General features: G+C 67.2%; 98 protein-coding genes, 1 tRNA gene and 1 pseudogene (1 of these 100 cut by a window edge). 50 read left to right on the top strand and 50 right to left on the bottom strand.

Annotated elements, in window-relative coordinates; genetic code table 11:
- Window positions 1–400: the 5' portion of a MerC domain-containing protein gene (locus AC5JLE_RS00500; RefSeq protein ID WP_496064909.1), read on the bottom strand. Its footprint begins 14 nt before the window's first position; the window shows 400 of its 414 coding nt (coding positions 1–400); its start codon is at window positions 398–400; its stop codon lies beyond the left edge, outside the window.
- Window positions 401–536: 136 nt separating this feature from the next.
- Here AC5JLE_RS00500 and AC5JLE_RS00495 point away from each other — a divergent pair, with 136 nt between their 5' ends.
- The 4 genes from AC5JLE_RS00495 (at window position 537) to AC5JLE_RS00480 (ending at window position 6,349) form a co-directional block, all read left to right on the top strand.
- On the top strand, window positions 537–2,747 hold the full coding sequence (locus AC5JLE_RS00495) for a TonB-dependent receptor (RefSeq protein WP_496064908.1): 2,211 nt from the start codon (window positions 537–539) through the stop codon (window positions 2,745–2,747).
- A 199-nt stretch (window positions 2,748–2,946) separates the two neighbouring features.
- Window positions 2,947–3,513: a TetR/AcrR family transcriptional regulator gene (locus AC5JLE_RS00490; protein ID WP_014646454.1), complete on the top strand. Its 567-nt coding sequence runs from the start codon at window positions 2,947–2,949 to the stop codon at window positions 3,511–3,513.
- On the top strand, window positions 3,513–5,186 hold the full coding sequence (locus AC5JLE_RS00485) for an MFS transporter (RefSeq protein ID WP_032956775.1): 1,674 nt from the start codon (window positions 3,513–3,515) through the stop codon (window positions 5,184–5,186). Before AC5JLE_RS00490 ends, AC5JLE_RS00485 begins: the two co-directional genes overlap by 1 nt.
- Window positions 5,187–5,194: 8 nt before the next feature.
- Window positions 5,195–6,349, top strand: a complete 1,155-nt coding sequence (locus tag AC5JLE_RS00480; protein WP_049420618.1) for an HlyD family secretion protein — start codon at window positions 5,195–5,197, stop codon at window positions 6,347–6,349.
- 111 nt (window positions 6,350–6,460) lie between these two features.
- Here the strand turns inward: AC5JLE_RS00480 and AC5JLE_RS00475 are convergent, their stop codons facing one another.
- The 7 genes from AC5JLE_RS00475 to creB form a co-directional block, all read right to left on the bottom strand.
- A complete protein-coding gene (locus AC5JLE_RS00475) occupies window positions 6,461–6,952 on the bottom strand; it encodes a Fur family transcriptional regulator (RefSeq protein ID WP_004150412.1) in 492 nt (163 codons plus the stop codon).
- Window positions 6,953–6,986: 34 nt separating this feature from the next.
- Window positions 6,987–8,390 (bottom strand): glutamate--tRNA ligase, encoded by a 1,404-nt coding sequence (gltX, locus tag AC5JLE_RS00470; RefSeq protein ID WP_496064907.1) that lies wholly within the window; start codon window positions 8,388–8,390, stop codon window positions 6,987–6,989.
- A 154-nt stretch (window positions 8,391–8,544) separates the two neighbouring features.
- Complete coding sequence (locus tag AC5JLE_RS00465; protein ID WP_262093255.1) at window positions 8,545–10,137, bottom strand: M20/M25/M40 family metallo-hydrolase; 1,593 nt, start codon at window positions 10,135–10,137, stop codon at window positions 8,545–8,547.
- A 154-nt stretch (window positions 10,138–10,291) separates the two neighbouring features.
- A complete protein-coding gene (locus tag AC5JLE_RS00460; protein ID WP_046429648.1) occupies window positions 10,292–10,702 on the bottom strand; it encodes a hypothetical protein in 411 nt (136 codons plus the stop codon).
- Window positions 10,703–10,712: 10 nt separating this feature from the next.
- Window positions 10,713–12,032, bottom strand: coding sequence for a cell envelope integrity protein CreD (gene creD / locus AC5JLE_RS00455; RefSeq protein WP_032961974.1), 1,320 nt, complete (start codon window positions 12,030–12,032; stop codon window positions 10,713–10,715).
- An 81-nt stretch (window positions 12,033–12,113) separates the two neighbouring features.
- Window positions 12,114–13,574 carry a two-component system sensor histidine kinase CreC gene (gene creC, locus AC5JLE_RS00450; RefSeq protein WP_046429643.1) on the bottom strand — a complete coding sequence of 487 codons (1,461 nt, stop codon included), beginning with the start codon at window positions 13,572–13,574 and terminating at the stop codon, window positions 12,114–12,116.
- A gap of 3 nt (window positions 13,575–13,577) precedes the next feature.
- Window positions 13,578–14,303: a two-component system response regulator CreB gene (gene creB, locus AC5JLE_RS00445; protein WP_080354574.1), complete on the bottom strand. Its 726-nt coding sequence runs from the start codon at window positions 14,301–14,303 to the stop codon at window positions 13,578–13,580.
- 35 nt (window positions 14,304–14,338) lie between these two features.
- Between creB and AC5JLE_RS00440 the strand changes: the two genes are divergently transcribed.
- The 4 genes from AC5JLE_RS00440 (at window position 14,339) to AC5JLE_RS00425 (ending at window position 20,114) form a co-directional block, all read left to right on the top strand.
- Window positions 14,339–15,196 carry a 23S rRNA (adenine(2030)-N(6))-methyltransferase RlmJ gene (locus tag AC5JLE_RS00440; RefSeq protein ID WP_014646445.1) on the top strand — a complete coding sequence of 286 codons (858 nt, stop codon included), beginning with the start codon at window positions 14,339–14,341 and terminating at the stop codon, window positions 15,194–15,196.
- Window positions 15,197–15,291: 95 nt separating this feature from the next.
- Window positions 15,292–15,837 carry a GNAT family N-acetyltransferase gene (locus AC5JLE_RS00435; RefSeq protein ID WP_014646444.1) on the top strand — a complete coding sequence of 182 codons (546 nt, stop codon included), beginning with the start codon at window positions 15,292–15,294 and terminating at the stop codon, window positions 15,835–15,837.
- A gap of 149 nt (window positions 15,838–15,986) precedes the next feature.
- Window positions 15,987–19,451, top strand: coding sequence for a transcription-repair coupling factor (mfd, locus tag AC5JLE_RS00430; protein WP_100449660.1), 3,465 nt, complete (start codon window positions 15,987–15,989; stop codon window positions 19,449–19,451).
- A gap of 45 nt (window positions 19,452–19,496) precedes the next feature.
- Window positions 19,497–20,114 carry an HD-GYP domain-containing protein gene (locus AC5JLE_RS00425; RefSeq protein ID WP_053494648.1) on the top strand — a complete coding sequence of 206 codons (618 nt, stop codon included), beginning with the start codon at window positions 19,497–19,499 and terminating at the stop codon, window positions 20,112–20,114.
- Between the two features lie 199 nt (window positions 20,115–20,313).
- On the opposite strand, the gene AC5JLE_RS00420 is transcribed toward AC5JLE_RS00425, so the two are convergent.
- Window positions 20,314–22,407, bottom strand: a complete 2,094-nt coding sequence (locus tag AC5JLE_RS00420) for a M13 family metallopeptidase (protein WP_496064906.1) — start codon at window positions 22,405–22,407, stop codon at window positions 20,314–20,316.
- Between the two features lie 136 nt (window positions 22,408–22,543).
- Here AC5JLE_RS00420 and AC5JLE_RS00415 point away from each other — a divergent pair, with 136 nt between their 5' ends.
- The gene (locus AC5JLE_RS00415) at window positions 22,544–23,005 is read left to right on the top strand and encodes a hypothetical protein (protein WP_229767348.1); all 462 of its coding nucleotides are present in this window, start codon (window positions 22,544–22,546) and stop codon (window positions 23,003–23,005) included.
- Between the two features lie 110 nt (window positions 23,006–23,115).
- Here AC5JLE_RS00415 and gpmA read toward each other — a convergent pair whose 3' ends face one another.
- Window positions 23,116–23,865, bottom strand: a complete 750-nt coding sequence (gene gpmA / locus AC5JLE_RS00410; RefSeq protein WP_014036448.1) for a 2,3-diphosphoglycerate-dependent phosphoglycerate mutase — start codon at window positions 23,863–23,865, stop codon at window positions 23,116–23,118.
- A gap of 93 nt (window positions 23,866–23,958) precedes the next feature.
- Here gpmA and nfi point away from each other — a divergent pair, with 93 nt between their 5' ends.
- Window positions 23,959–24,633 (top strand): deoxyribonuclease V, encoded by a 675-nt coding sequence (gene nfi, locus AC5JLE_RS00405; RefSeq protein WP_014646440.1) that lies wholly within the window; start codon window positions 23,959–23,961, stop codon window positions 24,631–24,633.
- 38 nt (window positions 24,634–24,671) lie between these two features.
- On the opposite strand, the gene AC5JLE_RS00400 is transcribed toward nfi, so the two are convergent.
- Window positions 24,672–25,652 carry a cation diffusion facilitator family transporter gene (locus tag AC5JLE_RS00400; protein WP_100449655.1) on the bottom strand — a complete coding sequence of 327 codons (981 nt, stop codon included), beginning with the start codon at window positions 25,650–25,652 and terminating at the stop codon, window positions 24,672–24,674.
- A 180-nt stretch (window positions 25,653–25,832) separates the two neighbouring features.
- Window positions 25,833–28,082, bottom strand: a complete 2,250-nt coding sequence (locus tag AC5JLE_RS00395) for a TonB-dependent siderophore receptor (protein WP_496064905.1) — start codon at window positions 28,080–28,082, stop codon at window positions 25,833–25,835.
- Between the two features lie 286 nt (window positions 28,083–28,368).
- Here AC5JLE_RS00395 and AC5JLE_RS00390 point away from each other — a divergent pair, with 286 nt between their 5' ends.
- Window positions 28,369–29,784: a GGDEF domain-containing protein gene (locus AC5JLE_RS00390; RefSeq protein ID WP_032958025.1), complete on the top strand. Its 1,416-nt coding sequence runs from the start codon at window positions 28,369–28,371 to the stop codon at window positions 29,782–29,784.
- 95 nt (window positions 29,785–29,879) lie between these two features.
- On the opposite strand, the gene AC5JLE_RS00385 is transcribed toward AC5JLE_RS00390, so the two are convergent.
- Window positions 29,880–31,082, bottom strand: coding sequence for an MFS transporter (locus tag AC5JLE_RS00385; RefSeq protein ID WP_496064904.1), 1,203 nt, complete (start codon window positions 31,080–31,082; stop codon window positions 29,880–29,882).
- 89 nt (window positions 31,083–31,171) lie between these two features.
- Here AC5JLE_RS00385 and AC5JLE_RS00380 point away from each other — a divergent pair, with 89 nt between their 5' ends.
- The 15 genes from AC5JLE_RS00380 to map all read left to right on the top strand — a co-directional run bounded on the left by AC5JLE_RS00380 (window position 31,172) and on the right by map (window position 43,807).
- Window positions 31,172–31,621 (top strand): winged helix-turn-helix transcriptional regulator, encoded by a 450-nt coding sequence (locus AC5JLE_RS00380; RefSeq protein WP_014646435.1) that lies wholly within the window; start codon window positions 31,172–31,174, stop codon window positions 31,619–31,621.
- A gap of 73 nt (window positions 31,622–31,694) precedes the next feature.
- Window positions 31,695–32,822, top strand: a complete 1,128-nt coding sequence (locus tag AC5JLE_RS00375; RefSeq protein WP_164109820.1) for a metallophosphoesterase — start codon at window positions 31,695–31,697, stop codon at window positions 32,820–32,822.
- Between the two features lie 133 nt (window positions 32,823–32,955).
- On the top strand, window positions 32,956–33,639 hold the full coding sequence (locus tag AC5JLE_RS00370; RefSeq protein ID WP_014646433.1) for a response regulator: 684 nt from the start codon (window positions 32,956–32,958) through the stop codon (window positions 33,637–33,639).
- A complete protein-coding gene (locus tag AC5JLE_RS00365; RefSeq protein ID WP_049419408.1) occupies window positions 33,636–35,015 on the top strand; it encodes a sensor histidine kinase in 1,380 nt (459 codons plus the stop codon). Before AC5JLE_RS00370 ends, AC5JLE_RS00365 begins: the two co-directional genes overlap by 4 nt.
- Before the next feature lie 80 nt (window positions 35,016–35,095).
- Entirely contained in the window at window positions 35,096–35,932 is an 837-nt protein-coding gene (locus tag AC5JLE_RS00360) for an alpha/beta hydrolase (RefSeq protein ID WP_032958029.1), read from the top strand.
- A 1-nt stretch (window position 35,933) separates the two neighbouring features.
- Window positions 35,934–36,293, top strand: a complete 360-nt coding sequence (locus AC5JLE_RS00355) for an EamA family transporter (protein WP_478440198.1) — start codon at window positions 35,934–35,936, stop codon at window positions 36,291–36,293.
- Complete coding sequence (locus AC5JLE_RS00350) at window positions 36,290–36,688, top strand: DMT family transporter (protein ID WP_032958031.1); 399 nt, start codon at window positions 36,290–36,292, stop codon at window positions 36,686–36,688. Before AC5JLE_RS00355 ends, AC5JLE_RS00350 begins: the two co-directional genes overlap by 4 nt.
- 10 nt (window positions 36,689–36,698) lie before the next feature.
- A complete protein-coding gene (locus AC5JLE_RS00345; RefSeq protein ID WP_014646428.1) occupies window positions 36,699–37,907 on the top strand; it encodes a DegT/DnrJ/EryC1/StrS family aminotransferase in 1,209 nt (402 codons plus the stop codon).
- Window positions 37,908–38,075: 168 nt separating this feature from the next.
- Window positions 38,076–38,792 (top strand): MtnX-like HAD-IB family phosphatase, encoded by a 717-nt coding sequence (locus tag AC5JLE_RS00340; protein ID WP_049441501.1) that lies wholly within the window; start codon window positions 38,076–38,078, stop codon window positions 38,790–38,792.
- Between the two features lie 63 nt (window positions 38,793–38,855).
- A complete protein-coding gene (locus tag AC5JLE_RS00335; RefSeq protein WP_014646426.1) occupies window positions 38,856–40,256 on the top strand; it encodes an aspartate aminotransferase family protein in 1,401 nt (466 codons plus the stop codon).
- Window positions 40,257–40,284: 28 nt separating this feature from the next.
- Window positions 40,285–41,349: a GNAT family N-acetyltransferase gene (locus AC5JLE_RS00330; RefSeq protein ID WP_164109825.1), complete on the top strand. Its 1,065-nt coding sequence runs from the start codon at window positions 40,285–40,287 to the stop codon at window positions 41,347–41,349.
- Window positions 41,350–41,352: 3 nt separating this feature from the next.
- Window positions 41,353–42,237 (top strand): arginase family protein, encoded by an 885-nt coding sequence (locus AC5JLE_RS00325; protein ID WP_164109827.1) that lies wholly within the window; start codon window positions 41,353–41,355, stop codon window positions 42,235–42,237.
- Between the two features lie 139 nt (window positions 42,238–42,376).
- Window positions 42,377–42,736: a bleomycin resistance protein gene (locus AC5JLE_RS00320; protein WP_014646423.1), complete on the top strand. Its 360-nt coding sequence runs from the start codon at window positions 42,377–42,379 to the stop codon at window positions 42,734–42,736.
- Window positions 42,737–42,804: 68 nt separating this feature from the next.
- Window positions 42,805–43,017, top strand: coding sequence for a ParD-like family protein (locus AC5JLE_RS00315; protein WP_014646422.1), 213 nt, complete (start codon window positions 42,805–42,807; stop codon window positions 43,015–43,017).
- A 7-nt stretch (window positions 43,018–43,024) separates the two neighbouring features.
- The gene (map, locus tag AC5JLE_RS00310; protein WP_014646421.1) at window positions 43,025–43,807 is read left to right on the top strand and encodes a type I methionyl aminopeptidase; all 783 of its coding nucleotides are present in this window, start codon (window positions 43,025–43,027) and stop codon (window positions 43,805–43,807) included.
- Here the strand turns inward: map and AC5JLE_RS00305 are convergent.
- Entirely contained in the window at window positions 43,804–44,418 is a 615-nt protein-coding gene (locus tag AC5JLE_RS00305) for a LysE/ArgO family amino acid transporter (RefSeq protein WP_014646420.1), read from the bottom strand. The genes map and AC5JLE_RS00305 overlap by 4 nt on opposite strands.
- A 106-nt stretch (window positions 44,419–44,524) precedes the next feature.
- Here AC5JLE_RS00305 and AC5JLE_RS00300 point away from each other — a divergent pair, with 106 nt between their 5' ends.
- The 5 genes from AC5JLE_RS00300 (at window position 44,525) to AC5JLE_RS00280 (ending at window position 50,199) form a co-directional block, all read left to right on the top strand.
- The gene (locus AC5JLE_RS00300) at window positions 44,525–45,418 is read left to right on the top strand and encodes a LysR family transcriptional regulator ArgP (RefSeq protein WP_496064903.1); all 894 of its coding nucleotides are present in this window, start codon (window positions 44,525–44,527) and stop codon (window positions 45,416–45,418) included.
- A 78-nt stretch (window positions 45,419–45,496) separates the two neighbouring features.
- A complete protein-coding gene (locus AC5JLE_RS00295) occupies window positions 45,497–46,897 on the top strand; it encodes a TolC family protein (RefSeq protein WP_496064902.1) in 1,401 nt (466 codons plus the stop codon).
- Window positions 46,890–47,903, top strand: a complete 1,014-nt coding sequence (locus AC5JLE_RS00290; RefSeq protein WP_197557389.1) for an efflux RND transporter periplasmic adaptor subunit — start codon at window positions 46,890–46,892, stop codon at window positions 47,901–47,903. Before AC5JLE_RS00295 ends, AC5JLE_RS00290 begins: the two co-directional genes overlap by 8 nt.
- Complete coding sequence (locus AC5JLE_RS00285) at window positions 47,888–49,075, top strand: ABC transporter permease (RefSeq protein WP_496064901.1); 1,188 nt, start codon at window positions 47,888–47,890, stop codon at window positions 49,073–49,075. The genes AC5JLE_RS00290 and AC5JLE_RS00285 overlap by 16 nt, the downstream gene beginning before the upstream one ends.
- Window positions 49,072–50,199: an ABC transporter permease gene (locus AC5JLE_RS00280; protein ID WP_014646415.1), complete on the top strand. Its 1,128-nt coding sequence runs from the start codon at window positions 49,072–49,074 to the stop codon at window positions 50,197–50,199. Before AC5JLE_RS00285 ends, AC5JLE_RS00280 begins: the two co-directional genes overlap by 4 nt.
- 129 nt (window positions 50,200–50,328) lie before the next feature.
- Here AC5JLE_RS00280 and AC5JLE_RS00275 read toward each other — a convergent pair whose 3' ends face one another.
- Window positions 50,329–50,697 (bottom strand): glycine zipper 2TM domain-containing protein, encoded by a 369-nt coding sequence (locus tag AC5JLE_RS00275; protein WP_014646414.1) that lies wholly within the window; start codon window positions 50,695–50,697, stop codon window positions 50,329–50,331.
- Between the two features lie 166 nt (window positions 50,698–50,863).
- Complete coding sequence (locus tag AC5JLE_RS00270; protein WP_088475564.1) at window positions 50,864–53,086, bottom strand: methyl-accepting chemotaxis protein; 2,223 nt, start codon at window positions 53,084–53,086, stop codon at window positions 50,864–50,866.
- 1,169 nt (window positions 53,087–54,255) lie between these two features.
- On the opposite strand from AC5JLE_RS00270, the gene AC5JLE_RS00265 reads away from it, so the two are divergent.
- The 4 genes from AC5JLE_RS00265 to AC5JLE_RS00250 all read left to right on the top strand — a co-directional run bounded on the left by AC5JLE_RS00265 (window position 54,256) and on the right by AC5JLE_RS00250 (window position 59,919).
- Window positions 54,256–54,648 (top strand): barstar family protein, encoded by a 393-nt coding sequence (locus tag AC5JLE_RS00265; protein ID WP_100449645.1) that lies wholly within the window; start codon window positions 54,256–54,258, stop codon window positions 54,646–54,648.
- Between the two features lie 135 nt (window positions 54,649–54,783).
- The gene (gene mutS / locus AC5JLE_RS00260; protein WP_111144173.1) at window positions 54,784–57,375 is read left to right on the top strand and encodes a DNA mismatch repair protein MutS; all 2,592 of its coding nucleotides are present in this window, start codon (window positions 54,784–54,786) and stop codon (window positions 57,373–57,375) included.
- A gap of 189 nt (window positions 57,376–57,564) precedes the next feature.
- Window positions 57,565–59,208 carry a catalase gene (locus tag AC5JLE_RS00255; RefSeq protein ID WP_049441489.1) on the top strand — a complete coding sequence of 548 codons (1,644 nt, stop codon included), beginning with the start codon at window positions 57,565–57,567 and terminating at the stop codon, window positions 59,206–59,208.
- Between the two features lie 108 nt (window positions 59,209–59,316).
- Window positions 59,317–59,919: a DUF937 domain-containing protein gene (locus AC5JLE_RS00250; RefSeq protein WP_014646409.1), complete on the top strand. Its 603-nt coding sequence runs from the start codon at window positions 59,317–59,319 to the stop codon at window positions 59,917–59,919.
- A 38-nt stretch (window positions 59,920–59,957) separates the two neighbouring features.
- On the opposite strand, the gene AC5JLE_RS00245 is transcribed toward AC5JLE_RS00250, so the two are convergent.
- Complete coding sequence (locus AC5JLE_RS00245) at window positions 59,958–60,365, bottom strand: RNA-binding S4 domain-containing protein (RefSeq protein WP_014646408.1); 408 nt, start codon at window positions 60,363–60,365, stop codon at window positions 59,958–59,960.
- A gap of 9 nt (window positions 60,366–60,374) precedes the next feature.
- Entirely contained in the window at window positions 60,375–60,614 is a 240-nt protein-coding gene (locus AC5JLE_RS00240) for a hypothetical protein (protein WP_014646407.1), read from the bottom strand.
- 62 nt (window positions 60,615–60,676) lie between these two features.
- On the opposite strand from AC5JLE_RS00240, the gene AC5JLE_RS00235 reads away from it, so the two are divergent.
- Entirely contained in the window at window positions 60,677–62,137 is a 1,461-nt protein-coding gene (locus AC5JLE_RS00235; protein ID WP_100449631.1) for an MATE family efflux transporter, read from the top strand.
- A 117-nt stretch (window positions 62,138–62,254) separates the two neighbouring features.
- Here AC5JLE_RS00235 and AC5JLE_RS00230 read toward each other — a convergent pair whose 3' ends face one another.
- From AC5JLE_RS00230 to ffh, 10 genes are all read right to left on the bottom strand, one after another.
- Window positions 62,255–62,662: a DUF1801 domain-containing protein gene (locus tag AC5JLE_RS00230; RefSeq protein ID WP_481479133.1), complete on the bottom strand. Its 408-nt coding sequence runs from the start codon at window positions 62,660–62,662 to the stop codon at window positions 62,255–62,257.
- A 38-nt stretch (window positions 62,663–62,700) separates the two neighbouring features.
- On the bottom strand, window positions 62,701–63,135 hold the full coding sequence (locus AC5JLE_RS00225; RefSeq protein ID WP_032956352.1) for a DUF1801 domain-containing protein: 435 nt from the start codon (window positions 63,133–63,135) through the stop codon (window positions 62,701–62,703).
- 79 nt (window positions 63,136–63,214) lie between these two features.
- The gene (locus tag AC5JLE_RS00220; protein WP_496064900.1) at window positions 63,215–63,607 is read right to left on the bottom strand and encodes a DUF6404 family protein; all 393 of its coding nucleotides are present in this window, start codon (window positions 63,605–63,607) and stop codon (window positions 63,215–63,217) included.
- A gap of 82 nt (window positions 63,608–63,689) precedes the next feature.
- Entirely contained in the window at window positions 63,690–64,091 is a 402-nt protein-coding gene (gene rplS / locus AC5JLE_RS00215; protein WP_005415736.1) for a 50S ribosomal protein L19, read from the bottom strand.
- 154 nt (window positions 64,092–64,245) lie between these two features.
- Entirely contained in the window at window positions 64,246–65,004 is a 759-nt protein-coding gene (trmD, locus tag AC5JLE_RS00210) for a tRNA (guanosine(37)-N1)-methyltransferase TrmD (protein ID WP_046429552.1), read from the bottom strand.
- An 8-nt stretch (window positions 65,005–65,012) separates the two neighbouring features.
- Complete coding sequence (gene rimM, locus AC5JLE_RS00205) at window positions 65,013–65,525, bottom strand: ribosome maturation factor RimM (RefSeq protein ID WP_010483256.1); 513 nt, start codon at window positions 65,523–65,525, stop codon at window positions 65,013–65,015.
- Window positions 65,526–65,569: 44 nt separating this feature from the next.
- Window positions 65,570–65,830 carry a 30S ribosomal protein S16 gene (gene rpsP, locus AC5JLE_RS00200; protein WP_005415733.1) on the bottom strand — a complete coding sequence of 87 codons (261 nt, stop codon included), beginning with the start codon at window positions 65,828–65,830 and terminating at the stop codon, window positions 65,570–65,572.
- Between the two features lie 98 nt (window positions 65,831–65,928).
- On the bottom strand, window positions 65,929–66,741 hold the full coding sequence (locus AC5JLE_RS00195) for an aminotransferase class IV family protein (RefSeq protein ID WP_496064899.1): 813 nt from the start codon (window positions 66,739–66,741) through the stop codon (window positions 65,929–65,931).
- Window positions 66,738–67,814 (bottom strand): NAD(P)H-dependent flavin oxidoreductase, encoded by a 1,077-nt coding sequence (locus AC5JLE_RS00190; RefSeq protein ID WP_241884137.1) that lies wholly within the window; start codon window positions 67,812–67,814, stop codon window positions 66,738–66,740. Before AC5JLE_RS00190 ends, AC5JLE_RS00195 begins: the two co-directional genes overlap by 4 nt.
- A 148-nt stretch (window positions 67,815–67,962) precedes the next feature.
- Window positions 67,963–69,339: a signal recognition particle protein gene (gene ffh / locus AC5JLE_RS00185; protein WP_014036403.1), complete on the bottom strand. Its 1,377-nt coding sequence runs from the start codon at window positions 69,337–69,339 to the stop codon at window positions 67,963–67,965.
- A 122-nt stretch (window positions 69,340–69,461) separates the two neighbouring features.
- Between ffh and AC5JLE_RS00180 the strand changes: the two genes are divergently transcribed.
- A complete protein-coding gene (locus AC5JLE_RS00180; RefSeq protein ID WP_014646399.1) occupies window positions 69,462–70,256 on the top strand; it encodes a cytochrome C assembly family protein in 795 nt (264 codons plus the stop codon).
- A gap of 100 nt (window positions 70,257–70,356) precedes the next feature.
- Here the strand turns inward: AC5JLE_RS00180 and AC5JLE_RS00175 are convergent, their stop codons facing one another.
- The 4 genes from AC5JLE_RS00175 to radA form a co-directional block, all read right to left on the bottom strand.
- Complete coding sequence (locus AC5JLE_RS00175) at window positions 70,357–70,821, bottom strand: hypothetical protein (protein WP_496064898.1); 465 nt, start codon at window positions 70,819–70,821, stop codon at window positions 70,357–70,359.
- A gap of 92 nt (window positions 70,822–70,913) precedes the next feature.
- On the bottom strand, window positions 70,914–73,220 hold the full coding sequence (locus AC5JLE_RS00170) for a tetratricopeptide repeat protein (protein WP_496064897.1): 2,307 nt from the start codon (window positions 73,218–73,220) through the stop codon (window positions 70,914–70,916).
- Between the two features lie 48 nt (window positions 73,221–73,268).
- On the bottom strand, window positions 73,269–75,128 hold the full coding sequence (locus tag AC5JLE_RS00165; protein WP_049441477.1) for an ATP-binding protein: 1,860 nt from the start codon (window positions 75,126–75,128) through the stop codon (window positions 73,269–73,271).
- 133 nt (window positions 75,129–75,261) lie between these two features.
- The gene (gene radA, locus AC5JLE_RS00160) at window positions 75,262–76,638 is read right to left on the bottom strand and encodes a DNA repair protein RadA (protein ID WP_014646395.1); all 1,377 of its coding nucleotides are present in this window, start codon (window positions 76,636–76,638) and stop codon (window positions 75,262–75,264) included.
- Between the two features lie 149 nt (window positions 76,639–76,787).
- Here radA and AC5JLE_RS00155 point away from each other — a divergent pair, with 149 nt between their 5' ends.
- Entirely contained in the window at window positions 76,788–78,845 is a 2,058-nt protein-coding gene (locus AC5JLE_RS00155) for a putative bifunctional diguanylate cyclase/phosphodiesterase (RefSeq protein WP_049404407.1), read from the top strand.
- A 221-nt stretch (window positions 78,846–79,066) separates the two neighbouring features.
- On the opposite strand, the gene cyoD is transcribed toward AC5JLE_RS00155, so the two are convergent.
- From cyoD to cyoA, 4 genes are read right to left on the bottom strand one after another with little or no spacing between them, the layout of a single operon-like run.
- Window positions 79,067–79,408: a cytochrome o ubiquinol oxidase subunit IV gene (gene cyoD, locus AC5JLE_RS00150; RefSeq protein ID WP_005415725.1), complete on the bottom strand. Its 342-nt coding sequence runs from the start codon at window positions 79,406–79,408 to the stop codon at window positions 79,067–79,069.
- On the bottom strand, window positions 79,408–80,046 hold the full coding sequence (cyoC, locus tag AC5JLE_RS00145; protein ID WP_014646393.1) for a cytochrome o ubiquinol oxidase subunit III: 639 nt from the start codon (window positions 80,044–80,046) through the stop codon (window positions 79,408–79,410). Before cyoC ends, cyoD begins: the two co-directional genes overlap by 1 nt.
- A complete protein-coding gene (gene cyoB, locus AC5JLE_RS00140; protein ID WP_032956371.1) occupies window positions 80,043–82,040 on the bottom strand; it encodes a cytochrome o ubiquinol oxidase subunit I in 1,998 nt (665 codons plus the stop codon). Before cyoB ends, cyoC begins: the two co-directional genes overlap by 4 nt.
- 2 nt (window positions 82,041–82,042) lie before the next feature.
- Window positions 82,043–83,083: a ubiquinol oxidase subunit II gene (gene cyoA / locus AC5JLE_RS00135; protein ID WP_014646391.1), complete on the bottom strand. Its 1,041-nt coding sequence runs from the start codon at window positions 83,081–83,083 to the stop codon at window positions 82,043–82,045.
- Between the two features lie 355 nt (window positions 83,084–83,438).
- Here cyoA and AC5JLE_RS00130 point away from each other — a divergent pair, with 355 nt between their 5' ends.
- A complete protein-coding gene (locus AC5JLE_RS00130; RefSeq protein WP_032956373.1) occupies window positions 83,439–84,074 on the top strand; it encodes a GyrI-like domain-containing protein in 636 nt (211 codons plus the stop codon).
- 13 nt (window positions 84,075–84,087) lie between these two features.
- Window positions 84,088–84,423, top strand: a complete 336-nt coding sequence (locus AC5JLE_RS00125; RefSeq protein WP_164165408.1) for a hypothetical protein — start codon at window positions 84,088–84,090, stop codon at window positions 84,421–84,423.
- A 117-nt stretch (window positions 84,424–84,540) separates the two neighbouring features.
- Here the strand turns inward: AC5JLE_RS00125 and AC5JLE_RS00120 are convergent, their stop codons facing one another.
- The 4 genes from AC5JLE_RS00120 to AC5JLE_RS00105 form a co-directional block, all read right to left on the bottom strand.
- Window positions 84,541–84,975 carry a hypothetical protein gene (locus tag AC5JLE_RS00120; protein WP_496064896.1) on the bottom strand — a complete coding sequence of 145 codons (435 nt, stop codon included), beginning with the start codon at window positions 84,973–84,975 and terminating at the stop codon, window positions 84,541–84,543.
- Window positions 84,976–85,163: 188 nt separating this feature from the next.
- Window positions 85,164–85,239: transfer RNA gene (locus AC5JLE_RS00115), tRNA-Thr, on the bottom strand.
- 50 nt (window positions 85,240–85,289) lie between these two features.
- Window positions 85,290–86,294 (bottom strand): 2-hydroxyacid dehydrogenase, encoded by a 1,005-nt coding sequence (locus tag AC5JLE_RS00110; protein ID WP_496064895.1) that lies wholly within the window; start codon window positions 86,292–86,294, stop codon window positions 85,290–85,292.
- A 97-nt stretch (window positions 86,295–86,391) separates the two neighbouring features.
- Window positions 86,392–89,265, bottom strand: a complete 2,874-nt coding sequence (locus tag AC5JLE_RS00105) for an autotransporter domain-containing protein (protein WP_496064894.1) — start codon at window positions 89,263–89,265, stop codon at window positions 86,392–86,394.
- Between the two features lie 232 nt (window positions 89,266–89,497).
- Here AC5JLE_RS00105 and AC5JLE_RS00100 point away from each other — a divergent pair, with 232 nt between their 5' ends.
- Genes AC5JLE_RS00100 through AC5JLE_RS00080 form a run of 5 tightly spaced genes read left to right on the top strand, consistent with a single transcriptional unit; the run spans window position 89,498 to window position 95,512 of the window.
- Window positions 89,498–90,031, top strand: a complete 534-nt coding sequence (locus AC5JLE_RS00100; RefSeq protein WP_075076110.1) for an RNA polymerase sigma factor — start codon at window positions 89,498–89,500, stop codon at window positions 90,029–90,031.
- Window positions 90,028–90,996 carry a FecR family protein gene (locus tag AC5JLE_RS00095; RefSeq protein ID WP_032956381.1) on the top strand — a complete coding sequence of 323 codons (969 nt, stop codon included), beginning with the start codon at window positions 90,028–90,030 and terminating at the stop codon, window positions 90,994–90,996. Before AC5JLE_RS00100 ends, AC5JLE_RS00095 begins: the two co-directional genes overlap by 4 nt.
- Window positions 90,997–91,010: 14 nt before the next feature.
- Window positions 91,011–93,806 (top strand): TonB-dependent receptor domain-containing protein, encoded by a 2,796-nt coding sequence (locus AC5JLE_RS00090; protein WP_197561605.1) that lies wholly within the window; start codon window positions 91,011–91,013, stop codon window positions 93,804–93,806.
- Window positions 93,807–93,851: 45 nt separating this feature from the next.
- Window positions 93,852–94,808, top strand: a complete 957-nt coding sequence (locus AC5JLE_RS00085) for a hypothetical protein (protein WP_046429530.1) — start codon at window positions 93,852–93,854, stop codon at window positions 94,806–94,808.
- Complete coding sequence (locus AC5JLE_RS00080; RefSeq protein ID WP_049441217.1) at window positions 94,805–95,512, top strand: hypothetical protein; 708 nt, start codon at window positions 94,805–94,807, stop codon at window positions 95,510–95,512. Before AC5JLE_RS00085 ends, AC5JLE_RS00080 begins: the two co-directional genes overlap by 4 nt.
- Before the next feature lie 59 nt (window positions 95,513–95,571).
- On the opposite strand, the gene AC5JLE_RS00075 is transcribed toward AC5JLE_RS00080, so the two are convergent.
- The 7 genes from AC5JLE_RS00075 to murJ all read right to left on the bottom strand — a co-directional run bounded on the left by AC5JLE_RS00075 (window position 95,572) and on the right by murJ (window position 105,297).
- Window positions 95,572–96,261 carry a lysoplasmalogenase gene (locus AC5JLE_RS00075; RefSeq protein ID WP_241884129.1) on the bottom strand — a complete coding sequence of 230 codons (690 nt, stop codon included), beginning with the start codon at window positions 96,259–96,261 and terminating at the stop codon, window positions 95,572–95,574.
- Entirely contained in the window at window positions 96,258–98,141 is a 1,884-nt protein-coding gene (locus tag AC5JLE_RS00070; RefSeq protein ID WP_496064893.1) for a M61 family metallopeptidase, read from the bottom strand. The genes AC5JLE_RS00075 and AC5JLE_RS00070 overlap by 4 nt, the downstream gene beginning before the upstream one ends.
- A 198-nt stretch (window positions 98,142–98,339) precedes the next feature.
- Window positions 98,340–99,290: a 4-hydroxy-3-methylbut-2-enyl diphosphate reductase gene (ispH, locus tag AC5JLE_RS00065; protein ID WP_005408565.1), complete on the bottom strand. Its 951-nt coding sequence runs from the start codon at window positions 99,288–99,290 to the stop codon at window positions 98,340–98,342.
- 27 nt (window positions 99,291–99,317) lie between these two features.
- On the bottom strand, window positions 99,318–99,842 hold the full coding sequence (gene lspA / locus AC5JLE_RS00060; RefSeq protein WP_014646377.1) for a signal peptidase II: 525 nt from the start codon (window positions 99,840–99,842) through the stop codon (window positions 99,318–99,320).
- A complete protein-coding gene (gene ileS, locus AC5JLE_RS00055; protein WP_197562088.1) occupies window positions 99,842–102,673 on the bottom strand; it encodes an isoleucine--tRNA ligase in 2,832 nt (943 codons plus the stop codon). Before ileS ends, lspA begins: the two co-directional genes overlap by 1 nt.
- Window positions 102,670–103,617 (bottom strand): bifunctional riboflavin kinase/FAD synthetase, encoded by a 948-nt coding sequence (locus AC5JLE_RS00050; protein WP_262216618.1) that lies wholly within the window; start codon window positions 103,615–103,617, stop codon window positions 102,670–102,672. The genes ileS and AC5JLE_RS00050 overlap by 4 nt, the downstream gene beginning before the upstream one ends.
- Window positions 103,618–103,692: 75 nt before the next feature.
- Complete coding sequence (gene murJ / locus AC5JLE_RS00045) at window positions 103,693–105,297, bottom strand: murein biosynthesis integral membrane protein MurJ (RefSeq protein WP_126412567.1); 1,605 nt, start codon at window positions 105,295–105,297, stop codon at window positions 103,693–103,695.
- Window positions 105,298–105,414: 117 nt separating this feature from the next.
- On the opposite strand from murJ, the gene rpsT reads away from it, so the two are divergent.
- Window positions 105,415–105,684, top strand: a complete 270-nt coding sequence (gene rpsT, locus AC5JLE_RS00040; protein ID WP_005408560.1) for a 30S ribosomal protein S20 — start codon at window positions 105,415–105,417, stop codon at window positions 105,682–105,684.
- 221 nt (window positions 105,685–105,905) lie between these two features.
- Here the strand turns inward: rpsT and cgtA are convergent, their stop codons facing one another.
- The 3 genes from cgtA to rplU all read right to left on the bottom strand — a co-directional run bounded on the left by cgtA (window position 105,906) and on the right by rplU (window position 107,742).
- The gene (cgtA, locus tag AC5JLE_RS00035; RefSeq protein ID WP_014646373.1) at window positions 105,906–106,958 is read right to left on the bottom strand and encodes an Obg family GTPase CgtA; all 1,053 of its coding nucleotides are present in this window, start codon (window positions 106,956–106,958) and stop codon (window positions 105,906–105,908) included.
- 193 nt (window positions 106,959–107,151) lie between these two features.
- A complete protein-coding gene (gene rpmA, locus AC5JLE_RS00030; protein ID WP_005408558.1) occupies window positions 107,152–107,415 on the bottom strand; it encodes a 50S ribosomal protein L27 in 264 nt (87 codons plus the stop codon).
- A gap of 18 nt (window positions 107,416–107,433) precedes the next feature.
- A complete protein-coding gene (rplU, locus tag AC5JLE_RS00025; protein ID WP_005408557.1) occupies window positions 107,434–107,742 on the bottom strand; it encodes a 50S ribosomal protein L21 in 309 nt (102 codons plus the stop codon).
- Between the two features lie 317 nt (window positions 107,743–108,059).
- Here rplU and uvrA point away from each other — a divergent pair, with 317 nt between their 5' ends.
- From uvrA to AC5JLE_RS00005, 4 genes and pseudogenes are all read left to right on the top strand, one after another.
- Complete coding sequence (uvrA, locus tag AC5JLE_RS00020) at window positions 108,060–111,053, top strand: excinuclease ABC subunit UvrA (RefSeq protein WP_197562174.1); 2,994 nt, start codon at window positions 108,060–108,062, stop codon at window positions 111,051–111,053.
- Entirely contained in the window at window positions 111,053–111,460 is a 408-nt protein-coding gene (locus AC5JLE_RS00015; RefSeq protein WP_032956469.1) for an acyl-CoA thioesterase, read from the top strand. The genes uvrA and AC5JLE_RS00015 overlap by 1 nt, the downstream gene beginning before the upstream one ends.
- A 97-nt stretch (window positions 111,461–111,557) precedes the next feature.
- On the top strand, window positions 111,558–112,283 hold the full coding sequence (locus AC5JLE_RS00010) for an enolase (RefSeq protein WP_496064892.1): 726 nt from the start codon (window positions 111,558–111,560) through the stop codon (window positions 112,281–112,283).
- Window positions 112,284–112,328: 45 nt separating this feature from the next.
- A pseudogene (locus AC5JLE_RS00005) lies at window positions 112,329–112,409 on the top strand (enolase); the annotation flags it as partial.
- Window positions 112,410–112,411 lie beyond the last annotated feature (2 nt).

Here is a 112,411-nt window from a genome sequence, read left to right as displayed (position 1 = left end):
TTGCGTCGTGCACGTGGCCGTGGTTGAGGCGCAGGTTGACCAGGTGGGCAACGCCCACCAGCAGGCCGCCGATGGTCATCACCACCGCATGCGGCACCGCATTGTGGTGCAGCGGGTCGTACAGCACGCCGGCCCACAGCGCGACCAGGCCGGGGATCAGGAAGCCGAGCGCACGCAGCGCACCGTGGCGGCGATAGCCCCAGACCAGGCTGAACAGCCCGAGCAGGGTCACGAACACCACCAGCGCCTGTTCCACGCCATCGCTCAGCCAGAACGACAGGCCCAGCGACGGCGGCGCCGCCAGCAGCACGGGGATCACCGCGCAATGCACTGCGCACAGCATCGAACCAGTGGCACCGAAACGGTCGAGCAGGTGGCGCAGGCGTGAGGACAGGGACATGACTTCCAGCAGGGTCGGCGAATCGTTATGGAATAATATAACATCCCTCTCCGAACCGCACGGTTTCCCCTCCCCCTGTCCCCTCGACGGGATTCGTGCGCCCTGCGATTGATACATTGTAACAAAGGACCTGCCCATGCCCGCCCACACCCCTCGGCTCAAGCCGCATTCCCTGCCCCTGGCCCTCGCCGCCCTGTTGCCGTCCGTCGCCTTTGCAGCCGGCCAGGACACCTCCCACCGTGACCGCCACCTGACCGAACTCTCCTCGGTACAGGTCACCGCGTCGCCGCTGCAGGGCGATGCCGAATCCCTGGCGCGCCCGGTGGACGTGCTGGCCGGTGAGCGCCTGGACGAGCAGAAGGCCGGCACCCTGGGCGATACCGTGGCCAAGCTGCCCGGCGTACAGAGCACCTTCTTCGGCCCCGGCGTCGGCCGCCCGATCATCCGCGGCCAGGAAGGCCCGCGCGTTGCCGTGCTGTCCAATGGCATGGGCAACATGGACGCCTCCACGGTCAGCGCCGACCATGCCACCAGCATCGAGCCGTTCCTGGCCGACCAGATCGAAGTGCTGAAGGGTCCGGCCACGCTGCTGTTCGGCAGCGGCGCCATCGGTGGTGCGGTCAATGTGGTGGATGGCCGCATCGCGCGCGAGCTGCCGGAGCGTCCGCTCAGCGGCCGCGCCGAGCTGCGCGGCAACTCGGTGAACAATGAGCGCAGCGGCATGTTCCGCCTCGATGGTGTCAGCGGCAACGTCGTGCTGCACGTGGATGGCCTGGTGCGCAATGGCGACGACTACCGCATTCCCGGCTACGCGGTGATCGACAGCCTTGAAGACCACCATGACCACGATCACGACCATGATCACGACGCAGCCGAGGGCGAAGAACCGCGCCGCGGCCGCCTGGACAACAGTTCGATCCGCACCCGCGCCGGCGGCGTCGGCGCAACGTGGCTGGGCGACGGTGGTTACTTCGGTGTGTCGGCCAGCACCTATCGCACCAACTACGGCATTCCCAACGGCGCGCACGTGCATGCCGATGGTGATGACCATGGCCATGACCACGGTCACGACCACGGCGATGAAGAGGAAGGCGGCGACGAGCATGACGTGCGCATCGACATGGTGCAGAACCGCTTCGAGACCAAGGCCGGCATCTACAACCCGGTCTCGTTCCTGAAGAACATCAACGCACGCGTGGCTTACACCGACTACGAGCACGTGGAGCTGGAGGCCGGCACGCCGTCGACGCGCTTCACCAACCGTGGTATCGAAGCGCGCCTGGAAGCCGTGCAGCAGCAGATCGGCGGCTGGGACGGCGCGTTCGGCCTGCAGTTCGGCAACAGCGATTTCGGAGCCAAGGGCGAAGAGGCGTTCGTACCGGATACCGGCACCAGGAACATCGGCCTGTTCGTGCTGCAGGAAAAGCAGTTCGGCCCGTTCAAGCTGGAACTGGGTGGCCGCCACGACCAGGTCAAGCTGGACCCGACCGGTGACTACCGTCGCCGCACGTTCGGTGCCACCAACCTGTCTGCCGCCGGTATCTGGAAGCTCAACGATGCCGTTGACCTGCGCATCGGCGTGGACAGCTCAGAGCGTGCACCCACCAACGAAGAGCTGTACGCCGCCGGCGCGCACATCGCCACCCGCTCGCTGGAGATCGGCGACGCCAACCTGAAAACCGAGCGCGGCCAGCGCGTCGAACTGGGCATCCATACCCACAGCGATCGCCTGGACTTCTCCGCGTCGGTCTACCAGACCAAGTTCAAGGACTTCATCTACCTCGCCGACACCGGTGTTACCGAAGGCCTGCCGGTCCGCGCCTGGACCCAGCAGGACGCGGTGTTCCGCGGCGCCGAGGCCGAAGCGCTGGTGCACCTGTTCGAGGGTGGCGCCGGTGACTGGGATCTGCGCCTGTTCGGTGACTATGTGAAGGCCAAGCTGGATGGCAGCGGCAGCCGCAACCTCGACATCGCCGTGCCGCATGGCGACCACAACCACAACTACAGCGTGGAGCTGGCCAATACCGGCTACCTGCCGCGCATCGCCCCGGCCCGCGTCGGCGCCGACCTGCGCTGGTCGAAGGACGGCTGGCGCGCCGCGGTCGGTGCAGTGCGTTACAGCCGCCAGAAGGACGTCGCCCAGAACGAAGCACCAAGCGACGGCTACACGCTGGTCGACGCGCACCTGGCCTACCGCTGGGATCGCAACGCGGGCAACAGCTACGAGGTGTTCCTGGATGGCAGCAACCTGACCAACCGCGAAGTGCGCCCGCATACCTCGCTGCTGCGCGACTACTCGCCGCTGCCAGGCCGTGGAGTCGCATTCGGGATCCGCGCGTTCTTCTGATCGCGCACGGCGGGGTCGGATCCCTTTCCGAAGGAAAGGGCTCTGGCACCACCGCATTGAACGGGGGCCTTCGGGCCCCCGTTTTCATTCCGTCCCACGCCATCACGCATCCGTCACAAAGGTGTGCGTACGACAACAACCGGACAATCCCGTCACTCAAAGTCTCGCCAATCGGACACTTTTGTCCGAAAATAATTCCATGACCGCTCAACGTGCCGATGCAGCTGCCCGCCGTGCCCTCATCCTCGACGCCGCCGATCATGTCTTCGGCCAACATGGCGTCACCGCCCCGCTGGATCTGGTGGTCGAACGCGCCCAGGTGGGCCGCGCCACCCTGTACCGCAACTTCCCCGACCGCACCGCGCTGATCCAGGCGCTGCTGCAGCGCACGGTCGACCGCATCCGGCGCCAGGTCGAACAGCTCGGTGACCGCGATGACGCCCTGTTCGAGGTGTTCGAGGGCATGGCCCAGCGCATCATCGATTCGCCGGCACTGGCCGATTACTGGCGTGCGGTTGATTCGGACGTGCCGTCCATGCGCGCCGCGCGCGAGACCGTGCGCGACCTGCTGGAGGAACCGATCGCGCGCGCCAAGGCCGCCGGGCTGTGCCGTGACGACCTGGAAAAGACGGATATTTCACTGATCTCGGGCATGCTGGGTGCGGCCCTGCGCGGCAAGACCCGCGACGAGCGCGCCCAGTTGGCCGGGCGTGCCCTGCAGCTGCTGCGTGGGGGTCTCCAGGGAGCTGCCAGCGAGGCCCGTTGATGGTCCAGCCGTATCTGAAGCCGGTTCCGGATTGGGAGGAGCATGAGAAGCCGACCATGCCCGGCTCGGCGTCGATGCCCTGGCACCCGCCGTACCGGCGCGCGGCCTATGCGCTGGTATCGTTGCTGGTGGCGATCACCGGCGGCCTCGGCAATGCGCTGGTCACCGCCAACCTGCCGTTCCTGCAGGGCCAGCTGGCGCTCACTCCGACCCAGGGCAGCTGGCTGGTGGCCGCGTATGCGATGGTGAATGTCACCGCCAACCTGCTGGCCTTCAAGTTCCGCCAGCAGTACGGCATCCGCCTGTTCGCCGAGATCGGCCTGGGCCTGTATGCGGCGCTGGCGGTGCTGCACCTGTTCGTCGGCAGCTTCGAGACCACGATGCTGACCCGAGCCGCCAGCGGCTTCGCGGGTGCGGCCTGTTCCACACTGGGCACGCTGTACATGCTGCAGGCGCTGCCGCGGCGATTCACCGGCAACCTGCTGGTGGTCGGTGTCGGCCTGTCGCAGCTGGCGGTGCCGATCGCCTGGATCGTTTCACCAGGCCTGGTCGATACCGGCCAATGGCACCAGCTGTACTCCTTCGAAGCCGGCCTGGCGCTGTGCGCGTTCGCGGCAGTGGTGGTGCTGAAGCTGCCGCCGGGCATCCAGGTAAAGGCGTTCGAGCCATTGGACTTCCTCACTTTCGCCCTGCTCGCGCCGGCGGTCGCGCTGCTGGTGATCGTACTGGCGCAGGGCTACACGCGCTGGTGGCTCAACACCCCATGGCTGGGCTGGGCGCTGGTCGCCTCGATCGTGCTGTCCACCACCGCCTTCATCATCGAACACTACCGGCGCAATCCGCTGCTGCAGATCCGCTGGCTGTCGAAGCTGCCGGTGCTGCACTTCATCGTCGGCGCGTTCCTGATCCGCTTCCTGACCACCGAGCAGTCCTACGGCGTGGTCAACCTGATGCGCACGCTGGGCATGGGGCCTGACCAGATGCGGCCGTTGTTCGTAGTGATCCTGGCCGGGGTGATCGTCGGCATCGCCGGCGCCTCGCTCACCTTCGGACCGAAGCGGCTGATCGCGCAGCTGCTGATGGCGATCCTGCTGCTGGGCGCCGCCGCGTTCTTCGACCAGCACCGCACCAGCCTGGACCGGCCGCACGACTTCTACGCCAGCCAGTTCCTGGCCTCGGTCGGTGCCGGCATGTTCATGGGCCCGCTGATCATGCTCGGCATCTCCGCCGCGTTGAAACAGGGCGTCGACCACATGATCACCTTCCTGGTGACGCTGTCGATCACGCAGACCCTGGGTGGCCTGGCAGGTTCGGCGGTGCTGGGGACCTTCCAGCTGCATCGCGAGCAGCTGTATTCCAGCGCGCTGACCAGCCAGCTCGATCCGGCCGATCCGGTGGTCGCGCAACGGCTGCGCATCCAGCAGCAGCTGTACGCTGCGCAGATCACCGACCCGGTGCTGCGCAGTGCGCAGGGCAGCGCGCAGCTGGCGCAGACCACGCGCCGCGAAGCCAACGTGCGTGGCTTCAATGACGTGTTCACGCTGAGCGGCTGGCTGGCGATCGGCTTCCTGTGCTGGTTGCTGCTGCTGTCGCTGCGCACCGCCGTGCTCAAGCAATGGCGCAAGCGCCACCCCGCCCTTTCCACCGCGTCCACGCCGGCCGCGTCCCGTTGAGTCCTCCCATGCCTCCCGTCCCGCCCCGCCCCGACGACACCGACAACGTCACCCCACCGCCGCCGACCGACGCGGCGCCCGCGGCCACGCCGGTAGAACCTGCGGTCGCGCCGAAGTACCTCAAGCCCAGCGCCCGCAGCGTGGTGGTGATGGTGGTAGTGGCCTTGCTGGGCATTGCGCTGATCCTGCGCGCCTGGCACCTGTGGCCGTTCACCAGCAGCGTGATGGTGACCGACAACGCCTATGTACGCGGCCAGATCACGGTGATGGCGCCGCAGGTGAACGGCTATGTGACCGAAGTGCTGGTGAAGGATTTCCAGCATGTGAAGCAGGGCGAGCCGCTGCTTCGCATCGATGACCGCATCTATGCGCAGCGCGTGGCCCAGGCGCAGGCGACGCTGGACAGCGCGCGCGCGGCGCTGGCCAACTCGGACCAGTCACAGGCGCAGAACCGCGCACAGATTGCCTCCGCCCGCGCCACGCTGTCGGCCGGCCAGGCCGAACTGCAGCGTTCGCGCAATGAATTGAAACGCTACGAGGAACTGGCGGCGCAGCAGCTGGTGTCCATCAACGACCGCGACAAGTTCCGCACCACCCAGGCGTCGGCACAGGCCAGCGTGCAACAGTCGCAGGCGCAGATCCGCATCGCCGAGGAAACGCTGGTGTCGACCCAGGTCGCGCGCAAGAGCCTGGAAGCGCAGGTGGAAAGCGCGCAGGCGCAGCTGGAACTGGCCCGCATCGACCTGGCCAACACGGTGATCCACGCACCACGCGACGGCCAGATCAGCGAAGCCAGCGTACGCGTGGGCCAGTACGTCGCTGCCGGTTCGCAGCTGCTGTTCCTGGTACCTGACACGCTGTGGGTGGTGGCCAACTACAAGGAAGGCCAGACCTGGGGCATGGCGATCGGCCAACCGGCGACGTTCTCGGTGGACGCGTTCCAGGGCCAGGTGCTGCGGGGCCGCGTGCAGGAGATCGCCCCAGCCACCGGGTCGGAATTCAGCGTGCTGCGCCCGGACAATGCCAGCGGCAACTTCACCAAGGTGGTGCAGCGGCTGCCGGTGCGGATATCGATCAACAGGGATCAGAAGCTGGCAAAGCAGCTGCGGCCCGGCATGTCGGTGATCGTGCGGGTGGATACCCGGTCCAAGCCGATGGACTAGGACGCAGGCCCTGCCGCACCGGTATGAAACGGGGTCAGATCCCTTTGCCAGTGGCAAAGGGATCTGACCCCGTTTCCAAAATGCCGGCCAGCGGCCGGCCCTACCGTTGCGTTAGCCGGCGCAGCGCGCGCAGAGGCCATGCACTTCCAGCGTCTGTGCCTGCGGCTGGAAGCCCAGCTCCTTGGCGCGCTTCTCCAGCTGGGTGACGATCTCGCGGTCTTCCAGTTCCACCGCGCTGTGGCAGCTGTTGCAGATCAGGAACGGCACCGAATGCGCGGCACTGCTGGGATGGTGGCAGGCCACGAAGGCATTCACCGATTCCAGCTTGTGCACGAAGCCATTGGCCATCAGGAAGTCCAGCGCGCGGTACACGGTGGGCGGGGCATCGGCGCCCACGCCCTTGCCGTTGCGCACCCATTCCAGCAGCTCGTAGGCCTTGACCGGCTTGCCGGCCTCGGCGATCAGCTTCAGCACGTTGGCGCGGATCGGGGTCAGGCGCAGCCCGCGTTCGCGCGAGACACGCTCGACCACCGCCACGAAATCCGATGCGTCGTGGACGTGGTGGTGCGGGGCGGTACAGGCAGTGGCGGTCTTGGCGGGCATGCGTGTTCTCCGGTTCGGGCCTGGCAAGGATGCCTCAGGCCGTTGCTACCTTGGTGATGGCCACATCAATGCGTTTCAAGGCCTGCTCGCGGCCGGCCAGGTACACGGTATGGGAGATGTCAGGACTGACCTGGGTGCCGGTGATCGCCACGCGCAGCGGCTGGGCGACCTTGCCCATGCCGATTCCCAGCGCTGCGGCCGTGTCGTGCAGGGCGACGCCCACCGACTCGGCGGTCCACTCCGGCAACGCTGCCAGCAGCTCGCGGGCCTTGCCCAGCGCCACCTCGGCACCGGCCTTGAGGTGCTTGGCCACCGCCGCTTCGTCGTACCCGGTCAGCGGCTGGTACCAGACCACGGCCTTCTCGGCCATTTCCTTCAGGGTCTGCACGCGTTCACGCAGGGCGATCACCACATCCTCCGGGGCCGGGCCGGCGGCCACGTCCAGGCCCAGCTTCTGCAGCTGGTAGGCCAGGTGCGGCACGATGGCGGCCACGTCCTCGGTCTTCAGGAAGTGCTGGTTGACCCAACCCAGCTTGGCCATGTCCAGACGCGAGGCCTTGGAATTGCAGTCCTTCACGTCGAACAGGTCGATCAGCTCCTGGCGGCTGAACAGCTCCTGGTCACCGTGGGACCAGCCCAGGCGGGCCAGGTAGCTCAGCAGCGCATCGGGCAGGTAGCCGGCGTCCTTGTACTGCATCACGTCGGCCGCACCGGTGCGCTTGGACAGCTTGGCGCCCTGCTCGTCCAGGATCATCGGCATGTGGCCGAACTTCGGCACCGGCGCACCAATGCCCTCGTACAGGTTGATCTGGCGCGGGGTATTGTTGATGTGGTCGTCGCCGCGGATGACCTCGGTGATGCCCATGTCCCAGTCGTCCACCACCACCGCGAAGTTGTAGGTGGGGTAGCCGTCCGGGCGGAAGATGACCATGTCATCCAGCTCGCTGTTGGCGATCTCGATGCGGCCCTTGATCAGGTCGTCGAACACCACCGTACCTTCCAGCGGGTTCTTGAAGCGGATGACGCGGTTCGGGTCGTCCTTGTACGGCAGGCCCAGTTCGCGTGCAGCGCCGTTGTAACGCGGCTTTTCCTGCCTGGCCATGGCGGCCTCGCGCATCGCGTCCAGCTCTTCGCGGGTTTCGTAGGCGTAGTAGGCCTTGCCGTCGGCGATCAGCTGCTCTGCCACTTCCCGGTAGCGGGCGACGCGGTCGGTCTGATAGATCGGGCCTTCGTCGTAGTCCAGGCCCAGCCACTCCATCGCCTCCAGGATGGCGTCGATCGCGCCCTGGGTGCTGCGTTCACGGTCGGTGTCCTCGATGCGCAGCACGAACTCGCCGCCACGGTGGCGGGCCTCCAGCCAGCAGTACAGCGCGGTGCGGGCACCACCGATGTGCAGGTAGCCGGTGGGACTGGGGGCGAAGCGGGTGCGGCAGGTCATGGACGGCTCGAGGAACGGGAATCCCCCGATTTTACCAGCCCGCCGCCCCCGACGGAAAAAGGGGACGGAGGGGATTAAGTCGCGATTGCCCAGCCCGTGGGTACTGCAACCGGGAAACGGAGGGGAGATGCGACTTAATCCCCTCCGTCCCCTTTTACGGTTCCACCTTGCGCGGGAACGGCTGCTCGCGCATCGCGGCGTTGTAGGCGAACGAGGCGACGATGGCTGCGGCCTGCTTCAGGTCTTCCGGTTCGGCGTGGTCCCAGGTGTCCAGGTGGCTGTGGTGGACATTGGTGAAGTAGTCCAGCCGGTCCTGGATGAACTGGAAGCCCGGCAGGCCGATGCGGTCGAAGCTGATGTGGTCGGTGCTGCCGGTGTTGCGGGTCGCCACGGTGGTGGCGCCGACGTCATGGAACGGCGCCAGCCAGGCTTCGAAGATCGGCATCGCCGCCAGGTTTTCCTGGGCGTAGATGCCCCGGAAGCGGCCGGAGCCGTTGTCCATGTTGAAGTAGACTTGGAACTTGCTGTAATCGCGGGTCTTCTGCAGTGCACCGGTCGGCTCGCGCAGCGACGCCGGCAGCGCCTTCTGCGCCGGGTCGGTGGGCTCCGGGAACCGGCCGAAATGCTTGGCCACATAGGCCTGCGAGCCGATCAGGCCCTGCTCCTCGCCGCTCCACAGCGCCACGCGGATGGTGCGCTTGGGCCTGGCGCCGGTGGCTTTGAGGATGCGCATGGCCTCCATCATCACCGCCACGCCTGCGGCGTTGTCGGCCGCGCCGGTGCCGCTGTGCCAGGAATCCAGGTGCGCGCCGATCATCACCACTTCATCAGGCCTGCTGCTGCCGCGGATCTCGGCCAGCGTGTTGTAGCCGGGCTGGTCGGCGTCATCGGTGAAGCGCGCGGCCACATCCACGCGCAGGCGCACGGTCTGCCCGGCCTTCAGCGCGCGCACCAGCGGGTTGAAGTGCTCGCTGATCATCGCCAGCTCGGGGATGCCGACCGGCTCGCCGGCCTTGCGCGAACCACCACCGGCAACGCGGATGATGCCGTTGTCCCAGCTGCTGATGCTGATCGAGGCCAGCGCCCCTTCTTCGACGAAGAACGCATTGACCCTGGTCGCCAGCTGCTGGCGTTCCTGGTACTCCTTGACCCGCTTGGCACGTTCGGCGGTGGCGTCCTGGTCCTTCGGCAGGGTGAACGCCTGCAGGCCTTCCAGCGAGGTCGCGTCATGCCGATGGGAATCCGGCTCGGTGCCGCGCTTGTACTCGCGCGCCTCGCCCAGCAGCAGGATCTTGCCGCGCAGCTTGCCGCGGTACTTTTCGATGTCTTCGGGCTTCTTGATCTCGACCTGCACCAGCTCGCCTTCAACCGGCCCCTTGGTGCCCGGCGTCCAGGCCTTGGGCAGTGCATGCAGCGGCTGCAAACGGTCACCCAGCATTTCCACGCTGGCCGAGGTGAACTCCCAGCCACGGCCAAAGTCATCGAACGCTTCGTCGTGGACGTTGTCCAGCTTCCATTCGTTGAACTTGCCGCGGGTCCAGGCGTTGGCGCGGCCCATCGCCGGCGAGTTGGTCAGCCGCGGGCCGATGCGTTCGGTGAGATAGCTGAAGGTGTCCATCACCTGCGAACGGTGGAAGGCCTCCTGGCGGATGCGGCTGACCATGTCCAGGTCCACTGATTCGCGCTGCTGCGCCGCTGCATTGCCACCCATTGCCAGCGCTACGGCCAGCACGCCCCACTTCAACACATCGCACCCCTGCCTTCCGGCCTGCTCATCAACCCATCGAGTCTAGCCAGCAGCGGCGCCGCGATACCGTCCCATCGGTCATGGGCGGGAGCGTGCGAACCAAGGTTCGCACCCACAACAGTAGGTCCACGCCATGCGTGGATGAACAGCCCAATCACCCGCTCCATCCCAACCACAACTGTGCCCGCTCCGGCAGCAGCAGCAACCAGTGCCGCCGGTCGATGCTGCTGCAGCCATACACAGCCGCATGCGCGGGCCAGTCATCGGGCAGGCCACCAATGCCGATTTCCGCAAGTGCTTCCGCCCCGGCCTTCCATGGCCGGTAGCGCGGCACCTTCCCCGCCAGCGCACCGCGTCCCTGCCGCGCGCCCTGCAACCAGGCAAGGCCATTGCCCTGCAATCCCTCGCAGGTCACCGCGGCCAGCTGGAAGCGGACCAGGCCGGGGGCGATCCGTGCCCCCGGCAGGGCCGCCAGCACGCCATGTGCCTGCAGCAGTGCATCCACTTCCAGCAGGGCCGGAATGCCCTGCCGCGCCCGTTGCCGCAATCCCTGGCGCCAGCTCATGGCGTGCTCCTTACTTCAGGTCCGCGCCAAGCGCGTACCAGTCGACCCGGCGGGTCACCCACATCGCCAGCGCCAGGATCACGAACAGCAGCAGCGATCCCATCAGCAGTGCGTTGTTCTCCGACACCAGCAGGCCATACAGCGCGCCGTACAGCACGGTCAGCAGCGCAGCGAAGCCAAGGCCGCGCTTCCAGTGGCCCAGCACGTTGGCCAGGTACACCGCCTGCAGGCCGATGCAGGCCACGGCCGAGACCAGGTAGGCCTTCCAGAACGCGATGTGCTCGGACAGGCTGATCAGCAGCAGGAAGAAGATCGCCAGCGCCAGGCCGACCATCAGGTACTGCAGCGGATGGATGCGCAGCGACTTGATCAGTTCGAACAGGATGAAGCCGACGAAGGTCAGCACCACGAACAGCACGCCGTACTTCGAGGCACGGTCGGCCTGGGTGTAGGTATCGACCGGATCGACCAGCGACACCGTCACGGCCTGCGAATCGATCGAGCCCTCGCTGCGCAGCTGGCGCTGTGCATCGGAGGCCAGCGAGGACACCGCCCAGCGTGCATCGAAGCCCTGTGCATCGACACGGCGTTCGTTGGGCAGGAAGGCGCCGCTGAACGACGGATGCGGCCAGCTCGACCGCAGCGCGATCCGGGTGTCATCGCCCACCGGCACCACCGACAGCATGCGGCTGCCATCCAGGCGCAGCTCCAGTTCAACGGTGCTGGCGGCCAGCGCGCCGCCCTGATCCGCGGCGAAACCGCTCACCGGCGCATGCAGGCCACGTCCGATTTCGCTGGCCACGCCTACACCGGGCAGCAACCGCAGCTGCTTGCCGTCCACCCGCAGGTTCGGCGTGCCCACCAGGCCGCGCACATCGGAAACCCCCAGCGCCACATAGGGCTGGCCATAGGTGCGGCCGTTCTTCACCGGATAGTCGTCTTCGGCGAAAGTCGCCTTCAACTGGCCATTCCAGCTGTACACCGGCACCTTGAACAGGCCGACCTCGCGCTGGCTCGGCAGCATCTCGCCGCCCACCTCCAGCGACGCCGGCATCTGCAGCCAGTGGCCCTCGGTCACCTGGATCTCGGTCTTCTTGACGCCCAGCGGGTCAACCAGTTCAACCTGCTTGCGTTCCACCCACGGCACCACCCGTACCGGGCCCACCAGCTGCTGCGTGCCGGCACGGCTGTCGGCCACCCGGGCAAAGGCCTCGTCGCGGTACTGGCTGCGCTCGGTGATGACCCCGCGGATCATCATCAGCGGCACCAGCAGCAACAGGATCAGCCCGCCGACAATGGCGAACCTCAGCAGCATCTTCAGGGATTTCATGGTCCATCCTCGTTGGAGAGGGCTGCAGGATGGACCGCTGCGGTGAGCAGGGTTTGTGGCGAAGTTGAAGCGAGTGTGAAGTCAGCGGCGCGGACGCTGGCCCGGCACTGACAACGGCAGCCAAAGGCTGGCCACGGTGCCACCGCCGTCGCGCGCGTCGAGGCTGGCGCGACCATCGTGCAGGCGCGCGACCTCCTGCACGAACGGCAGGCCCAGGCCGGAACTGCGCCGGCCGCTGCCCGGGCGGGCAAGCGAATAGAAGCGTTCGAACACCCGTTCGCGCGCGTAGTCGGGAATGCCGGCACCGCGATCCGCCACCTGCAGGCGCACGCCCTGCCCGTCCACCTCGGCCTGCAGTGCGATGTCCGCGCCGGGCGGTGAGAAGGCAATGGCGTTGTCGATCAGGTTGTGCAACGCCTGCCGCAGCAGATAGGCATCGCCCTGCACGCGCAGGTCGGGCGCGCTGCCGATGCTGACCTGCACGCCGGCCGCCTGCGCACGCACCTGCGCCGCCGCTGCCGCATCGGCCAGCAACGTTGGCAGCGCGATCGGATCGCGGGTCTGCAGCCAGCCATGCTGTTCCACTTCGGCCAGCGCCAGCAGCTTGTCGATGGTCTCGGTCAGCCGCTCCTGCTGGTCGACGATGCTGCGCGCGAAATGCACGCGGTCGGCCTCGGGCAGCGGCTCCTGCAGCAGCTCGGCGGCACCGCGGATCGCCGCCAGCGGGCTCTTCATTTCATGCGTCAGTGACTGCACGTACTGTTCGACATAGGCCTTGCCCTCCAGCTTGCGGCGCATGGTTTCCAGCGCCTGGCCCAGGTCGCCGATCTCGTCGCGGCGGCGCCGTGGCGGTGGCACCGGTTCGCCGGCGCTGACCGCGCGTGCATAGCGGCTGAGCTGGCCGAGGCCGGTGGTGAGCCACATCGTCACCAGCACGCCGACCAGCGCCGACAGCCCGATCAACCAGGCGCCGCGCTCGATGATGGCGCGCTGGCTGGCGGCGATGAACGGATCGATGCTGCGGTTGGGCTGGGCCAGGCTGAGCACGCCGATCAGGGTGCGCCCATCGGCCGGGTCGTATACCGGCGCCGCCACGTGCATCACCGTATCGCCTTCTTCGCCTGGTATTTCCGGGCTGGAGCGGGCGCCGTACTCGCCACGCAGGGTGCGGTAGACATCGTTCCAGCGCGAATTGTCACGCCCGAGGTCGCGGCCCAGCGAGTCGTAGATGACGATGCCCCTGGCATCGGTGATGGTCACCCGGTAATCCAGCGATCGCTTGGGAAAACGCCAGACCATCGCCTTCAGGTCGCGCTGCCGCGCCTTGGCCAGGTTGCGGGTGAAGCTGCCGCTGCGGATGGTGCCGTCCTTGACGTCGGCGGCGGCCATCTCGGCCAGCACGTTGGCCGCATCGACCAGGGTCGATTCCATCGCCTGGCGCACACCGGGCTTCACCTCGTTGACGAATACGCGCATCACGAAGAACGCGGCGATGCCGGTGATCAGGAAGAAGCCGAGGAACAGCTTCAGTACCAGGCGCATCGGCTAGACCTCCAGCGCGTAGCCAAGGCCACGGTGGGTGCGGATCGGGTCGTCGCTGGCACCAGCCGCACGCAGCTTGGCGCGCAACGTCTTTACATGGGTGTCGACGGTGCGGTCGGCACTGTCGGCGCTGCTGTCCCAGCCCCGGTCCATCAGCTGCGCGCGGCTGAGGATGGCACCGGGCCGCTGCAGCAGCGCTTCCAGCAACGCGTACTCGTAGCGGGTCAGGTCCAGCGCGTGGCCGCGGAAGCGGATACGCCGGCCTTCGCGGTCGATGGCGAAGGCGCCATGTTCCTGCCAGCCCGCATCTGCGCCGGGGGCTGCCACGACCGCTGCCGCACGACGCAGGCGCGCACGCACCCGCGCCACCAGCTCACGCGGCGAGAACGGCTTGGTCATGTAATCGTCGGCGCCCAGTTCCAGGCCGAGCACGCGGTCCACTTCATCGTTGCGGGCGGTCAGGAAGATCACCGGCAGCTGCGCCGCCGGCCCGGGCTGCGCACGCAGCCGCCGGCAGACCTCGAAACCGCCCAGGTCCGGCAGGCCCACGTCCAGCACCACCACGTCGATATCGCCGGCCTGCAGCCGTTGCAGGGCCTCGCCGCCCAGCAGGCAGTGGCTGGCGGCATAGCCTTCGCTGCGCAGCGCATAGAGCACGGTTTCGGCGATGGCGGCTTCGTCCTCGACCACCAGGACATGGGCAACGGGAGCTGTCATGGCGCGCAGCATAGCCGCTGCGGCCGCCGCCCCGTACACTGCCGCCCATGAACTATCGCCACGCCTTCCACGCCGGCAACCACGCCGATGTGCTCAAGCACATCGTGCAGCTGGCCCTGATCGACAGCTTCAAGCGCAAGGACAGCCCGTTCTTCGTGCTCGACACCCACGGCGGTGCCGGCCGCTACCTGCTGGCCAGCGAAGAGAGCCGCAAGACCCTGGAGGCCGAATCCGGGATCATGCGGCTGATGGCCCAGCCCAGGCTGCCGGAGGTGGTCGAGCGCTACCTGAAGGCGGTGCAGGCCGACAACCCGGTGGGCGCGCTGACCAACTACCCGGGCTCGCCGCTGCTGAGCGCACAGGCGATGCGCGCGCAGGACCGCATGGCGGTCTGCGAGCTGCAGGAAGCCGAAACGGCCACGCTGAAGGCCCTGTTCGCCCATGACAGCCGCGTCGATGTGCGCGCTGGCGATGGCTATGCCCTGCTGCGCTCGCTGCTGCCGCCGAAGTTCAACGGCAGCAAGATCGGCCGTGGCCTGGTGCTGATCGACCCGCCGTACGAGGCCCAGGACGCCGAGTACCAGGCCGTTCTGGCCGCCCTGGCCGAGACCTTGGCGCGCTGGCCACAGGCGACCTGCGCGGTGTGGTTCCCGATCAAGCAGCGCCGCACCATCCTGCACTTCCTGCGCAAGGCCACCGCCCTGCCGGTGAAATCGGCGATGACGATCGAGTTCCTGGTGCGCCCGGACGACTCGCCGCTGCGCCTCAACGGCAGCGGCATGCTGCTGCTCAACCCGCCGTGGCAGTTCGACCGGGTGGTCGGCCCGGCCCTGCCGGCGCTGCGCCAGCACTTGGGCGAACCGGGGGCCAGCACCCGCCTGGATTGGCTCAAAGCCCCCGAATGACGGCCTTCACGAGGCTGTACCGCCGTGAGCCTTTCGTTCACGGAATGCAGCCCCGGTGATGCCACAATCGATGGACCACCAAGGAATCACCCGGTATGGCCACTCGCAACCGCATGCCGCCCTGGCATGAGATCTTCAAGGCTCCCAGCGGCCACGAGCTGCTGATCCGCCCCATCCGCCCGGAAGATGGCGCACCGCTGCAAGCGGCATTCAGCCTGTTCGGGCCGGAAGAAATCCGTGATCGTTTCCTGCAGGCGGTGACCGAGCTCTCGCCGGAAACCACCCAGCGCCTGACCCACCCGAATCCCAAGACCGAGATCACCCTGGTCGCAGCCGAATCCCTGCCCGCTGGCGAAGCGGTGGTCGGCGCGGTCGCCCGGGCCTCGATCATCCCCGGCACCCGTGAAGCCGAGTACGCGATCCTGATCAGCCGCTTCCTTATTGGCCAGGGCCTGGGCCGGCAGCTGATGCGCAAGCTGGTGAAGTGGGGCCGCGGCAAGTACCTGGACCGCCTGTACGGCGACGTCGCCGCCGAGAACGAGCCGATGAAACAGCTGGCCGCCTCGCTGGGCTTCAAGCCGGTCCCGCACCCGGCCGGTGCCGAAGGCCTGGTGCGGATGGTGCTGGAGCTGGACAACTGACAGATGCGCCGGGCCCCGCCCGGCGACGCCTGCCGGTAGTGCCGGCCGCTGGCCTGGACTGCGTTACCCCAACGGCACATGAGGCTGCCGGCAATCGGCCGGCACGACCCACCGGGCTTCGATCGGGCTTCTGCTAAAATCCGGGGTCCATGTCGCGTACCTCATACCCCGCCCCGCCGCTGCCGCGCGCCGGCCAGCTCCGCGCCTGGTGGCGCGCCCCCGCCTCGCCGACCGCCCTGGCCTGGTACCTTGCCCAGGCCGCGCGTGCGCACGACGCCCCGCTGCTGGTGATCGCCCGTGACAACCACGGTGCCAACCAGCTCGAAGCCGACCTGCACACCCTGCTCGGCGGCGATCCGGCCCTGCCGGTGGTCGCCTTCCCGGACTGGGAAACCCTGCCCTACGACCGCTTCAGTCCGCATCCGGACATCATTTCGCAGCGCCTGGCCGCCCTGCACCGCCTGCCCGCGCTGAAGCGTGGCCTGGTGATCGTGCCGGTGCAGACCCTGCTGCAGCAGCTGGCCCCGCGCAGCTACGTGATCGGTGGCAGCTTCGACCTGAAGGTCGGTCAGCGCCTGGACCTGGAAGCCGAGAAGCGCCGCCTGGAAAGCGCCGGCTACCGCAACGTGCCGCAGGTGATGGATCCGGGCGACTTCGCTGTGCGCGGCGGCCTGCTCGACGTGTACCCGATGGGTGCCGACGAGCCGCTGCGGGTGGAACTGCTGGACGAGGACATCGACTCGATCCGTGCCTTTGACCCGGAAAGCCAGCGTTCGCTGGACAAGGTCGAGGCGGTGCACATGCTGCCCGGCCGCGAAGTGCCGATGGATGAAGCCAGCATCGCCCGCGTGCTGGCCACGCTGCGCGAGCGGTTCGATGTCGATACCCGGCGCAGTTCGCTGTACCAGGACCTGAAGTCCGGACTGGCGCCGGCCGGCGTCGAGTACTACCTGCCGCTGTTCTTCGAACGCACCGCAACCCTGTTCGACTACCTGCCCAGCGGCAGCCTGCCGGTGGTCTGTGCCGGTGCGTATGAAGCGTCCGTCGCGTTCTGGGCGCAGACTGCGGACCGCTATGAGCAGCGCCGCCATGATGTGGAGCGCCCGCTGCTGCCGCCGTCGGCGTTGTACCTGTCGCCGGAGCTGCTGCGCGAGCGCCTGAACGAAGCCCCGCGCATCGAGGTGTGGGCGGCTGACCATGCGCGCATCGCCGACGCGCACGCGCTGGGCGACCAGCCGCTGCCACCGCTGCCGGTGGCCGCGCGCGAAGCCCCCGCTGGCGATGCGCTGAAATCCTTCCTCGGCCATTATCCGGGCCGGGTACTGATCGCCGCCGATTCACCCGGCCGCCGCGAGGCGCTGCTGGAAGTGCTGCAGGCCGCCGAGCTGAAGCCGCCGGTGGTGGCCGACCTGCCCAGCTTCCTCGCCGACGACGCGCGCTTCGCGATCGCGGTGGCACCGCTGGAGGATGGCTTCGCGCTGGACGATCCGCGCATCGCGGTGCTGACCGAGCGCCAGCTGTTCCCCGAGCGCGCCGGCAGCACCCGGCGCACGCGCCGTGCCGGCCGCGAGCCGGAAGCGATCATCCGCGACCTCGGTGAACTGACCGAGGGCGCGCCGATCGTGCACGAGGATCATGGCGTCGGCCGCTATCGTGGCCTGATCGCGATGGACGTCGGCGGCATGCCCGGCGAGTTCCTCGAAATCGAATATGCCAAGGGCGACCGCCTGTATGTGCCGGTCGCCCAGCTGCACCTGATCAGCCGCTATTCCGGTGCGTCGGCGGAAACCGCGCCGCTGCATTCGCTCGGTGGCGAGCAGTGGAGCAAGGCCAAGCGCAAGGCCGCCGAGAAAGTACGCGACGTCGCCGCCGAACTGCTGGAGATCCAGGCCCGCCGCCAGGCGCGTGCCGGCCTGGCACTGCAGGTCGACCGCGCGATGTACGAGCCGTTCGCGGCCGGTTTCCCGTTCGAGGAGACCCCGGACCAGCTGGCCGCGATCGACGCCACCCTGCGCGACCTGGCCAGCAGCCAGCCGATGGACCGCGTGGTCTGCGGCGACGTCGGCTTCGGCAAGACCGAGGTGGCGGTGCGTGCGGCCTTTGCGGCCGCCAGTGCCGGCAAGCAGGTGGCTGTGCTGGTGCCGACCACGCTGCTGGCCGAACAGCATTACCGCAACTTCCGCGACCGCTTCGCCGATTACCCGCTGAAGGTCGAGGTGCTGTCGCGCTTCAAGACCACCAAGGAAATCAAGGCCGAGCTGGAAAAGGTCGCCGCCGGCACCATCGACGTGATCGTCGGTACCCATCGCCTGCTGCAGCCGGACGTGAAGTTCAAGGACCTGGGCATGGTCATCGTCGACGAGGAGCAGCGTTTCGGCGTACGCCAGAAGGAAGCGCTGAAGGCGCTGCGCGCCAACGTGCACCTGCTGACCCTGACCGCCACACCGATTCCGCGCACGCTCAACATGGCCATGGCCGGCCTGCGCGACCTGTCGATCATCGCCACGCCGCCGCCGAACCGGCTGGCGGTGCAGACCTTCATCACCCAGTGGGACAACGCGCTGCTGCGCGAAGCCTTCCAGCGCGAGCTGGCGCGTGGTGGCCAGCTGTATTTCCTGCACAACGACGTGGAAAGCATCGGCCGCATGCAGCGCGAGCTGTCCGAGCTGGTGCCGGAGGCGCGCATCGGCATCGCCCATGGGCAGATGCCCGAGCGCGAGCTGGAAAAGGTGATGCTGGATTTCCAGAAGCAGCGCTTCAACGTGCTGCTGTCGACCACGATCATCGAGTCGGGCATCGACATCCCCAACGCCAATACCATCATCATCAACCGTGCCGACCGTTTCGGCCTGGCCCAGCTGCACCAGCTGCGTGGCCGCGTCGGACGTTCGCACCACCGCGCCTACGCGTACCTGATCACGCCCGACCGCCGCGCGATCACCCCCGACGCTGAGAAGCGCCTGGAAGCGATCGCCTCGATGGACGAGCTGGGCGCCGGCTTCACCCTGGCCACGCACGATCTGGAAATCCGCGGTGCCGGCGAACTGCTCGGCGAGGACCAGAGCGGGCAGATGGCCGAGGTCGGCTTCAGCCTGTACACCGAGCTGCTGGAGCGCGCGGTGCGCAGCATCAGGCAGGGCAAGCTGCCCGACCTTGATGCCGGCGAGGAAGTGCGTGGTGCCGAGGTCGAACTGCATGTGCCGGCACTGATCCCGGAAGACTACCTGCCGGACGTGCATACCCGCCTGACCCTGTACAAGCGTATTTCCAGCGCGCGCGACAGCGATGCGCTGCGCGAACTGCAGGTGGAGATGATCGATCGCTTCGGCCTGCTGCCGGATGCGGCCAAGCACCTGTTCGCCATCGCCGAGCTGAAGCTGAAGGCCAACACGCTGGGCATCCGCAAGCTGGACCTGGGCGAAAATGGTGGCCGCATCGTGTTCGAATCCAAGCCGAACATCGACCCGATGGCGGTGATCCAGCTGATCCAGAAGCAACCGAACCTGTACGCCATGGAAGGGCCCGACAAGCTGCGCATCAAGCACCCGCTGCCGTTGCCGGAAGACCGCTTCAACGCGGCCCGCGCCCTTCTGACCACCCTCGCCCCGGGTTGATCGCCCCCCGAACACCCCGCACCGGTCCCCACCCGGTGCGGGCGGATGACCATGTTTCCTGACGCCGTACCCGCCCCCGACCTGCTGCACGCGCAGGCCTGCCTGATCGATGCCCTCTCGATGTCGCTGCAGATGCGCGACGCCTACACCCGCCATCACTGCGACCGCGTCGGCCTGTTCGCGCAGCGGCTGGCCGCGCACTGCGATCTCGACGACCAGGCCTGTGCGCAGGTCGGCCTGGCCGCGCGCTTCCACGACATCGGCAAGATCGGCATTCCCGACGACGTACTGCTGGCACCGCGCCGGCATACCGATGAGGAGCGCGCGATCATGCGCGAGCATCCGGTGCGCGGCGAGCACATCTTCCTGGCCACCGGCCGCAGCGACGCCGCGCCCGTGGCGCGGCTGATCCGCGCCCATCACGAAGCCTTCGATGGCAGCGGCTATCCCGATGGGCTGCGCGGCGAATCCATCCCGCTGGGCGCGCGCATCGTCACCATCGCCGATGCCTACGATGCGATGACCAGCGTGCGCCCGTACCGCGACGCGATGGAGCACGAAACCGCGTTGCGGATCATCGATTCGCAGTCTGGAGGGCTGGTGGATCCCTACGTGCTGCAGCGCTTCCATCGCATGCTGGCGCGGGAGCCGGAGCTGGCCTGAGATCTTCCGGAAGGTGAAACGACCCGTCGGTAGAGTCGACTGTCAGTCGACTGCTCTTCGTCCAGATCGCGAAAATCCCGCGCTGCGCGCGATAGTCGACTGACAGTCGACTCTACCAGTCGGCGCTGCGCTACCGGCCTGGAAGACAAAAGGCCCGGCATTCGCCGGGCCTTTCGCATCACGCAGTCACGGTGATCGATTACCAGATCACCACGCGCTTGTCGTCGGCACGCACCATCGCGTCGCCGGCCTTGCACTGGAATGCAGCGGCATAGGACGGCATGTTCGACGGTGCGCCGTTGGCACGGAAGTTGGCCGGGGCGTGCGGATCGGTGTTCAGGCGGACGCGCAGCTCACCATCGGTGAAGTTGCGGCGCCACACGGTGGCCCAGTTCATGAAGAAGCGCTGGTCCTGGCTGTGGCCATCCACTTCGACATTCGCCTTCGGGTCTTCCTTCAGCGCCATCTGCAACGCGTCGTAGGCCACGGTCAGGCCGCCGAGGTCGCCGATGTTCTCGCCCAGGGTCAGCTTGCCCTTCACGAACACGCCCGGCACCGATTCATAGCCGTCGAACTGCGCGACCAGCTGGTCGGTACGCGCGGTGAAGGCCTTGCGGTCGGCGTCGGTCCACCAGTTGTCGAAGTTGCCGTTGGCGGCGAACTGGCTGCCCGAGTCGTCGTAGCCGTGCATCATCTCGTGGCCGATGACCGCACCGATGCCGCCGTAGTTCAGCGCCGGATCGGCCTTGGCGTCGAAGAACGGTGCTTGCAGGATCGCCGCCGGGAACACGATCTCGTTCTTGGTGGCGTTGTAGTACGCGTTGACGGTCTGCGGGGTCATGCCCCACTCGGTCTTGTCCACCGGCTTGCCGATCTTGTCCAGCATGTAGCGGTAGTTGAACGCACGCGCCGCCTGCATGTTGCCCAGGTAGCTGTCGCCGTTGGTCTGCAGGCCCTCCCAGTCACGCCACTTGTCGGGGTAACCGATCTTGGGGGTGAAGCTGGCCCACTTCTCCAGGGCCTTCTTCCTGGTTTCTTCGCCCATCCACGGCAGCTGCTCCAGGCGCGCCTTCAGCGCCTGCGACAGGTTTTCCACCAGGTGCTGCATGGCGACCTTCGACTCGGCCGGGAACACGGCGTCGACGTACAGCTGGCCCAGGGCTTCGCCCATGCCACCGTTGACCGACTCCAGCACGCGCTTCCAGCGCGGCTGCATTTCCTTCTGGCCACGCAGGGTGGTGCCATAGAAATCGAAGTTGGCCTTCTCGAACTGGCTGCTCAGGTACGGCGAGGCGTCGTCGATGGTGTGGAAGCGCAGGTAGGCCTGCCAGGTGCTGGCCGGCACATCGGCCAGCATCTTGTCCATTTCAGCGAAGAAGCCCGGCTGGGCCAGCGAGAACTTCTGCGCGGCCGGCACCTTGAGGGTCTCGAACAGCGCGGTCCAGCTGAAGTTCGGGGTCAGCTTGTCGGCCTCAGCCGCGCTGAGCGGGTTGTAGCGCTTGGCCGGGTCACGCATTTCGATGCGCGACATCGAGGCCTTGGCCAGGCGGGTTTCGAAGGCCATCACGGCCTTGGCCTGCTCGGCGGCCTGCGCCGCGTCCACGCCGGACAGGGTCAGCACCTGTGCGATGTAGGCCACGTAGGCGTCGCGGATCTTGGCCTGCGCATCGTCGAAGTAGTAGCCCTTCTCCGGCAGGCCCAGGCCACCCTGGCCGACGTAGGCGATGACGTTGGCCGAATCCTTGTAGTCGGCATTGGCGAACAGCGAGAACAGCACGCCCTTGCCCTCGGCCTGGCTGTCGCGCAGGTACCGGGTGATGGCGGCGGTGTCGTTCAGCGCGGTGATCTTGTCCAGCTGCGGCTGCAGCGGCGCCAGGCCGGCAGCTTCGATCTTCGCTTCATCGTTGCCGGTCTTCCAGATGTCACCGATCTTCGCTTCCACCGAGCCCGCCTTGGCCTGGCTGGCGGCGGCCTGCTGCACCAGCGCGTGCTGCACTTCCAGCGAGCGCTCGCGCAGGATCTCGAAGCTGCCCCAGGTGGTCTGGTCGCCCGGCACCGGGTTGGCCTTCAGCCACTTGCTGTTGACGAAACCATTGAGGTCGGTACAGGCCGGAATGGCCGGATCGAGGTCGGCGCTGTTGAGCGAGACCAGCGGCGTCTTGATCTGCGACAGGTCGAAGGCCGGCTTGGCGTCGGCACTGGCCGCCGGGGCGGTTTCGTTCTTGCCACAGGCCGCCAGTGAGGCAGCGATGGCGATGGTCAGGCCCAGCGGGACCAGGTTGCGGACGTTCATGAGGCTCTCCTGCGGGTAATTTCACAGGGTAGCCGCGGGAGCGACGCTGGGGACCGGCCAAAGGTCACGAGCGCATGGCGCGGCTCGTCTGCATGCCGCTATGCTCTGGCTTCCGCGATCACTGGACTTCATGACCATGGACGAAGCTGCGCTGCTGCAGGCCATCGACGCTTGTGAGTGTCTGTTCCTGGCGGGCATCGGCGAGCCGGAAGCGAATCGTCTGCGCCTGGTCGTCGAGGAAGGCCTGGTGGTCGGAAAGCCCTCCCGTGTGGAGCTCGCTCATGGACGTTCAATCGATGATGCGCGTGCGATAGAGGTGATGCCCCACTCGCAGCGTTTTGAGCTGATCTGGGACCACTACATCAGCTACGCCGTGCACAACGAGTCCTACCAGAGCTGGGACGACGCCGAAGCCTGGAGCGGCAACCTGTTCCGCCGCTACAGCCGTTCGAAGTTCCTCGATTATCTGGACCATGCCACCTTTGCCGATGTCAGTTACCCGGGCCCATTCACGCACTATCAGGTGATATGCCAGGAACACGTCATCGACATTGCCGCGTTGCAACCGCCGAAGGTGCGCCGCATGGATCCCTCGTAGCTGGCTGATGCAGCCCCCATGGGTTGGCTCTACCGGGTTGCGACAGCGCCGGCCGAGCGTAGGCTCGGCTCGACAAAAGCGAAGGCCGGCTTGCGCCGGCCTTGTGCTTCTTACTTCGCCTTGCCCTGGTTGGCCACGGCTTCGGCGGCCTTGCGCGCTGCTTCCGGGTCGCCCAGGTAGCGGAACGACTGCACGGTCAGGTCGTCGTTCAGTTCGAACAGCAGCGGGATGCCGGTCGGGATGTTCAGCTCGAGGATCTCCTCGCGCGAGACATTGTTGAGGTACTTGTACAGCGCGCGCAGCGAGTTGCCGTGGGCGGTGACCAGCACGGTCTTGCCGTCCTTCAGCTGCGGCGCGATGGCGTCGTGCCAGTACGGCAGCACGCGGTCCAGGGTGGTGGCCAGCGATTCGGTGCCCGGCAGCGCGTTGCGGTCCAGACCGGCGTAGCGGCGGTCATGGATCGGGTGGCCCGGATCTTCCAGGTCCATCGGCGGCGGCGGGATGTCGTACGAACGGCGCCAGACCTTGACCTGCTCTTCGCCGTGCTTGGCCGCGGTCTCGGCCTTGTCCAGCCCCTGCAGGCCGCCGTAGTGCCGCTCGTTGAGGCGCCAGGACTTGTTCACCGGCAGCCAGTCCTGCTCCAGCTCGGCCAGCGCACCCTGCAGGGTGTGGATGGCACGCTTGAGCACGGAGGTGTGGGCGACGTCGAACTGCAGGCCTTCCTCGCGCATCAGGCGACCGGCGGCGGCCGCTTCCCGGCGCCCCTGCTCGGTCAGGTCGACATCGACCCAGCCGGTGAAGCGGTTGTCCAGGTTCCACTGGCTCTGGCCATGGCGCAACAGTACGAGTTTACGGGTCACTGCAGGGTCTCCAACGCGAGGAAAGGCAGGCCGCCATTGTAGCCCGGCCGCCGCTCACCGGGCCGTGGCGCCGCCCGTGCGATGCTGTGACCGATGAATACGGTGATCGATCCCGGATGTTGGGAAGGCAGCGTCTCCGCGGCACGCGCGCAGCAGCTCCAGCTGGCCGGCCGCGTGGAGCGCCAGGACCGCCTGCCACGCGACGTCCGTTGGCTGGCCGGGCTGGATGTTGGCTTTGAAGACGACGGCGCCATCACCCGCGCCGCGGCGGTACTGCTGGACGTGGAGACGCTGAAGCCCGTGGCGCAGGAGATCGCGCGCATCCCCACGGTGATGCCCTACATCCCCGGCCTGCTCAGCTTCCGCGAGCTGCCGGCACTGCTGGCCGCGCTGGCGCTGCTGCCGCGCACGCCGGACCTGGTGTTCGTCGATGGCCATGGCATCAGCCATCCGCGCCGGCTGGGCGTGGCCGCGCATCTGGGCGTGGTCACCGACCTGCCCAGCATCGGCGTGGCCAAGTCAAAGCTGGTGGGCCGGTTCGTCGAACCGGGCGCCGAGGCCGGTGCACATGCGCCGCTGCAGGATGGCGACGAACAACTGGGCTGGGTGCTGCGCAGCAAGGTGCGCTGCAAGCCGCTGTTCGTGGCCGGCGGCCATCGGGTCAGTGCCGATACCGCGCTGGACTGGGTGCAGCGCACGCTGCGCGGTTACCGGCTGCCGGAACCGACCCGGCTGGCGGATCGGCTGGCCTCGCGACGGGACGAATGACCGCACCGGGCATTCCCCGGTGCGGCTTTCATTTTCATTCAATGATGCACGTGGCCGCGATGGCCCTGCGCGTCCTCACCGTGGTCGTGGCCTTCATGGCCCTGCTGCGCGCCGCCCTTTGCCGACGCCGGTCCAGCGCAGGCTTCACCACAGTGGTCCGCTTCGATCTGCAGCGTCACGTGTTCGATGCCGAAGTCATCGTGCAGGCGCCCGCCCAGCTCACGGCGCAGCGCATCGGCGTCGGTGCCGTCGCGCATCACGATGTGCGCGGTCAGCGCCGGCGTGCTGGAGGCCAGCGCCCACACATGCAGGTCATGCACGTCCAGCACCGCAGCATGACCGGACAGGCTGTCGCGCACCTTGGCCACGTCCACGCCCTTGGGCACGCCTTCCAGCAGCACGTTGATCGCCTCGCGCATCAGCACGTAGGTGCGCGGCAGTACCCACAGGCCGATCAGCACCGCCAGGATCGGGTCGATCGGCTTCCAGCCGGTCCACTTGATCAACAACGCACCGGCGATCACCGCCACCGAGCCAAGCATGTCCGCCCACACTTCCAGGTAGGCGCCCTTCACGTTCAGGCTCTCGCCGCTGCCGGCCTGCAGCAGGCGCATCGAGATCAGGTTGATGACCAGGCCTGCGGCGGCGATCACCAGCATGCCCGAAGATGCGATCTCCTGCGGTTCGCGGAAGCGACCGATCGCCTCCCACAGGATGTAGGCGGCGACCACGAACAGCATGGCGCCGTTGATCATCGCGCCCAGCGCTTCCAGGCGTGCATAGCCGTAGGTGCGGCGCGCGTCCGGCGGGCGCCGACTCAACCGCACCGCGACCAGCGCGATCATCAGTGCCAGTGCATCGGTGGCCATGTGTGCCGCGTCGGACAGCAGCGCCAGGCTGTTGGTCCAGAACGCGCCCACCACCTCGATGACGAGGAAGGTGGAGGTCAGGCCGAGGGCCCACCACAAGGGTTTCTCGTGGCGGATCTGGGATGGCAGGTGATCGTGGTCGTGGCCCATGGCAACAGCTCCTTTGCGATGCGGTGCAGGCTACGCCGTGCTGGCGGGGGAGACTATTACGGTGTTTATAACATTGCAGCCCAGGCGATCCCTCACCGTGCATGGCCCGGCGCTACCGGAGCGTGGCCGGCAGCGCCAGGCCTGGCCTGGCGACCGCAGCGGACCGGCGTCCGCGTGCGGTCAGAACCCGAAGCGCAGGCTGGCCCAGTACGCGCGGCCCGGTTCGTTGTAGGTCGCCGCACCGGCATCGCTGCTGTTGGCCTCGCGGAACAGGCGCTTGTCGGCCAGGTTGTTCACGCCGAAGCCGAAGCTGACGGTCCCGGTCACCCTGTAGCGCGCGCTCACGCCCCAGATGTTGTAGGCACCGCGGTCCTGCAGCGCGATCGAGGGATCGCAGCTGCCGGTGCAGCGCGGATCATTGTTGATGTTGGCGGTGGCCGGCTTCTGCTTGCCGTAGAACGTGCCGGTCAGCAGCACCGACAGCTTGTCGGTGGCCTGCCAGTCCAGCATCGTGTTGACGGTGTACTTCGGGATCACCGACAGCGGCTGGCCGGTGCTCTTGTTCTCGTTTTCCACCATGTAGGTGAAGTTGTTGCTCCATTTCAGGCGGTTGCCCTGCTCGCCCAGCAGCGGGATCACCAGGTTGCCTTCAAGCCCCTGCACGATCGCCTTGGGCGCGTTCTCCCAGCGGAAGATGCGGCCCTTGGTGTCGGCGGTCAGGCCAATCTGGGTGTAGCCGGCCTGGATCTTGTCCTTGTAGTCGTTGTGGAAGTAGGTCAACGAGGCCTGCCAGCCGCTCTGCGGTGCCCACTCGATGCCCAGTTCCTTGTTCAGGCTGGTTTCCGCCTTCAGGTCCGCGTTGCCGCGCATGTAGCAACCGGCACCCAGGCTCGGCAGTGCATTCGGGCAGCCGTTGCCACGGGTGTAGTACAGATAGTCCGGATTGGACTGGTACAGGTTCGGCGCCTTGAACGCGCGGGCGATGCCGCCCTTCACCACCCAGTCGCTGTTGATGCGGAACTGCGCATTGAGGCTGGGGCTGGTGTTGTTGCCGAACTGGCTGTGGTGGTCGAAGCGCAGGCCCGGGGTGACGATCCAGCGCTCACCCAGGTAGATGTTGTCTTCGACGAACACTGCGGTGGTCTGCGCGTCGGCCTTGCCCCGCGCGCGATCGGCCGACAGCCCCGGGATACCGCCGCCGCTGCTGCTGGACTGGCTCATCGAGTACGGGTCGGTCAGGCGGCTGTCCAGGTATTCAAAGCCCAGCGTCCAGATGTTCTCGGCGCTGCCCAGCGAGGTCGGGAAGCTCACTTCGCCATCCAGCTGGTAGTTGCGCAGGCGCGAGGTCGACCAGTCGGTGCCGTTGAAGCTGCCTTCCGGGCCACCGGCCAGGCCTTCATTGATGCGCGAGTTGTTGACCGCTTCCACCGCGGCGGTCACCCGCGAGGTCACGTCGCCCCAGCGGCCGCGATGGGTGATCGCGCCGGTGTTGCGGTACATGCGGTTGGTTTCCGCTTCGCCTTCGGCCAGCGCCGCCAGGTCAACGCCGGTCGAGGTACCGGTAGTGCTGACCGCGCGGTCACCGGCGTAGATGTTGCCCTGGCGGCTGGTGCCGGCTTCGAACTCCACCACCTGGTCGGCGGTGATGTCCCAGCGCAGCAACGCGTTGACGTCGCGGTTCTTGACACCCTCGCGGCCAGCCGGCGGCACCGCGTTCGGGTTGGTGGCGTACTGGCGGTTGAGGTCCAGCGAGTCGGCGTCGGTCTTGTTGAGGTTGCCGTACAGGCGGAACGACAGGGTGTCGGTCATCGGCCCGCTCAGCTGCAGGCCGACGCGCTCGCTGCCGCCTTCGGCGCTGTGCTCGGGCACCAGGCCATACAGGTCGACCGCTCCGGTCAGGTCGCCGGTCGGGCGCTTGGTGATGATGTTGACCACGCCGCCGGACGCACCGGAGCCATAGCGTGCCGCCGCAGGGCCGCGCAGCACTTCGATGCGCTCGATCATTTCCGCCGGCACCCAGTTGGTATCACCGCGGGTATTGCGCTCACCGCTACGGCCCATGCGCACGGCGTCACGCGCACCGATGCGCTTGCCGTCGACCAGGATCAGGGTGTTTTCCGGCCCCATGCCACGCAGGTCGATCTGGCGGTTGTTGCCGTACTGGCCCGAGGCGCTGTTGCCGGTGAGGTTGACGCCCGGCATGGTGCGCAGCAGTTCGGCGATGTCGTTGGCCGGCGGGCGCTTGGCGATGTCCTCGGCGGTGATGGTCGAGGTACCCAGTGCCTGGCGGGCAATCTGCGAGGCGGTGACATGCACCGTGTCGATATCGGTGGCATCGGTTCCGGCCTGGGCGGTCAGGGCGCTTCCCACCAGCAGGGCGGCAACGGCGAGCGCCAGCGGGCGCGGCGAAAGGACAACGGCAGGAGACATGGTCTGGACCTTCTGGCAGGGCAACGGGGCCTCTGGCAAAGGGCTTGAGGCAACGACGAGGGGGGAGGCGGAGCGTCGCTGCAGTCGCCTGCGGGCCGATCCGTGCGCGCATTCTCCCATCAATGCGAGTGATTCTCAATGCGTTCACTCATTGCCGCCGCGGCGCCGACGTGCTTTGCGCGCCGTGCAACCCTGCATCGCGCATAAACTGACCGGCCAACCCGCCATCAACCGTGCGCCACCGCGGCCGATACCCGTGGTTTGCCGTACGCAGTCAGAGATCGACGTGGAACCACCCCAACTGGACGATGCCAGCCAACCGCTGGCCGAGGCCTGGCAGCACTGCCTGCAACAGGCCGGCCCTGCCGCCACCGCGCTGCTGCACGCCGCCGCCGCCGATGCCCCGCCGGCGCTGGCCCAACGCTTCTACGAGGTACTGCTGCAGGACGGGCGTGCACGCCGCTTCCTGTCCCACGACCAGGTCAAGCAGCGCCTGCAGCCGGCCATGCAGCGCTGGCTGGTGCAGTTGCTGACCACCAATGCCGACGGTATTGCCGGCGCCGTTGCCTCGCAGCGGGTGATCGGCGATGTGCATGCCCGGGTCGGTATTCCGGTCGACCTGGTCACCCGCGGCGCGCGCGTGCTCAAGCACGAACTGTTCGTGCGCCTGCACGACGACGCGCCCGACAGTGCCACTGCGTTCGCCGCCATCGACTGCCTCAGCGCGATCATGGACATCGCCATGGAAGGCATGACCCTGGCCTACACCCATGCACGCGAGCGCTCGACCCGTGCCGATGCGGCGTACCGGCTGTTCTCGCTGGTGCAGAACGTCGGCACCGAACGCGAACGCCAGCGCGCACTGCTGCTGGACTGGGAGAACGCCCTGCTCTACGCGCTCGCTGGCCACGTACAGGCCAGCGACAGCGCCAGCCTGGCCACTTCCGAGTTCGGCCTGTGGTTCACCCACAAGGGCATCCCCAGCTTCGGCGAGAGCAGCGAGACCCGGCAGGTCGGCCAGCTGATGGCCCGCATCGACAGCAACCTGCAGCGGGCGAGCAACGATGCCCCGGCACAACGACTGGCGGTGCTGCCGGCCATCCGCGAGGACCTGGCCGCCATCCGCACCCTGATGACGCTGCTGTTCGAGCGCATCGGCGAGCTGGATGCCGGCAGCGATGCGCTGACCAACCTGCTCAACCGCCGCTTCCTGCCTACCGTGCTGCGCCGGGAGATCGAGCTGGCCACGCGCAACCGCACGCCGTTCTCGCTGCTGCTGCTCGACCTGGATCACTTCAAGGCGATCAACGACGGCCACGGCCACGACGCCGGGGACCGCGCGCTGCAGCACGTCGCCGGCCTGCTCGGCCAGCTGACCCGCGGCAGTGACTACCTGTTCCGCTATGGCGGCGAGGAGTTCGTGGTGGTGCTGGTCGCGGCCAGCGAATCACAGGCCGCGGTGATCGCCGAAAGCCTGCGGCGGCAGATCGCGCAGTCACCGGTGGCATTGGCCAACGGCCAGGTACTGGCACTGACCGCCAGCATCGGCGTAGCCGGCCATGACGGCCACCCGGACTACGAGCGGCTGATGGCACGGGCCGATGCGGCGATGTACGAGGCCAAGCGCAGCGGCCGCAACCGCGTGGTAGTGGCCAGCGCGGACCTTGAGGAAGCACCGGGACGGCGTGCACTGCAGCGATGACGACAGGACAGGTAGAGTCGACCGCTGGTCGACTATCGCGCGCAGCGCGGGATTTTTCGCACGCGGGGCGAAGAGCAGTCGACTGACAGTCGACTCTACCGACAGTCGACTCTACCGATTCGCCCGCCAGCCGATGCATTGGACGCCACCACCCGCCATGCTGCCCACCACAGCAGCGCCAGCGCCGCGATGCCTGCACCCAGCAGGCACACCGCAGGCCAGCCATGCCGGGCCTGCATCCAGGGCCCGGCAGCCGCACCGGCACCACTGCCCACTGCATAGAACAGCATGTACAACGCCACCAGGCGCCCATGCTGTTCTGCCGGTGCACGCAGCAGCAGCGCCTGGTTCGATACGTGCAGTGCCTGCCCACCGAGGTCGAGCACGATCACGCCCAGCAGCAGCAACGACAGCGCCTGCGGCAGGCCCAGCAGCGGCCACCACGCGGCCAGCATCAGCAGCAGCGCGCCAAGACTGACCCGACCGGCGAAACCGCGGTCCATCCAGTGCCCGACCCGCGCCGCCATCAAGGCGCCCACTACGCCGGCCAGGCCCAGTGCGCCGATGGCCGCGGTGGACCACTGCAACGGCGGCGCCGACAACGGCAGCGGCACCGCCGCCCAGAACACGTTGAGGCCAGCAAACAGCAGCAATGCCAGCGGCCCACGCTCGCGCAGCGCGCGGTCCCGGCGCAGCATGCCCAGCATCGAACCCAGCAGTTCGCGCCAGCGCGGTGGTACCGCCGGCACCGGCACCGCCGGCAGGCGCCGCCACAGCAGCACGGCCAGGGCCGCCATCAGCGCTGCCGACAGCAGATAGACCGCCCGCCAGCCGACGGTGGCCGCGACCGCGCCCGATACAACGCGCGCCAGCAACAGGCCGATGAACACGCCGCCCTGCACCACGCCCACCAGGCGCCCGCGCTGCTCGGGCGGCGCAAGCGTGGCGGTATAGGCGATCAAGCCCTGGGTCAGCGCGGTGCCCAACAGCCCGGCCAGCAGCATGCCCGACAACAGCCAACCGGCCGTGCGTGCCGCTGCCAGCCACAGCAGGGCCAGCACCAGCGCCATCAACTGCATCCGCAGCAGGCGTCGCCGGTCACCGCGATCGGCGAGCGGCAGCAGGCCCAGCAATGCCAGCACACTGCCGGCCTGGGTTGCCGCCAACACTGCGCCCGCCACGGCACGGTCCAGTGCGAAGGCCTGTGCCAGCCGATCCAGCAGCGGTTGCGCGTAATAGACGTTGGCAACGCTGGCGCCGGCCGCGACCGCGAGCAGGGTCAGCAATGGGCGGGACATCGATGCGCTCATGATGTAGTTGCAATTTGAAACTTGATGCAGGCTATCGTCATTGGTTTTAAACTGCAACCACATTCGGAGGCCACAGCATGCACGCCAACAGTCCCTGCCCCGTTGCCCGCAGCGCCGACCTGCTCGGTGATCGCTGGGCACTGCTGGTGATCCGCGATGCCTTCGACGGCGTCACGCGCTTTGGCGACTTCCAGCGCAGCCTCGGCGCGGCGCGCAACATCCTCAGCGATCGCCTGCGCAGGCTGGTCGAGGCCGGCATCCTGCAACTGCAACCGGCCTCCGATGGCTCGGCCTACCAGGAATACGTGCTCACCCACGCCGGCCAGGAACTGTTCCCGCTGCTGGTCGCGCTGCGCCAGTGGGGAGAACGCCATCGCTTCAGCGCCGGTGAAGCCCATTCGCAGTTGATCGAATCCAGCACGCGGCGACCACTGCCCTACATGCAGCCACACGGGCGCGACGGTCAGCCGCTGCAGGCCGCCGCCACCCGCGTGCGCAAGCTCAAGGACGACCGGCGCGGCGCCTGATCCGCCCATTCGCGCACACCACGATCCGGCCGCGCCGGTTAGCATCGGAGGTTTCCGCCGCCGGACGCCGCCGATGCCGCGCTATCGCCCTTTCCTGCTGACCGCCCTGCTGTTGCCGCTGCTGGCCTGCGCCACAGCAACCACGCAGGCCCGCGAGGTTGCCGCGCCCGCCGACCACGTGCAGGCCGATGGCCCCTATGTATTCCGCCGGGGCGACCAGCTGCAGGCCAAGTGGATCTGCGACGACAAGGTCGAGTCGCGCTCGCTGGCCATCAACACGACGGGCACCGATATCGCGCCGCGCTGTGGCTACGAACACACCGTGCACGTGGCCGCGCCGAATGCGGCCTCGGTCTCCGTGCTGCCGGCCGCGCCGCGCATCGTCGCGCTGTCGGACATCCATGGCCAGTACGGGCTGCTGGTGCGCCTGCTGCGCGCCCACCAGGTCATCGACGCCCAGGATCGCTGGGCCCTGGGCAAGGACACGCTGGTCATCGCTGGCGATGTATTCGACCGCGGCCCGCAGGTGACCGAGGCGTTCTGGCTGCTGTACGGCCTGCAGCAGCAGGCCGCCGCCGCCGGTGGCGCAGTGCACTTCGTGCTAGGCAACCACGAAACCATGGTGCTGTACGACGACCTGCGCTACGTCAACCCGAAGTACCTGCGCAGCGCCCAGCTGCTGGGCCGCAGCTACCCGCAACTGTATGGCGCCGACTCGGTGATCGGGCAGTGGCTGCGCACCCGCCCGGTGCTGCTGAAGATTGGCGATACCCTGTTCCTGCATGGCGGCATCTCGCCCGAAGCGGTGCAGCTGGCGCTGGACCCGGCACGCACCAATGCGGCCTACCAGGCCTCTCTGGGCCTGCCCAAGGCCGAAGTGAAGGCCGACCCGGCCACCGCACCGCTGTATGACGGCAAGACCAGCCCGATCTGGTACCGCGGCTACTTCGATGGCCGCCTCGACACAGCGGGGGTACAGACCGTGCTCGACCGCCTGCAGCTCAAGCGCATCGTGGTTGGCCATACCTCGATGCCACACGTCAGCAGCTTCCACGGCGACCGCGTGATCGCCATCGACAGCAGCATCAAGAACGGCGAGAACGGCGAACTGCTGTTCATCGAGGATGGCAGGCTCAGCCGCGGCCTGCTGGACGGCTCACGGGTGCCGCTGGTACTGGGTGAGCCGGGCCTGCAGGACTGAATGGCGGGACAGCGCGACGGCGCCGGGAGGTGCCGGCGCGCTCCACCTTCACCCTGTTTGCGGCTACCCTCGGCAGCCGAGAGGCCCACCCTGTCCATCCGCTGGGCCCGACCGTTACAGGAGCTCCCCGCGCATGCGCGTTCTGATTGCTGAAGACGACCCGGACATCGCCTCCGGCCTGTGCGCCTCGCTGCGCCGGCAGGGGCATGTGGTCGACCACGTCGACAACGGCGCGCACGCCGACGCCGCGCTGGGTTCGACCCAATACGCGCTGCTGGTGCTGGACCTGGGCCTGCCGCAGCTGGATGGCCGCGACGTGCTGCAGCGCCTGCGCCAGCGCGGCGATGGCCTGGCGGTACTGGTGGTGACCGCCCGCGACGGCCTGGCCGAACGCGTGCGCGTGCTTGACCTCGGTGCCGACGACTACCTGGTCAAGCCATTCGCACTGGACGAATTCGAAGCCCGCGTGCGCGCACAGCTGCGCCGCGTGACCAGCAATGGCAACCCGGACCTGCGCATCGGCCGCCTGCGCATCGATCTGGCCGGGCATCGGGTGTGGATCGACGACCAGTCGCTGGAACTGACCGCACGCGAGTTCGGCCTGCTGTCGGCACTGGCGGTACGCGCCGAGCGCATCGTCTCGCGCGCACAGCTGGTGGAGGCGCTGTGCGACTGGGGCCAGGACCTGACCGACAACGGCCTGGACATCGCCCTGCACCGCCTGCGCCGCAAGCTGCAGCCCGGCGGCATGGGCATCCGCACCGTGCGCGGACTGGGCTACATGCTGGAAGACGCGCAGGACGACAGCGCCCCGTGATCAGTGGCCCCCCCAGCCTGCGCCGGCGCCTGCTCGCCTTCCTGGCGTTGCCGATGCTGGGCCTGCTTACCTTCAATACGATCCTGGCCTATTACGTTGCATTGGATTATTCCAACCGCATCCACGACCGAAACCTGATCGACGACACGCACTCGTTCGCGCAGATGCTGAGCACCATGCCGGTGACCAGCGACCTGTCTCCGCAGGCGCGCTTCCTGATCGAGTACGACCCCGACGGCCATCGCTATTTCAACGTCGACAGCAGCCGCAAGGGCACCCTCAGCGGCAATGCGGACTTCAGCCCGTATGCCCCTTCTCAGGACTGCACCGGCGTGCATCCGGCCCTGTACGACGGCAACCTCAATGGCCAGCAGGTGCGCATGGCCACCGTCTGCACGCAGGCGATGAACGATCCGCAGGACGAGCTGGCGGTGACCGTGGCCGAAAGCATGGCCGACCGCCGCCAGCGTGCGCGCGAGATCCTGATGATCATCATCCCGCTGATGACCATGCTGGCGCTGGGCACCGCAGCGCTGGTCTGGTTCGGCGTGACCTACGGCCTGCGCATCCTCACGCCGCTGAGGACCCGCCTGGCGCAGCGCCGTGGCGAACTGGCACCGATCTCCGACGCCGACGTGCCGGAGGAGATCCAGCCGCTGATCAGCACCATCGACGATCTGTTCGCGCGCCAGGCGGAAATGATCACGCTGCAGAACCGCTTCATCGCCGATGCCGCGCACCAGCTGCGTTCGCCGCTGGCCGGCATGGCCCTGCATGTGGACCAGGCGCTGGCCCATGGTGACCCGGACACGGTGCGCGAGGCATTGCAGCACATCCGCCGGCTCAACCAGCGCACCGCCCGGGTCAGCACCCAGCTGCTCGCACTGAGCCGGGCGCAGACCGTGCCCGATACCGTGGAGGCACTGGACCTGTGCGAGCTGGTGCCGCAGTGGGTCGGCATGCGCGTGCCCGAAGCGATCCGCGATGGCATCGATCTGGGCTACCGCGGCAGCCCCCACCCGCTGCGCGTGCTCGGCAATGGTGCCCAGCTGCAGGAAGCACTGGACAACCTGATCGACAACGCGCTGCGCTATGCCGGCCGCGATGCGACCGTCACGGTCGGCGTGCATGCGCTGGATGACAATGACGTCGAACTGTACGTGGAGGACAACGGCCCCGGCGTGCCCGAGGACGTGATGCCACGGCTGGGCGAGCGCTTCTTCCGAGCGCCTGGCACCGCAGCCAGCGGCACCGGCCTGGGCCTGGCCATCGCGCACGAAGCGGTGGAGCATTCCGGCGGCCGCCTGACCTTCCTCAACCGCGCCGGTGGGGGCCTGAAGGTCGCCATCACACTGCCGCTGCTGAAGGCCCCCTGACCCGTACCGGGGCGCTGAAAGGCTGGCGAAAATCGCGCTTGCGATCCTGACCATCCCCACTGCCGTCCCGGAGCCGCCAGGTGACCGAATCGCACGACTTCTTCCTCCCCGGTGGCCCGCAGGGCGTGCTGCTGGTCCACGGCCTGACCGGCACCCCGGCGGAAATGCGCATGCTGGGCAAGGGCCTGAACAACGCCGGCTTCACCGTACACGGCGTGCAGTTGCCCGGCCATTGCGGCACCGTGGATGACCTGCTGGCGACCACCTGGGAACAGTGGTACCAGGGCGTGGAAGATGCAGCGGCGAGCCTGCGTGGCAAGGTCGACCAGTTGTTCGTCGGCGGCCTGTCGATGGGCGCGGTACTGGCGCTGGCGCTGGCTGCACGCCGCCCCGAATGGGTGTCCGGCGTCGGCGTGTATGGCGCCACCTTCCGCTACGACGGCTGGAACATTCCCGCCGTGGCCCGCCTGTCGTTCCTGCTGCCGTGGTTCAAGCGCTTCAACATCGGCCGCGACCGCATGTTCATGGAAGAACCGCCCTATGGCCTGCGTGACGAGCGCCTGCGTGCGCAGGTCAGTGCCGCCATGCTGTCCGGCGACAGCGCCGCGGCCGGCCTGCCGGGCAACCCCTGGCACGCGCTGGCCGAGATGCGCGCCCTGAGCAACTGGACCCGCCGCCACCTGCACCAGGTCACCGCACCGTGCCTGGTGATGCACGCCCGCGAAGACGACGTGGCCAGCATGGGCAACGCCGAACTGGTGATATCGAGGGTCAGCGGCCCGAAGGAACTGGTGGTGCTGGAAGACAGCTACCACATGATCACGATCGACCGCGAACGCCGCGAGGTGATCCGCCGCAGCGCGCGTTTCTTCACCGAAATCGGTGAACGCAGCGGCGTGCTCAAGGCGGTGGCCTGAGATGGGGGCACTCGCCACGCTGCTGTGGCTGGCCAATGTGGTGCTCGATACCGGTGGCCAGCTCGCCTTCAAGGCCGCCGCCAGCGACCCGCAGGATGGCGAAGGACTGCAACGCTGGAAACACATGCTCAGCCGACCCTGGCTGTGGATCGGCATCGCCTGCTACGTGCTTGAGTTCGTTGCCTGGATCGCGTTCCTGTCGCTGGTGCCGTTGTCCAAGGGCGTGCTGCTGGGCTCGATCAACATCGTCGCGCTGATGATCGCCGGCCGCATCCTGTTCCGCGAAAAGCTCACGCCATTGCGGGTGACCGGCATTCTGCTGGTCACGGCGGGCGTGGCGGTGGTGGGGGCCGGCTCATGAGGCGCCTGTATGTGATCGGCTTTCCCCTGCTGATGGCCTTCGACACGCTGGCCCAGCTGTGCTTCAAGTACGCCGGTGACGCCGCGCTGCCGGTCGAGGCCAACACCGCGTGGCTGTTGCGCGTGCTGTCGCAGCCGTGGGTATACGGCGCGGTCCTCGGCTACATCGGCGCGTTCTTCACCTGGATGAGCCTGCTGCGCCATGCGCCGATCGGCCCGGCGTTCGCGGCCTCGCACCTGGAGGTGATCAGTGTGCTGCTGCTGTCGGCCTGGCTGCTGAAAGAGCCGCTCACCCTGCACCACCTTGTCGGTGCGGTACTGATCGTGGCTGGCATCGTCTGCCTCGGCCGCGCCGAAGCGGACGACCCGCACAGCCCCGCCGACAGCACCTCGTGAACGGACTGCGATGAGCCTGTTCGCGCGCGAACTGCCGCCGACCGCTGGCCTGCCGATGCAGGCCAGCGACTTCCTTCCCGGCGGCGGCGACCTGCGCGACATCCTGGCCACCCAGCTCGGCACACCGCCGCTGCAGCTGACCTGTTCCGGCACCCACGCGCTGCTGATCGCGCTGCGCACCCTGCGCAAGCGCGCGCCCAAGCGCGATACCGTGATCCTGCCGGCCTATACCTGTCCGCTGGTGCCGATCGCGGTACACAGCCTCGGCCTGCGCGTGCAGCTGTGCGATACCCGGCGTGGCCATTTCGACTTTGATCCGGCACAGCTCTCGCGCCTGGCCGACGCACGGACGCTGGCGATCCTGCCCACCCACCTCGGCGGGCGCATCGCCGATGTCGAACGGGCCTGCGAGGTCGCACGCGGCGCCGGTGCCTGGGTGATCGAAGATGCCGCACAGGCGCTGGGCGCACGGGTCGGCAACAGCAGCGTGGGCCTGCGTGGCGACATCGGATTCTTCAGCCTGGCCGCCGGCAAGGGGCTGAGCCTGCATGAAGGCGGCCTGCTGGTCAGCCGCGATGACGAGCTGCGCGCCGCGCTGGCCGAACATGCCGCCGAACAGGTACGTTTCAGCCTGCGCTGGGAGCTGCTTCGCAGCGTGCAGCTGCTGGGTCTTGCCGCCTGTTACCGCCCCTCGCTGCTGTCGCTGGTGTACGGCAATCCGCTGCGCAGCGCCCTGCAACGCGGCGATCTGGAAGACGCGGTCGGAGACATTTTCCCGCTGGACATCCCCCAGCACCGGGTCAGCCAGTGGCGGCAGAACGTGGGCGCCCACGCTGCACGGCGGCTGCCTGCGTTCCTGCAGGCCGGGCGCCTGCGCGCACTGCAGCTGCGTGTGCAGCTGGCACAGCTGCCGGCGGTGGAGGTGGTCGATGGCCTGGCCGGCACCGGCGGCACCTGGCCGATGCTGATGCTGCTGCTGCCCAGCCAGCGCGCGCGCGATGCCGCACTGGACGAACTGTGGCCGCGCGGCCTCGGTGCCAGCCGCATGTTCATCCATGCCCTGCCCGACTACGCCTACCTGCGTGGCATCGTGCCGCAGGACGACATGCCGAACGCGCGCGACTTCGCCGCACGCATGCTGACCCTCGGCAACAGCGCCTGGCAGACACGGGAAGAGACCGCGCAGATCCTGCGGGCGCTGGCCGCTGCGCAGCCCTGAAAGCGCGGTTTTCACGGCATCACGCCCATTCAGCACGCTCGATTCCTGAACACTTTCCCCACCCGGCGGTGCAGGCTTTCAACAGGAAAGGAACGAGAAAGGCTGCCTGCCTACATTGAGCCTGCCCCGGCATCGTGCCGGACGTTTCTTTCATCGACGGACCTGCCCATGCACTGGAGCATCCTGTGTGACTTCGATGGCACCATCAGCCTCGAAGATGTCATCGACTCGCTGCTGGAGAAGTACGGCCAGCCGGGCTGGCAGCAACTGGAAGACCAGTGGAAGGCGGGAAAGATCGGCTCGCGTGAATGCATGCAGGGCCAGGTGCGGCTGCTGAAGCTGGACCCGGCCACGCTCGACGCGCACCTGGACCAGGTGCAGATCGATCCGGGCTTCGCCGCCTTTGTCAGCCGCGCCGAACAGCTGGGCGTGCCGCTGCGCATCGTCAGCGACGGCCTGGACTATGCGATCCACCGCATCCTCGCCAACCACGGCCTGTCGCGACTGCCGGTGGTGGCCAACCACCTGCGCTGGTGCGAAGACCATTGGGAACTGGAGTCGCCCTACCAGGCCGAAGGATGCCGCAGTGGTACCTGCAAGTGCACCTGCGCCGCGCAGGCGCGTGCCGACGAAGCACCACGCGTGCTGATGATCGGCGATGGCAGCTCGGATTTCTGCGTCTCCGAAGATGCCGACTTCGTGTTCGCCAAGCGCCGCCTGATCACCCATTGCACGAAGGCCGGCATCGAGCATGCCGCCATCGATACCTTCCACGATGCAATCGCACTGTTGCCGCGCTTGCTCGATGGCAGCCTGCTGCAGCCACGTCGCCTCGACGCCAGCCCGCAGCCCACCGCACTGCCCCTGCTGCTGGCCACCGCCTGAGCACTCCCTTCCAGGCGCGCTCCCCGTCACCCCTTTCGAACGTCCTTCACGGAACCGAACTGCATGAACATTTTTGACAAGAACGCCGACGCGGCTGCCTCCGACGCGCAGCTGCTGGCCGACGAAGCCCGCTACAGCTCCTTCGGCGACACCGTCCACTACGTCGACCCGCCGAAGATCTTCCAGCGCGGCGAAGGAAGCTACATGTTCGATGGTGCGGGCGTGCCCTACCTCGACCTGCAGATGTGGTACTCGGCCTGCAACTTCGGCTACAGCAACAAGCGCCTGAACGACGCGCTGAAGGACCAGATCGACACCCTGCCGCAGGTCGCCAGCCAGTACCTGCACCCGACCCGCGTGCAGCTGGCCAAGACCATTGCCGTGGACATGCACCAGAAGTTCGGCCTCGACGGCCGCGTGCACTTCAACGTCGGCGGCGCGCAGGCCATTGAAGATTCGCTGAAGATCGTGCGCAACGCGCGCGGCGGCAAGAGCCTGATGTTCGCCTTCGAGGGCGGCTACCACGGCCGCACCCTGGGTGCCTCGTCGATCACCTCCAGCTACCGCTACCGCCGCCGCTACGGCCACTTCGGCGAGCGCGCGATGTTCATCCCGTTCCCGTACCCGTTCCGTCGCCCGAAGGGCATGACCCCGGACGAGTATTCCGACCACTGCGTGTGGCAGTTCGAGCGCCTGTTCGAAAGCGAGTACAACGGCGTGTGGGATCCCAAGGTCGGCCAGGCCGAGTACGCCGCGTTCTACGTCGAGCCGATCCAGGGCACCGGCGGCTACGTCATCCCGCCGCGCAACTTCTTCACTGGCCTCAAGCGCGTGCTGGACAAGTACGGCATCCTGATGGTCGTCGATGAAATCCAGATGGGTTTCTGGCGCACCGGCAAGCTGTGGTCGATCGAGCACTTCGGCGTTACCCCGGACGTGCTGGTGTTCGGCAAGGCGCTGACCAACGGCCTGAACCCGCTGTCGGGCCTGTGGGCGCGCGAAGAACTGATCAACCCGACCGTGTTCCCGCCGGGCTCCACCCACTCCACCTTCAACTCCAATCCGCTGGGCACCCGCCTCGGCCTGGAAGTGCTGAAGCTGGGCAAGGAAATGGATTACGAGCGCACCGTGCCGGAGAAGGGCGCGTACTTCCTCGACGGCCTGCGTGGCCTGCAGAAGCGTCACCCGGAGATCGGCGACGTCGACGGCCTGGGCCTGGCCCTGCGCGCCGAGATCTGCCAGACCGACGGCTACACCCCCAACAAGGAACTGCTGGACCGCATGGTCGACATCGGCCTGGCCGGTGACCTCCTGCACGACGGCAAGCGCATGGGCCTCGTGCTCGACGTGGGTGGCTGGTACAAGAACGTGATCACCTTCGCGCCGTCGCTGGACATCAGCTACGAAGAGATCGACCTGGCGATCACCCTGCTCGACCAGGCGCTGACCAAGGCCAAGGGCTGAGGTCGATGCGCTGCCGGTTCCCGTGCCGATGGAGATGACGTCACGCGCATCCAGCACCGCGCTGGAACCGGCCGCGCTGCTGGAGAGCTTCCTGGCCCACCCGCCGCTTGGATTCGAGGCAGGCCTGCTTCCCAGCGGCCTGCCGACCTTCCGTGCGCCGCTCGACCTGACCACCACGATGGACGACGACCTGCGCGGCAAGCTGCTTGGCTTGCCGCTGTCGCGCCTGTGGCGGCCCTGGATCACCTGGAAGACCCGTTTCGTCGGTGCCACCAGCACCGAGTACACCCCTTTGCCCGCGTACGTCGCACCAGATGAATTGGCCGAGGACGTGACGCGTCACGCGATCGGCGATTCCCGGCTGCTGGTGGTCAAGGACCTGGCAATCGATTCGCCGCTGCTGGACGACGCGGCCAATGCACACAGCAGCGCCTTCCTGCAGGCGCTGCTGGCACGCGGCTTCGTCGAACTGGAAGGCATGCCGCTGGCCTGGGTGGCGATCGATTTCGATTCGATCGATGGCTATCTCGGACGCCTGTCGTCCTCGCGCCGCAAGAACATCCGGCGCAAGCTGCGCTCGCGCGATGGCCTGCAGGTCGACTGCATCGCCACCGGCGATCCGGCCCTCGCCGACCCGCAACTGCAGGCCGAACTGTACGCGCTGTACCTGGGCGTGTTCGCGCAGAGCGCGGTGCATTTCGACCAGCTCGACCTGCCGTACTTCCAACACCTGCTGGCCGACAGCCAGGGCCAGGGACGGATGTTCCTGTATCGCCACCAGGGCCAGTTGATCGGCTGGAACCTGTGCTACATCCACGCCGGAAAGCTGGTGGACAAGTACATCGGCCTGGCCTACCCGCAATCACGCGAGCACAACCTGTACGCGGTCAGCTGGATGCACAACCTCGAGTACGCGCTGCAGCACGGCCTGAGCCACTACGTGGCCGGCTGGACCGACTCGCGGATCAAGGCCGAGCTGGGCGCCCGCTTCACCTCCACCCGGCACGCGATCCACGCCCGCTCCCCGCTGCTGCGCGCTGCCCTGCGCAAGCTGGCACCGTACCTGCAGGGCGAACCTGATGGAGGCGGTTGAACGATGTCGTCGCGTTTTCCGCTGATCCTGGACCTGGACGGTGGCGTACTGCCGCTGCCACAGGCGCAGACCCTGGCGCTGCCGCAGTGGCACGATCCGCTGCGCTTCGCCTGCAGCACTTCAACCCTGGACCGTTTCGCCGTTGAAGTGCTGGCACCGCTGCCGGCCCAGCTCGGCACGGTGATGCTCGGCAGTGGCGACTTCCACCACCTCAGCCTGCCGCTGCTGCGTCGCATGCGCGCGCACCAGCCGTTCCAGCTGGTGGTGCTGGACAACCATCCGGACAACATGCGTTTCCCGTTCGGCATGCACTGCGGGTCGTGGGTGAACGCGGCCAGCAAGCTGCCGCAGATCTCGCACATCCATGTGCTCGGCATCACCTCCAGTGACATCGGCCTGGGCCACGCCTGGGAGAACCATTGGCGCCCGCTGATGGGCGGGCGCCTGACTTACTGGTGCATGGATGTGGACGTGGGCTGGGGCCACCGCCTCGGCAGCGGCCGTGCATTCCGACGGTTCGAGCACCCGGAGGCACTGGTTGCCGCGTTCGCCGCCGAGCAGGCCAAGTCGCCGCAACCGACCTACCTGTCGATCGACAAGGATGTGTTCGCCGAGGACGTCGCCCGCAGCAACTGGGACCAGGGCCGCTTCCAGCTGGAACACGCACTGGTGGTGATCGAAGCGCTGCGCGCCGGCGGCCTGGTCGGCAGCGACATCACCGGCGAAGTCTCGCTGGCCAACTACCAGAGCCGCTTCAAGCGCTGGCTGTCGTCGCTGGACGGCCAACCTGACGTCAGCGCCGAGGATCTGCCGGTGTGGCAGGCACGGCACCAGCAGGTGAATCGCGAACTGCTGGCGGCGATGGCCGCCGTGCCGACCGCCTGCTGACCGCGCCGGTCGTGCCGGCCGCTGGCCGGCGTGGCTTCGGTAGTGCCGGCCGCTGGCCGGCAACCTCATCGTTCCCAGGCTCGCCGGGATGCCGGCCCGCGGCCGGCACTACACTGGACTCCCGCCCCGGAGCCTCGCGATGCCCCAGACCGTCATCCCGCAACTGCGCATGCGCCATGCCGACACCACCCTGCCGTTCTACGTGCAGGGGCTGGGTTTCGTGGTCGACTGGGAACACCGCTTCGAACCCGGCTTCCCGCTGTTCGCCCAGCTCACCCGCGACGGCCAGACGATCTTCCTCACCGAACACAGCGGCGACTGCGAGGTCGGCGGCGCGGTGTACTTCATCGTTGAAGACGTCGACGCCCTGCACCGCGCCTTCAGTGCCGCCAACGTACCGATCGAGCAGCCACCGCACGACACCGGATGGGGCAGCCGCGAGATGCTCCTGCGTGACCCGGACGGCAACCGACTGCGCTTTGCCACCCACGTGGACTGAACGACGCGGGCTTGAGGCGGATATACGGAACATATATGCTTCGTATATCCATTCCGCCAGGACCGCCCATGGGCATCGTCAACATCGATGACACCCTGCACGACCAGCTGCGCCGTGCCTGCACCGTCTCCAGCCGTTCGATCAACGCCCAGGCCACCTTCTGGATCCGGGTCGGCATGCTGTGCGAGATGAACCCCACGCTGAGCTTCCAGGACATCGTCGCCAGCGAACTGCGGGCAGCCGGGGTGCAGCCGCAGGCGCTGGCGCCCGGGCGGGCCTGACATGGCGATGATCAAGCAGCCGCACGAAATCGCGTTGCTGGCCGAATCCGGGCGCCTGCTGGCGCAGGTGTTCGCCGCGCTCGACCAGCTGCCGCTGCAGGGACGCAGCACGATGGAGATCAACGACTTCGTCGAGCGCATGATCGTCGATGAGCTGCAGGCGCGGCCGGCCAGCAAGGGCCAGTACGGCTTCCCGTATGTGCTCAACACCTCGATCGACAACGTGGTCTGCCACGGCGTTCCCAGCACCACCGACGTGCTGCGCAACGGCCAGATCGTCAACCTCGACATCACCCTGGAGAAGAACGGCTACATCGCCGACTCCAGCACCACCTACCTGGTCGGTGAGGTCGACTACGCCGCGCGCAGGCTGGTGCAGGCCACCTACCAGGCGATGTGGAAAGGCATCGCTGCGGTGCGCCCGGGAGCGCGCCTGGGCGATATCGGCCACGCCATCGCCCGCCACGCGCGCAGCCACGGCTACAGCGTGGTGAAGGAATACTGCGGCCATGGCATCGGCCAGCAGATGCATGAGGAACCGCAGATCCTGCATTACGGCCATCCCAACACCGGCATGGTGCTGGAAGAAGGCATGGTGTTCACCATCGAGCCGATGCTCAACCAGGGCAAGCCGGCCATCCGTCAGCAGCCGGACCAATGGCCGGTCTACACCCGCGACGGCAAGCTGTCGGCGCAGTTCGAGCACACCGTGGCGGTCACCCGCAGCGGCGTGCGCGTGCTGACCCTGCGCCCCGGCGAAACCCCGCAGTGCGCGGTGGACGCGGCCTAGAGCGGGCGCAACAGCAGCAGCGTGGCGAGGCAGGACATGAAGACCGCCACGGCGGCATCCAGCACCCGCCAGGCGCCCGGCCTGCGGAACACCGGCTGCAACAGGCGCGCGCCATAGCCCAGCGTGCAGAACCAGGCCACGCTGGCGGCGCAGGCACCGGCGGCGAACGCCCAGCGCAGGTCACCGGGGTAGCGCGTGGACAGACTGCCCAGCAGCACCACCGTATCCAGATAGACGTGCGGGTTGAGCAGCGTGAACGCCAGGCAGGTCAGCAGTACCTGCCGTCCGCTGCCGCCCTGCGCCTCGGCGGCGGCCAGGGCACTGCCACCGCGCCACGCGCGCAGCCCCGCCCGCAGGCCATACCAGAACAGGAAGGCCGCACCACCGAAGCGCAGCACCTGCAGCAGCAGCGGCCACTGCAGCACCAGCGCGCCCATGCCGCCAACGCCAGCAAGGATCAGCGCGATATCCGCGCCGGCGCAGGCCAGCACTACCGTCCCCACATTGCGCTGCTGCAGGCCCTGGCGCAGCACGAAGGCATTCTGCGCGCCGATGGCGATGATCAGGCCGGCACCTGCGAACAGGCCGGCGGCGGTAGCGGCAATCCACATCGGGACAGGCCAGGCAGCGAGGGGACGCGCAGGGTGCCGCCAACCGCCTTGATTAGACAAACTGATTTTTCTTTATCCTGTGCAGGAAAACTGAAGAGGCACCGGCATGGACCTGGTACACCCGCAACTGGCCGCGTTTGCCGCGGTTTTGGAGGAAGGCAGCTTCGAGGCTGCGGCACGCCGCCTGTCGATCAGCCCGTCAGCACTGTCGCAGCGGATCAGGGCCCTGGAGGACAGGCTCGGGCAGGTACTGGTGGTGCGCCAGGCACCCTGCCGGCCGACTGCCGCGGGTGAAGCGCTGCTGCGCCGGGTGCGACCGATGCAGGCGCTGGAGGCCGAGGCATTGGCCGAGCTGCTACCCGAGCGTGGCAGCGACGCTGCGCACAGGCCGATCCCGCTGGCGGTCAACGATGACTCGCTTGATACCTGGTTCGTGCCGGCCATCGCCGACCTGCACCAGCGCCACGGCTATCTGTTCGACCTGCGCATGGACGACCAGGACCACACCCTGCAGCTGCTGCGCGATGGCAGCGTGCTCGGCGCGGTCACCGCCGAAAGCCAACCGGTGAAGGGATGCAACGCGCACCCGCTCGGCGCGATGCGCTACCACGCCATCGCCTCGCCCGGCTTCGCCCGCCAGTACTTCCGCGATGGCATGCAGGCCGCAACCCTGGCGCACGCACCGATGCTGGTGTTCAACCGCAAAGATGAACTGCAGTGGCGCTTCGTGCGGCGCCTGACCCGCGCGCGGCTGCAGCCGCCGCTACACTACCTGCCCTCCTCCACCGGTTTCGTCGAAGCCGCCGCGTGCGGACTCGGCTGGGGCATGGCCCCGGAAACCCTGGTCGCGCCCGCCGTGCGCGCCGGCCGCGTGGTGGTAATGGAACCCCGCCGCTGGCTCGATGTGCCGCTGTACTGGCAGCATGCCGCCGTGCGCTCAAGCACGCTGCAGCACATCACCCAGGCGCTGCGCACTGCGGCCAGAGGCACCCTTCGTTGAGGACAAACCGATGATCGCAGACCCGGGCTTCACGCTGCACGCACTACCGTTTGCGCACTTCTTCACTACTGGGACGGCATGGGCGTGATCGGCCGACGTACAAGGATGCACCGCGCGAAGGCCGCGCTGGCGCTGGCAGCCTGCCTGCCATTCGCTGCCGCCGCGCAGCCCACCAGCAACGCACCGGCATTGGACTGGGAACAGGCACGGCAACGTCTGGAGCAGGTCTCCGATGCGTTGGCCGCTGCCGACGCCGCCGTGCGCAACAAGCAGGACCTGCAGGACGCGACCCGCCTGCTGCGCCTGCCGGAGATCACCGGCGAAGTGCGCCGGCTGCAGTTCCAGAAGACGCTCACCCTGCCCCTGGGTTCGCTGGCTCCGGTGGCCGAGGCCTTTGGCATCGACTCGCCGCTGTCGTTCACCGAACGCGACTGGCGTACCCGCCCGGTGGTGACTGCAGTGCTGCCGCTGTACACCGGCGGCGTGATTCCGGCCGCGCAACGTGCCGCCAGTGCCGCCCACGAACAGGCCAGTGCCGAGCGCGAAGCACAACGCCAATCGCTGACCGTACAGCTGGCCCAGGCCTATTTCGGCCAGCGCCTGGCCGAGCAGGCGGTGGACGTGCGCCGCGATGTGCGCGATGGCCTCAACCGCCACCTGTCCGACGCAAAGAAGCTGGAGCGCGAGGGCTTCGCCACCCGCGCGCAGCGCCTGCAGGCCACCGTGGCCCGCGACAAGGCCGAGCGCGAATACCAGAAGACAGTGAACGACCTGGCCACGCTGAAGGCCGCACTGGCCACGCTGCTGCGCAGTGGCGGCGAGGTGCAGCCGGTGTCGCCGCTGTTCGTGCAGCGCGTGCCACTGGAACCGGTGGCCAGCTTCGAACGCACCGCGCAGGCGCGGCAGCCGCAGATCGCGCGCCTGCGGGCGATGGTGGCGCAGGCCGAACAGGGCGTGCGCGTGCAGCAGGCCAAGCTGAAGCCACAGATCTTCGCTTTCGGCCAGTACGACTTCCGTCGCCGCGACGAGATGCTGACCGATCCGGACTGGGCGTTCGGCATCGGCCTGAAGTACACCTTCCTGTCGCCGAACTCGCGGCCGGCGCAGATCAGCGCCGCGCGTGCGCAGCAGGACCAGGCCGAAGCGGGCCTGCGCGAGGCCGAGAACCAGGTCGCGCTGGGTGTGCGCAAGGCCTGGAACGAGCTGGAAACCGCACGCCAGCAGTACGTGCTGCTCGACAGCAGCATCGCCCAGGCACAGGAAAACCTGCGCCTGCAGGAGCTGGCGTTCCGCGAAGGCCAGGCGACTTCGCTGGATGTGATCGACGCGCGGCTCGGCCTGGGTGGCGCCCGCGTCGAGCGCGCACAGGCCGCCTACCAATACGATATTGCGCTGGCACAGTTGCTGGAGATCAGTGGACAGATGGACCGTTTCGAAGAGTTCCGGCGGCGGGCGGACGAGGTGATCGACCATGAGTGATGTGCTGCACGACGATGCGACGACGCCCCCGGGCAAGCGCCGGTTCGGACCGATCCTGGTAGTGGTGCTGCTGGTCGTGGTGGTGCTCGGCCTGTGGCTGGCCTGGCGCAGCCCGGCCGACCAGATCCAGGGCATGGCCGATGCGGACACGATCAACGTGGCCGCCAAGATCACCGCGCGCGTGGCCGAACTGAAGGTGCGCGAGGGCGACCGCGTGCAGGCCGGGCAGGTGCTGTTCCTGCTCGACAGCCCCGAAGTGGCCGCCAAGGAACAGCAGGCGCACGGCGCTTTGGCCGCCGCACAGGCAGTGGCCGACAAGGCCGACGAAGGCGCGCGCAGCGAAGACATCCGCGCCGCCGAAGCGAACTGGAAGCGGGCCGAAGCCGGTGCGGCGCTGGCTGAAGCCACTTACCAGCGCGTGCAGAACCTGTTCAACGAAGGGGTGATGACCCGGCAGAAGCGTGATGAAGCGCATGCCCAGGCCACCAGTTCGCGTGAACTGGCCCGTGCCGCGCGCGCGCAGTACGACATGGCCCTGGCCGGCGCGCGCGAGCAGGACAAGCGTGCCGCGCAGGGCCAGGTGCAACAGGCACAGGGCGCGGTGGCCGAAGTCAACGCCGCGCGTGTCGAAGTGGAAGGGCGCGCGCCGGTGGCCGGCGAAATCAACAAGCGCATGGCCGACCCGGGCGAACTGGTGCCGGCCGGCTACCCGGTGTTCACCCTGGTCGACATCGACCGCATGTGGGTCGCCATGAACCTGCGCGAATCGCAGATGCAGGGCCTGAAGGTCGGCAGCAAGCTGCAGGGCAGCGTGCCGGCGCTCGGCCTGGACGGCGAATTCGAGGTCTACTTCATCAATCCGGCCGGCGACTATGCAACCTGGCGTACCACCCGCCAGTCGTCCGGCTACGACGTCCGCAGCTTCGAGGTGCGGGTGCGCCCGGTACGCCGCATCGAGGGCTTCCGCCCCGGCATGAGCGTGCTGTTCGCATGGCCCCAGCACTGAGCCCCGGCCGCGGCGGCTTCGCCGCCAGCTGGCGGCGCGAGCTGCAGTCGCTGCGCGGCAACCGCGCCGACCTGCTGCTGGTCACCGTGCTGCCGCTGCTGATGCTGGTGGTGATGGCGTGGATGTTCACGCCTTCGGTGATGCGCGACATCCCGATCGCCGTGGTCGACCTCGACCACAGCAGTGACAGCCGCCTGCTGCTGCGCATGCTCGATGCCAGCCCCGGCGTGCGCGTCGCCAGCCAGCCGGTGGACCTGGAAGACGCACGTTCGCAGCTGCGTCGGCTGGATGTGTTCGCCATCGTACTGGTGCCGCGCGATGTCACCCGGCAGGCGCTGCGTGGGCGCCAGGGCACGGTGTTTGCCTATTACAACGCCACCTACATGACCACCGGCCAGTCGGCGTCGCGCGACATCGGCGACGCGGTTTCCGCATGGAACGCGCGCCTGCTGCGCGAGCGCATCGGCCTGCAGGTCGGCCCGGGCAAGCTGCGCGCGGCACCCATCGCGGTGCAGTCGGACATTCTGTACAACCCGGCACGCAGCTACGAGCTGTTCCTGCTGCCGTTGATCTTCCCGGCGGTATTGTCGCTGGTGCTGGCACTTGCAGTGGCCGGCAGTCTTGGCCGCGAGATCCGCGACGGCACCCTGCCCGCCTGGCTGGGCCGCGCGCCGTGGGCGGCGATTGCCGGCAAGGTCGCGCCGTACATCCTGCTGTTCTCGGTGTATGGCGCGCTCGGCATCGGCTACCTGGCCTGGCTGCGTGGCGATGGCGTGGCGGGCAGCGTATTCCTGCTGCTGCTCGCACAGCCGCTGTTCTACCTGGCCACGGCCGCCTACGCATTGTTCTTCGTCGGCGTGACCCGCGACATGGGCACCGCGCTGTCGGCGGTCGGCCTCAGCATCGGCACCGCGCTGGCCTTCTCCAGTGCCACCTTCCCGGTCCTCGACGGTCCCTTGTTCACCCGCGCCTGGCATCAGCTGCTGCCCCTCAGCGCCTACATCAAGCTGCAGACCCAGCAGCAGTTCATCGGTTCGCCGCTGCAGGTTTCGGTGTGGCCGCTGGCCACGCTGTTGTTGATGGCGGTGGTGGCAGGAGGCGTCGGCGGCCTGCGCCTGATCGCCTTTGCGCGCACACCTGCCGCCGCACAGCCCGCAGGGGCCGACGCATGAGCGCACTCTGGCGCAGCCTGCGGCAGACCCTGATGGCAGTGCTCTGCGACCGCTACGCGATCGTGGTGATGGTCGGGGCGGTGATCCTGTACTCGTTCTTCTATCCAGCCGCCTACCGGCACCAGGTGGCCGGCAACCTGCCGGTGCTGGTGGTGGACGAAGACCACAGCGCGACCAGCCGCGAGCTGCTGCGCAAGCTCGACGCACTGCGCGTTGCGCGCGTGGTCGGTCAACCCGCGGACGTCGACAGCGCACGCCGGCAGCTGGAAGCCGGCCATGCCGAAGGCATCGTCGTGATCCCGGCCAATCTGGAGCGCGACATCCTGCGCGGCCACCCGGCCAAGCTGGTACTGCTTGGCAACGGTGCCTACCTGGGCCGCGCCAGCTGGGTGCTGGGCAGCGTGGCTGACGCGCTGGGTGCGTTCGGGCGTGATGCCGTGGTCGGCCAGGCCGCCTTCATGGGCGCACCGCAGGCACCGCCGGTCACGCTTGTGCAGCGCCCCCTGTACAACACGCAGGAAGGTTATGGCAGCGCCATCGTCCCCGGCGTGGCCGAGCTGATCGTGCACCAGACGCTGCTGATGGGCATCGGCGTCCTGCTCGGCGGCCGCCGCCTCGCGCTCGGCCGGCGCCTGCGCTTCGACCTGCCGACCCTGGCCGGCATGGCACTGGGCTTCGGCCTGATCGGCCTGTTCGGTCTGTTCTGGTATGCCGGGTTCACTGCCTGGGTGCAGGACTATCCACGCGGAGGCAACCCGCTGGGCCAGCTGCTGGGTGGCACGCTGTTCATCGCGGCGACGGTGGCCTTCGGCCTGTTCGTCGGCAGCTTCTTCCGCACCCGCGAACGCGCCTTCCAGTACATCATCGCCACCTCGATCCCGCTGTTCTTCCTCGCCAACCTGTCGTGGCCCTCGGTGATGACGCCACAACCGCTGGTCTGGCTGGCGCAGCTGCTGCCGACCACCTCCGGCATCAACCTGATGGTGCGCCTGAACCAGATGGACGCCAGCCTGGCCGAAGTCAGCCACGAACTGATCACCCTCACCGTCCTGCTGCTGCTCTACGGCAGCCTCGCCACCTGGCGCCTCCTCGCAAAAAAGGGGACGGAGGGGATTAAGTCGTAAGCGGCCGGTTGGGGGGATTGCGACTTAATCCCCTCCGTCCCCTTTTCCTGCAATGAAGAACGCCGGCGCGAGGCCGGCGTTCGAGTACTGCGATGTGGAAGGGGAAAAACGGGGGCCGTCGGCGATCGATCAGCGATAGACGCGTTCGCAGCGGCGCTCGACCACGCGGTCGCCGTTCTTCTGCTGGCTGTTGCCCTGGATCTGGCGGCCCGCCGCACCACCGGCAACAGCACCGGCCACGGTAGCGAGCTTCTTGCCATTGCCGCCGCCCACCTGGTTGCCCAGCAGGCCGCCGATCACCGCGCCAGTGGCCGTACCGGCGATGCGGTTCGGATCGCGCGAGTTGCGCTGCACTTCCACGTTCTTGCAGACCACGCGGCTGCCATCGTTGAATCGGCGTCCTTCATCGCGCGGGCCATAGGTCTGCGCGCCGGCCACCGACGAAGCCGCCAGCAGGGTGCCCAGCACAAGCAATCGGGTCGAGGTCTTCATGGCCATCTCCTAGGTTCCGGTATGGCGCAAGTGTCCTCCCGCGGCTGGCAACCGGAAGTGAAATGCGCGTGTCCGCGGCCTCATCGGCCATCGCGCGTTCAGGAAGAAAATCCGCGCCCATCACGATCAGCCATCGTGATGGGCGCCGTCTCCCTGCCGGCATTGCCCTCTGCTAGAACTCTTCCCACCCCCCGGCATTGGCTGCCAGTGTCGGCTCGATGCGCGGCGACAGCGTTGCCGCCCTGCGCACCGGGGTGACCTTCGCGGCCACCGCAGCCAGGGCCGGACGCACGGCTGCAGCCGCCGTTACCGCGCCGGTGCGGAACACCGAAACCGCCTCGGCCAGCAGGTTCGCCTGCTCCTCCATGGAACGCGCCGCAGCACTGGCCTCTTCCACCAGTGCCGCATTCTGCTGCGTGGTCTCGTCCATCTGCACCACCGCCTGGTTCACCTGTTCGATGCCCGAACTCTGCTCCTGCGAGGCAGCAGAGATATCGGCCATGATGTCGGTCACGCGCTGCACGGAAGCAACGATCTCGCCCATCGTGGTGCCTGCCTGTCGGACCAGCGCCGATCCATCGGCGACCTTGCCAACCGAATCTTCGATCAGGCCCTTGATCTCCTTGGCCGCACCGGCCGAGCGCTGTGCCAGCGTGCGCACCTCACTGGCCACCACCGCAAAGCCCCTGCCCTGCTCGCCGGCACGCGCGGCTTCCACCGCCGCGTTCAACGCCAGGATGTTGGTCTGGAAGGCAATGCCATCGATGACCGAGATGATCTCGGCGATCTTCTTCGACGAGGCCTCGATGGCCGACATCGTGGTGACCACCTGGCCGACCACCTCGCCGCCCTGCGAGGCGACACCGTGCGCACCGATGGCGAGCTGGTTGGCCTGGCGGGCGTGCTCGGCGTTCTGCTTCACGGTGGAGGTCAGCTCCTCCATCGACGCCGCCGTCTCTTCCAGGTTCGCCGCCTGCTGCTCGGTGCGCCGCGACAGATCGGTGTTGCCCGAGGCGATTTCGCCTGCCGCCAGGTTGATGCTGGACGCACTGGCCTGGATGCGGCCGACGATCTGCTTGAGCTGATCGACGGTCGCATTGCAGTCATCGCGCATGCGGGCGAACACGCCGTGGAAGTCACCCTGCATGCGCACAGTGAGGTCACCGCGCGAGATCGCCTGCAGCAGGGTCGACACCTGCACCAGGTTCTCGTCGGTGGTCTGCATCAGGCGATTGAGCCCGGCCACCATGTCGCGGAAATCGTAGGCGAAGCGATCTTCATCGCCGCGCAGGCTGAAGTCGCCCGCCGCCGCGGCCGTCGCCAGCCGGCGGATCTCGCTGTTGATCGCCGACAGGCTGGTCTTGGTCTCGTCCATTGCCTGGGTGATCGCCGCCTTCTCGCCCGGCAGCGGATCCATGTCCACCGACAGGTCGCCACGGGCGTAATGCTTCATCACTTCGATCAGCCGGTTCTGTACCTGCACGTGTGAGCCGACCAGCGCGTTGGTCTCGTGCACCATGCGCCCGTAGTCACCAGGGAAGGCACTCTCGTCCATGCGATAGCTGAGGCTGCCCGCATCGTGCTGGCGCGCCAACTCGCCCTGCGCCGCCATCACCGACTGCAACTGCGCCTGCATGCGCTGCATCGACCTGAGCAGCTGCGTGACCTCATCGTTGCCGGAGGCGTCAATGCTGTTGTCCAGCCGCCCATTGGCGATGCCGTCGGCCAGCTTCACCGCGCCTTCCAGCGGGCGGGTCAGGCTGCGGGTGATGGCCCACGCGGCCAGCGAGCCCAGTACCAGGCTCAACACGCCGAACACGATCGACAGCGTGCCGGTCCAGGATTCGGTTGAACGGTATTCCTCGCGGCTGCGCTCGGTCAGTGTCTCCTGATGCCGCAGCAGGGTCGAGATCGCTTCGTTCCACGCGGTTGCCAGCCCCTGCTCGGCAAGCAGTTCCTTGGCCGCGCCGTCGAAATCCCCGGCCTTCATGCGCTCGTGAAGATGCCGGGTGGAGGCGTCGGTGGCCTTGCGTGCCGCGTCGATTTTCGCCACCAGGGTATCGCCGGTCGCGTCGCGCGGAATCCTGATGTACCTGGCCCAGATACCGTCGTAGGTCTGCGACAGCTCCTGCGCCTTCTGATAATCCCTGTCAAAATCCTCGCCGCGCTTGATCACCATCAGGCGGCGGTGCATCAACACCGCGTTGTTGGTATCCAGCATGTCGTTCAACAGCCGCATCTTCACCATGTTGACGTCCACCACTTTCTCGAACTGGGCGGACTTCAGGTGATTTCCGTACAGCGCCAGGCCAACGATGGCCACGATGAACAGCAGCAGCAATCCAAACCCGGCACCCAGCCGGGATCCCACTCGGAGGTTGCGTAAGGCGAGCATCTCAATTCCCTTGATCATGGCCGTACGATCGATGGCGGCGCAGCGCACGGAAACTTTATGGGTCGATATTATTGTATCGATCCAAATCTCTGGAACTATGCAGAAAGGTGTGAAGGACACACTTAATGGAGGTGGTTATTCCTGCCGGGCATATCAATGCACGAGCACATCAATCGCAGTCATCACGCAGCGCTCGCGAGTCGTGACCGCAGAAACCGTCACCTGATGCACGGAGGGGGAGGATGAAGCCCATCGATCCTGGCACCCTTCTGTCCAGAGGAACAACGCGCTGCTTCGCGACTACCGTCAGGGCTGCAATCTGGCATCTGCCATCGCAGGGCCCCGACCCTTGAGTATTTCAACCCTGATGAAGGGGTCCAGACCCCATTACAATCGACTGCCACTGATCTCCCACTTATTGACCTTCAAGTCAATAAAACCGCAGTCATTGAGATTCTCGTCGCTCTGGAAGTAGGAGACGGGAAGGTCACCCCATGCTGCACGGACCCACGCGCTGCGCTGAGGCAATACGATCGAGGAGTGCATGGAAACTGCGTACTTTCTACTCATGCCTGTCCACGAAAATTGACTCCCAGGACGGGGCGACGGAAATTTCCTCAAGATACCGCTCAAGGTCTCTGAACGGAGAGACCCCTATAGCAGCGAAGGAGAACCACCCGGCATCGCACTCGTCGCAGACAAATATCTGAACGCCGCGCTCCTTTACTTGAGCTTTCAACACCTCACCCTGCTCACAACGGGGACAGATCAAACTACCCCCACCGCACCGGAGACGCAGATACAACGTTACTGACCATCCCAGGAACAATTTCCCAGACCTTTCTTGCCGATGATACAGGAGGAGAATCTATTTCCATCACCCAGCCAGTCATCATTGACAGTGGAAGTTGAACGCGCCCGAGGGGGTCCTGCTGCCGATGGCACCAATCAATGAAGAAGAAGACTTCGGGCGAACTCTCTACCAGCTGATGGCCCTGCTATTGGCGATGGGTCACGTCGTTTTCTTCCCTGCAAACCGGCGCGCGCCACGACGGGAGTGCCGAGCACTTTGACTCAGCAAAGTAGTTTGCCAAACCCCAGCATGGGTCCGCAAAGCATCCGGCGCTCAGCCATGTCCAACGCACAGGGAACAACGCTACAGTCGACATATGTCGCTCATCCTGCAGATCGAAGGCTGTGCCATTCACGACATCCCCAGCCTGTATGCGGAGATCAACCGCGTGTTCATGGCCGGCGAGGACTGGCAGCTCGCGCCAAGCCTGGACGCCCTGGATGATCTGCTGCATGGCGTCCATGGCGTGTTGGCCGGCCATGAGCGGGCCACGGTGATCTGGAGTGATATCGAGCACAGCCGCGCCGCACTGGGACGAACTACCACATGCCAGTGGCTGCAGTCCAAGCTGGAAGCCCCGGGCACCTTCAACACGCGGACCATTGCGCGCCAGCTGGACGCCCTGCAACGGGGCGAGGGCCCAACCTACTTCGAGATCGTGATGGATATCTTCGCCAGCCACCGGCAGATCACCCTGGTCCCGGCCTGACCCCGTTGCTGTGCGGTACCCGCCTGCCACCGGTAGCCGCAGCCCTGTGCCCCAGCAGTTACCATGGACGGCCCTGTACCCGCTCCGTTGCCGCTGCCCTCCGGCGCGAACGGACGCCCCGGATTCACGAGCCCCATGTCCAAAGAAAAGTCCGCCGAACACACCCCGCTGATGAAGCAGTTCTTCGCAGCCAAGTCCGAGTATCCGGACCTGCTGCTGTTCTTCCGCATGGGCGACTTCTACGAGCTGTTCTACGACGACGCGCGCAAGGCCGCGCGCCTGCTCGACATCACCCTGACCCAGCGTGGCAGCTCCGGCGGCGCGCCGATTCCGATGGCCGGCGTGCCGGTACATGCCTATGAAGGCTACCTGGCGAGGTTGGTGGCGCTGGGCGAGTCGGTGGCGATCTGCGAGCAGATCGGCGACCCGGCGCTGGCCAAGGGCCTGGTCGAACGCAAGGTGGTGCGCATCGTCACCCCCGGCACCGTCACCGACGAAGCGCTGCTGGATGAGCGCCGTGACACCCTGCTGATGGCGCTGTCGCGCACGAAGCAGGGCTACGGCCTGGCCTGGGCCGACCTGGCCGGTGGCCGCTTCCTGGTCAATGAAGTCGAGACCGACGACGCGCTGGAAGCCGAACTGGCCCGACTGGAACCGGCCGAGCTGCTGGTGCCCGACGAGGAGAACTGGCCCGACTTCCTGCGCCAGCGCACCGGCGTGCGCCGCCGTGCGCCGTGGCTGTTCGACGCGGACAGCGGCCGCCGCCAGCTGCTGAACTTCTTCAAGCTGCACGATCTGAGCGGCTTCGGTATCGATGACAAGCCACGTGCCACCGCCGCCGCCGGCGCCCTGCTCGGTTATGTCGAGGAAACCCAGAAGCAGCGCCTGCCGCACCTGACCTCGATCGCGATGGAAACCGCCGGCGAGGCGATCGCGATGAACGCCGCCACCCGCCGCCACCTGGAACTGGATACGCGCGTCGACGGCGATACCCGCAATACCCTGCTGGGCGTGCTCGACAGCACGGTGACGCCGATGGGCGGGCGCCTGCTGCGCCGGTGGCTGCACCGCCCGCTGCGCCTGCGCGAGGTACTGGTACAGCGCCACCATGCGGTGGAAACCCTGATCGATCGCGGCAGCGATGCCGACATCCGCGAACAGTTCCGCCGCCTCGGCGACCTGGAACGCATCCTGACCCGCGTCGCACTGCGTTCGGCGCGCCCGCGTGATTTCTCCACCCTGCGCGATGGCCTGGGCCTGCTGCCGGCGGTGCGCGAAGTGCTGGCGCCGCTGGATTCACCGCGCCTGCAGGCACTGCATGCCGCCTTGGGCGAGCACGACGCGTGCGCACAGCTGCTGGCCAGCGCCATCGCCGAAATGCCGCCACTGAAGCTGAGCGACGGCGGCGTGCTGGCCGATGGCTTCGATGAAGAGCTGGACGAGCTGCGCCGCCTGTCCACCCATGCCGACCAGTTCCTGGTTGACCTGGAACTGCGCGAGCGCGAGAGCAGCGGCATTCCCACCCTGAAGGTGGGCTACAACCGCGTGCACGGCTACTACATCGAAATCAGCAAGGGCCAGTCCGATCGCGCGCCGGTGCACTACACCCGCCGCCAGACGCTGACCAATGCCGAGCGTTACATCACCGAAGAACTGAAGGCATTCGAGGACAAGGTGCTGTCCGCGCGCGACCGTTCGCTGTCGCGCGAGAAGTACCTGTACGAGCAGCTGCTGGATACCCTCGGCGCGCAGCTGGAACCGCTGAAGCAGTGCGCCGCTGCGCTGAGCGAACTGGACGTGCTGGCCGCCTTCGCCGAACGCGCGCAGGCGCTGGACTGGTCGCGACCGGAACTTGAAACGGCACCGTGCCTGAAGATCGAGCGTGGCCGCCATCCGGTGGTCGAGGCGGTGCGCGAGCAGCCGTTCGAACCCAACGATCTGGATCTGCATCCGGACCGCCGCATGCTGGTCATCACCGGTCCGAACATGGGTGGTAAATCGACCTACATGCGGCAGAACGCGCTGATCGTGCTGCTGGCCCACATCGGCAGCTTCGTGCCGGCCAGCCGGGCGCTGATCGGCCCGATCGACCGCATCCTGACCCGCATCGGCGCCGGTGACGACCTCGCCCGCGGGCAGTCGACCTTCATGGTCGAGATGGCCGAGACCAGCTACATCCTGCACCACGCCACCGCGCATTCGCTGGTGCTGATGGACGAAATCGGCCGTGGCACGTCCACCTACGACGGCCTGGCGCTGGCCGACGCGGTGGCCCGCCACCTGGCCTACCAGAACCGCTGCTACACGCTGTTCGCCACCCACTACTTCGAGCTGACCGCGCTGGCCGACGAGCAGCACGAGGGCGGCCGCAGCGGCATCGCCAACGTGCACCTGGATGCCGTCGAGCACGGTGAAGCGCTGGTGTTCATGCACGCGGTGAAGGACGGCCCGGCCAACCGCAGCTTCGGCCTGCAGGTGGCCGCACTGGCCGGCCTGCCGCGCGCCACCGTGGCGCAGGCGCGCCGTCGACTGGCCGAGCTGGAACAGCGCGGCGGTGAGAGCCATGCCGCCGAGCTGGCGCCGCAGGCATTGGATGCACCGCAGCAGTTCGGCCTGTTCGCGGCGCCGTCGAACAAGGCACAGGAAGCACTGGCCGCCATCGATCCGGACGAACTGACGCCGAAGCAGGCACTGGAAGCGCTGTACCGACTGAAAGCACTGCTGTAACCGCAGCGCGCACCCCTGGCTTCCCGCCGCCATGCGGGAGGCCTATCGAAAGATCCGGCAAATCTGATTCTTCGTTTCAATTGACAGAAACTATCAAACTGAACGGATCATTCGATTATTCATTTCATCTGGCCCTAGCTAAAGTCGAGTGAAGATGTTCCATCCCGTCTTCACCCGCAGGAGCCAGCCATGAGCCAGTCCGATAACAACAGCCCGAAATGTCCGTATCACACCGCGCCGTCGCCTGCGGAAGGCGCCCAGCAGCAGCGCGAGCTGAGCACTACCCCGAAGCAGAAGCACGGCGATGAACCGGTCACGCCGATGACCACGGCCTTCGGCGCACCGGTGGTGGACAACCAGAACAGCAAGACCGCCGGCCCGCGTGGCCCGCTGCTGATGGAAGACGTGTGGCTGCTGGAAAAGCTGGCCAACCTCAACCGCGAGATCATTCCCGAGCGCCGCATGCACGCCAAGGGCTCGGGCGCATTCGGCACCTTCACCGTCACTCACGACATCAGCAAGTACACCCGCGCCAAGCTGTTCGAGAAGGTCGGCAAGCAGACCGAGATGTTCGCCCGCTTCACCACGGTGGCCGGCGAGCGTGGCGCCGCCGACGCCGAGCGTGACATCCGCGGCTTCGCCCTGAAGTTCTACACCGAAGAAGGCAATTGGGACCTGGTCGGCAACAACACGCCGGTGTTCTTCCTGCGCGACCCGCGCAAGTTCGCCGACCTCAACAAGGCCGTCAAGCGCGACCCGCATACCAACCTGCGCAGCGCACGCAACAACTGGGATTTCTGGACGCTGCTGCCCGAAGCCCTGCTGCAGGTGACCGTGGTGATGAGCGACCGCGGCATTCCGCGCAGCTTCCGCCACATGCACGGTTTCGGCTCGCACACCTACAGCTTCACCAACGCCGACAGCGAGCGCTTCTGGGTGAAGTTCCACTTCGTCAGCCAGCAGGGCATCGAATCGCTGACCGACGCGCAGGCGCAGATCCTGGTCGGCCATGACCGCGAAAGCCACGGCCGCGACCTGTTCGCCGCGATCGAGAAGGGCGACTTCCCGAAGTGGAAACTGTTCATCCAGGTCATGCCGGAACTGGAGGCGGAAACCTACCGCATCCATCCGTTCGACCTGACCAAGGTGTGGCCGAAGAGCGACTACCCGCTGATCGAAGTGGGCCAGTTCGAACTGAACCGCAACCCGGTCAACTGGTACCAGGACGTGGAGCAGTCGGCGTTCGCGCCGAGCAACCTGGTGCCGGGCATCGGCCCGTCGCCGGACAAGATGCTGCAGGCGCGCCTGTTCGCCTACTCCGATGCGCAGCGCTACCGCCTGGGCGTCAACCACCACCAGATTCCGGTGAACGCGGCGCGCTGCCCGGTGCACAGCAACCACCGCGACGGTGCGATGCGCGTGGACGGCAACTACGGCGGCCTGCCGCACTACGAACCCAACAGCTACGGCCAGTGGCAGGAACAGCCGCAGTACCGCGAACCGCCGATGAAGATCCGGGGCGACGCCGACTTCTGGAACTTCCGTGAGGACGACGCCGACTACTTCAGCCAGCCCGGTGCGTTGTTCCGCAGCTACAACCAGGCACAGAAGGAGCGACTGTTCGCCAACACCGCCCGTGCCCTGGGCGATGCGCCGGACTTCATCAAGCAGCGCCACATCGACAACTGCAGCAAGGCCGACCCGGCCTATGGCGCTGGTGTTGCCGCGGCGCTGAAGGCGCTGGCCAGCCAGCCAACGGATCCGTTCAAGCCGGCCCAGCCGGAAGCGGACTTCCCCACCGCGACCCCGGGTGCCGAAGACATCGAGCTCTGATCGCCCTGCCCCGTGAACGCCACGCCGCCTCCCCGTGAGGCGGCGTCGCCGTTTTAACGGTCTGCGTCGTACCTTCTGCACGCCCAACCCCAATCAAGGATTCCGCAGATGAGCCTGACCGACGAACTTCTCGCCAAATTGCAGGGCGCCCCGCTGCAGCAGGTATCGCAGCAGCTCGGCATCAGCGATACCCAGGCCTCCGGTGCGATCAGTGCCGCGCTGCCGGTGCTGATGGGCGCGCTGGGCAACAACGCCTCGCAGCCGCAGGGCGCACAGGCGCTGCTCGGTGCACTGCAGAACAACCACAGCGGCCTGGACCTGGGCAGCGTGCTCGGCTCGGTACTGGGCGGCGGTGGCGGTGGCGCCGCCAGCGACGGTGCCGGCATCCTCGGCCACATCTTCGGCGGCAGCCAGCAGAAGGTGGAAACCGGCCTGGCCCAGGCCACCCAGCTCGACAGCGGCCGTACCAGCCAGTTGCTGCAGATCCTCGCACCGATCGTGATGGCCTTCCTCGCCCAGCGCCTCGGTGGTGGCCAGGCCGATGCCGGCTCGCTCAGCCAGGCCCTCGGCCAGGAAAAGCAGCAGGTGCAGCAACAGGGTGGTCTTGCCGGCGGCCTGCTTGGCAGCGTGCTGGACCAGGACGGTGACGGCCAGCTCGGCGTGGGCGATCTGCTGAAGATCGGCGGCAGCCTGCTGGGCGGCAAGCGCTGAGCCAAGGGGGCGCCGGACCCGGTCTGGCGCCCTGCAACTTACAACGCGTCGATATCGCCGAGCGCGCGGATCAACCGCCGTGCGCGTTTGTCCGGCTTGTGCTCCGGCGGCTGGAAACCATCGCGTGCGGCGATGCGCAGCGCACGCTGCTCGGCGCGGCGGGCCCTGGAGGCCTCACTCTCGGCATACAGCTGCTGCGCCGCCGGCGCCGGCCCGCGCTGATCGCTCAGCCCCAGCACCTGGATCTCGAAATGCTCCTCGCCGCGATCCACCTGCAGCTGCTCGCCGACGCGCACCGCGCGTGAGGATTTCGGGCGCTGCCCAGCCACGCTGACCTTGCCGGTCTCGATGGCCTGCTTGGCCAGGCTGCGGGTCTTGAAGAAACGGGCCGCCCACAGCCAGATGTCCAGGCGGACACTGGGCGGCAGCGGGGAAAGCTCGGTCATCGGCAGGGACTACTCCGTTCGCTTGTTCAGGGGACGCGGGTTGTCGGGGTCGGTGCGGCAGCCGCTGCCCCCGATCAGGGTGGGTACGCCGGCAGAAAGATCCTGGCGCTGGCTGCCGACCAGGCACTCGGGCCGGTCGGTGGGCCGCACCTGGGTATCGCCCAGCCGGTCACCTGTCGAACATGCGGCCAGTACGACGCTGATCAAGGCCAGCGCCAGGCTCCACTTCACCTGCAGTCGTTGATGCATTGCCACATCCCGCAAACCGGCTTGGTGCTAGTGTGCGCCTCCCGGGATTCGATCACCACTCCATGGCCAAAGCGCCGCTTGACCTGACCTCCGGCCCGATCGGCCGCAATCTCCTGCTGTTTTCCCTGCCGATCCTGGCAGGCAACATCGCGCAGTCGCTGAACGGTTCGGTGAATGCGGTCTGGGTCGGGCGCTTCCTCGGTGAGGCGGCACTGACCGCCACCGCGAACGCCAACAACATCATGTTCTTCCTGATCGGCTCGGTGTTCGGCTTCGGCATGGCTTCGACCATCCTGATCGGACAGGCGATCGGCGCGCGCGACATCGCGCAGGCGCGGCGCGTGGTCGGCACCAGTGCCACCTTCTTCATCGGCCTGTCGGTGATCATCGCCATCGCCGGTTGGTTCATGGCCCATCCGCTGCTGGCGGCGATGGGCACGCCGGCCGCCTCGCTGCCATTGGCCGAGGCCTACCTGCAGATCATCTTCCTGGCGATGCCGACGCTGTACGCGTTCGCCTTCCTCACCGCCGCCCTGCGCGGTGCCGGTGATTCGCGCACGCCGTTCCGCTTCCTGATGGTATCGGTGGCACTGGACATCGTGCTGAACCCTGTACTGATCTTCGGCATGGGGCCCTTCCCCGCGCTGGGCATCGCCGGCTCGGCCTGGGCCACGCTGGTCGCGCAGACGCTGTCGCTGGCCGGCCTGCTGCTGTACATGCGGCACAAGCGCCACACCCTGTGGCTGGGCCGCGCCGACCTGCGCCTGTTCAAGCTCGACATGACCATCCTCAAGGCGCTGGTGGTCAAGGGTGTGCCGATGGGCCTGCAGATGGTGCTGATCTCGCTGTCGGTGATCCTGCTGATGACCATGGTCAACCAGTACGGCACCGACACCGCCGCGGGCTACGGCGCGTCCCTGCAGCTGTGGAACTACCTGCAGATGCCGGCGATGGCGATCGGCGCGGCGTGCTCCTCGATGGCCGCACAGAACGTCGGCGCTCAGCGTTGGGACCGCGTGCGCGGTACCGCACGCCAGGGCGTGCTGTTCAACTTCCTGCTGACCGGCGCGCTGATCCTGCCGTTGGTTGTGTTCGATCGCCAGCTGCTGGCGCTGTTCCTGCCGCCGGCCAGCCAGGCGCTGGACATCGCCCGCCACCTCAACCATGTGGTGATCGGCTCGTTCCTGTTCTTCGGCGTCAGCTTCGTGATCTCCGGCGTGGTGCGCTCCACCGGCGCGGTGATTCCGCCACTGCTGATCCTGGCCGGCTCGCTGTGGGGCGTGCGCGTGCCGTTCGCCGAACTGCTGCAGCCGTACTGGGGCGCCGATGCAATCTGGTGGAGCTTCCCGGTCAGCTCGCTGGTGTCGATGCTGCTGTCGCTGGCGTATTACCGCTGGGGCGGCTGGCGCAAGGCGAAGATGATGGGCAAGCCCTCGCATGCCGAAGAACTGGCGACGCCGTCGGAGATTCCGGCCAGTCCGCCGTCGCCGGTGGCCGACCCGGATGCCGCACCACCACGGTAGTGCCGGCCGCCGGCCGGCAACCTCATGGACCGGCCAATGACAAGGTAGTGCCGGCCGCTGGCCGGCAACCTCACACCTCTCCAGCAGCATCGCGCAACAGCCGGCCAGCGGCCGGCTCTACCGTTTCTTCTTCGCCGCATTGAACGCCGCCGCTGCGCGCAGCAGCGCCTTGAACGCAGCGGCATCCGGCATCGCACCTTCATGGATGTCGATCGCACGCCGCGTGTTGCCCTCCAGGCTGGCGTTGAACAGGCCCTTCGGGTCCGCCAGCGCCGCACCGTTGGCGAAGGTCAGTTTCACTGCCTGCTTGTAGGTTTCGCCGGTGCACAGGATGCCGTTGTGCTCCCACACCGGTGTACCCCGCCACTTCCAGGCTTCCTGCACGTCCGGCAGCGCTTCATGGATCAATGCACGCACGCGTGCCAGCGTTTCGCCGCGCCAGTCTCCCAGCTCGGCGATGCGTGCATCGATCAGTTCGGCCGCCGGTGTTCCGGCATCGTCAGGGTTCGGCGCGTGCGTGGCCATCAGCGGTTCTCGTCGGGAAAGGAATCAGAACGGTGGGCTTACATGCGCTCGCCGGGCAACGCAGCGGCCTGGCGCACCCAGTCGAGGAACTGTGCCTCATCCAGCGCGCCATCCTGTGCGATATGCAGGTAGCGCGTATCGGCACTCCTGGACGGCTCGGGCGGCATCGGCTTCAGCACCGCGCCACGAAAGAACGCCACCTTGATGTAGCGGGTGAAGCAATGGAAGCTGAGAAACCAGCCTTCGCCCGGCGCCACCGCATACATCGGCGAGTTCCACTTCACCGCCTTGTGCACGCCGGGTACGGCCCGTTCGATCAACGCATCCAGCTGTGCGCCGACCGGGCGTTTCCAGTCCGGCATGGCGGCGATGTATGCCTGCACCGGAGCATCGCCCTCGCCCTTGGCGATCCGGGGGTTGCCGCCGGACAACAGCGTGGGCGCGGTGGAAGGTGCGGTTCGCTTGGCAGGCATCGCACGGCACGTCCATCGGGATGAAACCGCAGCCTAGCGCGGCCCGTAGCCAGCGGTCACGGCGCAGTGCGCCATCGGCTCAGTCCGCCTGCCGCGCCCGGAACTGGCGCCAATCCGGCAGCTTGCGGTGGCGGCGCAGCGAGCGCATCAGCGCCGCCATCACAAGGCCGAACAGCGCGCCGGCCACCAGACCGGCCACCAGACCGGCCACCAGCAACAGCACCAGCGGACGTTCGCTGCCCTGCCACAGCATCAGCCACATCAGCGCGGTCCAGAACAGCCCGAACAGCAGGCCCTGCACCAACGCGTTGGTGCCAAAGCCGGCCAGGATCGGTGGCGGCAGTGCGATGCCCAGGCGCCACAACAGGCGATGCAGCAACGGCGCCGATTGCACGCGTGCCAGCCCCTTGTCGTCGAGAAAGCGCAACGCCGACTGGATCACGGCCGGATAGCGAAGGTTGATGTCGTTCATCACCTGATCGTGGCCGACGCGATGCCGGAAACGCAAACGGCCACCCGAAGGTGGCCGTCGCGGCAACAACCGAAGTTGTTTATCAGGCCTTGTCGGCCAGACGGGCAGCCTTGGCGGCAGCAGCGGCAGCCAGGTCTTCCTTGATGCGGGCAGCCTTGCCTTCCAGGCCACGCAGGTAGTACAGCTTGCCGGCGCGGACCTTACCACGACGCTTCACTTCGACCGAGTCGATGATGGCGCTGTGGGTCTGGAAAACGCGCTCGACGCCGTAGCCGTGCGAGATCTTGCGGACGGTGAACGAGGAGTTCAGGCCGGCGTTCTTGGTGGCGATGACGACGCCTTCGTAGGCCTGCACGCGCTCGCGGCTGCCTTCCTTCACCTTCACGTTGACGACAACGGTGTCGCCCTGGCTGAACTTCGGCAGTTCACGGGTGATCTGGGCGGATTCGAATTCCGCGACGATGGACTTGTTCAGCTTGCTCATGGGTTACACCGATTCTTGTTCGGGTGGGCGTGTCGTATCGACAACGTAGGCTCATGCAGTCACCGGACTGTGCTGCACGTTTGTTTTGGGTACTGCGCGCGCCGACCAGGGCCGACGGGAATTGGCCATGATAGCCGATAAAGCCGACCCTGCGCTAGGGGCTGGCCTTCTGGTTCCGGGCCTGACGGCCCTGCTCCAGCAGTTTGCGGTCGGCCTTGCCCAGTGCCTGTTCATCCAGCAGGTCCGGGCGCCGCTCGGCGGTCCGGAGCAGCGACTGCTGGCGACGCCAGGCGGCGATGGCCGCGTGGTTGCCCGAGCGCAGCACGTCCGGCACGTCACCCAGCGGGTGCTGGGCCGGCTGGCTGTAATGCGGGCAGTCGAGCAGGCCGAGGTCGCCCTCGAAGCTGTCCTGCGCCGCCGATTCGGCGTCGTTCAGGGCACCGTCCTGCAGGCGGGCCACGGCGTCGATGATCACCGCCGCGCCCAGTTCACCCCCGGACAGCACGTAGTCGCCGAGGGAGATCTCCTCGTCGACATTGGCCTCCAGGAAACGCTCGTCGATGCCCTCGTAGCGGCCGCAGAGCAGGACCACGCGCGGCAGCGCCGCCAGTTCCCGCACCTTGGCCTGGGTCAGCGGCGCCCCCTGCGGGCTGAGGTAGATCACCCGCGCCGGGGTCGGATCGGCCTCACGGATCGCCTGCAGGCAGGCCTGCAACGGCTCGATCAGCATCACCATGCCCGGGCCACCACCGAACGGACGGTCGTCCACGCGGCGGTAGTTGCCTTCGGCGTAATCACGGGGGTTCCAGCCGTGCAGGCTGAACAGCCCCTTCTCCTGCGCGCGCCCGACCACGCCCAGTCCGGCGGACTGGGCGAGGAACTCGGGGAACAGGGTGATGACGTCGAAACGCATGCTCACGCTCAGAACTCGGGATCCCAGTCGACCACGACCAGGTTGGCCTCGAAGTCGACCGACTTGACGAAGTCCGGCTGCACGAACGGAATCATCCGCTCGCGATCACCGCGGACCACCACCACGTCGTTGGCGCCGGTGCTGAACAGGTGCGAGACCTGGCCCAGGGCAACGCCCTCGGTGGTCTTCACGTCCAGGCCTTCCAGGTCCACCCAGTAGTACTCATCGGGCTTCGGTGGCGGCAATGCACTGCGGGCCACGTAGATCTCGGTGCCGTGCATCGCTTCGACGGTATCGCGGTCCTCGACGCCGGGGAAACGGGCGACCAGGTGCTTGCCGCTGTCGCGGCCACGCACACCTTCAATCGTGGTTTCCACGCCGGACGGGCTGCGCACGATCCACGGCTGGTAACGGAAAATGGCGGAACGTGGCTCGGTCCAGGACTCGAGCTTGATTTCGCCGCGCACACCAAAAGCGCCGACAACCCTGCCCAGCAGGATGCGGCGCTCGATATCTTTCATCTGCTTCAACCAAGAGGGCCACGCCGAAGCGTGGCCCGTCAGGATCAGGCCGCAGCGGCCTGGGACTTGGTCGCTTCCTTGATCAGGTTGCGGACCTTGTCGGTCGGCTGGGCGCCGTTCTTGACCCAATGGTCAACGCGGGCCAGGTCCAGCTCGATGCGCTTCTCGGCGCCCTGGGCAACCGGGTTGTAGAAGCCAACGCGCTCGATGTTGCGGCCGTCGCGCGCGCTGCGCACGTCGGTGACGATGATGTGGTAGAACGGACGCTTCTTGGCGCCGCCGCGGGTCAGTCGAATCTTGACCATGGTGTTTTTCCTATTGCCCAGTCGCCAGGATGGCGAGGTAAGCGGGCGATTATAGCGGCAGAGCCCGGCCGAGCCAACCCCGGGGGGGCCGCTTGGGGTCAGATCCCTTTTGCGGCGCAAAAGGGATCTGACCCCAGCCCCTGCCAAGCCACCGCCGCCAGCACCGCCCTGCCCTGTTCAGCCAGCGTCTGCGAGCTTGGCAGGGCATGCCCGTCGATGGCGTCCAGCGCCCATAGGCCGCTGGCGTTGCAGGCAAAAGCGGCCTTCACACTGTCCAGTTCTGCCAGCGCCAACGGCCGCGTCAACTGTGCGCCGGACCAATGCTCCTTCAGCAACGTTTCAGCGGTCCCGCGCAGGGCCGGCGCCTGCGGCCAGAGCAGCCGTTCACCATCGTGCACGGCCAGATTCCAGGTGCTGCCTTCACTCACGTCGCCATCGGCGGTCACGAACAGCACATCGTCGAATCCTTGCGCCATCGCCGCGCGACGCTCGGCAAACAGGCCAAATGTGCCCACATGCTTGATCTGCGGCATTTCGCGCTGCCAGGCCACGCTGCGCACGCGCTTGGGCGCGGCCAGGGCCACCGGCGCTGAAACTGCCACCAGCACGTCCACCGGCACGGCCGCCAGCGGATTGCGGAAATCGAAGCGGCGCGAGTACACCGTCACCCGCAGCGAGGCATCGGCCAGGCCGGCCTGCCGCAGCGCCTGCGACATCCACGCCTGCACCTGCACCGTGTCCAGTTCGCTGCCGAACAGTTCGCGCGTGGCCTGCGACAGCCGCGCCAGATGCAGGTCCAGCCCCTGCACTGCACCACCACGCACCTGCAGCGAGGTGAAGTGGCCGTAGTTCACCAGCGCCGGCAGCAGGTCCGCCACCTGCGCCGGCTGGCCATTGCAGGTGACCCTCATCGCAGCAGCGCCTGCGCCTGTTCCCACATGCCGCGCAGCACGTCGGCGGCCGGCTGTGCAGGCGCCATCCACGCCGACTGCCCGGCCCAGGCCTGCATCGCCGCCAGGCGATTTTCCTGCACGGCCTGCTTGCGCATCGGCGCGGTCAGGCCACGCTGCACCGGGTACGGGCGCGGCGCAGGGGCGCCTTCGGCAGCAGCGGCGCGCACATACGCGGTCGCCAGGCCACGGCCAAGGCGGCCGCTGAACGCGCGCGTCGGCCAGGTATCTTCCGGTTCGCTGGCGGCCAGCCCATCGGCCCACGCCGACGCGATCGCCGCCTCGGGCGTGCGCAGGAAGGCGGTGCCAATCTGGACGGCGCTGGCCCCCAGGGTGAGTGCGGCAGCAATGCCACGGCCATCGGCGATGCCACCGGCAGCGATCACCGGAATCTGCAGGTGATCGGCCAGGCGCGGCAACAGCGCGAACAGCCCGACCAGCTGGCGTTCGGCCATTGCCGGATCAAACGCACCGCGATGGCCACCGGCCTCCATGCCCTGCGCCACCACGGCGTCGGCACCGGCGTCCTGTGCGGCACGCGCTTCGGACAAGGTGGTCGCGCAGGCGATCCAGGCAATGCCGGCGTCCTTCAGCTGCTGCACGTGGCGCGGCAGCAGCACGCCCATGATGGTCGAGGCCACCGCCGGGCGTGCCGCAAGCAACGCAGCGAACTGTTCTTCGAAATCGGCAGGCGTGGCGTCGGCGGCGCTGGCCGGCACGTCCGGGCCCCACTGCGCGAGGAAAGCGCGGCTGGCGGCCTCGGCAGCGACATCACGGCTCGGTGCGGGGTCCGGCACCCACAGGTTCACCTGCGCCGGGCCGGTGGAGGTCGCGCGGAAGTCCTCCATCCAGCGACCGATGTCGGCCGACGACGACAGCACCGCGCCCATCGCCCCCATGCTGCCGGCATTGGCCAGCGCGGCGGACAACGGTACGGGGCAGGCACCGGCCATCGGTGCCAGCAGGATCGGAACGGAAATGCCAAAGCGCTGGCAGAACGCCTCGACGCGGGAAGTTACAGCGGAACTCTGCATGATGGCCCATCGTTTCGGACAGGCCCCCATGGTGCGCGCGGGACAGGGGAAGAGTCGAGCCTGCTGCCCGACCACCTGCTGCGGCGCTTGCGCGCCGCCGCCCGAGCGTGGGCTCGGGCGCTACATCACACTGCGGACGGGGCCGTCATCAACGGAACGGCATGCCACGGCCGCCCATGGCACCCATCATGCCCTTCATGCTGCGCAGCATGCCCTTCATGCCGCCGCCGGCCATCTTGCTCATCATCTTTTCCATCTGCATGTACTGCTTCATCAGCTTGTTGACGTCGGCCGGGGTCACGCCCGAACCCTTGGCGATGCGCGCGCGGCGCGAGCCGTTGAGCAGGTTCGGGTTGCGCCGTTCCTTCTTGGTCATCGAGCCGATGATGGCGATCATGCGCGGCACTTCCTTGCCCTGGCTGACCTGCTGCTTCAGGTGGTCGGGGATGTTGCCCAGGCCCGGCAGCTTGTCCATCAGGCCGCCGATGCCGCCCATGTTCTGCATCTGCTCGAGCTGGTCGCGCATGTCGTTCAGGTCGAACTTCTTTCCCTTCGCGACCTTCTCGGCCAGCTTGGCGGCTTTGTCCTTGTCGACCTGCTGCTCCACCTGCTCGACCAGCGACAGCACGTCGCCCATGTCGAGGATGCGGCTGGCGATGCGGTCCGGATGGAACACGTCCAGGCCTTCCGGCTTTTCGCTGACACCGACGAACTTGATCGGCTTGCCGGTGATGTAGCGGACGCTCAGTGCGGCGCCGCCACGGGCGTCACCGTCGGTCTTGGTCAGCACCACGCCGGTCAGCGGCAGGGCGTCGCCGAAGGCCTTGGCGGTATTGGCCGCGTCCTGGCCGGTCATGGCGTCGACCACGAACAGGGTTTCGGCCGGGTTCACCGCAGCGTGCAGGGCCTTGATCTCGGCCATCATCGCTTCGTCGATGGCCAGGCGGCCGGCGGTATCGACCAGCAGTACGTCGACGAACGACTTGCGGGCATCGTCGATGGCGGCGCGGACGATGGCTTCCGGCTTCTGGTCGGCGCTGGACGGGAAGAACAGCACGCCGACCTGCTCGGCCAGGGTCTTCAGCTGCTCGATCGCGGCCGGACGGTAGACGTCGGCCGAGACCACCATCACCTTCTTCTTGCGCTTTTCCTTCAGGTGCTTGGCCAGCTTGCCCACCGTGGTGGTCTTGCCGGCGCCCTGCAGGCCCGCCATCAGGATGATCGCCGGAGCGGGCACATTGAGGTTCAGGTCGCTGGCCTCGGCACCCATCACCGCGGTCAGCTCGTCGCGCACGACCTTGATCAGGGCCTGGCCCGGGGTCAGCGACTTCAGCACTTCCTGGCCGACCGCGCGCACCTTGATGCGCTCGATCAGGGCCTGCACCACCGGCAGCGCGACGTCGGCTTCGAGCAGCGCGATGCGCACTTCGCGGGTCGCCTCGCGGATGTTCTCCTCGGTCAGGCGGCCGCGGCCACGCAGGCGCTCGATGGTGCCGGAAAGGCGCTGGGTCAGGGACTCGAACATGCGGCGCAACCTGTCTGAAAGCGGGGGACAATAAGGCAGACAGTATAACGGGTCCGGCTGTCCGCCCGGACTGCGACCACCGGGCCGTCGCCAGCATCACAGGGGTATGCGAAACTGCAACGATGACAATCGTTCTCATCGCCGTCCTGCTCTACCTGGCTGCCAGTGCCCTGCTGGTGCGTGCGCTCGGCCGCGATGAAAGCACCGGCTCCCCCACCTGGCTGTGGCCGGCCCTGCCAGCGATGCTGCTGCATGGCGGTTACCACGTGATGGTGGCGATGCGCACCAACGGCGGGCCGGACATGCACTTCTTCGCCGCGCTGTCGCTGGTCGGCCTGGGCATGGCCTGGCTGACCTCGCTGGTGGGCGCGCGCGGCCGCATGTCGGCGCTGGGCGTGGTGGTGTTCCCACTGGCCGCGGTACTGCTTCTGGCCTATCACGGCTACGGCCACGAGCCGAGCAAGGTGCTGGGCTGGCGCCTGGCCAGCCATGCCTGGCTGGCGCTGCTGGCCTACGCCACGCTGAGCATCGCCGCGCTGCTGGCGATCATGCTGTGGCTGCAGGAACGCGCCCTGCGCCGCCGCGAGTTCCGCCCGTGGCTGCGCGCGCTGCCACCGCTGGCCGACCTGGAATCGCTGCTGTTCCGGGTGATCACGGTCGGCTTCGCGCTGCTGACCCTGACCCTGGTCACCGGCGTGCTGTTCGTCGATGACCTGCTGGCGCAGAAGCTGGTGCACAAGACCGTGCTGAGCGTGCTGTCGTGGATCGTGTTCGGCGTGCTGATGATCGGCCGTCGCCGCTACGGCTGGCGCGGCATGAAGGCGGTGCACTGGACGCTGGCGGCAATGCTGTTGCTGCTGCTGGCGTTCTTCGGCAGCCAGTTCGTGATCGAACTGGTGTTCGGGCATTCGCGATAAAGGCATGCCGACCAACGGTCGGCACCCACCCCAACATCACCGGGTAGTGCCGGCCGCTGGCCGGCAACTGGACCGCACCCTGCGCGGATGCTGCCGCCGATCAGGGAATCGACTGCGCCAGGATCTTCCGCACCGAGCGACCGCTGTTGGTGAGGATGTCATCGACCTGCCAGCAGCCCTGGCCCTGGCGCACCATCGGCAGACGGGTCACGTAGGCCTTCTTCCATACCGCATAGCGCATCTCGACCTGGCCGGCAGTGGCCGAGGCCTCTTTCCAGCGATAACGCACCGGGGTTTCAATGTCGCCGTCCTGCGCATCCAGCCACGGGTCGGAATCGATCGTGCAGATGCCCTCTTCGCGCTGCTGGCAGGCACGCTCGCCACGCAGTGCCTTGCCGAACGCCGGGCTGACCAGCGCGGGCGGTGGCTCCAGCAGGTAACCATTGCCGGTCGTGGCTTCGAAGAAGGCACGGGCAACGGCCATGGGTTCCTGGCAGGCCGGTGCGGCCTGCACGGTGGGGGCCAGCAGCAGCCCGGCGATCACGAACATCCCTGTCTTTCGCATGTATCTGTCCCTGAGGTAGTGCCGGCCGCTGGCCGGCACTACAGGATATCCCGGTGCTGCCGGCCAGCGGCCGGCACTACCCGATACCCGGCTTACAGCCCGTAACGCTCGATCACGTCCAGGTGCGGCTGGCGATCCTGGTCACAGGCTTCAGCCAGGCGCAGCCAGCAATGCGGATGCGGCCACGTCGCGGTGTGCTGCTGGAGGAAGCGGTGCAGCGCCAGCGGCGCATGGTCCTGCGGCTGGGCGACGGTGAACAGCAGGCCGGGCAGCGTGCCCTCCTCCCTACCGGGGTCGGTGACGGTGTAGTCCGGGCGGCTGTGCGACCACACCTTCCAACCCTGTGCTTCGGCCGCCTCGACGAAGGCATTCCACGCCTCTTCGCCCGGGTGCGCGCCATCGATCATCCAGCTGCGGGCGAAGCCGCCGCGCTCCAGCACATGCACCTGCGCATAGGTCGGGATGAAATGCTCGCGCGCTTCCTCCTCCTCAGGTGCCGGATGCACCAGTGCGGCATCGAACACCACCCAGTCGCCCACCTGCTGGGCGCGGTTGGACGGCGCATTCTCGACGATGCGCGCGGTCACCGGGCCGCTGCGACGGGCGTAGTACTCCATCGGCTCGCCGTTCTCTTCGCTGCGGATGATCACCCAGCCCCATGGCTCCTCGACCACACCTTCCTGGCTGGACAGCTCCATGCCGATCGCCGCGGCCGAGCGGCGCACCGCGTCCCAGTCGCGCGCCGCGCTGGCCGCACTCATGTGGTCCCAATGCGCGGCGTTCGGCTCGTCCAGCAGCTCCACCAACTGCGCATAGCAGGCCTGGGCCTCGCTGAAGCGGCCGGTTTCCATGTACATGCGCGCCAGCGTGCCGCGCGCGCCGTGCGAGCCCGGAGACAGCTCCAGAAGCGATCGGGCCGCCTGCTCCAGCGCCGGCCAGTCGGACACCCGGCGTGCGCGCTGCACGTCGCACCAGTGCGCGAACACCGGCACGCTGCTGCGGTAGACCTCGGCCAGCTGGCGCAGGCCGTCGTCGTCCCCCTGCTCGGCCAGCCAGCGCATCAGCGTGTAGGCTGCGGGACCATCGTTCTGCGCATGGCTGCGTACGAACCGCCACAACAGCGCTCGCGCCTCGGCCTGCGCGCCGCAGGCGCTCAGCGCCGAGGCGGCCATCTCGGCCAAGGCCTCGTCATCGGGCAGCTGCGCCTGCGCCTGCAGCAACCACTGCGCCTCGCGCTCGGGGTCGCGCGCCTGGTTCTGTTCGCCCTGCGCGTCCAGCCATGCCAGCAGCTCGCCGGCCGGCACCGGCAGCGGTGCGACATCCGGCAATGCATCAATGCGTGCCGCCAGGCCGGCCACCAGCGCTGCCGCCCCCCGGTCCTGGCGCAGCTGCGCCAGATGGGTACGCGCCAGTTCCAGCTGGCGCAGTGCCACCCAGCGCGCACCACGCTGCAGGGCAAGCTCCAGGCTCAACGCTGCCACTTCGATCAGCAGGCGATGCGATCCGACCCGGGCGAAGTGCTCGATGATCGTGTTGAAGCGCGTGCCCAGGTCCCACGTATTGCGCGCAGGGTCACGCTGGCACAGCGCTGCGGCGGTGTTCGCCCACAGCCGCCAGTAGTTCGGGGTCAGCTCGCTCCACGGCACCAGCTGCTGCAGCGCTTCTTCGTCGCGGCCCAGCTGGGCCAACGCCCATGCCTTGGACAAGCGGCGCGGCACCGTGCAGTTGGCCGGCTCGTACTCCCCGGAGGCGGCCACTTCGGCTTCGCGCTTCTCGATCAGCGCCAGTGCCTCGTCGGCGCGGCCGACAGCGAGCAGGATCTTGATCTGCATCTCCGGGAAGCTGTCGAACACTTCCTTGCCACAGGCCTCCACGGCGTCGGCCTGCGCCTGCAGGTAATCCAGCGCCTCCTGGCCACGGCCATCGTCGAGCAGCGCATCGGCTTTCTCGCAGCTCAGGCACTGGAAGCAGGCCCAGCTGGGATCGATGCGGCCGAGGGTCTCGTCGCACACCTCGATGCGTTCGGGCACCCAGCCCGGGCCATCGATGTTGCCGTAGCAGGCGGCCAGGTCCTGGGTCACGCAGATCGACTGCGGGCATTCCAGGGTGTCTTCGCGGTGTGCCCGCTCGAACAGCGCAACGGCTTCGCCAAGTGCGCTCTCGCCTTCAACACGGTTGCCGACGCGGTTGCGCAGCGCCCAGTGGCCGACGTAGACGTCGACCCAGGGGTTGTCGAGCGCCTTGCCCAGTGCGCGTGCTTCGGGCAGCAGTGCATCGACACGGTCGATCTGCAGTTCACTGACCTCGTCGGCGAGGCGGTTCAGCAGGTGCGCGTTCTGCGCCTGGCCGGCCTGGCGCAGGTCGCCCTGCAGTTTTTCGACCCAGTTCCAGATGTCCATGGGGTAAGTACTCCTGTCTAGCGAAGGCTGGATGAGAGGGCGCGGTGCTCAGCGCAGCATCTGCTGCAGGGCACCGGCGATATCGGTAAAGGCGCCGTTGAGATCCGGGCCCTGCGTGGCGGTCGTTGCCCGGGCCAAGGGACGGCCCTGCGCAGCGACGATGATCTTCAGCGAGCGCAGCAGGCGTGCCGCCGCTTCGGCCTGCGGGTGGCCCTCGCGCTGGGCGCGCAGCAGCGCCTGCACCGCCGGGTTGTCGAGGTTGAGGTACAGCCGCGAGGGTGCACGCGATTCGATGCGTGCGGTGAACTGGCGCGCCAGGCGCAGCGCCGCCATCGAAACGCGCTTGTCGTTCTCGTCGTCTTCCAGACGCTGCTTCAGTTCGGCCTCGCGGTCGGGCACCACCACCACCGGCAGTGCTTCCGGGCTGAAACGCGCCGGCAGCAGCTGCTCGCCATCACCCAGCTGTTCGCGCAGCCATGCGAGCTGCGCGTCGTCGAGGCTGTCATCGCTGCGGAACAGTGCGCGATTGCCCTGCTCGGTGCCGAGTTCAACCAGGCGCAGGCCCTTGGCCTGGGCCCAGCGCCGCAGGAACGGGACCACCGCGTAGCGATGGCCATGCGCGACCGGCACTCCCATCGCGCGGAACAGCATCTCTTCGAAGCCACCGCCATTGTCGAGGATGACATGCACGGCACCGCGCGCCGGCAGGGCACTGGCCGGCAGGTCGCCCTGCGAGGTCGGCACGCGCACATGCTCCATCAGCAGGTCGAACAGGCGGTCATCGCACAGCGCCGCGCCCAGCAGCGCCTCGTTGTGGCGGCTCAATACGCGTCGCCACGCCTCCGGCTGCTGCCGCGCAACGTCGGCCAGACCATCGATCAGCGCCTCCAGCAAGGCATGTTGCACAGCGCGGTACTGGTCATCGCGCTGCAGGTCTTCGCGGCTGGCGGTGGGAGTCAGCCGCGAGGATTCGATCACCCCGCCGATGAAGCCAGCCCACGGCGGCAGCAGGTCACGGGCATCGTCATCCAGCAGCATGCCGCGCACGAACACCGACAGGTTGCGGTTGTCGCTGGTGCCATAGGTGGCACCATCCTGCACCCACAGCAGGCCGGTGGCATCGCTGTTGCCGTCGGCCCGCAGCGGCACGGTGACGATCGGCTCGAAATCGTGCTCGAAGCGCGCGGCGAACTGCAGTGCCTGGCGGCGTGCCTGCACCGGGTGCACGGCCACGTCACCCTGCCCCCGCCACGGCGGCGGCTCGGGGTTGAGCGCTTCGGTCGCAGCACCGATGAAGATCGGTTCGGACAGCAGCGCGCAGTAGCGGCCCAGCACCTCATGCAGGCGCGCCTCGTTGGCCAGTGGCAGGAAATCCGGATGCAGTTCCAGTTCCACCTCGGTGCCGACCGCGCGTGCCGGCACTTCGCTGACGGTGTACTGCTCGGCATTGCTGGACACGTACAGATGGCCCAGCTCCGGCGTCTGGTACGAGGTGGTACGCACGCTGACCCGGCGCGCCAGCACGAAGGCCGACAGGAAGCCGAGGCCGAACATGCCGATCAGGCCTTCATCATCCTCGCCGCCCTGGCGCAGGCCACGGGTATAGCCGACGCCGACGGTGGCCAGGTAGTCGTGGATCTCCTGGCGGGTCAGGCCGGCACCGGTATCGGTGATGCGCAGCACGCCGGCACCGGCATCGACCTGCACCGAAATGCGCGAAGGCACCTCGACGCCGGGCTGCTCGATGCGGCGGCGGATGATCGAGTCGTGCGCGTTCTGCACCAGCTCACGCAGCGCCACCACCGGGGTGGAATACAGGTGCTTGCCCAGCACCGTCATCAGTCCATTGAGATCGACCCCGGCACGACGGATCTCGGCGTTGGGGGCGGTGAGCGCGGTGTCCTGCATGTAATCGTTTACTCCTGGGCACGGAAAGGCGCCAGAGGGCGCCTTCGTCGAGCGGGAAAAACTAGCACAGCCAGCCTGACCGTTGCCGTATATGACGTATGTAGAGGCAGGCCCCGCAGCAGCCCCCCATGCCTCACGCCGCGTCGATGGCCTCGGACAGGCGCTCCACCGCGATCACTTCCATGCCTTTCACCGATCCGCCCTTGGGCGCATTGGCCTTGGGCACGATGGCGCGCTTGAAGCCATGGGTGGCGGCCTCGCGCAGGCGGTCTTCGCCATTGGGCACCGGTCGGATCTCACCGGACAGGCCCACCTCGCCGAACGCAATCGTCTTTTCCGCCAGCGGCCGGTCCTGCAGCGAGGACAATACGGCCAGCAGCACCGGCAGGTCGGCGGCGGTTTCCTGCACGCGGATGCCACCGACCACGTTGACGAACACGTCCTGGTCGCCGACCAGCACGCCGCCGTGGCGATGCAGTACCGCCAGCAGCATGGCCAGGCGGTTCTGCTCCAGGCCGACCGCGACACGGCGCGGATTCGACAGCGGCGACGCGTCGACCAGCGCCTGCACCTCCACCAGCAGCGGCCGGGTGCCCTCGCGGGTGACCATCACGCAGCTGCCCGGCTGATGGGTGCTGCCGCCGGACAGGAAGATCGCCGATGGGTTGGAGACCTCCTTCAGGCCCTTGTCGCCCATCGCGAACACGCCCAGTTCGTTGACCGCACCGAAGCGGTTCTTGAACGCGCGCAGCAGGCGGAAGCGGCTGCCGCTCTCGCCCTCGAAATACAGCACTGCATCGACCATGTGCTCGAGCACGCGCGGGCCGGCGATGCCGCCTTCCTTGGTCACATGGCCGACCAGGAATACGGCCGTGCCGGTCTCCTTGGCAAACCGGACCAGCCGCGCCGCGCTCTCGCGCACCTGGCTGACCGAACCGGGCGCGGCGGTCAGGCTCTCGGTCCACAGGGTCTGCACGGAGTCGGCCACGATCAGCCGCGGGCCGGCCTTGGACGCATGCTGCAGGATCGATTCGACCCCGGTCTCGGCCAGTGCGTTGACCCCGTCCAGCGGCAGCTCCAGGCGGTGCGCGCGGCCGGCGACCTGCGCCAGCGATTCCTCGCCGGTGACGTACAGCACCGGCAGTTCGGCCGCCATCTTCGCCACCGCCTGCAGCAGCAGGGTCGACTTGCCGATGCCCGGATCGCCACCGACCAGCACCACCGCGCCCTCGACCAGGCCACCGCCCAGCACCCGGTCGAACTCGCCGATGCCGGTGGAGACCCGGCGATGCTCGGTCTGCTCCACGTCCTTCAGGGCGGTGATCTTCGGCGGGTCGATCTTGCCGGCCCAGCCGGCCCGGCGCGAAGCCGGCGCCTTGGCCGCCGCCGCGCTTTCCAGCACGATTTCCGACAGCGAGTTCCAGGCGTTGCACTCGGTGCACTGGCCCTGCCACTTGCTGAATTCGGCGCCGCATTCATTGCAGACGTAGGCGGTGCGGGCTTTTGCCATCGGATGATTTCCAGCAACGGGAACAGGCGTGGCAGGATAGCCGAGCCGGGTCGCAGGTGCTGCGACCACTCAAGTCCTGCCCACCTGCGCCGATAGGGGTCGCGGGCGTGCGCCTTGCGGGCGCCCCTCCCTCCCCCACTGGATTCATCATGACTGGCAGCTACAGTCAGAGCCTGGTCATCATCTCCCTGCTGGTGGCCATTCTTGCTTCGTACACGGCACTGGACATGGCCGGGCGCCTGGCCACGGCCGAGGGTCGCGTGGCCCGCTGGTGGCTGGCCGGGGGGGCGGCGGCCATGGGCCTGGGCATCTGGTCGATGCACTTCATCGGCATGCTCGCCTTCGACCTGCCGATTCCGGTGGGTTACGACCTTGGCATCACCCTGTACTCGCTGGCGGTCTCGATCGGCGCCTCGGCCTATGCGCTGTGGCTGGTGTCGCGGCCCAGCCTGCCGTGGCGCCGGCTGCTGGCCGGTGCCGTGCTGATGGGCCTGGGCATCGCCACCATGCATTACCTGGGCATGGCGGCGATGCGCATGCAGCCCGGCATCGACTACCACCCGGGCTGGTTTGCCGCCTCCATCGCGGTGGCCATCGGTGCCGCCGGCGCCGCACTGTGGATCGCCTTCCGCCTGCGCGCCGAGCGGCGCAACACCCTGCTGCTGCGCGCGCTCGCTTCGCTGGTGATGGGGCTGGCCATCGTCGGCATGCATTACACCGGCATGGCGGCGGCGCGCTTCCCCGAAGGCAGCATCTGTGGCGCCGTCGGCAGTGGCGGCATCGACACGCGCTGGCTGGCAGTGCTGGTGATCGTCACCACCGTGGCCACGCTGGGCATCGCCCTGGTCGCCTCGCTGTTCGACCGGCAGATGCGCGTGCGCACCGGGCTGCTGGCCGATTCGCTGGCGCACGCCAACGACAAGCTGATCCAGGCCGCGCTGCACGACCCGTTGACCCAGCTGCCCAACCGCATGCTGCTGCAGGACCGCATCGAGCAGGCCATCGAGAAGGCGCGGCGCCGCAACCATGCAGTGGCGGTGATGTTCTGCGACCTGGACGGCTTCAAGGCGGTCAATGATGCGTACGGCCACCAGCTCGGCGACCGCCTGCTGGTGGCGGTGGCACAGCGCATCGGCGGCCAGCTGCGACCGCAGGATACGTTGGCCCGCCTCGGCGGCGATGAGTTCGTGATCGTGCTGGCCATCGACATTCCCGACGATGCGGTGGTGGTGGCCGAGCGCATCATCGCCGCGGCCGGCGAACCGTTCCTGCTGGATGCGGCCGAACTGCAGGTCAGCGCCAGCCTGGGCATTGCCCTGTACCCGGATGACGCCGGCAACGAGCGCGAGCTGATGGCCCACGCCGATGCGGCGATGTACCACACCAAGGAAACCGGGCGGAACGGCTACACCTTCTTCACCCCCTCGATGCAGCTCAGTGCCAACCGCCAGCTGCGCCTGCTGCAGGACCTGCGCAAGGCCATCGCCCGCGACGAACTGATCCTGCATTACCAGCCCAAGTTCCCTGCCGCCGGCGCACCGGCCACCGGGGCCGAAGCGCTGCTGCGCTGGCAGCACCCGGAGCTGGGACTGCTGGCGCCGGACGTGTTCATCCCCATTGCCGAGCGCAGCGGCCTGATCCTGCCGATCGGTGACTGGGTATTGGACCGCGCCTGTGCGCAGCTGCGGGCATGGCACCAGGCCGGGCATACGGAATGGACAATGGCGGTGAACCTCTCGCCGCTGCAGTTCGCCTCGCCGGCACTGCTGGACAGCGTGCGCGAGGTGCTGCACCGGCACCGGATCGAACCGGCGCGGCTGACCCTGGAGATCACCGAGACCACGGCGATGAAGGACGTCGATGCCAGCCTCGCGATTCTCAACGACCTGACCGCGATGGGCGTGCACATCGCCATCGATGATTTCGGCACTGGCTATTCCAGCCTGCTGTACCTCAAGCGCATGCCGGCCACCGAACTGAAGATCGACCGTGCGTTCGTGCACGACCTGGAGCGTAATGACGAGGACGCCGCCATCGTCTCGTCGATCATCGCGCTGGGCCGCACCCTGCAGCTGCAGGTGGTGGCCGAGGGCGTGGAGACGCAGGCGCAGCGCGAGTACCTGAGCGAACTGGGGTGTGATCAGTTGCAGGGTTACCACCTGGGCCGACCGATGGACGCCGAGGAATTCCTGCGCCGGGTGGGGTGAGGCGCCAGGTCCGGGGGTCGGATCCCTTGCCGCAGGCAAGGGCTCTGACCCCATCCACGCATGGCGTGGATCTCCTGGTAGAGCCGGCCGCTGGCCGGCTTCGCGTAATTGCCGGCCAGCGGCCGGCACTACCAGCCTGGTGGGTGCACGAAACGCGCAACCACAGCAAACAGAAAGGCCGCCCGAGGGCGGCCTTTCTGCGTGGCAACGTCGCGAGGACGTCAGTGCATCATGTGCACGTTCATGTTGTGCATGACCCACAGGGTGCCGATCACGATGATGCCGATCACCACAACGGTGAAGGCCGCAGCGTTGACGTTCCAGCGGCTTTCCGAAGAGCGGTCCAGGTGCAGGAAGAACACCAGGTGGACCAGCATCTGCAGCACCGCGGTGACCGCGATCACCACACCGTTGACGGTGCGCGAGAAATCACCCGACATCACCATCCAGAACGGGATGACGGTCAGCACAACCGCCAGCACGAAGCCGATCAGGTACGACTTCACGCTGCCGTGGCTTTCGCCGCCGGTGCCGTGGTCGTGTGCGTGGTTGTCATGTGCCATTACAGCGCTCCATTGAGGTAGACGACGGAGAACACGCCGATCCAGATCAGGTCCAGGAAGTGCCAGAACAGGCTCAGGCACGCCATGCGGGTCTTGTTGGTCGGGGTCAGGCCGTACTTCTTCAGCTGCACGAACATCACCAGCAGCCACAGCAGGCCGGCGCTGACGTGCAGGCCGTGGGTGCCGACCAGGGCGAAGAACGCCGACAGGAAGGCACTGCGGTCCGGACCGTAGCCCTGATGGATCAGGTGCTGGAACTCATAGACTTCCATGCACATGAAGCCGAAGCCCAGCAGCCAGGTAACCGCCAGCCACAGGAACATCTGGCCAACCTGCTTGCGGTGCATGGCGATCATGCCCAGGCCGAAGGTCAGCGACGAGGTCAGCAGCAGCGCGGTTTCCCACGCCACGAACGGCAGTTCGAACAGGTCCTTCGCGGTCGGGCCACCATCGGTACCGCCTGCCAGCACCACGTAGGTGGCGAACAGCGAGGCGAAGATGAGGCAGTCGCTCATCAGGTACACCCAGAAACCGAAGACGGTGTTGCCGCCGGTGTCGTGGTGCTCGTGGTCGTCATGGCCATGGGCCGCCGCGTGCGCGGCGTGCCCGTGGCTCAGGGTCGAGGTATTGGTGCTCATGCCTTCAGCTCCGACTTCACCAGGCCCTGGGCTTCCAGGTGCTTGCGGTGTTCGTTCTCGATGCGTTCCACCTCGGCGGCCGGGACCCAGTAGTCCACGTCCTGGTCGAAGGTGCGGTAGATGAACGTGGCGATCATGCCGACGAAGCCGACGATGGCCAGCCACCAGATGTGCCAGATCATCGCGAAGCCGAACACCAGGCTGAAAGCACCGATGACAACGCCCGTGCCGGTGTTGCGCGGCATGTGGATGTCGGTGTACTTGGCCGGCTTCGGCCAGGCTTCACCACGCTGCTTGCGCTCCCAGAAATCGTCCAGCTCGGTGACTTCCGGCAGCGTGCCGAAGTTGTAGAAGGCCGGCGGCGAAGAGGTTTCCCACTCCAGCGTACGGGCATCCCACGGGTCGCCGGTCAGGTCGACGGTCTTCTTGCGGTCGCGGATCGAGACGGCCACCTGGATGATCTGGCACAGGATGCCGGCGCCAACGATGAAGGCACCTGCGGCGGCGATCAGCAGCAGCGGCTCATAGGCCGGGTTGACCGTGCTCTGCAGGCGACGGGTCATGCCCATGAAGCCCAGCACGTACATCGGCATGAAGGTCACGTAGAAGCCGATGAACCAGCACCAGAACGCGCACTTGCCCCAGAACTCATTGAGGCGGAAGCCGAACATCTTCGGCCACCAGTAGGTGATGCCGGCGAACATGCCGAACACCACGCCGCCGATGATGACGTTGTGGAAGTGGGCGATCAGGAACAGGCTGTTGTGCAGCACGAAGTCGATGGCCGGGATCGCCAGCATCACGCCGGTCATGCCGCCGATGACGAAGGTGACCATGAAGCCGATGGTCCACAGCACCGGGGTGGTGAAGTGCACGCGGCCGCGGAACATGGTGAACAGCCAGTTGAAGATCTTCACGCCGGTCGGGATCGAGATGATCATCGTCGTAATGCCGAAGAAGGCATTGACGTTGGCACCGGAGCCCATGGTGAAGAAGTGGTGCAGCCACACGATGAACGACAGCACGCCGATGCAGGCGGTGGCGTAGACCATGCCCTTGTAGCCGAACAGCGCCTTGCGCGAGAAGGTCGCGATGACTTCGGAGAACACACCGAACGCCGGCAGGACCAGGATGTACACCTCCGGGTGACCCCAGATCCAGATCAGGTTGATGTACAGCATGGCGTTGCCGCCACCGTCATTGGTGAAGAAGTGCGTACCCAGGTAACGGTCCAGGGTCAGCAGCACCAAGGTGATGGTCAGCACCGGGAAGGCAGCGACGATCAGCACGTTGGTCACCAGGGCGGTCCAGGTGAACACCGGCATCTGCATCAGCTTCATGCTGGGGGTACGCATCTTCAGGATGGTGATGAAGAAGTTGATACCGCTCAGCGTGGTACCCAGGCCTGCGACCTGTAGACCCCAGATGTAGTAGTCCATGCCGACGCTTGGACTGTATTCGATGCCCGACAGTGGCGGGAATGCCAGCCAGCCGGTGGCAGCGAACTCACCGATCCACAGCGACAGCATGATCAGCACCGCACCGGACACGAACAGCCAGAAGCTGAGCGAGTTGACGAACGGGAACGCGACGTCGCGCGCACCGATCTGCAGCGGCACGGCCAGGTTCATCAGGCCGGTGATCAGCGGCATCGCCACGAAGAAGATCATGATCACGCCGTGGGCGGTGAAGATCTGGTCGTAGTGGTGCGGCGGCAGGTAGCCCTCGGAGCCACCGACGGCGATGGCCTGCTGGGTACGCATCATGATGGCGTCGGAGAAACCGCGCAGCAGCATGACGAAGGCGACGATGAGGTACATCACGCCGATCTTCTTGTGATCCACCGAGGTGAACCACTCCTTCCACAGATAGCCCCACAGCTTGAACTTGGTGATCAGGGCGACGACGCCCAGGCCACCAAGAACCGCGCCGATCAACGTCGTCAGGACGATCGGATCGTGGGGGATCGACTCAAGAGAGAGTTTTCCCAACATGTTCATTCTCCCGAACCCGCGTGGCCGGCATGGCCTGCGTGTTCGTGTTCGTTGGCATCCAGGTTTTCACCCGATTCCTTGGAATCATGCGCGTCACTGGGGGCATGGCCCTCGTGCGCTTCATGCGTGGCGGCATCGGCAGCGGCGGCACCGGCATGCGAGTGCTTCATGCCGTAATGCTTGTTGTCGCCCATGTGCTTGGCGATGACCCAGTCGAACAGGCCTTCTTCGGTCTTGCCGAAGTAGGTGACCGGATACCACTCGGCGTTGCGTGCTTCACCCAGCGCCTTGAACGAGGCCTTGTCCAGGGTCTGCTCGCCGGCGCGGACCTGGTCCAGCCACTGGCGGTATTCGGCATCGGTGACCGAGTAGGCGGTGAAGTGCATCTTGGCGAAGCCCGCGCCGCTGTAGTGCGAGGACATGCCCGGGAATTCGCCGGTCTCGTTGGCGATCAGGTGGAGCTTGGTCTCCATCGCAGCCATCGAGTAGATCATGCTGCCCAGGTGCGGGATGAAGAACGCATTCATCACCGAATCGGACGTGATCTTGAAGTTCAGCGGCGTGTTGACCGGGAACTTGATTTCGTTGACGACCGCCACCTTCTCTTCCGGATAGATGAACAGCCACTTCCAGTCCAGCGAGATCGCCTCGATGGTGACCGGCTTGACGTCCGAATCCAGCGGACGATACGGGTCCAGTGCGTGCGACGAACGCCAGGTCAGGACCGCCAGCACCAGCACGATCATGCAGGGAATGGACCACACCACCACCTCGATCGCCGTCGAGTGGGACCACTTCGGCTCGTAACGGGCCTTGGTGTTGGAGGCGCGATACTTCCACGCGAACGTCAGGGTCATGATGATGACCGGGATGACGACCAGCAGCATGAGCACGGTGGCCGTGATCAGCAGGGTCTTCTCATCCTGGCCGATCTGGCCCTTCGGACTGAGGATGGCCACCGCATCGCAACCGGTGAGCATCACCAGCAACGACAGCAGCAGGCCCGGGCGCAACCAGCGCCCAAGGGTTTTCAACGGAATCATCGGTCGATCCAATTGCGAGGGAATGCCGTTCCCCGTCCCTGCCTGTTCCGGCCAAAAGCCGGTCCCACCGGTCCGGAAGACAGGCAGGGAGGTGGGGTCGAGTCAGCCTTTCAATTTTAGGCCGTCACCCACCATTTAAGAAAGGCATTGACATTGATCGAGCGCAGGAAAGGCCCGATTCTGGCTGCGACACGTTGTCGCACCGCGCAGGTGTGACGGGCCCATGACCCAGGACTGCGTGCCGGCCCCGCGCGCTCGTGGGGCCATTCGCCCTCGTTCGGCAAAGTCACCTGAACCGGTTCAGCGTACTGGCGGGTGCCTGGCGTGGGATGCTCTGCACAGGAGGAAGCCCCCGATGGACAAGATCGACTTCAAGAAGCGCGACCGGGCGCTCTATCAACCGCCCGCCGGCAGGTTCGTACCGGTCGATGTGCCGCCCCTGCCCTACGTGATGGTCGATGGTCGCGGCGACCCGAACACGGCCCCCGCCTACCTGCAGGCCGTGCAGTGGCTGTATTCGGTGAGCTATGCATTGAAGTTCGCGCTGAAGGCCGAAGGGCGCGACTACGTGGTGCCACCGCTGGAGGCGCTGTGGAGCGCCGAGGACCCGGCCAGCTTCATCGCGCGACGCAAGGATGAGTGGGCCTGGACCGTAATGATCCGCACGCCCGAGGGCATCGGCCCTACGCAGTGGCAGGCCGCGATCAGCAAGGCGCGCACGAAGCTGGGGGATGCGCCGCCCAGCCTCCGCCATGAAATCCTTGCCGAGGGCCCCAGCCTGCAGACCTTGCACGTGGGCGCCTACGACGACGAAGGCCCCGTCCTGGCGCATCTGCATGACGAAGTGATGCCCGCACTGGGTTACACCTTCGCCGGCCCCCATCATGAGATCTACCTGAGCGACCCGCGCAGGACCGACGCGGCGCGGTTGAAAACCGTGCTGCGGCAGCCGGTGCGGCCGATCGGGCCTGATGAGGATTCCCGCATATGAGACAAGGAATGCCATGCACCTGATCAACCGACTGCTGCACTGGACCACCCTGCCCGCCGGGCGCCGCCTGATGGCCGTGCTGGGTGCCGCGCTGGTGATCGTGCTGGCCTGCAATCCGGATCTGCTGCCGTTGTTGCCGGTGGTGGATGCGCTGGGGCTGGACGTGCTGATGCTGTTGCTGACTGCGCAGGTGGTGGCGGTCCTGCCTTGGGTGCGGGAGCGGGCCGCGCGTGGGACCACGGTGCTTGCACCCCTGCTGATCGGCGCGTTGGCGGGAGCTGCAGGTGGTTATCTCCGGCAGCTGGCGTGGTGGCTGGCACGGGGTCCGTTGATCGCTGGAGGTAAATGAAGGCGTGTTTCCATCGGTTACGTTGCCGCCCCCCCTTTTCCTTGGGCAAAAACAGAAAGCCCCCGCGAGGGCCGGGGCGTTCTGTTGATGGACCTGCTCGCCTTGCGTGGAGCGCGCCTAGAACGCGGTCGGACCGATCTGAATCACGCCATCATGGGCCAACGCGAGACGGATCTTGGTTCTGCCACCCGCCGTGACCATTTGGGAAATCTCTCGCCTATGCGCCGATTCATCCCCCCACGAACAGAGACCTTTGCCTGCGAAACTTGCGCTGACAATGCGATTCCCGGCGGGAACAGACAGCGAGACAGACTCTCCCCGCTGCAGATGGGCTGCCAGGGTGCCGTCGATATACAGTGCAAGCGGGCACGCCCCACCAACCGCGCCAACGTCGCGCTTAACAATTACCTGTCCGGAAGCAGTGTCACTGATCCCATTGAAGGCGAAAACCCGCTCGGCGGGCACCGGTTGCGCCTGTTCGGAGCTGATCTGGCGGGTTGCACAGCCGGCAAGAACGACGCACGCAATCAGACTCACCACGATCTTCTTCATGAGATCCCCCGTTTATTGAAACTGTGTTGCCCGGTCCAGCGCCGCAAGCAATACACCTTGGCAATGTTAACCCCGACCAAGCAGGTACATGCCCGCGGTTCCATCGGACGCTGGCGCGGGCCCTGGGCCGGCGCCAGCACAGCCCAAACAAAAAGCCCCGACCAAAGGCCGGGGCTTTTCATTGCAACTGGTGCCGGAAACAGGAGTCGAACCTGCGACCTACGCATTACGAATGCGCCGCTCTACCAACTGAGCTATTCCGGCGTAGCCCGCGATTTTACGGGCTGGGCGCCCCGGCGGTCAATCCACCCCGCTCAGCTCACCTCCACCCGATTCGCACACACCCGCCCCTCCGCAAAATCGCGCAGGTTCCCCAACGTGATCGCCGAGATCTCCTGCAGCGCCTCCACGGTGAAGAAGCCCTGGTGGCCGGTCACCAGCACGTTGGGGAAGGTCATCAGGCGCTGGAAGGCCTCGTCGTCGATGATCTCGCCGGAAAGGTCCTGGAAGAACAGCGCGCTTTCCTGCTCATAGACGTCGATGGCCAGGTGGCCGAGCCGCCGCGACTTCAGCGCGCGGATCACCGCATGGGTATCCACAAGCGCGCCGCGTGACGTGTTGACCAGCATCGCGCCGGCCTTCATCCGCGCCAGCGAGGCGTCATTGATCAGGTGCTGGGTATCGGGCGTCAGCGGGCAATGCAGCGATACGATGTCGGCCCGCGCCAGCAGTTCATACAGACCAACCCTGTCGCCCACGCCGGCAAAGGCCGGCGACGGATACGGATCATGCCCCAGCACGGTGCAGCCCATGCCCTTGAAGATGCGCGCGGTGGCCAGGCCGATCTTGCCGGTGCCGACGATGCCGACCGTGCGCCCATGCAGGGTGCGCCCGAGCAGGCCATCGAGCATGAAGTTGCCCTCGCGCACGCGGTTGTAGGCGCGATGGGTCTGCCGGTTGAGCGTCATCACCAGCGCCAGCGCGTGCTCGGCCACGGCTTCGGGGGAATAGGCCGGCACCCGTGCGACGAACAGGTCCAGCGCTTGCGCGGCGGCCAGGTCCACATTGTTGAAACCGGCACAGCGCAGCAGTACGGCGCGTACGCCCAGCGCATGCAGCGCGTGCAGTACCGGCGCGTCGAGGCGGTCATTGACGAACACGCAGACGACGGCGCAGTCCTGTGCCAACGCAGCGGTATGCACGTCCAGCGCGGCATCGAAATACACGAACGCAAAGCCCTGCCCGGCCGCATCGCGCTGGTTGGCCTCGTCCAGGAAACGACGATCGTAGGGGCGGGCACTGAAAACGGCGATCTGCATGACGGGGCCTGGCTGGATTTCCCTGCCGACCATACCGCAGCACCTGCCCTGATGGGATGGCCCCGGCGATACGCATATCGCCGGGGCCGCGTACCCCTTAGAACCGGTAGCCCAGGCCCAGCATCACGCCGTTCTGGATCTGCCCGTCGCGGCGCTCACCCACGTAGTCGGCCATGATCGACAGGCGCTCGCTGGCGCGACTGGTCACGCCCACGTTCCAGGCCAGTACCTGCTCGCCCACGGCCTGGCTGCTGGCACCAAACACCAGGTCCGGGGCCGCAGCGAAACCGGTGCTATAGCGCGCCTGCGAGTCGCCCAGCTCCTTCTGCCAGACCACGCGGGCACGCGGGGTGATGCGCTCGCCGTTGTTGCCCTCGAAGGTCTTGAACAGCTGCAGGCCGGCACCCACGCGGATGCTCTCCAGGCTGCCGCTGCGTCCTGCCAGCGCACCAGCGCCCTGCCCTTCGTTGAAGCGGGTGGCCGAGGTCCGCGCGTAATCCACCACCGGCAGCAGCGGCTGGATCACCAGTCCCTTGCCGGTGGTGAAGGAGAACGCATGCTCCACCCGCGCCGAGATCGCGTCGTTGCTGTATCGGGCGCGCAGTGGCTGTTGCAGGCCATCGATGGCCGAAAGGCTGCGGCGGGTATCGTGGCGCAGGTCGGTGTAGCGCACGGCCGCCGACAGGTAGCCACGCGAATAGATCGCATCCAGGTAGCCGCCCACATCCAGCGCGCGCACGTCGCCACTGAAACCGGAGCCATCGCTGGCCTTGGTCGACATGTCCGCGGCGGCCACGCTGACGCCGAGGGTGACGCGGTCATCGGCCACGCGCGTGTCGGCACCGACCACGATGCCGCCGATGTTATGGCTCAGGCCGGCCACGCCACCGTCGGCATCGATGCGGCCATGGCTGGCAAAACCGCGCGCCCACAGGCCACGGCGGTCACCCGCCGCGCGGCTGTCGCCAGCAGCCTCGCCGGCCGGCTCGACCAGATGCATGGCCAACTGGTTGAACAGGCTGCCATGGCGCATGCCCGGCTGCGCCGAGACCGACTGCGCCGCCTGCGAGGCCAGGCCATCGGCATCGCCGCCACTGCGCATCGCCGCCTGGTGCTGCTGCACCACGTTGCCGATGCTGCCCAGCAGTGCATTGTCGGCCAGGCGCAGGCTGGCATGCGCGTCACCGCGCAGGGCGCCGGCCTGCTGTGCGATCACATCGCGGTCGGCGAACTGCAGTGCGCCGAGCAGCGACTTCAGGCCGCTGTCCTGGCGATCCGATGCGGCTGCCAGCGCGCGCCCCAGTCCATCGCCGGAGGTGCCGTTGGCAAACAGGCCCAGCTGATCGAAGCCCGGGTTGGCGGTCAGCCACAGCCCGTCGGCCGTCTGGTTGACGTTGAAGCTGAGCAGCGAATTGTGGCGCGGGCGGAATACTTCGCCCGCGGTGATGCTGGCGCTGTAGCCGGTGTCGCCCAGTCGCACGGCATCCTGGAAACCGCCCTGGTAGATCGGCCCTTCCACCAGATCGCGGCGGTAGCCGCCGGCATAGAAGCCCTGGGCGACGTTCAACGCCAGGTGTGCGCCCTGCGCGATCACCAGCGCCCCCTCTTCGGCCCCGCCATCGTAGAAGCTGCCGACGCGCAGGCGGCCACTGCCGGTGCCCCCGGCCTCGGTAACATCGAACAGCACCTGCCCGCCGGGCATGATGTTGACGTAGCCGTGGGTCACCAGATCACCGCCACGCGGCATCAGCGTGCCGAACACGCGCAGTCGGTTGAAGCCGTCTTCGCGGTAGGACGGGCCGGTGCCATCCAGCAACGCATCACTGTCGGTGCCGACCGATGCGATATCGCCATGGCCAACCACCACGCTGCCCGGCATCACCCGCAGCTCGGGGGTACGCAGCGCGCCGCCCTCCAGCGCGATGGTGCCGTTGTCGACCAGCATGAAATCGGCGCCGGTGGTTTCGGCGGTGCGCCAGGTGGCGCCGTTGCTGACACGGATCACGCCCGCCGAACTTGCCAGGGTGGACGCATCCAGATCGGCCAGCCGCAACTGGCCGCGCAGCTCATCCTGGAGGTCGGGGTCGGCAAGCAGCTGCTGCAGCGACTGCGTGCCGATGCCGTTCGGCCCCCGCGTGGAGACGTTGTACAGGCTCACCGCGTAGTTGATGTAGGTGCTGGCCCAGTCGGTGTTCCAGCGCGCGAAATCGTCGTCGACGAAGGCCTGCAACTGGCGCGCGGTGCGCAGGTAGCCCGGATTGATGTCGCCGCTGACGTTGCTGGTGACACGCAGGGTGTCGCCCGGATCGCGATAGCCTGCCGTGTTGATGATGTTGTTGCCGCGGATGTCCTGGCCAGGGAAGGACTCCAGCTTGCTGCCGCTGCCATCCGGATCGAAGGTGACCGAGGTACCCGTGGTGCGCGCCGGGTCGCGGAACACCAGCAGGCCATTGGGCCGCACCACCTCATACATGGCCTTGTGCAGCAGGCCGGCATCCATGCCGCCGCCATAGTTGCCGGTGTAGATCTGGGTCATGCGCGGCGACGGTGCGTAGGTGATCCTGCCACCACTGCTGGCGGCATGGATCTGCACCGAATCGACCAGTGGCAGGTCGCCGCCGAGATAACGGTTGACGCCGCCGGACTGCATGATCGAGCAGGACGAAATGCAGTGGCCGGACACGATCGTGTCCAGGCCCTGGGTGCGGATTACCGCCTGCAGCCACTCGCCGGCGATCAGCGCGCCACCGTTGGACGTGCGCAGCACGACTTCGTGGATCGGGCGTCCTTCGGCCTGCGCCTTGGCCAGCAGCGCGGGCAGCGCCACCACATCGGCAACGGTTACGCCGCCACTGAGGAAGACGCGATCGTCCCGCACGTGATAATTCATTGCCATGACGTCATCAACCGCCGCCATGGCGGTGATGCCCAGCAACGCTGCCAGGGCCAGGCTCAACTTCGAATGCTTCATGTGTTCTCTCTCTCCACCCGCAACGCACGGGTCGAAAGTTCAACGTCCGGACGGTGCGCCCTCCCCCAGTGCAGCGCCCCTCGAAACATGAACGCATTCACAATGGATTCGTGGGCCACGCACACTCTTCCCCATCCGGTCATCGTCGCGTAAAACTCGAAGACGTACCCGCCACCGACGTCCGAGGCCAGCCCTGTCCGCCCCCTCTCCTCTGATCCATCGCGCGCCGGACCTGTCCGCGCCGGCGGACGCGTTCATTGCGTTCGTGCGGGAGGAACGCGCGCCGTTGTGTGCGTTCCTGCGCACGCGCGGTGTCGGGCCGGAGGATGCCGAGGACATCGCGCAGGACTGCATGGAGCGGCTGATCCGCTATCGCGCGCACAGTGCCGACGAGCTGCGGCTGCTGCTGTATCGTATCGCCCGCAACCGCCTGGCAGACCGCGGCCGTTCGTCGCAGTCGCGGCCGCATCTGTCCCTCGCCGAACATGATGGCGGGAACGAGCCTTCCAGCACGTCGCCCGATCCATTGCGCCAGGCCGAGTCCGGGCAGATGCTGTCCCTGCTGCGGCAGGCCCTGTTCAAGCTGCCCGAGCGCGCGCGCGAGGTGTACCTGCTCAACCGGATCACCGGCATGAGCTACACGCAGATCGCGCGGCACTGTGGAATTACTGCCAAGACCGTGGAAAAACACATCGCCCGCGCCCTGCAGGGCCTGCGCCAGGAACTCGGAACGGATCCGCTGCACAACGACAGGGACAACGGATGAGTCACGCCAGGCCCAGGGAAGATACGCAGCTGTTCGAACGCGCCAGCGCCTGGGTGGCGCGGCTGGAGGCTCCGGACTGTACGCCGGGCGAGCGCGAGACGTTCGAGGACTGGTTGGCCGAGGACCCGGCCCATGTTACTGCCTGGATCCAGGCCGAGACCCTGTTCCAGCAGGGCGAGGAACTGGCCGCCGACCCGTGGCTGCGCACCGCCGCGGCACGTGCGGCACGGCCGGCGCCGCGTCGCTGGCTGCCGGCAGTGGCCGCTGCCGCAGGCGTCTGCCTGGCCATCGGGATCGGCTGGATGATTGCCGTCGACGGCAACCCCACGCCGCTGCGCTACGCCAACGATTCCCACCAGCCCCGGCTGCAGACGCTGGCCGATGGCAGCGTGGCCACGCTGGATGCGGGCACCACCCTGCACGCCCGTTTCGGTTGGCGCCATCGCAACCTGGTGCTGGAACGTGGCCGCCTGCAGCTGCAGGTCGCACCGTCGGGCAAGGCCCTGCAGCTGCGCGCCGGCGACAGCACCATCCGCGACATCGGCACCACCTTCCAGGTGGAACGCCTGCATGATGGCCTGGTCGAAGTCGCACTGCTGGAAGGTGCGGTGGAAGTCAGCAGCGGGGGCACCCAGCACACCCTGGCGCCTGGCCAGCAACTGCAGGTACTGCCGAGTGGCCGCATCCAGCCCGGTCCGGCACTGTCGTCCAATGCCGCCGCTGAAGGCTGGCTGCAGGGACAGCTGGTGTTCGATGCCACACCGCTGTCGATCGTGGTCGAACGCATGAACCGCTACGGCCACACGCCGCTGGTGATCGCCGATCCGGAGATCGCCAGCCTGGCGGTAAGCGGCACCTTCCGTGCCGGCGACGCGCAGGAACTGCTGTCGGCACTGGAACTGGGCTGGTCGGTGGCTGGCCAGACGCGATCGGATGGCGCGCTGGAACTGCGCCGCACGTACTGAGGAGGCCTGCGGGGATGGCAGTACCGGGCGCGCTGCAGGGGGGGCTGCTCCGCACCCTGTTCTGCCTCGCGTTGGGCATCCCCGCGCTGCCGTCTGCCGCTGCGGCCGAGCAAGCGGGCACCCTGGAGGTCGATGTTGGCTCAGGCCCGCTGGCGCCGGCCCTGCAGCAATGGGCGCGCCAGAGCGGCATTGCCCTGCTGTTCGATGCGCGTGAGCTGGATGGCCTGCGCACGGCCGGCACCCATGGCCACCGCGATGCGGCCGCGGCCCTGAAGGAACTGGTCGCGGGCATGCCGGTGAACATCCTGCGTACGCCCGCTGGCGGATTCGTCGTACGCCGTACCCACCCCGCGCTCCCATCGCGACCTTCGGTCGCGGCACGCGCCACGCCCGCAGCACCTTCGCCACACAAATCCGCCGACGCGCCGCCGCAGGTGGAACTGGCGCCGATCCATGTCACCGGCAGCCGGCTGCCGCGCACCTCCGTGCAGACCACGCTGCCGGTCACCATCATCGACCGCGATGACATCCTGCGCAGCGGCTACGGCAGCCTGTTCGACCTGCTGCGGCACTTGCCGGGCATGAACGGCCACCCGGCGATGAGCACCTCGCGCAGTGGCGATTCGCAGTACCTGCCGGTGGGTGCGGCCACCACCACCAGCCTGGACGGCATGGGCCCGCGTGCGACCCTGTTCCTGGTCAATGGCCGTCGCCTGCCACGCTATCCCATGGTGTCGCTGGAACAGGGTGGGCTCACCGATCTTGGGGGAATTCCGCTCAGCTTCGTCGAACGCATCGAGCTGGTACGTGGCGGCGCCTCGGCCATCTATGGCGCCGACGCGATGTCCGGCGTGGTCAACATCATCCTGCGCGACCAGGCTGACGGCCCGGAAGCCATGCTGCAGACCGGCCTGAGCGGGCGCGGCGACGCTGGCCAGTATCGCGTGCAGGCGGCCACCGGCGGCGTGCGCGACGGAGGGGACCGCTGGTTCGCCGGCATCGACCTGCACCGCATCGACCACGTGGCCGGTGATCGCCGCCAATGGCATGCGGAAACCTCGCAGTACCTGATCGGCGCGTTCCGCGATGGACGCTACTGGCCGGCAGAACGCTGCGAAGGCCCATTGACGCGGCGCGATGGTGCCTGCTGGTTCGACAGCGCCCGACCACGCTCGCTGCAACCGGCCTCGGATACCGCCTCGACCTACCTGCGCTACCGGCATGAGCGCGGCGAAGGTCGCTATGCCTACGCCGAGGCGCGGGCCAGCCACAACCGGCAACGCTTCGACCTTGGTCCAACCGCCGTTGCCATCGGCCTGTACGGGTTCACCTTCAACAGCGTGCTGCGCGAAGCCGGCAACGTGCGTCCGCATGTACGTGCCACCGACGCCGACGTCACCTTCGGCATTGGCCGCGACCAGGGCCGGCGCAGCTGGGATGCCGGCATCAGCGCACAACGCAGCGATGTCAGCCTGTCCACGTCGGGCACCGTGCGCGCCGAGCCCCTGCTGCGGGTCGCCGAGACACTGGATTTCCTGCCCGGCTTCACCTCGTTGCCGGCGGGCGCGGCCGAGCAGTTGTTCCCGTCGATCCGCAATCGCGGGCGCACCGAGCAGTGGCAGGGCTGGTGGGGCATGCAGCGGGAGCTGATGCCATTGGCCGGCGGTGCTGCACAGCTGGCCACCGGCATCGACCTGCGCCAGGAGCGCTGGACCTCGCATCCCGACGCCCTGCTGAGCCAGGGTGACCTGGCGCTGGGCCTGCCGCAGGAGCAGCGCCACCTGGCGCGCCGCAGTGGCGGCGCCTACGCCGAACTCGGCCTGCCCCTGGCGCACACGCTGCGCATGGACCTGGCAGCACGCTGGGACCGCGATGGCGACTACCAGGCCTTTTCACCCCGTGTTGGCCTGCGCTGGAGCCCCACGCCCCGGTGGTCCTTCCTGCTTGCCAGCGGGCGCGGCTACCGTGCGCCCAGCCTGTTCGAGCAGCGGCGCCCCCCGGGCTATTTCGGTGCGATCGAGCTGCCGGCCTCCAGCGCCCTGCCCGACTGCGCGCAGAGCAGCGGCAACGGGCGCTGCAGCGTCACCGTGGACGTGGTGGAGAACGATGCGTTGAAGGCCGAGCGGTCGCGCAGCCATTCCCTGGCCGCGACCTGGACGCCGACCGATACGTTCTCGCTGTCACTCACCCACAACATCGTCGAACTGCGCAACGAGATCCTGGCCCTGCAACCGGCCGACGCGGTGTGGAACCCCGGCACCTGGGAGCTGGACGAGGACGGCCACCTGAGCAACCTGCGCCTGTCCTTCGACAACATCGGCCGCACCACCTCGCGCAACTTTGTACTGCGCGGGGAGTACCACATCGATACCGGCAGCACCGGCCAGTGGCTGTTCTCGCTCGATGCGCTGAAGCAGCAGGAACTGCGCCGCGAACGTGGCCATGATGCAACGGTGGACCTGCGCGGCCATGTCACGCCGACGATGGCCGCCGTGCTGAACGTGCAGTGGCAGAACAGCAACTGGGACATCGCCCTGCGCGGCAACCAGGTGGGGCGCACGCGCGCCTGGCTGCCCGGTGCGGAATGCCCGGAGGAACAGCGCGAGCAGAACCACTGCATGAACCCCCGGCAGCTGCGCTGGAACCTGCATCTCGCACGACGCCTGGGGCCGCGCGTGGTCGCCGCGCTGGACGTGCACAACGTGCTCGACACGCAACCGGTGAACTATCTGGTCGGCAACGGTGGCCAGATGCCGGGGCTGGACGATCCGCTCGGCCGCTACTTCCTGCTGACCCTGCAGATCCGCTGAGCGTAGTACCCTACGCGCCCTGTTCCATCGGTTCCCCACCACCCCATGAAGGCCTATCTCTGGTTCTGGGGCGCGTTCCTGCTGTTCTTCGCGTTGCCCTTCCCCTGCATCCTCTATGTCGGCACGTCGTGGCCGGTGCAACTGGCCGACCGCAGCGCGCCCTGGCTGGCCCTGCTGCTGCTCGCGCTGTCGGTGATCCTGTGGCTGGCCCTGCTGCTCGCCTTCCTGCACTACCTGCTGCTGGGCCCGCCGCGCGCGCTGCATCGGGTGCGCACCATCCTGGCCGGCGGTGAGCCGCGCGACGCGTTGATCGAACAGGCCGAGCAGACCGGCGTGCACGTGCGCGGCTTCGCGCAGTGGAAGCTGCAGCTGGGCTTCCAGAACCTGTCCGGCACGCCCATCAACGAACAGATGCTGGTGGTGGACAGCAAGCCGCAACTGCAGCGTTTCGTTGCCGGCCAGCGTATCGAGGTACGCCTGAGCCGGATGCCGGGCGCGTTCCCCAACGTGGTGCTGGAGGGGGCGCAGCCCGAACTGGATGTCGCCAGCCTCTGGCGTCGTGGTGTCGGCGCAGCGATCGGCATCGTGGCGGTGGCCAGTGCCTATGTGGCCGCCTATCGGCTGCAGAGTGAGGGGCTGGGCTGGACCTTCCTGTCGCTCGGTCATCCGCTGCTGGTGTGCCCGCTGGTGTTGTGCGGCTACGCGCTGGGCCTGCGCCTGCTCGGCCGGCTGCTGCAGGCCGACGCCCGCGGTGACGCGCTGAAGTATCGCGGCATCGGCGTGGATGCGAAGGTGCTGAAGCTGCGCCAGACCGGCACCTATCTCAACGAGCAGCCGCAGGTGGAGTTCCAGCTGGAATACATCGACCGCGAAGGTGGCGTGCAGCAGGTGAGCGTGCGCCGCTTCATCCCGTTGATCGAGCTGGCCAATCTTCCGCGCGAGCGGGTCACGCTGTTGTACGACCCGGAAGATCGCCGCAACGTTCGCCTGGAGGGTGTATGAAGCAGCCGCCCTCGACCCGGCTGGTGTTCTCCGTGGTGTTGCTGGTGCTGGCCGGCGTCGCCGTGGCTGGCGGAGCCCTGCAGACGCTGGGCGAAACACTGGGCCATTCGGTGCAGGCCAACAGCGCAAGCGCGCCGATCGCCATGCCGCCAGCGCGCGAGAGGCCCGCTTCGCTCGCGCCGATGACCGAGCCGCGGTTGCCGCCGGTGCCCGAACGCAACAACCGGTTGTTCGATGCGGACTACCTGCTGGCCGCCCGCCAGGCACTGGAACAGATGCCTGCGCTGGCCGGGCACCGGCTGACGGTGTTCCACAGCATCCACTTCTACGACGATGGCCGGATCAATCTGGACCTGGTGGATCCGCAGCAGCCGTCACGCGTGGACAGCTACCACTTCGAACGCGGCCAGTGGCGCAAGGGCGACCCGGTCAATCCGCAGCGCTTCGCGCCCACCATCACCCTGCGCCGCAGCAGCACGGCGCTGGCCAACATCGATTTCGAGGCGGTGCCGCGCGTGGCCCAGGCACTGCAGGCACAGCGCAACGCATTGATGGGCACTCCCGGTGAAGTCGGCCACGTCTATGTGATCGTGCGCAAGGGTGGCACTCTGGTCTGGCTGCCGGACGAGGTCGCCGGTGATCGCCAGTCCGCACGCCTCTCGTTCGACGCACAGGGCCGTTCCGGCAACGCGACCCTCCGATAGTCAACGCGAAAAGGGGACGGAGGGGATTAAGTCGTTTGTGCCTTGGTGCCGTCTGCGACTTAATCCCCTCCGTCCCCTTTTTGCTGTTTCACGGAGCGGGCGATGGCGTACTGCGCGCCGTAGTAGGTGGACAGCACCAGCAGGCTGGCCAGTGGCAGGCCGCCGGCGAAGCGGTCCCAGGCCAGCAGCGAGTCGCTGGCGACGAACAGCAGCGCACCGGCGGCCGCCCAGCGGGAGCTGCTGGCTTCCATTGCATCGGTGTGCGGTCGCCGCCACTGGCGTGCGAGCGCCAGGACCGCCATCGAGGCCAGCACCAGCACGTATGCCAGCACCGGAATGCGCATCGGTGCGGGCAGGTGCGGCCACAGGCCAAGTACATTGAGTACAGCGAACGCACCGAGCAGGACGCTGGCGGCGAGCAGGCCACGCCCGGCACGCAGGCCATCGCGGAAGGCGACGATGTAGCAGAGGTGCGCCAGCAGGAACGCGACCAGCCCCGGCACGAACGCATCCATCGGCAACATCAGCGCGATATCCCCCACGCACGACAGCAGCATGCCGGCCAGCACCGCGCGGCGGTAGAACGGCTGCGCGGGATCGCGCACCCGCCAGGCGATGGCAGCGATCAGCAGCGTGGTGGTCGGCTTGGCCAACCAATGCAGCCAGCGCCCGTCACCGTGCAGGAACGCACCGAGGATGGCGAGGATCGCCATCAACAGGATCACGCCATCGCGGGCGCGCGGTTTCATCGTGCCTTCCACAGGTCCGCAAGGCGGTCAGGCTTGCCGGCGATACGCTCCAGCACCGGGTACTGCAGGCCACCGTGGTAGGCGATGTTCATCGTTTCGATGCGGTCGAACTGCTTCACCAGCAGCACGATCGGCGCCTTGTCCTTCCCCGCCGCAGCTACCGCATCCTTCAAGCGCTGGCTGCTGTACTCGCGTCCGCCAACGGCAATCACCTTCATGCCAGGCGCCAGGCCGGCGTTGAAGGCCGGGCTGTCCCAGATCACGTCGCCGACCGTACCGTTGTCGAGCACCGTCGCACCCAGCGAGTACGCCAGCAATGCGGCCTTGGCGCGCTTCTCCTGCGCCTTGTAGGCATCGTTCGGCGTATCGCGGTAGACCAGCTTCCAGCCCGCCAGTTCCAGGCCGCCGGTCAACGAACCGTGGCCGTCCAGGCGTCCGCGCAGGAACGTCGCCCAGTCGTACGGCGCGATGCCGTTCAAGGTCGCAACCACGTCATCGAAGGTGTACGGGTTGACGTCCCAGTCGCCGTTGCCGACCCCGAAGAACGCACGTGCGAAGTCATCCAGGCTACGCCGGTTTCCGCTCAGTTCGCGCAGCTTGCCCTCCACTTCCAGCCACAGCATCTGGCCGCCGGAGTAGTAGTCCTCGCTCATCTGATAGTTGCGGTAAGGCAGCGTGCGGCGCTGCGCGATGGTCGGGTCATTGGTGGTGTCCTGCAGTGGGCGCCAGGCGAGGCCCGGCCGACCACGGTCATAGGTCGCGGCCACATTGGCCAGCATGTCGCGCGCCTGCGCGGCCGACCACAGCCCTGAACGCGCCGCCAGCACCTGGCCCCAGAACTGGGTCTGGCCTTCGTAGACCCACAGCAGACTATCGCCCATCGGCGTGTTGAAGTTGGCGGTGGCCAGATCGGCGCCGCGACGGTACTTGCCATTCCAGGAATGGGTGTACTCGTGCGGCAGCAGATCGCGCATCCACGCGTTGTTGTCCCACTTGGTGAAGTAGCCCGGGTCGGCACTGTTCTCGCTGGAACGGTGATGCTCCAGGCCGATGCCACCGAGGCGGTCGGTCAATGCCAGCAGGAACTCATAGTGGTTGTAGTGCCGCGCGCCGTAAAGCTTGTCGGCCTGCTGCACCAGCGCACGATGCAGGGTGATCTGCGCCTCGCTCGGCTTCAGCGATTTGGCGTCGTCGGCGAACACGTTGAGGTGCACCGGTACCTTCGCGCCCGGATCGAGATCGATGCGCTGATAGTGCTCGCCGGCGAACAAGGGCGAATCGACCAGATGGTCATACGAGATCGGCTTGAACACCACGGTGTCACCGTCGCGGCGCGCGGTCTCCAATGCAGTGGCGAACGACCAGCCCTTGGGCAGGGTCACGCTGGCCTGCGCCTGCAGCTGGCGCGCGTCGATGCCGGCCGGATACAGCGAGTTGGCGTTCCACTGCAGGTTGAGCATTTCCGGGGTCATCACCACCCGGCCCTGGCTGCCACCCTGCGAGGACAGGAAATCGAAGTGGGCGACGATCTCGCTGGCCCCCTCGGGCACGTTCACCTTGAACGCATAGACGTTGTACTGATCGCGCTGCCAGGCCAGGGGCTTGCCGTTGGCGGTCACGCGCAGGCCGGCCAGCTTGTCGATCGGGCCGGTGGGCGAATGGTTGCCGGGAATCCACTGCGGGTACAGCAGGGTCATCGGGCCGGGCTTGGCCGGCACGGTGGCGGTCACCTTGAAGATGCGCCGGGCCAGATCGCGCGCGTCTACATCGATGCGCAGCAGGCCGGGAGCTGCGGCGTTGGCCGGCGGCGAAATCTGTGCGAGCGCGGGCGTGGCCACCAGCGCAAACAGCAACGACATCGCCAGGGCTCGGGTCTTCATCAGGCAGTTTCCAACAACGGGGAATCCTCCGATGCTAGGCCTGTGCGATGGCCGGCCCCATGGCCAAAGGTCATGGGCGGTGCGCCCGCCCGGCCATGCCAAAGGCGTGCGAACCAAGGTTCGCACCCACCAGATCAGTTTCGGTTCGCACCCACACCGGGTAGTGGCGGGCCGTACCCTGCAAACGTCCTTCCGCGGTCAGTCGACCAGGCGCAGGCGCAGTTCCTTCGGCAGCGCGAACACCATCGATTCCGGTTCGCCGTCCAGCTCGCCCACGCCGGTGGCGCCCAGCTCGGCCAGGCGCGCCAGCACGCCATCGACCAGCACCTGCGGCGCCGAGGCGCCGGCGGTCACGCCGATGTGCTGCTTGCCTGCCACCCATGCCGGGTCGATCTCGTGCGCACCATCGATCAGGTACGACTCCACGCCTTCGCGGCGGGCCAGCTCGCTCAGACGGTTGGAGTTGGAGCTGTTCGGCGAACCGACCACCAGCACCAGGTCGCAGCGCTTGGCCAGGTCGCGCACAGCATCCTGGCGGTTCTGCGTGGCGTAGCAGATGTCGTCGTTCTTCGGGCCCTGCATCGCAGGGAACCGCTCGCGCAGCGCATCGATGATGCCGCGCGTGTCATCCACCGACAGCGTGGTCTGGGTGGTGTAGGCGAAGTTTTCCGGCTGGTTGATCTGCAGCGTCGCGACCTGCTCGACATCCTCGACCAGGTAGATCTGCCCGGTCCCGGCTTCGCGGTTCCACTGGCCCATGGTGCCCTCCACTTCCGGGTGACCGGCGTGGCCGATCAGCACCACGTCACGGCCGGCACGGCAGTGGCGCGCGACCTCGAAGTGGACCTTGGTCACCAGCGGGCAGGTGGCGTCGAACACCTTCAGGCCACGGCGCTCGGCTTCCTGGCGCACGGCCTGGGACACGCCATGCGCGCTGAAGATCACGGTGTTGTTGTCCGGAACCTCGTCGAGCTCTTCGACGAAGATCGCGCCGCGCTGCTTCAGGTCGTCGACCACGAAGCGGTTGTGCACCACTTCATGGCGGACATAGATGGGCGCGCCCAGCGTTTCGATCGCGCGCTTGACGATCTCGATCGCACGATCGACACCGGCACAGAAACCACGCGGGTTGGCGAGCAGCACATCCATCAGTTCAGTCTCCCGGCGGCAGCCGGCTTACGGTTTCGGGTTGGCATTATCCGCCTTTTTGGCGGACTTGCCGTCGAACAGGCCAAACAGCGCGATGCCGATGGCACCCACCACGATGGCCGAGTCGGCGATGTTGAACGAGGGCCAGGTGTAGCTGCCCACGTACCACTGGATGAAGTCGACCACGTGGCCGTGCACCTGGCGGTCGATCACGTTGCCGATGGCGCCACCGATGATCAGCGCATACGGCACCGCGGCCTTCCAGTTGCCGCGGGCGGTGCCGCGCAGCCACCACGCCATCAGCCCGCTGATGGCGATCGCCAGCGCGGTGAAGAAGTACTTCTGCCAGCCACCGGCGTCGCTCAGGAAACTGAATGCCGCGCCGGTGTTGTAGGTGCGGTACCAGTTCCAGAAGCCGTCGATGACCACCACCGGCTGGAACTCCGGCAGGCTGGACAGCACCCAGGCCTTGGACCACTGGTCCAGGCCGATGATGGCCACCGACAGCAGCAGCCAGACCAGGGCGTTCGGATGCGGACGGGGCGCGGCCATCAGAACCAGCTCCGCACTTCGCCGGCGCCGGTCACGTTGCTCACGCAACGGCCGCACAGCTCGGGATGGTCGGCGTTGCTGCCGACGTCGGCGCGGTGGTGCCAGCAGCGCACGCACTTGGCCTTGGTGGTCGGCTGGGCGCTGACGAACACCTCGTCGGTGGTCGCCGGGCGCACCTGCACGTCGCCACTGATGAACAGGAAACGCAGTTCATCGGCCAGCGGCTGCCAGCGCGCGGCCTGTTCTTCGCTGGCGGCGATGGTGATCTCCGCTTCCAGCGCCGCACCGATCGCACCGTTGGCGCGCATCGGCTCGAGCACCTTGGCCACCTGCTCGCGCACGGCCAGCAGCTGGTCGAAGTCGGCGGCATTGAGCTGGGCATCGGCCGGCAACGGCGCCAGGCCGTCATACCAGGTGGTGAACAGCACGTGGCCGGCGCGTTCGCCCGGCAGGTAGCCCCACAGCTCGTCGGCGGTGAAGGTCAGGATCGGCGCCACCCAGCGGGTGAATGCTTCGGCGATGTGGTACATCGCGCTCTGGGCCGAACGGCGACCGTGCGAATCGGTCGGCATGGTGTACAGCCGGTCCTTGGTCACGTCCAGGTACAGCGAGCCCAGGTCCACACTGCAGAAGTTCAGCAGCAGCTGCACGATCTCGGCCATGTTGTAGCCGTCGTAGGCCGCCTTGATCTTCTCCTGCAGCTCCCACGCGCGATGCACGATCCAGCGGTCCAGCGCGACCATCTGCTCGAGCGGCTGCAGGTGCAGCGCCGGGTCGAAACCGTCCAGGTTGCCGAGCAGGAAGCGCGCGGTGTTGCGCAGGCGGCGGTAGGCGTCGGCGTTGCGCTTGAGGATCTCCTGCGACAGCGACATCTCGTTGCTGTAGTCGGCCGAGGCGATCCACAGGCGCAGGATGTCCGCGCCCAGCTTGTTCATGATGTCCTGCGGCTCGATACCGTTGCCCAGCGACTTGGACATCTTGCGGCCGTGCTCGTCCACGGTGAAGCCGTGGGTCAGGCACTGCTTGTACGGAGCGCGCTTGTCGATCGCCACGCCGGTCAGCAGCGAGGACTGGAACCAGCCGCGGTGCTGGTCGGACCCTTCCAGGTACAGGTCGGCCGGCTTGCCGAAGCCACGCGCGGCGAGAACGCCTTCATGGGTCACGCCCGAATCGAACCAGACGTCGAGGATGTCGGTGACCTTCTCGTAGTCGGCCGCGTCGGCACCGAGCAGTTCGGCGGCGTCCAGCGAATACCACACGTCGATGCCCTCGGCTTCGACGCGGTCGGCGACCTGCTGCATCAGCTCCACCGAACGCGGATGGATCTCGCCGGTCTGGCGGTGGGTGAACAGTGCGATCGGCACGCCCCAGGTGCGCTGGCGCGAGATGGTCCAGTCCGGGCGACCGTCGACCATGCTCTGGATGCGCGCCTTGCCCCAGGTCGGGAACCAGCCGACGGTGTCGATGGCGGCCAGCGCATCGTTGCGCAGGTTGCCCTTGTCCATCGAGATGAACCACTGCGGGGTGGCGCGGAACACCACCGGCGTCTTGTGGCGCCAGCAGTGCGGGTAGCTGTGGCGGATCGGATGGAACGCCAGCAGCGAACCGTTGTCGCGCAGCACGCCGACGATGGCCTCCTGCGCCTTCCACAGGTGCTGGCCAGCCAGCACCACGTCACCGGCCGGCGGGGTCGATTCCAGGTACACGCCGCGGCCGTCGATCGGAGTGACCTGGCCAGCGTTGTACTTGTCCAGCAGGCCGTACTTCTGGCTGACCACGAAGTCTTCCTGGCCGTGGCCGGGGGCGGTGTGCACCGCACCGGTACCGTCCTCGTCGGAGACATGGTCGCCATTGAGCACCAGGATCTCGCGCTCCGGGTAGAACGGATGCGCCAGCAGCTGGTTTTCCAGCGCAGCGCCGGCGGTTTCACCGTGCAGCACCACTTCGTCCACGCCATAGCGCTGCAGCGCGCGCTCGGCCAGGGCCGCGGCCAGCACCAGCCAGCGGCGCTTGCCGTTGTGGGCCGGGCCTTCGGCCAGCACGTAGCGGATCTCCGCGCCCAGCGACACCGCCAGCGAGGCCGGCAGCGTCCACGGGGTGGTGGTCCAGATCGGTACGGCCACTTCGACGTCGGCCGGCACGCTCACGCCGAACGCCTGGCCGATGGCCTGCGCATCACGTGCGGCGTAGGCCACGTCGATCGCCGGCGATTCCTTTTCCTGGTACTCGATCTCGGCCTCGGCCAGCGCCGAGCCACAGTCGAAGCACCAGTACACCGGCTTGGCGCCGCGGACCAGGTGGCCGTTGGCCACGACCTTGGCCAGCGCGCGGATCTCGTTGGCTTCGAAATCGAAGCTCAGGGTCTTGTACGGGTTGTCCCAGTCACCGGTCACGCCCAGGCGCTTGAAGTCCACGCGCTGGATGTTGATCTGCTCTTCGGCGAACTCGCGGCACTTCTGGCGGAATTCGACGGCGTCAAGCTTGGTGCCGACCTTGCCCCACTTCTTCTCGACCGCGATCTCGATCGGCAGGCCATGGCAGTCCCAGCCCGGCACGTAGGGCGCATCGAAGCCGGCCAGGTAGCGCGACTTGACGATGATGTCCTTCAGGATCTTGTTGACCGCGTGGCCCAGGTGGATGCGGCCGTTGGCGTATGGCGGGCCGTCATGCAGCACGAACAGCGGGCGGCCGGCGGCGTTGTCGCGCAGCTGCTGGTAGAGCCCCTGCTCTTCCCACCGCGCCAGAATGCCCGGCTCGCGCTTGGGCAGGTCGCCGCGCATCGGGAATTCGGTGGCTGGCAGGTTCAGGGTGGTCTTGTAGTCCTGGCTCACGCAGTGGCTCGCAATCTATGTTCGGAAAGGATGGCGCGCGCCTGTTCGGCGTCGCGGTGCATCTGGTCGGTCAGCGCCGCCAGATCATTGAATTTCTCTTCGTCGCGCAGCTTGGCGACGAACTCCACGTCGATGTGGCGGCCGTACAGGTCGCCCTGGAAATCGAACAGGTGGGCTTCCAGCAGCGGCTCCACGCCCTCCACCGTCGGCCGCGTACCGAAGCTGGACACCGAAGGCCAGGGCTGGTCGAACACGCCGTGCACCCAGGTCGCGTAGATGCCCGACAGTGCCGGGATCTTCGGGAAGCGCAGGTTGGCGGTGGGGAAGCCCAGCGTACGGCCGAGCTGGCGCCCGCGCACCACTCGCCCGCTGATCGCGTAGGGGCGGCCGAGCAGGTCGTTGGCGCGGGCGAAATCGCCCTCCTGCAGCAGCTGGCGGATGCGGGTGCTGGAGATGCGCTCGCCGTGCAGGTCCACCGCTTCGATCTCGCCCGCGGTGAAGCCGAGTTCGGCGCCCATCTCCTGCAGCAGTGCCAGATCACCGCGGCGGCGGTTGCCGAAGCAGAACTCCGGCCCGATCCAGACTTCGCGGGCGCCCAGCCGGTGCACCAGCAACCGGCGCACGAAGGTCTCGGCCGGCATCGCCGCCATCGCCGCGTCGAAACGCAGCAGGCCGATCGCATCGACGCCGAGCTCGCGCAGGATCTCGACCTTGCTGCGCGCCAGGGTCAGCCGCGGCGGCGGCGTGCCCTGGGCGAAGAATTCACGCGGCAGCGGCTCGAATGCCACGGCCACTGCGGCCACGCCCAAGGCGCGCGCGCGGGCAACTGCGTGGCGGACCAGCGCACGATGGCCCAGGTGGAGGCCATCGAATGCACCGATACAGACCACGCTTCCGTTGGGGAACAGCTCCCCGCCCTCGACGCTTCTGAACAGCCTGCTCATCAACTCTCGTTCCGGCCCGACCGGGGCCGCCGCTTCAATGGTGTAACCCTGAAGTATAGCCGCCACGGACCGCGATCAATGCCCGCGCAGGTCGCGCGGGCGGAAGCCCATCGCCAGCATGGCCACCGCGTAGGTCGCGCCGCCGCCGCCGACCAGCAGCATCAGGCCACCGATACGGTGCCATTTGTCCATGCCGGTGAAGTCGGGAACCCAGTGCAGCAGGGCCAGCAGCACGCCGACCATGGCCACGCAGGCCACCCCCAGCCGCACCAGATAGCCGCCCCAGCCCGGCCGCCGCTGGTAGACATCGGTCTTGCCCAGCCAGTACCAGAGCAGGCCCAGGTTCAGGTAACTGGACAGCGCACTGGCGATGCCCAGTGCCAGGTGCAGGCCCGGCTGCTTGCCGATGGCCGCCATCACGCCCTGTGCCTTCAGCTCGTCCGGCACCATCACCTGGTACAGCACGGCCAGCAGGGCGAAGTTGAACACCATGTTGGCCACCAGCGCGGCAACACCGGCGCGCACCGGGGTCTTGGTGTCCTGGCGGGCGTAGAAGGCCGGCAACACCACCTTGAGCAGGGCGAACGCCGGCAGGCCGAAGCTCAGGCCGTACACCGACAGCGCGGTCATGCGGGTATCGAACGCGGTGAACTGGCGGTACTGGAACAGGGTGGCGATCAGCGGCTCGGCCAGCAGCACCAGGCCCAGCATCGCCGGCACCGAGATCAGCAGGGTCATGCGCAGGCCCCAGTCCAGCGAGCGCGAGAAGCCCTCGCGGTCGGTGCTGACGTGGTGGCGGGCCAGCGCCGGCAGGATCACCGTGCCCAGCGCCACGCCGAACACACCCAGCGGCAGCTCCAGGAAGCGATCGGCCAGCGACAGCCAGGACTGCGAGCCGTCGGTCAGCTTGGCCGCGATGAGGGTATCCAGCAGCAGGTTGATCTGCGCCACCGACGAACCGAACAGGGTCGGCACCATCAGCGTCAGCACCTTGCGCACGCCCGGATGGTTCCAGCCCCAGCGCGGCAGGGTCAGCAGGTTGATGCCCTTCAGCGAGGGCAGCTGGAACAGCAACTGCAGGAGGCCGGCCGCCAGCACCGCCCAGCCCAGCGCCAGGATCTGCTTCTCCGGGGTGCCGCCCAGCCGCGGCGCCAGCCACAGCGCACCGGCGATCATGCACAGGTTGAGGATGACCGGGGTCAGCGCCGGCATCGCGAAGCGCTGGAAGCTGTTCAGCGCACCGCCGGCCAGCGCGGTCAGCGACACGAACAGCAGGAACGGGAAGGTCAGGCGGAACAGGTCGACCAGCAGGGTCTGCTTGACCGGGTCGGTGTCAGCACCACTTGAGAATGCCACCGCCAGCTGCGGCGCGAAGATCAGCGCCAGGGCGGTGACCAGCATCAGCACCCCGCCCAGGGTGCCGGCGGTCCGGGACATCAGCTCACGCAGTTCGGCGTGGCTGCGGGTCTCCTTCACCTCGGTGAACACCGGCACGAAGGCGGTGGAGAAGGACCCCTCCGCGAACAACCGGCGCAGGAAATTGGGTATCCTGAAGGCAACCCAGAACGCATCGGTAACCGCATTGGTGCCGAACGTGGTAGTGATCACCTGATCCCGGACAAGTCCGAGAACCCGCGAGACCATGGTCATGCTGCTGAACGACAGCAGGCCCCGCAACATCTTCGGTGAACTCACTCAGCGTCCCTCTTGACAATCGACTTGACGTGCATTTCTCGGGCCATCATACTAGCTAGCTTGCTGTTCCCATAACACCGATTTTTTCAGGAAACCACCACCGTGGCCAATATCAAGTCCGCCAAGAAGCGCGCCAAGCAGACCGTCGTGCGCAACGCGCGCAACGTGGCTCAGCGCTCGATGCTGCGCACCGCTGTCAAGAAAGTAATCAAGGCGCTGGACGCCAACGATGCCGCCGGCGCCGAAGCCGCCTTCGCCGTTGCCCAGCCGATCCTGGATCGCTTCAGCGCGCGTGGCCTGATCCACAAGAACAAGGCTGCTCGCCACAAGAGCCGCCTGAACGACCGCATCAAGGCCCTCAAGGCCGCCTGATCCGGCGTTGCCGCCCTGCCCCTCGGGGTTGGGCAGCAGACAAAAGCCCGGCCCCGGCCGGGTTTTTTGTTGCCTGCGGTCCGGGCGATCCCACGGGACCCGCGCGACCGGTAGTGCCGGCCGCTGGTCTGCGGTTCACCGGGATTGCCGGCCAGCGGCCGGCACTACCAAATGAAAAACCCGGCCGAAGCCGGGTTTTCCGCATGGAACCACAACGGCATTCACTGCGCGTTGCGGGCTTCCAGCTCGTCTTCCTTCTGGCGATCGAAGAAGGCCATGATCCGGCTCATGATCGGGAAGGTACCTTCGCGGCCCAGCGCGGAAACCAGGAACCACGGCTCCTTCCAGCCCAGCTCGGCGACGATCTGCTCGGCCGCGGCCTGCGCCTCGTCTTCGAACATCAGGTCAGCCTTGTTCAGCACCAGCCAGCGCGGCTTGTTCAGCAGCTCCGGATCGTGCTTCTCCAGCTCGCGTTCAATCGCACGCACCTGCTCCACCGGCGAAATGCCCTCCACGCCGCCTTCCATCGGCGAGATGTCCACCAGGTGCAGCAGCAGGCGGGTGCGCTGCAGGTGGCGCAGGAACTGCGCACCCAGGCCGGCGCCGTCCGCAGCACCTTCGATCAGGCCCGGAATGTCGGCGATCACGAAGCTGCGGTGGTTCTCCACCTTCACCACACCCAGGTTCGGGTACAGCGTGGTGAACGGGTAATCGGCCACCTTCGGCGTTGCCGCCGAAACGGCACGGATCAGGGTGCTCTTGCCGGCGTTGGGGAAGCCCAGCAGGCCGACATCGGCCAGCAGCTTCAGCTCCAGCTTCAGCGTGCGCTCTTCGCCCGGCTCGCCCGGCAGCGCCTGGCGCGGCGAGCGGTTGGTCGAGCTCTTGAAGTGCATGTTGCCCAGGCCACCGCGACCGCCCTTGGCCACCAGCAGGCGGTCGCCGTGCTGGGTCAGGTCGCCGATGACTTCATCGGTGGCAACGTTGATGACCACGGTGCCGACCGGCACGGTGATGGTCAGATCTTCGCCGCCCTTGCCATAGGCCTGGCGGCCCATGCCGTTCTCGCCGCGCTGCGCCTTGAAGATACGCTCATGGCGGAAGTCGACCAGGGTGTTCAGGTTTTCGTCGGCGCGGATGTACACGCTGCCGCCCGCACCGCCGTCGCCGCCGTCCGGGCCGCCGAGCGGAATGAACTTCTCGCGACGGAAGCCAATGCAGCCGTTGCCGCCGTTGCCGGCGAACACTTCGATTTCTGCTTCGTCTACCAGTTTCATTGTTTCGATGCCTGCGATGGGCGCGACCTGTTGGCCGCCACCTTGAATGTCATGCCGGCCGCGGGCCGGCAACCCGGCCCAGCCGGTCTTGCTTCAACTCTAACGAAAAGCCCCGCCGAAGCGGGGCTCTCCATGCAGCGTGCTCTTCATCCAGCACGGCCATGCCGCGGCACGGGTGCCGGCGATGCCTGGATCAGGCGTCGGCCGAGACGATGCTGACGGTGCGACGCTTCTTGGCGCCCTTGACCGAGAACTCCACCTTGCCGTCCACGAGGGCGAACAGGGTGTGGTCACGGCCCAGGCCAACGCCGGTGCCCGGGTGGAACTGGGTGCCGCGCTGACGCACGATGATGTTGCCGGCTTCGATGGCCTGGCCGCCGAAGATCTTGACGCCCAGGTACTTCGGGTTGGAGTCGCGACCGTTGCGCGAGGAGCCTACGCCCTTTTTATGTGCCATGACTGCTTCTCCTGATGCTTAGCCGGCGATGCCGGTGATCTCGATTTCGGTGTAGTACTGACGGTGACCCTGACGCTTCATGTGGTGCTTGCGGCGACGGAACTTGATGATCCGGACCTTGTCAGCACGACCCTGGGACAGGACCTTGGCGGTGACGGCAGCGCCCTTCAGCGCATCGCCCAGCTTCACGCCGTCGCTGTCACCCAGCATCAGGATGTTGTCAAACTTGATCTCGCTGCCGACTTCGACTTCGAGCTTTTCAATGCGGAGCTTTTCGCCCTGCGCCACGCGGTATTGCTTACCGCCGGTGACCAGTACTGCGTACATGACCAGGCCTTCCTCTGTAGTTATTGTGGTCTGAGCTGCCGCCATCGAGGGCGGACAGGAGCGGAATTGTACGCAGATCAGCGGGCGCGGGTCAAGTCAACCCCCGAACGCCGCTGGGGACGGCTCCGGAACGGGGTCAGATCCCTTTTCACCCCGTGAAAAGGGATCTGACCCCTGCCTGACGGCCTGTCTCACCAGATGAGACATCGGGCTGGCATTGTCGCCCATTGCCCCCATCTGGTCACCTCGGTAGGCTGACCGATTGCCGTTCCCTGCTGGCCCGGCACCCAGCCAACGCCCCCACAACCGGATCCCCCATGGCGATGGATTTCATCCGCATCCGCGGCGCGCGGACGCACAACCTGAAGAACCTCGACCTCGACCTGCCCCGCGACAAGCTGATCGTGATCACCGGCCTGTCCGGCTCGGGCAAGTCCTCGCTGGCGTTCGACACCATCTATGCAGAAGGCCAGCGCCGCTATGTCGAGTCGCTGTCGGCCTATGCGCGCCAGTTCCTGAGCGTGATGGAAAAGCCGGACCTGGACCACATCGAGGGCCTGTCCCCGGCGATCTCGATCGAGCAGAAGTCGACCTCGCACAACCCGCGTTCGACGGTCGGCACGATCACCGAGATCTACGACTACCTGCGCCTGCTGTACGCCCGCGTCGGCACCCCGCGCTGCCCGGACCACGGCTATCCGCTGGAGGCGCAGACGGTCAGCCAGATGGTCGACCAGGTGCTGACCCTGGACCCGGAACAGCGCTACATGCTGCTGGCCCCGGTCATCCGCGACCGCAAGGGCGAGCATGCCCAGGTGTTCGACCAGCTGCGCGCGCAGGGTTTCGTGCGCGTGCGCGTGGACGGCGAGCTGCATGAAATCGATGCGGTGCCGCCGCTGGCGCTGCGCCAGAAGCACACCATCGAGGCGGTGATCGACCGCTTCCGCCCGCGCGAGGACATCAAGCAGCGCCTGGCCGAGAGCTTCGAGACCGCGCTGAAGCTGGGCGACGGCATGGCCTCGGTGCAGAGCCTGGACAGTGCCGACGCTTCGCCGACGCTGTTCTCCTCCAAGTACTCCTGTCCGGTCTGCGATTACTCGCTGCCGGAGCTGGAACCGCGCCTGTTCTCGTTCAACGCACCGATGGGCGCGTGCCCCGGCTGCGACGGCCTGGGCATGGCCGAATTCTTCGATCCTTCGCGCGTGGTGGTGCATCCCGAGCTGTCGCTGGCCGCCGGCGCGGTGCGCGGCTGGGACCGCCGCAACGCCTATTACTTCCAGCTGATCGCCTCGCTGGCCAAGCACTACCGGTTCGACGTCGACGCGGCGTGGAACTCGCTGCCGGCCAAGGTGCAGCAGGCCGTGCTGTACGGCAGCGGCGATGAGGCGATCACCTTCACCTACTTCACCGAAGCCGGTGGCCGCACCCAGCGCAAGCACCGCTTCGAGGGCATCATTCCGAACCTCGAACGCCGCTACAAGGAAACCGAGTCGCCGGCGGTGCGCGAAGAACTGTCCAAGTACATCAGCGAGCAGCCGTGCCCGGAATGCCACGGCGCGCGCCTGAACAAGGCGGCTCGCAACGTGTTCGTGGCCGACCGCCCGCTGCCGGAGCTGGTGGTGCTGCCGATCGACGAGGCGCTGAAGTTCTTCAGCGAACTGAGCCTGCCGGGCTGGCGTGGCGAGATCGCCGCGAAGATCGTCAAGGAAATCGGCGAACGCCTCGGCTTCCTGGTCGATGTAGGCCTGGATTACCTGACCCTGGAGCGCAAGGCCGACACCCTGTCCGGTGGTGAGGCACAGCGCATCCGCCTGGCCAGCCAGATCGGCGCCGGCCTGGTCGGCGTGATGTACGTGCTCGACGAGCCGTCCATCGGCCTGCACCAGCGCGACAACGAACGCCTGCTCGGCACCCTCACCCGCCTGCGCGACCTGGGCAACACGGTGATCGTGGTCGAGCATGACGAGGATGCGATCCGCCTGGCCGACTACGTGCTGGACATCGGCCCGGGCGCGGGCGTGCATGGCGGCGAGATCGTCGGCCAGGGCACCCTGCAGGACATCCTGGAGGCACCGCGCTCGCTGACCGGCCAGTACCTGTCGGGCAAGCGCGCGATCGAGATCCCCGCGCGCCGGCACAAGCCGAACCCGAAGATGACCCTGCACCTGCGCGGGGCCAGCGGCAACAACCTCAAGGGCGTGGACCTGGCGATTCCGTCGGGCCTGCTGACCTGCGTGACCGGTGTATCCGGCTCCGGCAAGTCCACCCTGATCAACGACACCCTGTTCTCGCTGGCCGCCAACGAGATCAACGGTTCCTCGCACCCGATCGCCCCGTACAAGGAGATCGATGGCCTGGACCTGTTCGACAAGGTGGTGGACATCGACCAGTCGCCGATCGGCCGCACCCCGCGTTCGAACCCGGCCACCTACACCGGCCTGTTCACTCCCCTGCGCGAACTGTTTGCACAGGTGCCCGAAGCGCGTGCGCGTGGCTATTCGCCGGGCCGTTTCAGCTTCAACGTGCGCGGTGGCCGCTGCGAAGCCTGCCAGGGCGACGGCCTGATCAAGGTGGAGATGCACTTCCTGCCGGACGTATACGTGCCCTGCGACGTCTGCCATGGCAAGCGCTACAACCGCGAGACGCTGGAGATCCTGTACAAGGGCTTCAACATCAACGACGTGCTGGAAATGACCGTCGAGGATGCACTGAAGCTGTTCGAACCGGTGCCGTCGATCGCACGCAAGCTGGAAACCCTGGTCGACGTCGGCCTGAGCTACATCAAGCTGGGCCAGAGCGCGACCACGCTGTCCGGTGGTGAAGCACAGCGCGTGAAGCTGTCCAAGGAACTGTCGCGCCGCGATACCGGCCGCACCCTGTACATCCTCGACGAACCGACCACCGGCCTGCACTTCCACGACATCGAAGCGCTGCTGGGCGTGCTGCACAAGCTGCGCGACGAAGGCAACACGGTGGTGGTGATCGAGCACAACCTGGACGTCATCAAGACCGCCGACTGGATCGTCGACCTGGGTCCGGAAGGCGGCCACCGCGGTGGCACCATCCTGGTCACCGGCACGCCGGAAGACGTGGCGGCCTGTCCGCAGTCGTATACCGGCCAGTTCCTGGCGCGCATGCTGCCGTCCACCAGCGCGCGCCCGGAACAGCCGGCCGCCGTGGCCAACAAGCCCGACGCCCGCCCGCCACGCAAGGTGAAGCCTGAGAAGCCGGCCAAGGTTGCCAAGAAGGCCGCGGCCGCCAAGAGCACCGGCAAGGCCAGCAAGAGCACATCGAAGAAGAAGGACGCCTGATGAGCAGCGAACACAAGATCCTGGCCCGCATCCCGATCAGCGTGCGCTGGCGTGACATGGACAGCATGGGCCACGTCAACAACGCCAAGTACATTTCCTACCTGGAAGAAGCGCGCGTGCGCTGGATGCTGGGCGTGGACGGCGTATCGATGACCGACCGCATCGCACCGGTGGTGGCCGCGACCAACGTCAATTACCGGCTGCCGATCGTGTGGCCCAACGACATCCTGGTCGAACTGTTCGTCGAGCGCCTGGGCAACAGCAGCGTGACCATCGGCCACCGCATCGTCGACCAGCAGGACGCGTCGAAGCTGTACTCGGACGGCAACGTGGTGGTGGTGTGGATGGATACGCAGACCGGCAAGAGCGCGCCGCTGCCGGAGGCGATCCGCAGCGCCTCCACCTGACGCGCCCTGGTAGGTGCCGACGTTGGTCGGCACGCTTTGGCTGCAATGAGGTTGCCGGCCAGCGGCCGGCACTACCGATCCCATTCAATGGACTGACATGATCCACCAGACTGAACTGCGCGACCCGCTGCCCGGCATGGTCCCCTTCCCCACCGACGTCTTTCCCGCCGACCAGGCCTGGCTCGGCCAGCACCTGCTGCCGCTGCTGAAGATCGACCTGGGCGTGCTGCGGCCGGAACTGGCCGGCCAGGTGGCGACGATGCTGTGCCCGATCGAGCCGTACGACGGCTGCATCGGCGAGACCACCGAAGAACACCACAACGATTTCACCGGCACCAACTGGATCGCCTTCGAACTGACCGCCGGCAACCAGATGCGCTTCCTCGGCAATGAGGGCTATTTCATCGGCGAGGCGGTGCAGGACAAGGATGCGCAGGAGCACATCGCGCAGATGCGCGACAGCTACGCCAAGGCCCGCGATTACCATGCCGCGCACGGCCGTCTCGCCTGCTACTCGCGCTACGGCAAGGGTGAGGCCAGCGAACGCGACTACCTGGATACGCTGGGCGGACCGATAGGCTTCGGCAACTGGACCGAGACCGCGGAGATTCCCGCGGCCTTCGAACTGGGCTTCACCGACGCTGCCGATGACCCAAACGCTGCGGACGATGCCGAAACGGTGATCATCACCCGCAACGGCAACAAGTTCTTCGCCGTGGCCGGCGTAGCCGGCTACAACTGGTGCGCCACAGGCGCCGATGCGATCGTGATGCTGTACGAGCCGGAAAGCCGCACCGTGCTGTTCTCGTACGACTGGTCGTAAGGCCCTTTGATCGTGCCGGCCAGCGGCCGGTACTACACGATCCTCTGCGCCACCGGCGCCGACGCGGTCGAGGTGCTGTACGAGCCGGAAAGCCGCACCGTGCTGTTCTCGTACGACTGGTCGTAAGG

The organism is Stenotrophomonas sp., assembly GCF_059505245.1.
Note: the sequence above shows the minus strand (reverse complement) of the source record. Positions and strands in the feature narration are given on the sequence as shown.

What these genes read in the sequence shown, in the direction of transcription:
- AC5JLE_RS00460 (WP_046429648.1), bottom strand. Translation starts at nt 10,702, where the DNA reads ATGAGCTGGCGCCAGGGATTGCGGCAACGGGCGCGGCAGGGCATTCCG.
- rpsP (WP_005415733.1), bottom strand. Translation starts at nt 65,830, where the DNA reads ATGGTCAAGATTCGACTGACCCGCGGCGGCGCCAAGAAGCGTCCGTTC.
- AC5JLE_RS00235 (WP_100449631.1), top strand. Translation starts at nt 60,677, where the DNA reads ATGGCCAAAGCGCCGCTTGACCTGACCTCCGGCCCGATCGGCCGCAAT.
- AC5JLE_RS00425 (WP_053494648.1), top strand. Translation starts at nt 19,497, where the DNA reads ATGACCATGTTTCCTGACGCCGTACCCGCCCCCGACCTGCTGCACGCG.
- cyoC (WP_014646393.1), bottom strand. Translation starts at nt 80,046, where the DNA reads ATGAGCACCAATACCTCGACCCTGAGCCACGGGCACGCCGCGCACGCG.
- AC5JLE_RS00015 (WP_032956469.1), top strand. Translation starts at nt 111,053, where the DNA reads ATGAGCAGCGAACACAAGATCCTGGCCCGCATCCCGATCAGCGTGCGC.
- AC5JLE_RS00175 (WP_496064898.1), bottom strand. Translation starts at nt 70,821, where the DNA reads ATGCGAAAGACAGGGATGTTCGTGATCGCCGGGCTGCTGCTGGCCCCC.
- rplS (WP_005415736.1), bottom strand. Translation starts at nt 64,091, where the DNA reads ATGAGCAAGCTGAACAAGTCCATCGTCGCGGAATTCGAATCCGCCCAG.
- AC5JLE_RS00245 (WP_014646408.1), bottom strand. Translation starts at nt 60,365, where the DNA reads ATGACCGAGCTTTCCCCGCTGCCGCCCAGTGTCCGCCTGGACATCTGG.
- rimM (WP_010483256.1), bottom strand. Translation starts at nt 65,525, where the DNA reads ATGAAAGATATCGAGCGCCGCATCCTGCTGGGCAGGGTTGTCGGCGCT.
- lspA (WP_014646377.1), bottom strand. Translation starts at nt 99,842, where the DNA reads ATGGCCGCGCCCCGTCCGCATCCGAACGCCCTGGTCTGGCTGCTGCTG.
- cyoB (WP_032956371.1), bottom strand. Translation starts at nt 82,040, where the DNA reads ATGTTGGGAAAACTCTCTCTTGAGTCGATCCCCCACGATCCGATCGTC.
- AC5JLE_RS00190 (WP_241884137.1), bottom strand. Translation starts at nt 67,814, where the DNA reads ATGCAGAGTTCCGCTGTAACTTCCCGCGTCGAGGCGTTCTGCCAGCGC.
- cyoA (WP_014646391.1), bottom strand. Translation starts at nt 83,083, where the DNA reads ATGATTCCGTTGAAAACCCTTGGGCGCTGGTTGCGCCCGGGCCTGCTG.
- AC5JLE_RS00095 (WP_032956381.1), top strand. Translation starts at nt 90,028, where the DNA reads ATGAGTCACGCCAGGCCCAGGGAAGATACGCAGCTGTTCGAACGCGCC.
- AC5JLE_RS00330 (WP_164109825.1), top strand. Translation starts at nt 40,285, where the DNA reads ATGGAGATGACGTCACGCGCATCCAGCACCGCGCTGGAACCGGCCGCG.
- AC5JLE_RS00370 (WP_014646433.1), top strand. Translation starts at nt 32,956, where the DNA reads ATGCGCGTTCTGATTGCTGAAGACGACCCGGACATCGCCTCCGGCCTG.
- mutS (WP_111144173.1), top strand. Translation starts at nt 54,784, where the DNA reads ATGTCCAAAGAAAAGTCCGCCGAACACACCCCGCTGATGAAGCAGTTC.
- ispH (WP_005408565.1), bottom strand. Translation starts at nt 99,290, where the DNA reads ATGGATGTGCTGCTCGCCAACCCGCGTGGTTTCTGTGCCGGTGTCGAT.
- gltX (WP_496064907.1), bottom strand. Translation starts at nt 8,390, where the DNA reads ATGACCTGCCGCACCCGCTTCGCCCCCAGTCCCACCGGCTACCTGCAC.
- AC5JLE_RS00105 (WP_496064894.1), bottom strand. Translation starts at nt 89,265, where the DNA reads ATGAAGCATTCGAAGTTGAGCCTGGCCCTGGCAGCGTTGCTGGGCATC.
- nfi (WP_014646440.1), top strand. Translation starts at nt 23,959, where the DNA reads ATGAATACGGTGATCGATCCCGGATGTTGGGAAGGCAGCGTCTCCGCG.
- AC5JLE_RS00315 (WP_014646422.1), top strand. Translation starts at nt 42,805, where the DNA reads ATGGGCATCGTCAACATCGATGACACCCTGCACGACCAGCTGCGCCGT.
- AC5JLE_RS00275 (WP_014646414.1), bottom strand. Translation starts at nt 50,697, where the DNA reads ATGGCCATGAAGACCTCGACCCGATTGCTTGTGCTGGGCACCCTGCTG.
- AC5JLE_RS00170 (WP_496064897.1), bottom strand. Translation starts at nt 73,220, where the DNA reads ATGGACATCTGGAACTGGGTCGAAAAACTGCAGGGCGACCTGCGCCAG.
- AC5JLE_RS00050 (WP_262216618.1), bottom strand. Translation starts at nt 103,617, where the DNA reads ATGAGCAGGCTGTTCAGAAGCGTCGAGGGCGGGGAGCTGTTCCCCAAC.
- AC5JLE_RS00155 (WP_049404407.1), top strand. Translation starts at nt 76,788, where the DNA reads ATGACTGGCAGCTACAGTCAGAGCCTGGTCATCATCTCCCTGCTGGTG.
- murJ (WP_126412567.1), bottom strand. Translation starts at nt 105,297, where the DNA reads ATGTTGCGGGGCCTGCTGTCGTTCAGCAGCATGACCATGGTCTCGCGG.
- AC5JLE_RS00285 (WP_496064901.1), top strand. Translation starts at nt 47,888, where the DNA reads ATGGCCCCAGCACTGAGCCCCGGCCGCGGCGGCTTCGCCGCCAGCTGG.
- AC5JLE_RS00385 (WP_496064904.1), bottom strand. Translation starts at nt 31,082, where the DNA reads ATGTCCCGCCCATTGCTGACCCTGCTCGCGGTCGCGGCCGGCGCCAGC.
- AC5JLE_RS00320 (WP_014646423.1), top strand. Translation starts at nt 42,377, where the DNA reads ATGCCCCAGACCGTCATCCCGCAACTGCGCATGCGCCATGCCGACACC.
- rplU (WP_005408557.1), bottom strand. Translation starts at nt 107,742, where the DNA reads ATGTACGCAGTACTGGTCACCGGCGGTAAGCAATACCGCGTGGCGCAG.
- AC5JLE_RS00490 (WP_014646454.1), top strand. Translation starts at nt 2,947, where the DNA reads ATGACCGCTCAACGTGCCGATGCAGCTGCCCGCCGTGCCCTCATCCTC.
- cyoD (WP_005415725.1), bottom strand. Translation starts at nt 79,408, where the DNA reads ATGGCACATGACAACCACGCACACGACCACGGCACCGGCGGCGAAAGC.
- AC5JLE_RS00120 (WP_496064896.1), bottom strand. Translation starts at nt 84,975, where the DNA reads ATGAAGAAGATCGTGGTGAGTCTGATTGCGTGCGTCGTTCTTGCCGGC.
- AC5JLE_RS00480 (WP_049420618.1), top strand. Translation starts at nt 5,195, where the DNA reads ATGCCTCCCGTCCCGCCCCGCCCCGACGACACCGACAACGTCACCCCA.
- uvrA (WP_197562174.1), top strand. Translation starts at nt 108,060, where the DNA reads ATGGCGATGGATTTCATCCGCATCCGCGGCGCGCGGACGCACAACCTG.
- creD (WP_032961974.1), bottom strand. Translation starts at nt 12,032, where the DNA reads ATGAAATCCCTGAAGATGCTGCTGAGGTTCGCCATTGTCGGCGGGCTG.
- AC5JLE_RS00325 (WP_164109827.1), top strand. Translation starts at nt 41,353, where the DNA reads ATGTCGTCGCGTTTTCCGCTGATCCTGGACCTGGACGGTGGCGTACTG.
- AC5JLE_RS00225 (WP_032956352.1), bottom strand. Translation starts at nt 63,135, where the DNA reads ATGCCTGCCAAGCGAACCGCACCTTCCACCGCGCCCACGCTGTTGTCC.
- AC5JLE_RS00250 (WP_014646409.1), top strand. Translation starts at nt 59,317, where the DNA reads ATGAGCCTGACCGACGAACTTCTCGCCAAATTGCAGGGCGCCCCGCTG.
- AC5JLE_RS00440 (WP_014646445.1), top strand. Translation starts at nt 14,339, where the DNA reads ATGAACTATCGCCACGCCTTCCACGCCGGCAACCACGCCGATGTGCTC.
- AC5JLE_RS00375 (WP_164109820.1), top strand. Translation starts at nt 31,695, where the DNA reads ATGCCGCGCTATCGCCCTTTCCTGCTGACCGCCCTGCTGTTGCCGCTG.
- AC5JLE_RS00240 (WP_014646407.1), bottom strand. Translation starts at nt 60,614, where the DNA reads ATGCATCAACGACTGCAGGTGAAGTGGAGCCTGGCGCTGGCCTTGATC.
- AC5JLE_RS00230 (WP_481479133.1), bottom strand. Translation starts at nt 62,662, where the DNA reads ATGGCCACGCACGCGCCGAACCCTGACGATGCCGGAACACCGGCGGCC.
- AC5JLE_RS00415 (WP_229767348.1), top strand. Translation starts at nt 22,544, where the DNA reads ATGGACGAAGCTGCGCTGCTGCAGGCCATCGACGCTTGTGAGTGTCTG.
- AC5JLE_RS00305 (WP_014646420.1), bottom strand. Translation starts at nt 44,418, where the DNA reads ATGTGGATTGCCGCTACCGCCGCCGGCCTGTTCGCAGGTGCCGGCCTG.
- AC5JLE_RS00495 (WP_496064908.1), top strand. Translation starts at nt 537, where the DNA reads ATGCCCGCCCACACCCCTCGGCTCAAGCCGCATTCCCTGCCCCTGGCC.
- rpmA (WP_005408558.1), bottom strand. Translation starts at nt 107,415, where the DNA reads ATGGCACATAAAAAGGGCGTAGGCTCCTCGCGCAACGGTCGCGACTCC.
- AC5JLE_RS00295 (WP_496064902.1), top strand. Translation starts at nt 45,497, where the DNA reads ATGGGCGTGATCGGCCGACGTACAAGGATGCACCGCGCGAAGGCCGCG.
- AC5JLE_RS00075 (WP_241884129.1), bottom strand. Translation starts at nt 96,261, where the DNA reads ATGAAACCGCGCGCCCGCGATGGCGTGATCCTGTTGATGGCGATCCTC.
- radA (WP_014646395.1), bottom strand. Translation starts at nt 76,638, where the DNA reads ATGGCAAAAGCCCGCACCGCCTACGTCTGCAATGAATGCGGCGCCGAA.
- AC5JLE_RS00010 (WP_496064892.1), top strand. Translation starts at nt 111,558, where the DNA reads ATGATCCACCAGACTGAACTGCGCGACCCGCTGCCCGGCATGGTCCCC.
- AC5JLE_RS00090 (WP_197561605.1), top strand. Translation starts at nt 91,011, where the DNA reads ATGGCAGTACCGGGCGCGCTGCAGGGGGGGCTGCTCCGCACCCTGTTC.
- mfd (WP_100449660.1), top strand. Translation starts at nt 15,987, where the DNA reads ATGTCGCGTACCTCATACCCCGCCCCGCCGCTGCCGCGCGCCGGCCAG.
- map (WP_014646421.1), top strand. Translation starts at nt 43,025, where the DNA reads ATGATCAAGCAGCCGCACGAAATCGCGTTGCTGGCCGAATCCGGGCGC.
- AC5JLE_RS00435 (WP_014646444.1), top strand. Translation starts at nt 15,292, where the DNA reads ATGGCCACTCGCAACCGCATGCCGCCCTGGCATGAGATCTTCAAGGCT.
- cgtA (WP_014646373.1), bottom strand. Translation starts at nt 106,958, where the DNA reads ATGAAACTGGTAGACGAAGCAGAAATCGAAGTGTTCGCCGGCAACGGC.
- AC5JLE_RS00380 (WP_014646435.1), top strand. Translation starts at nt 31,172, where the DNA reads ATGCACGCCAACAGTCCCTGCCCCGTTGCCCGCAGCGCCGACCTGCTC.
- AC5JLE_RS00345 (WP_014646428.1), top strand. Translation starts at nt 36,699, where the DNA reads ATGAGCCTGTTCGCGCGCGAACTGCCGCCGACCGCTGGCCTGCCGATG.
- AC5JLE_RS00355 (WP_478440198.1), top strand. Translation starts at nt 35,934, where the DNA reads ATGGGGGCACTCGCCACGCTGCTGTGGCTGGCCAATGTGGTGCTCGAT.
- AC5JLE_RS00280 (WP_014646415.1), top strand. Translation starts at nt 49,072, where the DNA reads ATGAGCGCACTCTGGCGCAGCCTGCGGCAGACCCTGATGGCAGTGCTC.
- AC5JLE_RS00255 (WP_049441489.1), top strand. Translation starts at nt 57,565, where the DNA reads ATGAGCCAGTCCGATAACAACAGCCCGAAATGTCCGTATCACACCGCG.
- AC5JLE_RS00165 (WP_049441477.1), bottom strand. Translation starts at nt 75,128, where the DNA reads ATGCAGGACACCGCGCTCACCGCCCCCAACGCCGAGATCCGTCGTGCC.
- creB (WP_080354574.1), bottom strand. Translation starts at nt 14,303, where the DNA reads ATGCTGCGCGCCATGACAGCTCCCGTTGCCCATGTCCTGGTGGTCGAG.
- AC5JLE_RS00265 (WP_100449645.1), top strand. Translation starts at nt 54,256, where the DNA reads ATGTCGCTCATCCTGCAGATCGAAGGCTGTGCCATTCACGACATCCCC.
- AC5JLE_RS00400 (WP_100449655.1), bottom strand. Translation starts at nt 25,652, where the DNA reads ATGGGCCACGACCACGATCACCTGCCATCCCAGATCCGCCACGAGAAA.
- AC5JLE_RS00335 (WP_014646426.1), top strand. Translation starts at nt 38,856, where the DNA reads ATGAACATTTTTGACAAGAACGCCGACGCGGCTGCCTCCGACGCGCAG.
- AC5JLE_RS00195 (WP_496064899.1), bottom strand. Translation starts at nt 66,741, where the DNA reads ATGAGGGTCACCTGCAATGGCCAGCCGGCGCAGGTGGCGGACCTGCTG.
- AC5JLE_RS00180 (WP_014646399.1), top strand. Translation starts at nt 69,462, where the DNA reads ATGACAATCGTTCTCATCGCCGTCCTGCTCTACCTGGCTGCCAGTGCC.
- AC5JLE_RS00300 (WP_496064903.1), top strand. Translation starts at nt 44,525, where the DNA reads ATGGACCTGGTACACCCGCAACTGGCCGCGTTTGCCGCGGTTTTGGAG.
- ffh (WP_014036403.1), bottom strand. Translation starts at nt 69,339, where the DNA reads ATGTTCGAGTCCCTGACCCAGCGCCTTTCCGGCACCATCGAGCGCCTG.
- trmD (WP_046429552.1), bottom strand. Translation starts at nt 65,004, where the DNA reads ATGCGTTTCGACGTCATCACCCTGTTCCCCGAGTTCCTCGCCCAGTCC.
- AC5JLE_RS00485 (WP_032956775.1), top strand. Translation starts at nt 3,513, where the DNA reads ATGGTCCAGCCGTATCTGAAGCCGGTTCCGGATTGGGAGGAGCATGAG.
- AC5JLE_RS00125 (WP_164165408.1), top strand. Translation starts at nt 84,088, where the DNA reads ATGCACCTGATCAACCGACTGCTGCACTGGACCACCCTGCCCGCCGGG.
- AC5JLE_RS00070 (WP_496064893.1), bottom strand. Translation starts at nt 98,141, where the DNA reads ATGAAGACCCGAGCCCTGGCGATGTCGTTGCTGTTTGCGCTGGTGGCC.
- creC (WP_046429643.1), bottom strand. Translation starts at nt 13,574, where the DNA reads ATGCGCCTGGTACTGAAGCTGTTCCTCGGCTTCTTCCTGATCACCGGC.
- AC5JLE_RS00080 (WP_049441217.1), top strand. Translation starts at nt 94,805, where the DNA reads ATGAAGCAGCCGCCCTCGACCCGGCTGGTGTTCTCCGTGGTGTTGCTG.
- AC5JLE_RS00130 (WP_032956373.1), top strand. Translation starts at nt 83,439, where the DNA reads ATGGACAAGATCGACTTCAAGAAGCGCGACCGGGCGCTCTATCAACCG.
- AC5JLE_RS00475 (WP_004150412.1), bottom strand. Translation starts at nt 6,952, where the DNA reads ATGCCCGCCAAGACCGCCACTGCCTGTACCGCCCCGCACCACCACGTC.
- AC5JLE_RS00350 (WP_032958031.1), top strand. Translation starts at nt 36,290, where the DNA reads ATGAGGCGCCTGTATGTGATCGGCTTTCCCCTGCTGATGGCCTTCGAC.
- AC5JLE_RS00085 (WP_046429530.1), top strand. Translation starts at nt 93,852, where the DNA reads ATGAAGGCCTATCTCTGGTTCTGGGGCGCGTTCCTGCTGTTCTTCGCG.
- AC5JLE_RS00395 (WP_496064905.1), bottom strand. Translation starts at nt 28,082, where the DNA reads ATGTCTCCTGCCGTTGTCCTTTCGCCGCGCCCGCTGGCGCTCGCCGTT.
- AC5JLE_RS00270 (WP_088475564.1), bottom strand. Translation starts at nt 53,086, where the DNA reads ATGCTCGCCTTACGCAACCTCCGAGTGGGATCCCGGCTGGGTGCCGGG.
- AC5JLE_RS00220 (WP_496064900.1), bottom strand. Translation starts at nt 63,607, where the DNA reads ATGAACGACATCAACCTTCGCTATCCGGCCGTGATCCAGTCGGCGTTG.
- AC5JLE_RS00420 (WP_496064906.1), bottom strand. Translation starts at nt 22,407, where the DNA reads ATGAACGTCCGCAACCTGGTCCCGCTGGGCCTGACCATCGCCATCGCT.
- AC5JLE_RS00340 (WP_049441501.1), top strand. Translation starts at nt 38,076, where the DNA reads ATGCACTGGAGCATCCTGTGTGACTTCGATGGCACCATCAGCCTCGAA.
- AC5JLE_RS00110 (WP_496064895.1), bottom strand. Translation starts at nt 86,294, where the DNA reads ATGCAGATCGCCGTTTTCAGTGCCCGCCCCTACGATCGTCGTTTCCTG.
- AC5JLE_RS00290 (WP_197557389.1), top strand. Translation starts at nt 46,890, where the DNA reads ATGAGTGATGTGCTGCACGACGATGCGACGACGCCCCCGGGCAAGCGC.